The 115,343-nt window shown below is 67.5% G+C and carries 87 protein-coding genes and 1 pseudogene (1 of these 88 running past the window's edge); 35 read left to right on the forward strand and 53 right to left on the reverse strand.

What is annotated here, in order from left to right; translation table 11 throughout:
* Nucleotides 1-88 precede the first annotated feature (88 nt).
* Nucleotides 89-268, reverse strand: coding sequence for a hypothetical protein (locus tag OC534_RS10195; RefSeq protein ID WP_037590960.1), 180 nt, complete (start codon nt 266-268; stop codon nt 89-91).
* 266 nt (nt 269-534) lie between these two features.
* Between OC534_RS10195 and OC534_RS10200 the strand changes: the two genes are divergently transcribed.
* The 3 genes from OC534_RS10200 (at nt 535) to cfa (ending at nt 2,896) form a co-directional block, all read left to right on the forward strand.
* Nucleotides 535-849, forward strand: coding sequence for a GNAT family N-acetyltransferase (locus tag OC534_RS10200; RefSeq protein ID WP_017355358.1), 315 nt, complete (start codon nt 535-537; stop codon nt 847-849).
* A 63-nt stretch (nt 850-912) separates the two neighbouring features.
* Nucleotides 913-1,767: a DUF3298 and DUF4163 domain-containing protein gene (locus tag OC534_RS10205; RefSeq protein WP_136003325.1), complete on the forward strand. Its 855-nt coding sequence runs from the start codon at nt 913-915 to the stop codon at nt 1,765-1,767.
* Nucleotides 1,768-1,777: 10 nt separating this feature from the next.
* Entirely contained in the window at nt 1,778-2,896 is a 1,119-nt protein-coding gene (gene cfa, locus OC534_RS10210; RefSeq protein ID WP_017355360.1) for a cyclopropane fatty acyl phospholipid synthase, read from the forward strand.
* 69 nt (nt 2,897-2,965) lie between these two features.
* Here the strand turns inward: cfa and OC534_RS10215 are convergent, their stop codons facing one another.
* Nucleotides 2,966-5,137: a M3 family metallopeptidase gene (locus OC534_RS10215; RefSeq protein WP_153165366.1), complete on the reverse strand. Its 2,172-nt coding sequence runs from the start codon at nt 5,135-5,137 to the stop codon at nt 2,966-2,968.
* 194 nt (nt 5,138-5,331) lie between these two features.
* Here OC534_RS10215 and OC534_RS10220 point away from each other — a divergent pair, with 194 nt between their 5' ends.
* Complete coding sequence (locus tag OC534_RS10220; protein ID WP_017355362.1) at nt 5,332-5,814, forward strand: glutathione peroxidase; 483 nt, start codon at nt 5,332-5,334, stop codon at nt 5,812-5,814.
* 4 nt (nt 5,815-5,818) lie between these two features.
* Here the strand turns inward: OC534_RS10220 and OC534_RS10225 are convergent, their stop codons facing one another.
* The 5 genes from OC534_RS10225 to OC534_RS10245 form a co-directional block, all read right to left on the reverse strand.
* Nucleotides 5,819-6,358 carry a TlpA disulfide reductase family protein gene (locus OC534_RS10225; protein ID WP_136003326.1) on the reverse strand — a complete coding sequence of 180 codons (540 nt, stop codon included), beginning with the start codon at nt 6,356-6,358 and terminating at the stop codon, nt 5,819-5,821.
* 27 nt (nt 6,359-6,385) lie between these two features.
* Complete coding sequence (locus OC534_RS10230; RefSeq protein ID WP_017355364.1) at nt 6,386-7,165, reverse strand: ferredoxin--NADP reductase; 780 nt, start codon at nt 7,163-7,165, stop codon at nt 6,386-6,388.
* Between the two features lie 92 nt (nt 7,166-7,257).
* Nucleotides 7,258-9,129 (reverse strand): ABC transporter ATP-binding protein, encoded by a 1,872-nt coding sequence (locus tag OC534_RS10235; RefSeq protein WP_136003328.1) that lies wholly within the window; start codon nt 9,127-9,129, stop codon nt 7,258-7,260.
* Nucleotides 9,130-9,260: 131 nt separating this feature from the next.
* Complete coding sequence (locus tag OC534_RS10240; RefSeq protein WP_262071748.1) at nt 9,261-9,704, reverse strand: carboxymuconolactone decarboxylase family protein; 444 nt, start codon at nt 9,702-9,704, stop codon at nt 9,261-9,263.
* Nucleotides 9,705-9,739: 35 nt separating this feature from the next.
* Entirely contained in the window at nt 9,740-10,636 is an 897-nt protein-coding gene (locus OC534_RS10245) for an RNA polymerase sigma-70 factor (RefSeq protein WP_153165369.1), read from the reverse strand.
* Nucleotides 10,637-10,823: 187 nt separating this feature from the next.
* Here OC534_RS10245 and OC534_RS10250 point away from each other — a divergent pair, with 187 nt between their 5' ends.
* Nucleotides 10,824-12,341, forward strand: coding sequence for a FumA C-terminus/TtdB family hydratase beta subunit (locus tag OC534_RS10250; RefSeq protein WP_017356363.1), 1,518 nt, complete (start codon nt 10,824-10,826; stop codon nt 12,339-12,341).
* Between the two features lie 34 nt (nt 12,342-12,375).
* Here the strand turns inward: OC534_RS10250 and OC534_RS10255 are convergent, their stop codons facing one another.
* The gene (locus OC534_RS10255; protein ID WP_136003334.1) at nt 12,376-12,924 is read right to left on the reverse strand and encodes a thioesterase family protein; all 549 of its coding nucleotides are present in this window, start codon (nt 12,922-12,924) and stop codon (nt 12,376-12,378) included.
* Between the two features lie 118 nt (nt 12,925-13,042).
* Here OC534_RS10255 and OC534_RS10260 point away from each other — a divergent pair, with 118 nt between their 5' ends.
* Nucleotides 13,043-13,618, forward strand: coding sequence for a TetR/AcrR family transcriptional regulator (locus OC534_RS10260; RefSeq protein WP_017356365.1), 576 nt, complete (start codon nt 13,043-13,045; stop codon nt 13,616-13,618).
* 21 nt (nt 13,619-13,639) lie between these two features.
* Here the strand turns inward: OC534_RS10260 and OC534_RS10265 are convergent, their stop codons facing one another.
* Nucleotides 13,640-14,275 (reverse strand): LysE family translocator, encoded by a 636-nt coding sequence (locus OC534_RS10265; RefSeq protein ID WP_262071749.1) that lies wholly within the window; start codon nt 14,273-14,275, stop codon nt 13,640-13,642.
* Nucleotides 14,276-14,448: 173 nt separating this feature from the next.
* Here OC534_RS10265 and OC534_RS10270 point away from each other — a divergent pair, with 173 nt between their 5' ends.
* Genes OC534_RS10270 through OC534_RS10280 form a run of 3 tightly spaced genes read left to right on the forward strand, consistent with a single transcriptional unit; the run spans nt 14,449 to nt 15,869 of the window.
* A complete protein-coding gene (locus OC534_RS10270; protein WP_136003339.1) occupies nt 14,449-15,084 on the forward strand; it encodes a glutathione S-transferase family protein in 636 nt (211 codons plus the stop codon).
* 57 nt (nt 15,085-15,141) lie between these two features.
* Nucleotides 15,142-15,504, forward strand: a complete 363-nt coding sequence (locus OC534_RS10275; RefSeq protein WP_262071750.1) for a hypothetical protein — start codon at nt 15,142-15,144, stop codon at nt 15,502-15,504.
* A gap of 32 nt (nt 15,505-15,536) precedes the next feature.
* The gene (locus OC534_RS10280; RefSeq protein ID WP_026070819.1) at nt 15,537-15,869 is read left to right on the forward strand and encodes a hypothetical protein; all 333 of its coding nucleotides are present in this window, start codon (nt 15,537-15,539) and stop codon (nt 15,867-15,869) included.
* A 27-nt stretch (nt 15,870-15,896) separates the two neighbouring features.
* Here OC534_RS10280 and arsC read toward each other — a convergent pair whose 3' ends face one another.
* The 3 genes from arsC to OC534_RS10295 all read right to left on the reverse strand — a co-directional run bounded on the left by arsC (nt 15,897) and on the right by OC534_RS10295 (nt 18,041).
* Nucleotides 15,897-16,247 carry an arsenate reductase (glutaredoxin) gene (gene arsC, locus OC534_RS10285; RefSeq protein WP_136003342.1) on the reverse strand — a complete coding sequence of 117 codons (351 nt, stop codon included), beginning with the start codon at nt 16,245-16,247 and terminating at the stop codon, nt 15,897-15,899.
* A complete protein-coding gene (locus OC534_RS10290) occupies nt 16,247-17,413 on the reverse strand; it encodes a phospholipase A (protein WP_136003344.1) in 1,167 nt (388 codons plus the stop codon). The genes arsC and OC534_RS10290 overlap by 1 nt, the downstream gene beginning before the upstream one ends.
* A gap of 142 nt (nt 17,414-17,555) precedes the next feature.
* Nucleotides 17,556-18,041 (reverse strand): DUF456 domain-containing protein, encoded by a 486-nt coding sequence (locus OC534_RS10295; RefSeq protein ID WP_136003346.1) that lies wholly within the window; start codon nt 18,039-18,041, stop codon nt 17,556-17,558.
* Nucleotides 18,042-18,278: 237 nt separating this feature from the next.
* Between OC534_RS10295 and OC534_RS10300 the strand changes: the two genes are divergently transcribed.
* Nucleotides 18,279-18,488 carry a cold-shock protein gene (locus OC534_RS10300; protein ID WP_136003348.1) on the forward strand — a complete coding sequence of 70 codons (210 nt, stop codon included), beginning with the start codon at nt 18,279-18,281 and terminating at the stop codon, nt 18,486-18,488.
* 73 nt (nt 18,489-18,561) lie between these two features.
* Here OC534_RS10300 and OC534_RS10305 read toward each other — a convergent pair whose 3' ends face one another.
* On the reverse strand, nt 18,562-19,047 hold the full coding sequence (locus tag OC534_RS10305) for a glycine zipper 2TM domain-containing protein (protein ID WP_136003349.1): 486 nt from the start codon (nt 19,045-19,047) through the stop codon (nt 18,562-18,564).
* A gap of 118 nt (nt 19,048-19,165) precedes the next feature.
* Nucleotides 19,166-19,606, reverse strand: coding sequence for a cytochrome c (locus OC534_RS10310; protein WP_136003351.1), 441 nt, complete (start codon nt 19,604-19,606; stop codon nt 19,166-19,168).
* Between the two features lie 95 nt (nt 19,607-19,701).
* Between OC534_RS10310 and OC534_RS10315 the strand changes: the two genes are divergently transcribed.
* Nucleotides 19,702-20,499, forward strand: coding sequence for a tRNA threonylcarbamoyladenosine dehydratase (locus OC534_RS10315; RefSeq protein WP_136003352.1), 798 nt, complete (start codon nt 19,702-19,704; stop codon nt 20,497-20,499).
* A gap of 482 nt (nt 20,500-20,981) precedes the next feature.
* On the opposite strand, the gene OC534_RS10320 is transcribed toward OC534_RS10315, so the two are convergent.
* Nucleotides 20,982-21,743, reverse strand: coding sequence for a TatD family hydrolase (locus tag OC534_RS10320; protein ID WP_017356639.1), 762 nt, complete (start codon nt 21,741-21,743; stop codon nt 20,982-20,984).
* Nucleotides 21,740-21,964 carry a DUF6116 family protein gene (locus tag OC534_RS10325; protein WP_017356640.1) on the reverse strand — a complete coding sequence of 75 codons (225 nt, stop codon included), beginning with the start codon at nt 21,962-21,964 and terminating at the stop codon, nt 21,740-21,742. Before OC534_RS10325 ends, OC534_RS10320 begins: the two co-directional genes overlap by 4 nt.
* A 160-nt stretch (nt 21,965-22,124) precedes the next feature.
* On the opposite strand from OC534_RS10325, the gene OC534_RS10330 reads away from it, so the two are divergent.
* The 8 genes from OC534_RS10330 (at nt 22,125) to OC534_RS10365 (ending at nt 31,407) form a co-directional block, all read left to right on the forward strand.
* Nucleotides 22,125-22,955 (forward strand): glycine zipper 2TM domain-containing protein, encoded by an 831-nt coding sequence (locus tag OC534_RS10330; protein ID WP_026070858.1) that lies wholly within the window; start codon nt 22,125-22,127, stop codon nt 22,953-22,955.
* A gap of 122 nt (nt 22,956-23,077) precedes the next feature.
* A complete protein-coding gene (locus tag OC534_RS10335) occupies nt 23,078-23,623 on the forward strand; it encodes a GNAT family N-acetyltransferase (protein ID WP_262071751.1) in 546 nt (181 codons plus the stop codon).
* 95 nt (nt 23,624-23,718) lie between these two features.
* A complete protein-coding gene (locus OC534_RS10340) occupies nt 23,719-24,378 on the forward strand; it encodes a glutathione S-transferase family protein (protein WP_017356643.1) in 660 nt (219 codons plus the stop codon).
* 45 nt (nt 24,379-24,423) lie between these two features.
* Entirely contained in the window at nt 24,424-26,706 is a 2,283-nt protein-coding gene (locus OC534_RS10345) for a thiamine pyrophosphate-dependent enzyme (RefSeq protein ID WP_153165376.1), read from the forward strand.
* A gap of 3 nt (nt 26,707-26,709) precedes the next feature.
* A complete protein-coding gene (asnB, locus tag OC534_RS10350; protein WP_136003356.1) occupies nt 26,710-28,653 on the forward strand; it encodes an asparagine synthase (glutamine-hydrolyzing) in 1,944 nt (647 codons plus the stop codon).
* Nucleotides 28,654-28,743: 90 nt separating this feature from the next.
* Nucleotides 28,744-29,304, forward strand: coding sequence for an NAD(P)H-dependent oxidoreductase (locus OC534_RS10355; RefSeq protein WP_017357570.1), 561 nt, complete (start codon nt 28,744-28,746; stop codon nt 29,302-29,304).
* 208 nt (nt 29,305-29,512) lie between these two features.
* Nucleotides 29,513-30,937 (forward strand): replicative DNA helicase, encoded by a 1,425-nt coding sequence (locus tag OC534_RS10360; RefSeq protein WP_017357569.1) that lies wholly within the window; start codon nt 29,513-29,515, stop codon nt 30,935-30,937.
* Between the two features lie 257 nt (nt 30,938-31,194).
* On the forward strand, nt 31,195-31,407 hold the full coding sequence (locus OC534_RS10365) for a hypothetical protein (RefSeq protein WP_262071752.1): 213 nt from the start codon (nt 31,195-31,197) through the stop codon (nt 31,405-31,407).
* A gap of 303 nt (nt 31,408-31,710) precedes the next feature.
* On the opposite strand, the gene OC534_RS10370 is transcribed toward OC534_RS10365, so the two are convergent.
* The 11 genes from OC534_RS10370 to OC534_RS10420 form a co-directional block, all read right to left on the reverse strand.
* A complete protein-coding gene (locus tag OC534_RS10370) occupies nt 31,711-32,418 on the reverse strand; it encodes a hypothetical protein (protein WP_262071753.1) in 708 nt (235 codons plus the stop codon).
* Complete coding sequence (locus OC534_RS10375; protein WP_262071754.1) at nt 32,415-34,025, reverse strand: RNA-directed DNA polymerase; 1,611 nt, start codon at nt 34,023-34,025, stop codon at nt 32,415-32,417. Before OC534_RS10375 ends, OC534_RS10370 begins: the two co-directional genes overlap by 4 nt.
* A gap of 331 nt (nt 34,026-34,356) precedes the next feature.
* Nucleotides 34,357-35,181, reverse strand: coding sequence for an IS3 family transposase (locus tag OC534_RS10380; protein WP_262071755.1), 825 nt, complete (start codon nt 35,179-35,181; stop codon nt 34,357-34,359).
* Nucleotides 35,181-35,495 carry a DUF1153 domain-containing protein gene (locus OC534_RS10385; protein WP_262071756.1) on the reverse strand — a complete coding sequence of 105 codons (315 nt, stop codon included), beginning with the start codon at nt 35,493-35,495 and terminating at the stop codon, nt 35,181-35,183. Before OC534_RS10385 ends, OC534_RS10380 begins: the two co-directional genes overlap by 1 nt.
* 206 nt (nt 35,496-35,701) lie before the next feature.
* Complete coding sequence (gene lpdA / locus OC534_RS10390; RefSeq protein WP_136003360.1) at nt 35,702-37,138, reverse strand: dihydrolipoyl dehydrogenase; 1,437 nt, start codon at nt 37,136-37,138, stop codon at nt 35,702-35,704.
* A 61-nt stretch (nt 37,139-37,199) separates the two neighbouring features.
* Entirely contained in the window at nt 37,200-38,399 is a 1,200-nt protein-coding gene (gene sucB, locus OC534_RS10395) for a dihydrolipoyllysine-residue succinyltransferase (RefSeq protein WP_136003362.1), read from the reverse strand.
* A gap of 43 nt (nt 38,400-38,442) precedes the next feature.
* Complete coding sequence (locus tag OC534_RS10400; protein ID WP_136003364.1) at nt 38,443-41,274, reverse strand: 2-oxoglutarate dehydrogenase E1 component; 2,832 nt, start codon at nt 41,272-41,274, stop codon at nt 38,443-38,445.
* A gap of 186 nt (nt 41,275-41,460) precedes the next feature.
* The gene (locus OC534_RS10405) at nt 41,461-42,369 is read right to left on the reverse strand and encodes a GNAT family N-acetyltransferase (protein WP_262071757.1); all 909 of its coding nucleotides are present in this window, start codon (nt 42,367-42,369) and stop codon (nt 41,461-41,463) included.
* 2 nt (nt 42,370-42,371) lie between these two features.
* Complete coding sequence (locus tag OC534_RS10410; RefSeq protein ID WP_136003366.1) at nt 42,372-43,814, reverse strand: cupin domain-containing protein; 1,443 nt, start codon at nt 43,812-43,814, stop codon at nt 42,372-42,374.
* Nucleotides 43,815-44,190: 376 nt separating this feature from the next.
* The gene (gene purB, locus OC534_RS10415) at nt 44,191-45,558 is read right to left on the reverse strand and encodes an adenylosuccinate lyase (protein ID WP_017356477.1); all 1,368 of its coding nucleotides are present in this window, start codon (nt 45,556-45,558) and stop codon (nt 44,191-44,193) included.
* Between the two features lie 36 nt (nt 45,559-45,594).
* Entirely contained in the window at nt 45,595-46,923 is a 1,329-nt protein-coding gene (locus OC534_RS10420) for a hemolysin family protein (RefSeq protein WP_017356478.1), read from the reverse strand.
* 287 nt (nt 46,924-47,210) lie between these two features.
* Here OC534_RS10420 and OC534_RS10425 point away from each other — a divergent pair, with 287 nt between their 5' ends.
* Nucleotides 47,211-48,623 carry a class II fumarate hydratase gene (locus OC534_RS10425; protein WP_017356479.1) on the forward strand — a complete coding sequence of 471 codons (1,413 nt, stop codon included), beginning with the start codon at nt 47,211-47,213 and terminating at the stop codon, nt 48,621-48,623.
* Nucleotides 48,624-48,665: 42 nt separating this feature from the next.
* Here OC534_RS10425 and OC534_RS10430 read toward each other — a convergent pair whose 3' ends face one another.
* The 7 genes from OC534_RS10430 to OC534_RS10460 all read right to left on the reverse strand — a co-directional run bounded on the left by OC534_RS10430 (nt 48,666) and on the right by OC534_RS10460 (nt 53,208).
* Nucleotides 48,666-49,091, reverse strand: a complete 426-nt coding sequence (locus OC534_RS10430) for a hypothetical protein (RefSeq protein WP_017356480.1) — start codon at nt 49,089-49,091, stop codon at nt 48,666-48,668.
* A 92-nt stretch (nt 49,092-49,183) separates the two neighbouring features.
* Nucleotides 49,184-49,756 (reverse strand): hypothetical protein, encoded by a 573-nt coding sequence (locus OC534_RS10435; RefSeq protein WP_136003368.1) that lies wholly within the window; start codon nt 49,754-49,756, stop codon nt 49,184-49,186.
* Between the two features lie 32 nt (nt 49,757-49,788).
* The gene (locus OC534_RS10440; RefSeq protein WP_136003369.1) at nt 49,789-50,673 is read right to left on the reverse strand and encodes a hypothetical protein; all 885 of its coding nucleotides are present in this window, start codon (nt 50,671-50,673) and stop codon (nt 49,789-49,791) included.
* A gap of 24 nt (nt 50,674-50,697) precedes the next feature.
* A complete protein-coding gene (locus OC534_RS10445; protein WP_017356483.1) occupies nt 50,698-51,720 on the reverse strand; it encodes a hypothetical protein in 1,023 nt (340 codons plus the stop codon).
* A complete protein-coding gene (locus tag OC534_RS10450; protein WP_017356484.1) occupies nt 51,717-52,592 on the reverse strand; it encodes an ABC transporter ATP-binding protein in 876 nt (291 codons plus the stop codon). Before OC534_RS10450 ends, OC534_RS10445 begins: the two co-directional genes overlap by 4 nt.
* Nucleotides 52,589-52,951 (reverse strand): GntR family transcriptional regulator, encoded by a 363-nt coding sequence (locus OC534_RS10455; RefSeq protein WP_017356485.1) that lies wholly within the window; start codon nt 52,949-52,951, stop codon nt 52,589-52,591. Before OC534_RS10455 ends, OC534_RS10450 begins: the two co-directional genes overlap by 4 nt.
* A gap of 2 nt (nt 52,952-52,953) precedes the next feature.
* Entirely contained in the window at nt 52,954-53,208 is a 255-nt protein-coding gene (locus tag OC534_RS10460) for a hypothetical protein (RefSeq protein ID WP_017356486.1), read from the reverse strand.
* Between the two features lie 416 nt (nt 53,209-53,624).
* On the opposite strand from OC534_RS10460, the gene OC534_RS10465 reads away from it, so the two are divergent.
* From OC534_RS10465 to OC534_RS10485, 5 genes are all read left to right on the forward strand, one after another.
* Nucleotides 53,625-54,233 carry a glutathione peroxidase gene (locus tag OC534_RS10465; RefSeq protein WP_229296565.1) on the forward strand — a complete coding sequence of 203 codons (609 nt, stop codon included), beginning with the start codon at nt 53,625-53,627 and terminating at the stop codon, nt 54,231-54,233.
* A gap of 83 nt (nt 54,234-54,316) precedes the next feature.
* Nucleotides 54,317-55,297 (forward strand): FKBP-type peptidyl-prolyl cis-trans isomerase, encoded by a 981-nt coding sequence (locus tag OC534_RS10470; protein WP_017356488.1) that lies wholly within the window; start codon nt 54,317-54,319, stop codon nt 55,295-55,297.
* A gap of 23 nt (nt 55,298-55,320) precedes the next feature.
* Nucleotides 55,321-56,670, forward strand: a complete 1,350-nt coding sequence (locus OC534_RS10475; RefSeq protein ID WP_136003372.1) for a UDP-glucose/GDP-mannose dehydrogenase family protein — start codon at nt 55,321-55,323, stop codon at nt 56,668-56,670.
* A complete protein-coding gene (locus tag OC534_RS10480; RefSeq protein WP_136003374.1) occupies nt 56,663-56,902 on the forward strand; it encodes a SlyX family protein in 240 nt (79 codons plus the stop codon). The genes OC534_RS10475 and OC534_RS10480 overlap by 8 nt, the downstream gene beginning before the upstream one ends.
* A gap of 9 nt (nt 56,903-56,911) precedes the next feature.
* Nucleotides 56,912-57,604 carry a DUF2058 family protein gene (locus tag OC534_RS10485; protein WP_136003376.1) on the forward strand — a complete coding sequence of 231 codons (693 nt, stop codon included), beginning with the start codon at nt 56,912-56,914 and terminating at the stop codon, nt 57,602-57,604.
* A 39-nt stretch (nt 57,605-57,643) separates the two neighbouring features.
* Here the strand turns inward: OC534_RS10485 and OC534_RS10490 are convergent, their stop codons facing one another.
* From OC534_RS10490 to OC534_RS10505, 4 genes are read right to left on the reverse strand one after another with little or no spacing between them, the layout of a single operon-like run.
* Nucleotides 57,644-58,846, reverse strand: coding sequence for an MFS transporter (locus OC534_RS10490; protein WP_262071758.1), 1,203 nt, complete (start codon nt 58,844-58,846; stop codon nt 57,644-57,646).
* 58 nt (nt 58,847-58,904) lie between these two features.
* Complete coding sequence (gene metH / locus OC534_RS10495; protein WP_017356731.1) at nt 58,905-61,589, reverse strand: methionine synthase; 2,685 nt, start codon at nt 61,587-61,589, stop codon at nt 58,905-58,907.
* The gene (locus tag OC534_RS10500; RefSeq protein ID WP_153165383.1) at nt 61,586-62,662 is read right to left on the reverse strand and encodes a homocysteine S-methyltransferase family protein; all 1,077 of its coding nucleotides are present in this window, start codon (nt 62,660-62,662) and stop codon (nt 61,586-61,588) included. The genes metH and OC534_RS10500 overlap by 4 nt, the downstream gene beginning before the upstream one ends.
* Before the next feature lie 9 nt (nt 62,663-62,671).
* Nucleotides 62,672-63,601: a metalloregulator ArsR/SmtB family transcription factor gene (locus OC534_RS10505; RefSeq protein ID WP_017356733.1), complete on the reverse strand. Its 930-nt coding sequence runs from the start codon at nt 63,599-63,601 to the stop codon at nt 62,672-62,674.
* A 149-nt stretch (nt 63,602-63,750) separates the two neighbouring features.
* On the opposite strand from OC534_RS10505, the gene OC534_RS10510 reads away from it, so the two are divergent.
* Entirely contained in the window at nt 63,751-64,899 is a 1,149-nt protein-coding gene (locus tag OC534_RS10510) for an acyl-CoA dehydrogenase family protein (protein WP_017356734.1), read from the forward strand.
* A 197-nt stretch (nt 64,900-65,096) separates the two neighbouring features.
* On the opposite strand, the gene OC534_RS10515 is transcribed toward OC534_RS10510, so the two are convergent.
* Genes OC534_RS10515 through OC534_RS10525 form a run of 3 tightly spaced genes read right to left on the reverse strand, consistent with a single transcriptional unit; the run spans nt 65,097 to nt 70,210 of the window.
* Nucleotides 65,097-68,270, reverse strand: a complete 3,174-nt coding sequence (locus tag OC534_RS10515; protein ID WP_017356735.1) for a multidrug efflux RND transporter permease subunit — start codon at nt 68,268-68,270, stop codon at nt 65,097-65,099.
* A 15-nt stretch (nt 68,271-68,285) separates the two neighbouring features.
* Nucleotides 68,286-69,551, reverse strand: coding sequence for an efflux RND transporter periplasmic adaptor subunit (locus OC534_RS10520; RefSeq protein ID WP_136003383.1), 1,266 nt, complete (start codon nt 69,549-69,551; stop codon nt 68,286-68,288).
* On the reverse strand, nt 69,551-70,210 hold the full coding sequence (locus OC534_RS10525; RefSeq protein ID WP_136003385.1) for a TetR/AcrR family transcriptional regulator: 660 nt from the start codon (nt 70,208-70,210) through the stop codon (nt 69,551-69,553). The genes OC534_RS10520 and OC534_RS10525 overlap by 1 nt, the downstream gene beginning before the upstream one ends.
* Before the next feature lie 347 nt (nt 70,211-70,557).
* Here OC534_RS10525 and OC534_RS10530 point away from each other — a divergent pair.
* The 3 genes and pseudogenes from OC534_RS10530 to OC534_RS10540 form a co-directional block, all read left to right on the forward strand.
* Nucleotides 70,558-75,450 (forward strand): annotated as a pseudogene (locus tag OC534_RS10530) (NAD-glutamate dehydrogenase domain-containing protein); the annotation flags it as partial.
* Between the two features lie 299 nt (nt 75,451-75,749).
* Nucleotides 75,750-76,520, forward strand: coding sequence for an NAD kinase (locus OC534_RS10535; RefSeq protein ID WP_136003389.1), 771 nt, complete (start codon nt 75,750-75,752; stop codon nt 76,518-76,520).
* Between the two features lie 49 nt (nt 76,521-76,569).
* Nucleotides 76,570-77,514, forward strand: coding sequence for a 5'-nucleotidase (locus tag OC534_RS10540; protein ID WP_017355219.1), 945 nt, complete (start codon nt 76,570-76,572; stop codon nt 77,512-77,514).
* 48 nt (nt 77,515-77,562) lie between these two features.
* Here the strand turns inward: OC534_RS10540 and OC534_RS10545 are convergent, their stop codons facing one another.
* From OC534_RS10545 to asnS, 12 genes are all read right to left on the reverse strand, one after another.
* On the reverse strand, nt 77,563-78,102 hold the full coding sequence (locus OC534_RS10545; protein WP_153165384.1) for a DUF2939 domain-containing protein: 540 nt from the start codon (nt 78,100-78,102) through the stop codon (nt 77,563-77,565).
* A 63-nt stretch (nt 78,103-78,165) separates the two neighbouring features.
* Complete coding sequence (locus tag OC534_RS10550) at nt 78,166-79,161, reverse strand: aldo/keto reductase (RefSeq protein WP_262071759.1); 996 nt, start codon at nt 79,159-79,161, stop codon at nt 78,166-78,168.
* A gap of 5 nt (nt 79,162-79,166) precedes the next feature.
* Nucleotides 79,167-79,853 carry a DUF2461 domain-containing protein gene (locus tag OC534_RS10555; RefSeq protein ID WP_017355222.1) on the reverse strand — a complete coding sequence of 229 codons (687 nt, stop codon included), beginning with the start codon at nt 79,851-79,853 and terminating at the stop codon, nt 79,167-79,169.
* A complete protein-coding gene (gene sbcB, locus OC534_RS10560) occupies nt 79,850-81,292 on the reverse strand; it encodes an exodeoxyribonuclease I (RefSeq protein ID WP_136003394.1) in 1,443 nt (480 codons plus the stop codon). Before sbcB ends, OC534_RS10555 begins: the two co-directional genes overlap by 4 nt.
* A complete protein-coding gene (locus OC534_RS10565) occupies nt 81,292-82,659 on the reverse strand; it encodes an NAD(P)/FAD-dependent oxidoreductase (protein WP_136003396.1) in 1,368 nt (455 codons plus the stop codon). The genes sbcB and OC534_RS10565 overlap by 1 nt, the downstream gene beginning before the upstream one ends.
* Before the next feature lie 10 nt (nt 82,660-82,669).
* On the reverse strand, nt 82,670-83,947 hold the full coding sequence (kynU, locus tag OC534_RS10570) for a kynureninase (RefSeq protein ID WP_017355225.1): 1,278 nt from the start codon (nt 83,945-83,947) through the stop codon (nt 82,670-82,672).
* Between the two features lie 370 nt (nt 83,948-84,317).
* Nucleotides 84,318-84,845, reverse strand: a complete 528-nt coding sequence (locus OC534_RS10575; RefSeq protein ID WP_017355226.1) for a 3-hydroxyanthranilate 3,4-dioxygenase — start codon at nt 84,843-84,845, stop codon at nt 84,318-84,320.
* 25 nt (nt 84,846-84,870) lie between these two features.
* On the reverse strand, nt 84,871-85,533 hold the full coding sequence (can, locus tag OC534_RS10580; protein ID WP_017355227.1) for a carbonate dehydratase: 663 nt from the start codon (nt 85,531-85,533) through the stop codon (nt 84,871-84,873).
* Nucleotides 85,534-85,607: 74 nt separating this feature from the next.
* Nucleotides 85,608-86,246 (reverse strand): FMN-binding negative transcriptional regulator, encoded by a 639-nt coding sequence (locus OC534_RS10585; protein WP_017355228.1) that lies wholly within the window; start codon nt 86,244-86,246, stop codon nt 85,608-85,610.
* Between the two features lie 6 nt (nt 86,247-86,252).
* The gene (locus OC534_RS10590; RefSeq protein ID WP_017355229.1) at nt 86,253-86,567 is read right to left on the reverse strand and encodes a hypothetical protein; all 315 of its coding nucleotides are present in this window, start codon (nt 86,565-86,567) and stop codon (nt 86,253-86,255) included.
* Nucleotides 86,564-86,869, reverse strand: a complete 306-nt coding sequence (locus OC534_RS10595) for a hypothetical protein (protein ID WP_136003401.1) — start codon at nt 86,867-86,869, stop codon at nt 86,564-86,566. The genes OC534_RS10590 and OC534_RS10595 overlap by 4 nt, the downstream gene beginning before the upstream one ends.
* A 24-nt stretch (nt 86,870-86,893) precedes the next feature.
* Entirely contained in the window at nt 86,894-88,288 is a 1,395-nt protein-coding gene (gene asnS, locus OC534_RS10600; protein ID WP_262071760.1) for an asparagine--tRNA ligase, read from the reverse strand.
* Between the two features lie 132 nt (nt 88,289-88,420).
* On the opposite strand from asnS, the gene OC534_RS10605 reads away from it, so the two are divergent.
* The 6 genes from OC534_RS10605 to OC534_RS10630 all read left to right on the forward strand — a co-directional run.
* Nucleotides 88,421-88,759, forward strand: a complete 339-nt coding sequence (locus OC534_RS10605; protein ID WP_017355232.1) for an iron-sulfur cluster assembly accessory protein — start codon at nt 88,421-88,423, stop codon at nt 88,757-88,759.
* A gap of 326 nt (nt 88,760-89,085) precedes the next feature.
* Nucleotides 89,086-89,820 carry a thioesterase domain-containing protein gene (locus OC534_RS10610; protein ID WP_262071761.1) on the forward strand — a complete coding sequence of 245 codons (735 nt, stop codon included), beginning with the start codon at nt 89,086-89,088 and terminating at the stop codon, nt 89,818-89,820.
* A gap of 206 nt (nt 89,821-90,026) precedes the next feature.
* On the forward strand, nt 90,027-101,588 hold the full coding sequence (locus tag OC534_RS10615) for a non-ribosomal peptide synthetase (RefSeq protein WP_262071762.1): 11,562 nt from the start codon (nt 90,027-90,029) through the stop codon (nt 101,586-101,588).
* Nucleotides 101,588-106,114: a MupA/Atu3671 family FMN-dependent luciferase-like monooxygenase gene (locus OC534_RS10620; protein WP_262071763.1), complete on the forward strand. Its 4,527-nt coding sequence runs from the start codon at nt 101,588-101,590 to the stop codon at nt 106,112-106,114. The genes OC534_RS10615 and OC534_RS10620 overlap by 1 nt, the downstream gene beginning before the upstream one ends.
* Nucleotides 106,107-109,169 (forward strand): beta-ketoacyl synthase N-terminal-like domain-containing protein, encoded by a 3,063-nt coding sequence (locus tag OC534_RS10625; RefSeq protein WP_262071764.1) that lies wholly within the window; start codon nt 106,107-106,109, stop codon nt 109,167-109,169. Before OC534_RS10620 ends, OC534_RS10625 begins: the two co-directional genes overlap by 8 nt.
* A 73-nt stretch (nt 109,170-109,242) precedes the next feature.
* Nucleotides 109,243-115,343, forward strand: partial view of a non-ribosomal peptide synthetase gene (locus OC534_RS10630; RefSeq protein WP_262071765.1) — the 5' end (the start) only. The gene runs 6,544 nt beyond the window's last position; the window shows 6,101 of its 12,645 coding nt (coding positions 1-6,101); its start codon is at nt 109,243-109,245; the stop codon falls past the right edge of the window.

Below are 115,343 nucleotides of genomic sequence, written 5' to 3' on the forward strand. Positions count from 1 at the left end.
ACGGTCGGTACCTGTCGGGACCGGGATCACCGGCACCCCGCGGCAGGTCACGGCCGTTGGTCGAGACGCGCGAAAACCGGAAGGCCGCTCAGGCGGCCTGTTGACTGTCCGCGCCGTAGGTGCTCAGCAGGCGCGCATAGACCTCGTTGTCGATCTGGTCGAATTCCCAGCCCTGGGTCTGGCCGTTGACGGCCAGCTCGAACAGGCCTTCCAGCAGCGAGCTGTCGGCGTCCACGGGAAGAGCGGGGGGCTGCGGTGCGTTGTCCATGAGGGCCTCCATAAAACGCGGTCGGGCAGGCAGGTCTCGCAAAAGCCATGCCAGCTTTTACGCCCTGTCCGTTCCCTATATCGGCTTGAACCGGGCAGGCTTGAGCGGCATCCCACGCAAACGCAGTCCACCGTGGCCAGGCGCTGACCTCCGTGCGCGCGGCAGGATGTGACGCAGCGCGTCGGTGGTTGTCCCTGTTCAGGCTTCACGCGATCATGGCGGCCGGCTGCGCACTATCGCGTCAGTCGCCGCAGGAGACACCGCTCATGGCTTCGGTCACCCCGCCCGGCTTGGCCTACGAGGTGGAGCACGATGAGGTCCGGCATCGCTTCCAGGCGAGGGTGCGGGGTCATCTGGCGTTGCTGGATTACCAGATTCAGACCCGCAACCGGCGCAAGCGGATGGTGATCACGCACACCGAAGTGCCCGAGGCGATCGGCGGCCGCGGCATCGCCGGTGAGCTGACCCGGGTGGCGCTGCGCTATGCGCGCGAACAGAAACTCAAAGTGGTGCCTGCATGCGCCTATGCCGAAGCCTTCATGCAACGGCACGCGGAATACGACGACCTGCTGGCGGGTTGAGCAGCCGGTCATGCTTCAGGCAACACCGCTCATGATGGTGGGTTACAACAAGGGGATGTAAGGATGGACAACGCAGTAAACCGCCGCGCGCTGCGCGCCAGCGGCGTGGCCCTGGCCGTGATGTTGGCGGCAGGGTGTCAACGCGATACCGATACACCACCGCCGGCCGCACCGGTGGCCGACACCGCCCCGGCCGCGCCCGCCACCGGCATCGTGCCGGCCGACGCGCCGGTGGAGCTTCGCGATGTCATCGAGACCTCCCCGCAGGCGGTCGTGGGTATCAGCTACCCGCCGGATCTGGCCCGCTATCCCGGGCTGGCCAAGGCGTTGAAGGCCTATGCCGACAGCGCCCGTGGCGAACTGCAGCAGGCCGTTGACGGGTTGGGCAACGACACGCCGACCATGCCCTACGAGCTGTCGCTGAGCTTTGAGAAACTGCTGGAAACCCCGCAGCTGGTGGTGGTTGGCGCCGATGGCAGCCGCTACACCGGTGGCGCCCACGGCGAGCCGCTGGTGGCGCGTTTTGTGTGGTTGCCCGAGCAGCAGCAGATGCTGACGGCCGACCAGCTGGTGGCCGATGCCAAGGGCTGGAAGGCGGTCAGCGTGTATGTGGCCGACCAGCTGCGCGAGCGCGTTGCAACGCGCCTGAGCGGGGACGACCTGGAACCGGCGCAGATGCAGGAGTCGCTGCGCAACGCCAGCCGGATGATCGCCGACGGCACGGATGCGAGCGTGGAGAATTTCAGCCAGTTCCAGCCCATTACCGGCACCGACGGCAAGATCACTGCGGTGCGGTTCGTGTTCCCGCCGTACCAGGTCGGTCCGTATTCGGACGGCACCCAGTCGGTGGACGTGCCTGCCAGCGTGCTGCTGCCGTATGTCGGCGCCGCCTACGCGGGCCTGTTCGCACGCGGCTGACGGGGGCGGCATGGACGTTGGCCTGCAACGACGCGTACAGGAGTTGCTGCACGAGGCCGGCGTCCAGGTGGACGGCGACCAGCCCCACGACATCCAGGTGCACGATCCGCATTTCTATACGCGGGTGATGGCGCATGGGTCGCTGGGGCTGGGCGAGAGCTACATGGACGGGCAGTGGGATGCCGGCAGCCTGGACGGGCTGCTGGTGCGCCTGATGCAGGCGCACCTGGACGAACGGGTGCACGGCTGGCGCGAGGTGGCCGATGCGCTGAAGGCGCGGCTGTTCAACCTGCAGGCGGGCTCCGGCAGCTTCGACGTCGGGCGGCGCCATTACGATCTCGGCAACGATCTGTACGAGGCGATGCTGGGCCGGCGTCTGGTGTACAGCTGCGGCTACTGGGCGCAGGCACAGGACCTCGATGCCGCGCAGGAAGCCAAACTTGACCTGATCTGCCGCAAGCTCCGGCTGCGTCCGGGCCAACGTGTGCTGGATATCGGCTGCGGCTGGGGCGAGGCGCTGAAGTTCGCCGCCGAACGCTACGGTGTCTCCGGCGTGGGCATCACCATTTCCCGGGAGCAGGCCGAGTATGCCCGCGAGCTGTGCGCGGGCCTGCCGATCGAGATCCGGCTGCAGGATTACCACGACGTCGAGGAGACGTTCGACGCGATCCTGTCGGTGGGCATGTTCGAGCACGTGGGTGACAAGAACTACCGCGGCTACTTCGAGATGGTCCGGCGCTGCCTGCAGCCCGATGGCCTGTTCCTGCTGCACAGCATCGGTGGCAATCTGTCGCGTCACCGCACTGACCCCTGGATCGCGCGCTACATCTTTCCCAATTCGATGCTGCCGTCGGCGGCGCAGATCACGGCGGCCTGCGAGGGCCTGTTCGTGCTGGAGGACTGGCACAGCTTCGGCCCGGACTACGATCGCACGCTGCAGGCCTGGCGCGCCAACGTCGAAGCGGCATGGCCGCGACTGGACGGGCAGCGTTACGACGAACGCTTCAAGCGCATGTGGCGCTTCTATCTGGCCGGTTCCATGGCCAGTTTCCGCTGCCGCCACGCGCAGCTGTGGCAGCTGGTGCTGTCGCCCAGCGGCGTGCCGGGGGGGTATGTGGCGCCGCGCTAGCCCCGCCTGAAAAAAAACCGCCCGGTGTCCCGGGCGGTTTTCATTTACGTGCCGTTGTTGTGACCGGCCTTACTTCTTGCCGCCACCCTCGGTCAGGCCACGCTTTTCGAGCAGCGGCTCGATCTGTGGTTCGTGCCCGGCGAAGTTGCGGAACAGTTCCATCGCATCGACGCTGCCACCCTTGGAAAGCAGGGTTTCGCGGAAATGGTCGCCGTTCTTGCGGCTCAGGCCACCGTTCTCGCGGAACCACTTCTGGGTGTTGGCGTCCAGCACTTCGGACCAGATGTAGGCGTAGTAGCCGGCCGAGTAGCCGCCCATGATGTGGCTGAAGTACGGGGTCTTGTAGCGCGGGGGAACCGGCGCATAGTAGATGCCGTCCTTCTCCAGCGCAGCGCGCTCGAACGCCATCACGTCCTTGGCGGCCGGGACCTGGTCCGGGCCGATCTGGTGCCAGCGCTGGTCGAGCATGGCCGCACCGAGGTACTCGGTGGTGGCGAAGCCCTGGTTGAACTTGGCAGCGGCGATCACCTTGTCGAGCAGTTCCTGGGGCATGGCGCTGCCGTTCTGGTAGTGCTTGGCGTAGTTCTTCAGGATGACCGGGTTGTCGGCCCACATCTCGTTGACCTGCGAGGGGAACTCGACGAAGTCGCGCGGCACGGCGGTGCCGGAGAAGTAGGGATACTTCACGTTGGAGAACATGCCATGCAGGGCGTGGCCGAACTCGTGGAAGGTGGTGCTCACCTCATCCCAGGTCAGCAGGGTCGGCTGGCCCGCCGGCGGCTTGGGAATGTTGAGGTGGTTGGCGACCACCGGCTTGAAGCCGGTCAGGGCGGACTGGGAGACGTAGGAGTTCATCCAGGCGCCGCCACGCTTGGAGGCGCGGGCGTACGGGTCGAAGATGAAGATCGCCAGCTGGCTGCCGTCGGCATCGAACACGTCGTAGACGGTGACGTCGTCGTGGTAGACGGGCAGGTCGGTACGCTGCTTGAAGGTGAGGCCATACTCGAGGTTGGCGGCGTGGAAGACACCGTCCTCGAGCACGCTCTTCATTTCGAAGTAGGGCTTGAGCTGGGATTCGTCGAAGTTGTACTTGGCCTGGCGCACCTTCTCGCTGTAGAACGCCCAGTCCCATGCTTCCAGGGCGAAGGTCGGCTTGCCGGCGGCCTTCTGTTCCTTGTCGATCATGGCCTGCAGGTCGGCGGCTTCGCGCCTGGCGTTGGCGACGGCGGCCGGGGCGAGCTGGCCGAGCATGGCGTTGACGGCTTCGGGGGTCTTGGCGGTCTGGTTGGTGAGGTTGTAGGCAGCGAAGTTGTCAAAGCCCATCAGCTTGGCCTTGTCGGCGCGCAGCTGCATGATGCGCGAGACCAGCGCGGTGTTGTCGAACTGGCCACCGCGGCTGCCGCGGGTGATGGACGCTTCGTAGATCTTCTGGCGCAGGTCGCGGTTGCGCAGGTTGGTCAGCGGCGGCTGGCCGGTGGTGTTGAGCAGGGCGATGACATACTTGCCGTCCAGCTTGCGGGCCTTGGCGGCTTCGGCGGCGGCAGCGATCTGCTCGGCCGAGAGGCCGTCCAGCTGCTTGACGTCGTCGACGATGACGGCGGAGGCATTCACTTCGTTCTGCACGTTCTGGCTGAACGTGGTGCCGAGCTTGGCCAGCTCGGCGTTCATGGCCTTGAGCTTGGTCTTGTCGGCGTCGTTGAGCTTGGCACCGGCGCGGACGTAGTTGTCATAGTATTTTTCGACAAGGCGCACGCCTTCGGCGTCGAGGCCAAGCTGGCTGCGGGTGTCGTACAGGGTCTGGATGCGCGCGAACAGTTTGCCGTTCAGGGCGATGGCATCGCTGTGGGCGGCGAAGCGGGCGGAATAGTCGGCCTGCAGCTTCTTGCGCACGTCATTGGTGTCGGCACCGACCAGACTGAAGAAGACGGTGGTGGCGCGATCCAGGATGTCACCGCTCTTTTCGAGGGCGATGAGGGTGTTGTCGAAGGTCGGCTTGGCCTTGTTGTTGGCGATGGCCTCCACTTCCTTCAGCTGCTGGGCCATGCCGGCGTCGAAGGCGGGGGCGAAGTCGCTGTCCTTGATCTTGTCGAACTGCGGGTAGTGCAGCGGCAGCGGGCTGTCGGCGAAGAACGGATTGGCCTGCTGGGCGGTGTTCGCGGCCGGGGTGGCGGCGACGGCGGAGTAGGCGGGCAGGGCCAGGCCGAGGGTGACGGCGACGGCAAGGGCAAGACGGGTGGTCAAGGGGGGATTCTCCGGTCAGACAAGTGCCCGAGATTACCGCGATGTGAGGGCCCCGGGCTTGTGTCGAAAGACATGGCATGCGGGCGTGCGGCGGCGGCGGCGGCGGCGGTGAGGTTGCCGCCGGGCGCGGGCCGGGTCGGGCCGCGCCAACCCGCACGGCGCTAAGATGCCGGTTTCCGCAGGAGCCGCCGTCCGTGACCACCGCCTTTGATTTTTCGTTCGTGGATCTCTCGGGCCAGCCCCAGGCGCTGGAGCAGTATCGGGGCAAGGTGCTGCTGCTGGTGAACGTGGCGAGCAAGTGCGGGTTTACACCGCAGTACGAGGGCCTGGAGGCGCTGTGGCGCGAGTTCGGGTCGCGCGGGCTGGTGGTGATCGGGTTTCCCTGCGACCAGTTCGGGCACCAGGAGCCGGGCAATGCGGCCGAGATCGCCCAGTTCTGTTCGCTGACCTATGCGGTCGATTTTCCGTTGTCGGACAAGGTCGCGGTCAACGGGCCGGCGGCGCATCCGCTGTGGCAGTGGCTGAAGGCAGAGAAGTCCGGGGTGCTGGGAACGCGCGGGATCAAATGGAACTTCAGCAAGTTCCTCGTCGGACGCGATGGACAGGTGCTGGCGCGGTACGCGCCGACGGATACGCCGGCGTCGCTGCGCGGGGATATCGAGGCGGCGCTGGGCTGAGCAGTCAGCCGCCAGCCCGGCGGTTGCGGACCTCGTCGGGCAGCAGGGCGGTGATTTCCTCGAGGATCTTCGGCAGGGCCTGTTCAGAGTAGCCCCGGTGGACGTGGGCCACGCGGCCGTCATGGTCGAGGATGAACATGTGCGGCAGGGCTTCGATGCCGTACTGGTCGGAGACCAGGCCGCGGCTGTCGTGGATCCAGGTCAGCGGCGGCGACTTGCGACCGCGGGCGATGGCCAGGAAGTCCGCGCGCGGTTCTTTGACGTTGACCGCAAACACCTGCAGGGCGTCGGTGCCGACGATGTCCTGCAACTGGCCGAGCACCGGCAGTTCCTTGCGGCACGGGCCGCACCAGGATGCCCAGAAGGTCACGATGACGACCTTGCCGCGATGGGCGGCCAGGTCGACAGGTTCGCCCTGGCGGTCCTTGCCGAGCAGCTGGGGCGGCAGGTCGCCGGCCTTGGGCGGCTCGGCGGTGGCGGCGCTGGCGCCCAGGCTGATCGCGAGCAGCAGGCACGCGAGGGCGGGGCGGATCATCGTGATCATCGGCAATGCTTCCTTGCGCGGGCGCGCTTATTTTTCCACGAAGGCGCGTTCGAACACGTAGTGGCCGGGCGTACCGATGCGCGGGGACGTCTGGAAGCCGCGGGCATCGAGGACGCTGCGCAGGTCGGCCAGCATCTGCGGGCTGCCGCAGATCATGGCGCGATCGTTTTCCGGGTCCAGCGGCGGCAGGCCGAGGGTCTTCTGCATCTCGCCGCTTTCCATCAACGAGGTCAGGCGGCCCTGGTTCGGGAACGGCTCACGGGTGACGGCCGGGTAGTACAGCAGTTTCTCGCCGATCATCTCGCCGAGGAATTCGTGCTCGCGCAGTTCCTTCTCGAACAGGTCGCGGTAGGCCAGGTCCTTTTCGAAACGCACGCCGTGGGTGAGGATCACCTTGTCGAAGCGCTCGTAGGTTTCCGGGTCCTTGATCACCGACAGCCAGGGTGCCAGGCCGGTGCCGGTGCCCAGCAGGTACAGGTGCTTGCCCGGGTGCAGATCGCTGATCAGCAGGGTGCCGGTGGGCTTCTTGCCGACCAGGACCTTGTCGCCTGGTTTGATGTGCTGCAGGCGCGAGGTCAGCGGGCCGTCCTGCACCTTGATGCTGAAGAACTCCAGGTTCTCTTCCCAGTTGGCGCTGGCGATCGAATACGCGCGCAGCAGCGGGCGCGTGTCGGTTTCCAGGCCGATCATCACGAACTGGCCGTTCTCGAAGCGGAAACCGCTGTCGCGGGTCGTGGTGAAGCTGAAGTAGGCGTCGGTCCAGTGACGGACCTCAAGCACCGTTTCGGCGCCGAAAGCGGAAGACATGGGGGTGGGGTCTGATCTGTGTTGTCCCGCCCAGTTTATCTCAAATGAGATAAATTCTCATTGACTGGCCGGAAACGCATGCGGAAGGGGCCTCAACGATACCCGGCAGCCTGCAGCTCGAACAACTCGGCGTAGCGGCCGCCTTCAGCCATCAGCTGGGCATGGGTGCCGCTGGCCTCGATGCGGCCGCCGGCCAGCACCAGGATGCGGTCGGCCATGCGTACCGACGAAAAGCGGTGCGAGATCAGCACGGCGGTACGGTTGTCGGACAGCTCCTTGAAGCGCTGGAAGACCTCGAACTCGCTGCGCGCGTCAAGCGCGGCGGTCGGTTCGTCGAGGATCATCACCTGCGCGTCGCGCATGTAGGCGCGGGCGATGGCGATCTTCTGCCACTGGCCGCCGGACAGGTCCATGCCCAGTTTGAAGCGGCGCCCGATCAGCTGGTCATAGCCGCCGGGCAGGCCGGCAATGACCTCGTCGGCCATGCCGCGACGGGCCGCATCGCGGATCCGCGCCTGGTCGCCCATCGCCTCGACCAGGCCGACGCCGATGTTCTCGCCGGCGCTGAGGTTGTAGCGCACGAAGTCCTGGAAAATCACGCCCATGTTGGCGCGCAGGTCGTCCAGGTCGTAGTCGCGCAGGTCGCGCCCGTCCAGCAGGATGCGGCCTTCGTCCGGGTCGTACAGGCGCGCCAGCAGCTTGACCAGGGTGGTCTTGCCGGCGCCGTTCTCGCCGACCAGGGCCAGCACTTCGCCGGCGCGCAGCTCGAAGTCGAGATGGCGTACGGCCCATTGCCCGGCATCGGGGTAGCGGAAGCCGACGTTCTCGAACACAAAGCCCTGGGTGATCGGCTGCGGGATGGCGATGGCATCGGCGCGCGAGTGGATCTCCGGCTGGATCTGGAAGAAGGAGAACAGGTCGTCCAGGTACAGCGCCTGCCCGGCTACCTGCGAGAAGCCGATCAGCAGGCCCTCCAGCAGCTGGCGCAGGCGCAGGAAGCTGCCGGCCAGGAAGGTGAGGTCGCCGATGGAGAAATCGCCGCGTACGGTGCGCCAGGCGATGTAGGCGTAGGCGGCGTAGTAACCGAGCGTACCCAGCGCGGCCAGCAGGGTGCCCCAGAACGCGCGCCGCCGCGCCAGTGCGCGGTTGGCGCGGAAGAACCTGTCGGCCAGGGTCTTGTAGCGGTCGATCAGGAAGCGGTGGAGGTTGAAGATTTTCACCTCCTTGGCCGTTTCCACGCTGGCCCCGATCTGGCGCAGGTACTCCAGCTGGCGGCGCTCGGGCGTCCACTGGAAGTTGAGGCTGTAGCCGGCCGCGTTGAAGTGCGATTCGCCGATGAACGCCGGCACCAGCGCCACGGCCAGCAGCAGGATCAGCCACGGCGCATACACCAGCAGGCCTACCGCGAGGCTGGCCACGGTGATGCTGTCCTGCACCTGGCCGAACAGCTGGCTCATCAGGTTCATCCGGCCCATCGTCTGGCGGCGCGCGCGATCAAGCTTGTCCTGCAGGTCGGGGTCCTCGAAGTCCTCCAGGTCCAGCTCGGCAGCGTGTTCCATCAGTCGGACGCTGGTGACGTTGGTGAACAGTTCCGAGAGCAGTGTGTCGGCGTAGTTGACCAGGCGGCCAAGCAGATCGGACACGATCGCCAGGCCGAACTCCAACGCCAGCAGGCCGAGCAGCGGGTTGAGCAGGCCGCTGGACAGCGCCTCGCCGAACGGCGGGAACCCGGCTTCGTGCTGGCTCAGGTGCAGGGCCGCATCGATGATCAGCTTGCCCACGTACAGCATCGACACCGGCAGCAAGGCGCGGATCAGGCGCAGGCCCAGGCTGGCGCTGGCCAGTGCGGGACTGGTCTGCCAGACCTGGCGCAGGAAGGGGGGCAGGTTGCGCATCGCCTGGAAGCGTTCGCGCAGGCTCGGGTTCTTCTGGCCGGGAGTGCCGGCAGCGGGGGAGGCGGGCATGGGCGCTATTGTGCGCGCCTGCGCCGTGGCGGAACGATGAATGCGGTGCAATCCCGCCTCACCCTGCGGATATCGCGATGCAAGGCGTGCACCGTGCAGTGCCGGCCAGCGGCCGGCACTGCCGGGATCTCTTACGGCAGCGGCGGCAGCAGTCCGGCGCCGAGGCGGTTCCAGGCGTTGATCACCGCGATGCCCATGCTCAGGTCGCTGATGCCCTTCTCGTCGAAATGCGGCGTCAGTGCCTCGAACGCCGCGTCGGAGGGTGCACCGTCGGGCAGGCGGGTCAGCGCTTCGGCCCAGCCCAGCGCGGCGCGTTCGCGCGCGTCGAAGAAGCGGCTTTCATGCCACGCCGGCAGGGTGTCCAGTTTGCGCGGCTCGATGCCGCCCTTGCGCAGCGCGGTGCCGTGCATGTCCATGCAGTAGCCGCAGCCGTTGATCTGTGACACGCGCAGGAACACCAGTTCCATCAGCCTGGGATCGACCGGGCTGTCATGCACGGCCTTGCTGGTGGCGAGCAGGCCCTTGAACGCGTCGGCGGCCAGGCGGGTGTAGGGAACGCGGGGAGAAGCGGACATCGTGGACTCCGTGACGGCCCCGATGGCCGTCTTCATCAGGAGGACGCGGCAGCGTGGCGCGCTGTGACAACCGCGCCGAGCTTGTCCGGATTCAACACGCTCAGCACCCGCACGATGCGCCCGTCGTCCACGGTGACGGTGGTGACCGAATGCAGATGCCCGTCGTCGAACCGCAGGATCGCCGGCTCGCCGTTGACCCAGCCGATGCGCCCGGGGTGCGAGCCGTTGCGGCGGGCGATGGCCCAGAACAGCTGGGCGATGCGCTCGGCGCCCAGCAGCGGGCGGATCGCGGCGGTCACCCGTCCGCCGCCGTCGGACACCATCTCCGCATTGGCGTGCAGCAGCGACAGGATCGCGGCCTGGTCCCCCTGTTCCGTGGCCTGCATGAAGCGCTCCAGCAGCGTGCGGTGCTGCGCGGCGCTGACCGCGAAGCGCGGCCGCCCGGTCTGCAGGCGCTGCCGCGCGCGATGCACCAGCTGGCGGCAGTTGGCCGGGGTGTGGTCGAGCAGCGGGGCGATCTCGGGGTAGTCGTAGTCGAACACGTCCTTGAGCAGGAAGGCGGCGCGCTCGTCGGGTCTGAGCTGCTCCAGCAGCGCCAGGAAGGCCACCGAGACATCGTCGGCGTGGGCATGGCGCTGCGCCGGGTCGTGCATCGGATCCGGGTCGAGGGCGATCTCCAGCGGTTCGGGCAGCCACGGGCCGACATAGTCGATGCGCGCGTTGCGCGCAGCCCGCAGGCGGTCCAGCCCCAGCCGGGTGGTGGCGGTGACCAGCCAGGCTTCCGGGTCCCGGATGGCAGTGGTGTCGGCCCCCTGCCAGCGCAGCCAGGCGTCCTGGACCACGTCCTCGGCGTCGCTGCGGCTGCCCAGCAGTCGGTAGGCGAGGGCAAACAGGCGCGGGCGATGGGTCTGGAAGGTATCGGGGGTGTGCATGCAGGGAGGACGCCGCAGCGGGCGCTGCCGTGACAGGAGGTTGGGGGTTGTCACTGTGCCTCAAATCGCAGCGTTGCGAGTCATTCTCACCCGTGGCTCCGGTCGGCACGCGGGGGCGGCATCGGTGGACCGCTGGGGGTAAAATGGAGGGCTAACCCCCCGCCAGCCTCCAGCAAGCGAGCAAGTCGTGACATCGATCAAGCAGGAAGACCTCATCCAGTCCATCGCCGACGCGCTGCAGTACATCTCGTACTACCACCCGGTCGACTACATCAAGAGCCTGGCCGCAGCCTACGAGCGCGAAGAGTCGCCGGCCGCCAAGGAGGCGATGGCCCAGATCCTGATCAACTCGCGCATGTGCGCCGAAGGCCATCGGCCGATCTGCCAGGACACCGGCATCGTCACCGTGTTCCTGGAAATCGGCATGAACGTGCGCTGGGACGACGCCACGATGGGCGTGGAAGACATGGCCAATGAAGGCGTGCGCCGGGCCTACAACCACCCGGACAACAAGCTGCGCGCCTCGGTCCTGGCCGATCCGGCCGGCAAGCGCGTCAACACCAGGGACAACACCCCGGGCGTGGTCAACGTCAAGGTCGTGCCGGGCGACACCGTCGAGGTGATCGTCGCGGCCAAGGGGGGCGGCTCGGAAGCCAAGTCCAAGTTCGCCATGCTCAACCCGTCCGATTCGATCGTGGACTGGGTGCTCAAGACCGTGCCGACGATGGGGGCTGGCTGGTGCCCGCCGGGCATGCTCGGCATCGGCATCGGCGGCACCGCCGAGAAGGCGATGCTGCTGGCCAAGGAATCGCTGATGGAGCCGATCGACATCAACGACCTCAAGGCGCGCGGCGCCTCCAACCGGGCCGAAGAACTGCGCCTGGAACTGTTCGACAAGGTCAATGCGCTGGGTATCGGCGCGCAGGGCCTGGGGGGCTTGACCACGGTGCTGGACATCAAGGTCAAGGACTTCCCGACCCACGCCGCCAATCTGCCGGTGGCGATGATCCCGAACTGTGCGGCGACCCGCCATGCACACTTCACCCTGGACGGCAGCGGCCCGGTGATGCTGGACCCGCCGTCGCTGGAAGACTGGCCGCAGATCACGTACGACGCCTCCAAGGGCACCCGCGTCGACCTGGATACGATCACCCCGGAAGACGTGGCCAGCTGGACCCCGGGCCAGACCCTGCTGCTCAACGGCAAGCTGCTCACCGGGCGCGATGCCGCGCACAAGCGCATGGTGGAGATGCTGGACAAGGGCGAGCCGCTGCCGGTCGACCTCAAGGGCCGCTTCATCTACTACGTGGGCCCGGTCGATCCGGTGCGCGACGAAGTGGTGGGCCCGGCCGGCCCGACGACCGCCACCCGCATGGACAAGTTCACCCGCCAGGTGCTGGAGCAGACCGGCCTGCTGGGCATGGTCGGCAAGGCCGAACGCGGCCCGGCGGCAATCGAGGCGATCCGCGACAACAAGTCCGCCTATCTGATGGCGGTCGGCGGGTCGGCGTACCTGGTGTCCAAGGCGATCAAGGCGGCCAAGGTGGTCGGCTTTGCGGACCTGGGCATGGAGGCGATCTACGAGTTCACCGTGCAGGACATGCCGGTCACCGTGGCCGTCGACGCCACCGGCGAGTCGGTGCACATCACCGGGCCGCGCGAATGGCAGGCCCGCATCGGCAGCATTCCGGTGGTCGTTGCCTGATCCAGCGGGGTGCCGGCCACCGGCCGGCACCCCGTTACAGCGCGCCGTCGCCCTTCATTGAGGCGTCCAGGTCCAGCAAGGCCTGGGCGGGGTCGTTCAAGGGCGGTGAAACCGCATCGCACACCCCGACCGCGCCGAGCAGGTCCTCGGCGCTGACGAAACGGCGTGCCCGACGATCGTAGAACCCGGCCAGCAGCAGGGCGCGGGTGGCGACCACCTCATCGTTGCCGATCAGTACACGCTGCTGCATCACCATCCGCGCGTCCTGCCAGCCGAGCACGCGGGTTTCCAGAGTGAAGGACTGGAACAGCTTCAACTCCCGTCGGAAGCGTACCGCCCCGGCACCGACGATCGGCGCCCATCGGTTGCGCAGGGCGGCCCGTCCGATGCCATTGCGCAGGATCAGGTCGATGCGGCCAAGGTCGAACAGCGTCCAGTAGCGGCCGTTGTTCATGTGGCCGTTGACATCCAGGTCGTTGAGCCACACCCGCGAGCGGATCCGCGAGATCCCGTCCGGGGCCGACAGCCGCGGACGCCACAGGGAGCTCAGCAGCAGCCACAGCAGCCGGAACCAGAGATTCATGCCGGAACGCCGGAAGGGCGGGGCAGAGCGGAGGTGCGGCGCATGGAGGCTCCGGATATGACGAGTGTAATAGTCAATTACGGTAGGCTATGACGACTGTCATGGCAAGGGTCACCGCATGCGCAATCGACACACCAATCCGCGTGGGCGCGTGGTCGTGGCCGCCGTGGAGATGCTGGCCCGGCATGGCCTCAATGCCACCAGCATCCGTGAGATGACCAAGCGCGCCGAGGCGCCGCTGGGCTCCACCTACCATCACTTCCCGGGCGGCAAGCAGCAGGTGGTGGTGGAGGCGATCGAGCTCGCCGGTGCGCACGTCGGTGCGCGTCTGGAGCGGCACCTGCAGGACGGGGCGCTTGCCGGGCTGCGTGCCTATCTGGCGGCGTGGCGGCAGAGCCTGATCGCCACCGAGTTCCGCCGCGGCTGCCCGGTGATGGGTGTGGCGGTGGAGGAGCCGATCGACGACATCGCCGTGGAGGCGCTGGATGCCGCCGCCGCCGCGTTCGGCGACTGGCAGCGCCGGCTGGCCGCCGCGTTGCAGGTGCAGGGCCACGCGCCGGCCGCTGCGGCGCGGCTGGCCACCCTGATCATCGCCAGCGTTGAAGGGGCCATCGTGATGTGCCGGGCGCAGCGGAGCATTGAACCCTTCGACCACGTTGCCGCGCAGCTGGAGGCACTGGTCGCCACGCCCTGAACATTGCGGCGGGGGCGGCGCTCATCGTCGCGCGTCGAACAGCATGCGCAGGGCAAGGCCGCCGAGTACTGTGCCCATCACCGCGCGCTGCAGCGCCTGCCAGCGCGGCCGGTCGGCCAGAAAGGCGGCCATGCCGCCGGCCACGCCCACGATCAGCGCGTTGACCCCTAGGCTGATGGCGATCTGCAGCGACCCCAGCGCCATCGATTGCAGTGCAACGCTGCCGTGTCCGCCGGGCTGGATGAACTGTGGCAGGAGCGACAGGTACATCACCGCGATCTTCGGGTTCAACAGGCTGGTCAGCAGCCCCATCGCGAACAGGCGCGATGGGCGGTCAGGTGACAGCGCACGCACCTGGAACGGCGAACGGCCACCGGGGCGCAGCGCCTGCCAGGCCAGGTACAGCAGATACAGCGCACCGGCAATGCGGAGTGCGTCGTAGGCATACGGCACGGCCATCAGCAGCGCGGTCAGACCCAGCGTGGCGCAGGCCAGGTAGGTCATGAATCCCACCGCGATGCCACTCAGCGAGATCCAGCCCGCCACCCGCCCCTGGCTGACCGAGCGCGAAATCAGGTAGACCATGTTGGGACCCGGTGTGAGCACCATCACCAGTGCGACCAGAGCGAAGGCGAGCAGGGCGGAGGCGTCCGGCATGGTGCTGTACCGTGGAGAAGAACGGGCGAGGCGGCACATGCTAGGCGGCGGCATCGGGTGCCGACAGCGACAGTCCCCTGCAATGTCGCGTGGCATCTGTACCCGGTCGGCGCGGCATCGCATCGGCCGGCGCCGCAGCGCATACTCGGCGTTTTCCCCGACAGGCAGCGCCCATGCAGATCACCCTCTACGGTTCGCCCAGCACCGCATCGCTGGTGGTGCACTGGCTGCTGCTGGAACTGGCGTTGCCGCATGAACTGGTGCTGCTGGATTTCGAGGCGCGCGAACACAAGACGGCCGACTACCTCGCGCTGAACCCGGCCGGCGTGGTGCCCACGCTGGTGCTGGACGGCCAGGTGCTGACCGAAGCGGCGGCGATCGCGCTGCACCTGGCCGATCTGCACCCGCAGGCGGGCCTGCTGCCGCCGGTGGGGAGTGCCTCCCGTGCCGAGGCCTACCGCTGGATGTTCTGGTGCGCCAACAGCGTGCAGCCGGCATATCGGGCGTGGTTCTACGCACATGAAATGGCCGGCGCGGCGCATGTTGAAGCGACCCGGCGGCACGCGCGCGAACGCCTTGAAGCGGCGTGGCAGCGGCTGGCCGATCACGTGGAAGCGAGCGGCCCGTACATGCTCGGCGAGCAGGTGAGCGTGGTGGATTTCATGGTGGTGATGCTGCTGCGCTGGTCGCGCGGCATGCCGGCACCGAGTGATCGCTGGCCGGTACTGAAGGCCTACGCAGACCGGCTCAAGGCGCGGCCGGCATTTGTCGAGGTGTACCGCCGCGAAGGCATCACCGATTGGCGTTGAGGCGCGGCAGCCCCGCGCGTATTTGCTACAGTCGGGGCGCCATCATGGAGGATCGGAATGCGCTGGACTGCGGTGCTGTGGTGTGTGAGCGTGTTCGCCCTTTCGGGGTGCCGGTCGTATGAGATCGAGCGCCCCACCACGCCGGCCGGCACGGCATGCATGGTCACCTGCGACGCGCAGGCGTTGCGCTGCTCCACCGATGCGCGGCTGGAGGCCGAGAGCAGCCACGCGATGTGCCTGGCCGGCCAGGAACGCCTGCAGGACCGCTGCTCGGGATACGCCAGCGACAGCGAACGGCGTCGCTGCGAAAGCGCCAATGGCGGTGCGGCCTGCCTGCCTCCCTCGCCCGACACGTCGGCCTGCACCCAGCGCTGGGAGCGCTGCGCGCTGGCGTGTGGCGGGCGCATGATCGAACGCTGACCCTCCCTTCGACGGAAACAAGGAGCACGCCCATGTCACGGAACGTCTGCATGCTGGTGCTGTCACTGCTGCTGGCCGGTTGTGCCAGCAGCGGCGACCCTGCCGCCGACACCGGGTTCACCGCCGGCGCGCAGTGCGCGATGCAGTGCCAGGCCAGTTACCGCAGCTGCATGGCCACGCCGAAGGAAATCCACGACCGCAGTTGCGAGCAGCAGATGGCACCGCAGCCGGACAAGCGCTGCAAGGACATCCAGCATCCCGAGCTGCGCCGCTCCTGCGAGCTCAAGGCGCACGCGTGTCAACAGAGTGGCGTGCAGATCGGCTGCGAAGAGCGGCGTTCGGCGTGCATGTCCGGGTGCGGCTGACCCCGCAGGCAGGCCGCCGGCCGGTGGCTACGCGAGCAGGTCGCGCACCGTTTCCGGCGGGCGGCACAGCCGCGTACCGCGCGGGGTTTCCACGATGGGGCGGTTGATCAGTGCCGGATGGGCAGCCATTGCGTCGATCAGGGCGGCATCGTCCAGGGTCGGATCATCCAGCCCCAGGTCGGTGTATGCCGCTTCCTTGCTGCGCAGCAGTGCGCGCGGGGCGATGCCCATGCGTGCGATCACGGCGGCCAGGGTCGTGCGGTCGGGCGGGGTGGCGAGGTAGTCCACAATCGTCGGTTCGATGCCTGCCTCGCGGATCAGCGCCAGTGCCCCGCGCGAGTTGCTGCAGCGCGGGTTGTGCCAGATCGTCACCGCCATCAGTACCACTCCAGCAGCGACACGCCTACGCCCACGTAGGTGGCCTTGTGGTTGTAGTCGATCATGCTCTCGCCGTAGCCGTCGAACACCTGTACGTGGCCGCGCAGCAGGTTGCTGATCGGAAACCCGTAATCGAGCTGCACCGCACCGTGCGAACGATCGCCGCCGCGCAGCGAGTGGCGCGCCATCAACGAGACTTCGTGGCCGTTGCGGTTCCAGGTCAGGGTGGCGTCGCCGCGGCCCATGTAATCCTCGATGTCCGGATTGTTGTCGTCCTTGCGGTCTTCCGGAATGCGGTACCACGGGCGCAGCACCAGCGCCCAGTTCTCGCGGTCCAGGCCGATGGTGGCGATCACCCGGTTCCAGCTGCGCGAGAGCGGGTCGGGGCGGCCGTTGGACATGTGGTTGAGGCTGATCCCGCTCATGCGACCGCGCCAGCCACCGATCGAGTAGCCGTTGCGGAACATCATCATCACTTCCGGTTCGTAATTGGTTTCGCGGAAGGGACGCGAGTTCTCGGCGTTGTAGGCTTGCCAGCGCGAGCTCTGGGTGTATCCGGCCCAGATGTCGCCGTTGTTGCCGAACACGTTCTCCACGATCTTGGTCTTGAAGCTGAGCTGGAACTTCAGTTCGTTGCTGTCCAGCAGCTGCGGCGTGGTGACCGTGTTGGCCGGGTTGGGCGATTGCGGCGTCTGGTTCTTGTCGCTGGTCCAGAACGCCGGCAGCAGGTACACCGGCTTGTAGGCGCGCAGCTGGAAGGCGCCGAGCTTGGAGTCCTGGGCCAGTTCCCAGCGGCTGTCCAGCAGCGAGCCCTTGCCCGCGTTGGCCAGGGCAGCCTGGTGGCCATCGTTCTGGAACAGTTCGCCGAAGCGCTGCTTGACCCGCTGCCCCGTGGGCGCATCGGCATCGGCGCTGCGGGCGGCCTGGCGTTCCTCGCGGCGCGCCTGCTGGGCCGCCGTGGCGGCCGCATCGGCGGCCACGGTGACGCCGCGGGTGTGGCCGAACAGCGTGTCGTAACAGGCCAGTCGCGCGGCGTCGGTGTCCACCAGCGCACAGGCTTCCGGTGAGGCCGGGGTCGGCGCCGCCTCCTGCGCGGCCAGCGGCAGGCTGGTGGCAGAGGCGGCCAGGGCCAGGAACAACGCGGAACGGGGGAGCGGAAGGGTCATGAACACGGGGCCAGGTGACAAATAGTGAATGGGATTGCCGCCACAGTGTCGCCGGTGCTCTGTTTTCATGCCAGCGCGCGGCCATCACCTGCTGCTGCGACGTTATGCCCGGCGACGACGTGGCGAGGGTGTGAAAGCGCCTTCAGAAAAACCACGCGAACGCGAACAGGCCGAGCATCGCGATGGCCAGCGCCAGCTTCAATGCCACGCCCAGCAGGATGCCCAGCCAGGTGGCCAGGCCGACCTTGGTCGAGCGGCCCAGTTCGCGGCCATGCCAGTACTCGCCAAGCAGGGCGCCGGCCAGCGGGCCGAGGAACAGCCCCAGCGGCATGAAGAACAGCCCCACGATGCTGCCGATGAACGTGCCCCACAGCGCCTTGCGGCTGGCCCCCACCCGTTTGGCGCCAACCACCGTGGCCAGGATGTCCACCGCGAAGGACAGGGCGGTGAGCAGCCCCAGCACGACCAGGGGCAGCCAGCCCACGTGCGCGAACCCGTCCACCCATGCCGCAAGCAGCAATCCGGCGAACACCAGCGGGATGCCGGGCAGCGCCGGCAGGATGACCCCGGCGATGCCGGCGAGCACCAGCAGGATCGCTAGCAGATACAAGATGAATGAGAGGTCCATGCTGTCCAGTATGGTGTGGTAAATGGGGTTGACATCCGAAAGGTTTGCCAGTTGCTTTTTCGTTTTGCCCGGGTTAAGTTGAGGTCGCTGAGCTTGGCAAGGTCACCGTGGATCGTGGCCTGATGATGGTAGATCTTCCGGATCCGCTGCATCGTTGCACCTCGCTTCCCCCTTGCTGTCAGCCGCCCAACCAGGCGTATCCAACAACAAGAGCAGAGTCACCAGGGAGTGAGTGAGATGGCTGATCGTGAGACCGGTACTGTCAAGTGGTTCAATGATGCCAAGGGCTTCGGCTTCATCAGCCGTGAGAACGGCGAAGACGTGTTCGTGCATTTCCGCGCGATCCAGACCCAGGGCTTCAAAAGCCTGAAGGAAGGCCAGAAGGTCACCTTCACGGTTGTGCAGGGCCAGAAGGGCCTGCAGGCCGACGCTGTGGAACCGACCTGAGGTCGACCACGCGGCGGCACGAAAAAGGCCCGCGCAAGCGGGCCTTTTTCATGGTGCGGGCAGGCAGCGCCGATCAGCGCAGGATCACCTTGCCGTTGACCACGCGGACATAGGTGTTCTCGCGGATGCCGCCCAGATCGCGCTGGTTGACCACCACGGTACGGCCGTCATCCATGCGCACGGTGATGTCGAAGGTGTCGCTGGTGACGTTCTTCTGGATCTGGTTGCCGGCCAACGCACCACCCACGGCGCCCGCGGCGGCGGCGATGTTCTGGTTGCCCTTGCTGCCGCCGGTGTGATCGGAGATCTCATGGCCGGCGACGGCGCCGACGATACCGCCCAGGATCGCCCCGGTCGCGCTCGGCGCGGTGCGGCCCGATGCCACCTGGTTGATGCGGGTCACGATGCCGCAGTCGGCGCAGCGGTTCGTGTTGTAGTTGCCGCCGGAATTGCCGTAACCGTTGTTGTAACCACCGCCGCCGTAGCCCGGCGAGGTGGTGGCACAGCCAGCCAGGGCGACGGTAGCAACGGCAGCGGCGGCAATCAGTTGAATCTTCATGGTGTATCTCCTGGCCAGAGGGATGATCGAATGCGTCTGGTGCGCATGGAGCAGATCGTGTCCTGTGCAGCGTGAACAGCGTGCCAATCCCGGGCCGCCAGTGTGGCTGGAAGATGAATCAGCGGAAATCCTGGTGGCAGGCCTTGCAGTCGGTCTGGATCTTCTCCACCAGCGTGGCCATGCCCGGGCAGTCGGTCGGCGGTGCCGCCAACGCCTCGTTGAGCGTGGCGCGCAGGGCACTGGCGTGCTGCTGGAAGCCCTGGCTGTCCTTCAGGCCGGGAAAGGCCAGGTCCAGATCGTTGGACAGCGAGCGCAGCGTCTGCAGACGCGGCACGGTGTCGGCCAGGCTGCAGCGGTTCTGCGCCTGCGCGGCCTGCAGCAGCTCGACCTGGCGGTTCATCACATGCATCAGTGAATCCGGGAAGGGATCCTGCCGGGCCTGAATCGCACGCGAGACCATCACCGTGGCAATCAGCCCGATCACCAGCCCAAGCAGGCCTACGAACAGGTAACGGTAGGCGGCAGAGGGGCGGCGGGGCGGGGACGCGGGATCGTTCATGGTGAGGGCTTCCTTGAGGGTGGCTGCGGCGATGGTACGACGCGTCCTGTCCACGGCGCGTACCGGTACGGGGTCATGGGCCTTAAAATGTGCCGATGAATGACGTACTGCGCGAACGATTTGCCGGCATCGACCGGTTGTATGGGGTGGGCACCGTGGACCTGTTGTCGAGCCGCCGGGTGGCGGTGGTCGGCATGGGCGGCGTGGGCTCCTGGGTGGTCGAGGCACTGGCCCGCACGGCCGTGGGTCACCTGACCCTGATCGATGCCGACGACATCTGCGTGTCCAATACCAACCGCCAGTTGCCTGCCCTGGCCGGCCAGTACGGTCGCAACAAGGCCGAGGCGATGGCCGAGCGCTGCCGCGCGATCAATCCGGATATCAGCGTCGATGCGGTCGCCTCGTTCCTGACCGTGTCCAACATGGTCGAGTTGCTGGACCGTGATTTCGATCTGGTCATCGACGCCTGCGACAGCTTCCGGGTCAAGGTCGAAACCATCGCGTGGTGCCGCCGCCGCAAGCTGCCGATCCTGACCGTGGGCGCCGCCGGTGGCCGTACCGATCCCACCCTGGTGCGGATCCGTGACGTGTCGCGTACCGAGCACGACGCGATGATGGCGCTGATCCGCAAGAAGCTGCGCAGCGATTTCAATTTCCCGAAGAATGCCTCGCGGTACTTCGGCGTACCGGCGGTGTACTCGCTGGAAAACGTGAAGTACCCGCAGGCGGATGGCAGCGTGTGCGGCATCCGCCCGAACCTTGGCGCCGATGCGGCGCTGAAGCTGGATTGCGGCGCGGGCCTGGGGGCCGCCACCCACATCACCGGCGCCTTCGCGTTCGCCGCCGTCGGCAAGGCGCTGGACATGCTGCTGAAGAAGGCCGCAACCCGGTAGAGCCGGGCTCTGCCCGGCTGCCGCGCGACGTGGTATGCGGGTGTTCAGGCATTTCGGATCGTGCGCCAACGGCAGCCGGGCAGAGCCCGGCTCTACGGGGCTGGCGCGTGCTGGTGTTTCGGGTCGTACGCCAACGGCAGCCGGGCAGAGCCCGGCGCTACGGGGCTGGCGCGTGTTGGTGTTTCGGGTCGTGCGCCAACGGCAGCCGGGCAGAGCCCGGCTCTACGGGGCTGGCGCGTGCTGGTGTTTCGGGTCGTACGCCAACGGCAGCCGGGCAGAGCCCGGCGCTACGGGGCTGGCGCGTGCTGGTGTTTCGGGTCGTACGCCAACGGCAGCCGGGCAGAGCCCGGCTCTACGGGGCTGGCGCGTGTTGGTGTTTCGGGTCGTGCGCCAACGGCAGCCGGGCAGAGCCCGGCTCTACGGGGCTGGCGCGTGTTGGTGTTTCGGATCGTACGCCAACGGCAGCCGGGCAGAGCCCGGCGCTACAGGGCGAACAGGCGGCGTGCGTTTGCGGTGGTCTGCGCGGCGATGTGCTCTGCTGGCTGGCCGCGCAGACGCGCCACCGTCTCCAGGATCACCGGCAAGCGCGCCGGCTCGTTGCGCTGGCCACGGATGCCCGCGTCGGGCTGGTCGGGAGCGTCGGTTTCCAGCAGCAGCTGCTCCAGCGGCATATGCGCGACCAGGCGCTGCAGGCGTTGGGCCCGTTGGTACGTCAGCGGGCCGCCGAGGCCCAGCAGGAAGCCCTGCGCGTGCAGCTGCGCGGCCTGCTCCGGGCTGCCAGGGAAACTGTGCACCACGCCGCGCAGACCGCCCACCTGTCTGATCGCGGCGATCACAGCGTCCACCGCACGGCGCGCATGCACGATCACCGGCAGGTCGAACTCGCGCGCCAGGCGTAGCTGGCCGAGGAAGTAGAACTGCTGTTGTTGCACGTCCAGCCCCTCCACGAAGAAGTCCAGGCCGCACTCGCCAACCGCGCACGGGCGCTCGCGCGTGATCCACGTGCGCAGTGCATCGAGATGTTCGGGCCGGTGCTGATCGAGGAACATCGGATGCAGCCCGTAGGCGGGATGCAAGCCGTCGCCGAGGCGGCAGGTCTCTCGCAGCGCCGGCCAGCTGGCAGCCGTGACCGCCGGCACCACCTGCGTGCGCACGCCCGCAGCACGCGCGCGCTCGATCACCTGCAGCCGATCCCCGTCGAACTCGCCCGCGTCCAGATGGCAGTGGCTGTCGACCAGGTTCACGCGCGGCGTTTGGCGGGCAGCGGCGGCGGCGTCCGGTTGCCGCGTGTTTTCCAGTTGGCCAGCAGCAGCGTGCCCAGTCCCAGCAGAATCTCATCCACGAGCAGCACCGGGTCCGGGAGGAGCAGGCTCAACGCGAACAGCCCGGCGGTGAGCTTGAACAGGGTGGGGTAGCGCAGGTGGCGCGCCCATTCGAGCACGGGCAGCAACAGGGGATTGGCCATGACGCACTCCTCGACAGATGCTGTAAACGCTATCACGGGCCTTGCTGCGACAGAACCTGAATGGGGTAACGCGGTGTGCAGGGAATGTGGAGATTCCGTTCAGGCACGCCATGCTGGAATTCGCTCAAGAACGTTGCGGATGGTCCGCAAGGAGCCGGTTATGAAAAGTACAACCACCACTGCTTTGGTCGCCGCTGGCGCGCTGCTCGTCGGCGGTATCGCCACCGCCGCTTTCATGAAGAGCGGCACGTCCTCCCCGGATGCGACCACCGCGGCACAGAGCCGGCCCACCCTGGACACCACCCCGCTGACCGACGACGGTGCGCGCACCGATGCCGTGGCCCTGGAAGACAAGGCCGGCAGGCTGGAATACGCCGACGTGGTCAAGGTCGATCCGCTGACCCGCAAGGAGAAGGCCTACGCCACCGTGATCGGCACCGAGCCGGTGCGCGAGACCTCGACCACCCAGACCCCGCATGAGGTCTGCCAGGACGTGGTGGTGCAGGAACGCCTGCCCGAGCGCGACGGCAACGTCGGCGGTACGGTGGCCGGTGCGGTGATCGGTGGCCTGCTGGGCAACCAGGTCGGCGGCGGCAACGGCAAGAAGGCAGCGACCGCCGCCGGTGCGGTGGCCGGTGGCCTGATCGGCAACCAGGTGGACAAGCGCCACGTGGGGGGCCGTGTGGTCAACCGCACCGAGCGGCAGTGCCACACCGAAACGGCAACCTCCGAGTCGACGCGCGTCACCGGCTACAACGTGACCTACCGCAATGAAGACGGCACCACCGGCACCATGCGCATGGCCAGCAAGCCGGGCAACCGCATTGCGATGGGCACCAGCGACGCGGTCACCGGTTACAACGTGACCTACCGCTACGACGGCGTCGAAAAGACCGTCAAGATGGACAACAAGCCCAGCAGCGATCGCCTGCCGGTGATCGATGGTCAGCTGGTCACCCAGACCGCGTCGCTGGATGCCAACCGGCAGTAAGCGCCGCTTCTCCCCGAAGCATCGAACGACACGCCGGCCCTGCGCCGGCGTGCCGCGTTGTGGGGCCTGCCGTGCGGCCCACGTTCTGCGATCATGGCCGGCGTAGCCATTGGGACCGCCGCATGAGCATTGTCGATCTTGCCCTGGAAACCGACCGCCTGATCCTGCGCCCGCCGCGCGTCGAGGATTTCGATGCCTTCCTGCGCTTCTGCAGCGACCCGGAGGTGATGCAGTACCTCGGTGGCGTGATGCCCCCCTCGCAGGCCTGGCGCAGCTTCAGCTGCCTGGTGGGCAGTTGGCACCTGTATGGCTTTTCGATGTTCTCGGTGATCGAGAAGGCGACCGGCGCGTGGGTCGGGCGCATGGGGCCGTGGCAGCCGCTGGACTGGCCCGGCACCGAGGTCGGCTGGAGCATCTGCCGCGAGAGCTGGGGCAAGGGATACGCGCCCGAGGCTGCGGTGGCCAGCATCGACTGGGCCTTCGACACACTGGGCTGGGATGAGGTGATCCATACCATCGAGCCGTCCAACGTCAATTCCCAGGCCGTGGCGCGCAAGCTCGGCAGCACGCTGCTGCGCATGGGCGAATTGCCGCCGCCGCATGCAGGCGTTCCGATGGAAATCTGGGGCCAGTCGCGCGCCCAATGGCGACAGCGCCGGCAGGCGTGAGCAGGATGCTGCACCCGCGCTTGGCAAGCCCGCCTGCTTGCGGCCAGACTCGCGGCTGCGGGCAGACCGCCCGCCAGTGATCCGAGAGGGTGGCAATGACGTCGGTACGGGCTCCGTTGACGGTGTATGGCATGTCCGTGTCGGGCAACTGCCACAAGGTGCGCATGCTGCTCGAACACCTCGGCAGCCGTTACGAGTGGGTGGAAGTGGACAGCGCCAACGGGCAGACCCACACGCCCGGGTTCCTGGCCCTCAACCCCAACGCCAAAGTGCCGCTGGTGCAGCGTGACGACGGCCGGGTGCTGCCCGAGTCCAATGCCATCCTGTTCTGGCTGGCCGAAGGAACGCCGTACCTGTCCACCGACGGCTGGGAGCGCGCGCAGACGCTGCGCTGGATGTTCTTCGAACAGTACAGCCATGAGCCCTGCGTGGCCGTGGCCCGCTTCATCCGCGGCTGGACCGCCATCGATTCCCCGCGCCGCGCTGAACTGCCGCAGCTGCAGGCGCGCGCGGCACAAGCCCTGGCGGTGATGGAGCAGCACCTGGCGCAGGCCGACTGGTTCAGCGGCCGCCACTACGGCATCGCCGACATCGCGCTGTTCGCCTACACCGATGTCGCCGCCGATGGCGGCGTGACGCTGGCGCCGTATCCGGCCGTGCTGGCCTGGCTGCGGCGCGTGCGCGCGCAGCCCGGCTTCGTGCCGATGCCGCCGGTGTCGCCGCAGGTGCAGGCGTTGCTCGTACAGCCGGCCTGACCGGCACGTTTGATCGTTTCCGCAGCACCTCACGGAGGGTGATGGATGTTTGCCGTGGTTCCCGATCCGATTCCCGCACGCATGAAAGGCCTCAACCGGGCCGAGATCTGCGATACCAACTTCATCGACTTCGTGCAGCAGTGGCGCGGCCCGGCCGTGCCGCGGCCCGATCCGGGCGCGCCGATCCTGCCCGGCAGCACGCTGGACGCCCAGGGTTTCGGCGAGCTGCTGGAGTCCCAGCTGATCAGCCGCCACCTGGACCTGATGGCGCGCGTGCTGCGTGTGCAGAACAAGGTCTTCTACACGATCGGCTCGGCCGGGCACGAGGGCAATGCGCTGGTGGCGCGCCTGGCCCGGCACACCGATCCGGCGTTCCTGCATTACCGCTCCGGCGGCTTCATGGCCGAACGGTTCCGCAAGGTGCCGGGGATGGACCCGGTGATGGATGCGGCGTTGTCCTTCGCGGCCAGCCGCGACGACCCCGCCAGCGGCGGCCGCCACAAGGTGTGGGGCAGCAAGCCGCTGTGGGTGCTGCCGCAGACGTCCACCATCGCCTCGCATCTGCCCAAGGCGCTGGGAACGGCGATGGCGATCGAGAGCGGGCGGCGCATCGGCCATCGCCTGCCGATTCCCGACGACAGCGTGGTGATCTGCTCGTTCGGCGATGCGTCGGCCAACCACGCCTCCGCGCAGACCGCCTTCAACACCGCTGCGTGGGCCGCCCACCAGCGGCTGCCGGCCCCCATCCTGTTCGTCTGCGAGGACAACGGCATCGGCATCTCGGTAAAAACACCGGAGGGCTGGATCGCCGCGAGCTTCGGCCATCGGCCGGGCCTGGACTACTTCTTCGCCGATGGACTGGACCTGGCCAATGGGCATGACGCGGTCCAGCGCGCGCTGGTGCATTGCCGGCAGACGCGGCGGCCGACCTTCCTGCACCTGCGCACCACGCGGCTGATGGGCCATGCCGGTACCGATTTCGAGATCGAGTGGCGGCCGCTGGCCGAACTCTGCGCGGCCGAGGCAGCCGACCCGCTGCTGCGCTCGGCGCAGATCGCACTGGCCTCGGGCTGGATGACGCCGGATGCGCTGCTGGCCGCGTACGAGGCCGTGCGGCAGCGCTGCTTCGCGGCGGCGGACGAGGCCGATCGCCGGCCGAAGCTGTCTGCACTGGAGGACATCATCGCGCCGCTGGCGCCGTACTCGCCGGCGGCCGTGCGTGCCGAAGCCGAGCGCCTGCCGGACCCGGTGGCGCGCGAGGCGGCCCACGGCGGCGCGGCGCAGCTGCCCGAACGCCTGCCGCCGCGCCACCTGGCGATCCAGATCAACCAGGCGCTGCACGAGCTGATGGCCAAGTACCCCTCGACCCTGCTGTTTGGCGAGGACGTGGCGCAGAAGGGAGGCGTGTACACGGTCAGCAAGGGCCTGCTCAAGGCGTTCGGCCCGCGCCGGGTGTTCAACACGCTGCTGGACGAAACCATGATCCTCGGCATGGCCCAGGGCCTGGCCAACCTGGGCATGCTGCCGATCCCGGAGATCCAGTACCTGGCCTACCTGCACAACGCCATCGACCAGCTGCGCGGCGAGGCGTGTTCGCTGCAGTTCTTCTCCAACGACCAGTACCGCAACCCGATGCTGGTGCGTGTGGCCGGGCTGGGCTACCAGAAGGGTTTCGGCGGCCACTTCCACAACGACAACTCGATCACCGCGCTGCGCGACATTCCCGGCCTGGTGGTGGGGTGCCCCTCGCGGGGCGACGATGCGGTGCAGATGCTGCGCACGCTGGCCGCGCTGGGCCAGGTGGATGGCCGCGTGGCGGTATTCCTGGAGCCGATCGCGCTGTACATGACCAAGGACCTGCACGTGCCGGGCGACGGCCAATGGGTATTCGACTACCCACCCCCGGGCCAGCCGGCGATGCTGCCCGGCGAGGGGCGCGTGTACGCGCCGGACGCCAACGACCTGGTGATTTTCACCTTCGGCAATGGTGTGCCGATGAGCCTGCGTGCCGCGCGCGGCATCGAGGCGACGCTGGGCTGGCAGGTGCGCGTGGTCGACCTGCGCTGGCTGGTGCCGCTCAATGCCGGCTTCATCGCCGAGCAGGGCGCTACCGCGCAACGCATCCTGGTGGTGGACGAGGGCCGCCACAGCGCCGGGGTGGGGGAGGGCGTCATCACCGCGCTGGTCGAGGCCGGTCTCGGCCACCTGCCGCTGCAGCGGGTCTGCGGCGCGGACACCTATACGCCGTTGGCGGGGGCAGCAATCTCGGTGCTTCCAAGCGACAATGCCGTCCTGAGCGCCGCACGGGTGTTGGCGCAGGATCTCTGACGCATGTGTGGATTGGCAGGAATGCTGCTGCCCGCTCCCGGGCTGGAGCAGGCGACACTGGAACACCGGGCGCGCGCGATGGGCGATGCGATGGTCCATCGTGGGCCGGACGACAGTGGGGTCTGGGCAGATGCGGCCGCGGGCATTGCGCTGGCCCACCGCCGCCTGAGCATCCTGGACCTGTCGCCGCTGGGCCATCAGCCGATGGCCTCGGCCGACGGCCGCTACGTGCTGGCCTACAACGGCGAGGTCTACAACTTCGCCTCGCTGCGCGCTGAACTGGAGGCGCTGGGCCACGGCTTCCGCGGGCATTCGGATACCGAGGTGCTGCTGGCCGCGATCAGCCAGTGGGGGCTGGACGAGACCCTGCAGCGGAGCAATGGCATGTTCGCCATCGCGCTGTGGGACCGGACTGGGCAGTGCCTGTGGCTGGCCCGCGACAGGGTCGGCAAGAAGCCGCTGTACTACGGCTGGGCCGGCGGTGCGCTGGTGTTCGGCTCGGAGCTGAAGGCGCTGTGGCAGCACCCGGACTTCGACAACGGGGTGGACCGCGACGCGCTGACCCTGCTGTTGCGCCTGGACTACATCCCGGCCCCACACTGCATCCATGAGCGCTGCTTCAAGCTGTTGCCGGGCCGGGTGCTGCGGCTGGATGCGCAGGCAGTGGCCGCCGGCGCCGCCGCGCATCGCCCCGACCAGATGCAGCAGCCGTTCTGGAATGCGCGCGAGCGCATGCAGCAGGCGCTGGCAGCCCCGTTCGTCGGCAGCGATGAGGAGGCCGAAGAACGGCTGGATGCGATCCTGCGCGACGCCGTCGCACTGCGCATGGTGGCCGACGTGCCGGTGGGCGTGTTCCTGTCCGGTGGCACCGACTCGTCGGTGGTGGCCGCGCTGATGCAGGCGCAGTCGCCCACGCCGATCCACAGTTTCAGCATCGGCTTCGAGGGATCCCACCACGACGAAGCGCCGCTGGCCAAGGCGCTGGCCACCCACCTGCAGTGCGACCACACCGAGCTGTACGTCAGTGGCGCCGATGCGTTGGCGGTGGTGCCGACGTTGCCGGCGATGTTCGACGAGCCGTTCGCCGATGCCTCGCAGGTACCCACCGCCCTGGTGGCGCGCCTGGCGCGCGGCAAGGTGACCGTGGCGCTGTCCGGCGATGGGGGCGACGAGCTGTTCTTCGGCTATGGCCGCTATCAGCGCGCGCTGCGCAATTGGACGATGCTGGGCCGGGTGCCGGCGCCGCTGCGGCGCTGGATGGCCGCGCGCGCACGCGGGCAGGGCGAGGCCTCGCGTACCGGCGGGCTTGCTGCGCTGCTGGCCGAAGCGGGCGCACGCGGCATTGGGGATGTGTACCGCAACCGCATCACGCGCTGGCGCGATCCGGTGGCCGCGGTGCCGGGCGCTACGGCGGCGGGCAGCTTCTACGACCTGGCCGACCCGCTGCACGGTGCCGGCTCGCCGGCCGATGCGATGATGCTGGCCGATTTCAGCACCTACCTGCCCGACGACCTGCTGTGCAAGGTGGATCGCACCAGCATGGCGGTGAGCCTGGAGGCGCGCGCACCGCTGCTGGACTGGCGGGTGGCCGAATTCGCCTGGTCGCTGCCGATGGCGCTCAAGCACCGCGACGGGGTCAGCAAGTACCTGCTCAAGCGCGTGCTGGGCCGTTATGTGCCGCAGGACATGGTGCACCGGCCCAAGCGCGGATTCGGCGCCCCGGTCAGCGAGTGGCTCAAGGGTGACCTGCGCGGCTGGGCGGACGAACTGCTCGACCCGGCGCGGCTGGCCGCCGAAGGCGTGTTCGATGTGGCCGCGGTGGCACCGCGGTGGCAGCAGTTCCAGCAGGGCGAGCGCAAATGGCATACGCACCTGTGGAATGTGCTGATGTTCCAGGCCTGGCAGGCGCACTGGCAGCAGGTCCGGGCAGGGGTCGCGCGCGGCTGACCGGCTGTCGCGCCGCATCCGGCGTGGCCTTCACCACTCGCGAAGGCCGCCCCGCCTAGGCTGGGCCTTCCCACGACTGGAGATGCCTTCATGCCTGAATTCAAGATTGCCGTGCTGGTGGGCAGCCTGCGCAAGGGGTCGCACAACCTGGCGCTGGCCCATGCGCTGGAAAAGCTCGCGGGCGACAAGGCCCGGTTCGACTATGTGTCGATCGGTGACCTGCCGCTCTACAACCAGGATTTCGACAGCCACTATCCTGCGCAGGGCGTGCGCCTGAAGCAGCAGATCCGCCAGGCCGACGCGGTGCTGTTCGTCACCCCCGAGTACAACCGCTCGGTGCCGGGCGTGCTCAAGAACGCCATCGACCTGGGCTCGCGGCCGTATGGCGACAGCGCCTTCGCCGGCAAGCCTGCCGCGGTCATCGGGGCGTCGGTCGGGGTGATCGGCACGGCCTTGGCCCAGCAGCATCTGCGCAACATCCTGGCCTACCTGGACATGCCGGTGCTGGGCCAGCCGGAAGCCTTCCTGCACTTCAAGGAGGGCCTGATCGACGCACAGGGCACGATCACCAACGCGGGCACGCAGGCATTCCTGCAGGGCTTCGTGGACCGCTTCCTGGCCTGGACCGGTACGCACGGCGGTCAGCATTGAGTCGGGTGCATCTGCGATAATGTGGCCCTCGACGGGTGCCGCAACGGCGCCCGTCGCCACCACGGCGCCGGCCCCGGCCGATGCGGCCGGCCGCCGCCGGCATGCCCCCAGCTCATCCACTGCTTATCCACAGAGTTGTGCATGGCTGCGGCAGTCGCTGCGTGCCTACCATGTCCAACGCCTCATACCCCGCAGGAAGTACGCTCCCATGTCCGCCCGTTCTGGCTTCCGTTCCGACCGCAAAGACCGCGGTGACCGTTTCGACCGCGACGAGATGCGCATCGACGCATTGCGTGTTCCGCCGCATTCGATCGAGGCCGAACAGGCGGTGCTGGGCGGATTGATGCTGGCGCCGGAAAGCTACGACCGGGTCAACGACCAGTTGACCGAAACCGACTTCTACCGCCGCGATCACCAGATGATCTACCGCGCGATCCGCGAGCTGTCCGAGCGTGATCGGCCGTTCGATGCGGTCACCCTGGGCGAGTGGTTCGAGTCGCAGGGCAAGATGGAGCTGGTCGGCGACGGCGCGTACCTGATCGAACTGGCCAGCACCACGCCCTCGGCGGCCAACATCGCCGCCTATGCCGAGATCGTGCGCGACAAGGCCGTGCTGCGGCAGTTGATCCAGGTCGGTACCGACATCGTCAACGACGGTTTCCAGCCCGAGGGGCGCGAGAGCAGCGAGCTGCTGTCGGCGGCGGAAAAGTCCGTGTTCGCGATCGCCGAGCAGGGCGCGCGTGGCCGGACCGATTTCGTGGCGATGCCGGGTGCGCTGAAGGACGCGTTCGAGGAACTGCGCAACCGCTTCGAGAACGGCGGCAACATCACCGGTCTGCCGACCGGCTACGCCGACTTCGATGCGATGACCGCCGGCCTGCAGCCGACCGACCTGATCATCCTCGCCGCGCGTCCGGCGATGGGCAAGACCACCTTCGCGCTGAACATCGCCGAGTACGCCGCGATCAAGTCCAAGAAGGGCGTGGCGGTGTTCTCGATGGAAATGTCGGCCTCGCAGCTGGCGATGCGCCTTATTTCCTCCAACGGCCGCATCAACGCCCAGCGCCTGCGTACCGGCCAGCTCGAGGACGAGGACTGGAGCCGCGTCACCGGCGCGATCCGGATGCTGAAGGAAACCAAGATCTTCATCGACGACACGCCGGGTGTATCGCCGGAGATCCTGCGCTCCAAGTGCCGCCGCCTCAAGCGCGAGCACGACCTGGGTCTGATCGTGATCGACTACCTGCAGCTGATGTCGGTACCCGGCAACAGCGAGAACCGCGCGACCGAAATCTCGGAGATTTCGCGCTCGCTCAAGGGCCTGGCCAAGGAACTGAATGTGCCGGTGATCGCGTTGTCCCAGCTCAACCGCTCGCTGGAAACGCGTACCGACAAGCGCCCGGTGATGGCCGACCTTCGCGAATCCGGCGCAATCGAGCAGGACGCGGACATGATCGTGTTCATCTACCGCGACGACTATTACAACAAGGAAAATTCCCCAGACAAGGGCCTGGCCGAGATCATCATCGGCAAGCACCGAGGCGGCCCGACCGGCTCGTGCAAGCTCAAGTTCTTCGGCGAATACACCCGTTTCGACAACCTGTCGCACGACTCGGTCGGCTCCTTCGAATAACGCCAATGGCGTTGAGGGGTTCGTTCTACGCGTGCCGGGGGCCTGGTCGGGCGTGCGGGCCGCTTGCCGGCTCTTCATGGACCCTCGGACGGACGTGGGGGGGGGGCCGGCCAGCGGCCGGCACCACGGGGCTGTTCCTCCAGACCGATCCGGGGTTCGTCGGAGAACCGGAGGGTTTCGTCGCAAACAGCTTGAAGCCGGCCGGGCAGGGCGGCACGGTACTACCGCAGCGGCAAGGTGCCGCCCTGGAGACCGTCATGAAGACCCTGTTCGCGCTCGGTGTGTGGTGCCTGCTGTTCGTGCTGTGCTGGCCACTGGCGGTCCTGGCTCTGGTGGCGTGGCCCTTCGTCTGGCTGTTGAGTCTGCCGTTCCGCCTGGTGGGCATCACTTTCTCGGCACTGTTCGCGTTCCTGCGCGCGCTGTTGATGCTGCCGGCGCGGCTGCTGGGTGGACCGGTCGCCGCGCGCTGATCAGAGTCATATCTGCCCGGGGAGCGGTGCTTGATCTCCTCTTCCATCTTCGCGCTCCTGGGTGCCTCCTTCGGAAAGACATCACGCTTCTGTTAGTTGCTAATAGCTGATCAACCTGTCAAGGCGCGGATAGGCCCGTCCCCAGCTACCAAGAATCTATTAGATGATGAAAGCGGTGGATTTATTGGTGGATCGTGGTTCTTTGGTCGGGTGGAGTTGGTGAAGGCCGCGAGAAATTGAGATTGGTTCCGTTAACCGCTCGGTGCCTCGTCTACTATGAACTCGAGCGCGCAGAAACTCGACTCACCTGGATACTGAGAGTCGAGTCATGCTAGTTGCGATGTTTGCAAGAACATCGCTCTGGCGCAACCCGCTCAACTCCAAGCAAACGCTATCTAGTGTTCGTTTCCAGAGGAAGCCGCTTCTCGGATTATAAAGACCCACGCTGGAGAATGCGGATTGCTCTTTTATAAACACCAAGCTGGAGTATATTAGAAGTTGCTTTAGGTCGGTCACGCGGAATCCACGATCACCTGCCTTGACTTCATATAGACAATCCTCGTAGATGAGGTCACCTTCGCAGGATGCCACGATCCCACAGCCCGAGAACTTTGGTCTAAAAATTATCGATTCGCGATTCGTGAAGAAGCGAAGCAGGTTTAAAGCAAGCGCGATGGTCTCGGCCTTGCTCTTATCATCCAACTCAGATGTCACCGAGTGTGAATCGTTAGTGATCCTAAGTATGTATTTCGAGACATCTTCTATGGAATCATAGAGAAGGGGTAGAAGGAGTTTTGATTGAGCCCTTGTGTCTAGTTCAACGGCTTTGCGAAATACCTCGAATGCAAGTTCATTGATGAAACCGCGAATCCTAATTGGTGCAAGATTGTCGACGGGAGAGCCCCAATGCTCTACGCGGAGATTTTCCCGGCGCCAGTACGTGTCCGCTAGAGGGATGATGTCATGCCAAACTGAAGTGAAGCTTGTTGAGAAGTGTTGTTCCGAGATCATACCGGAACCCTCCATGATCCTTGGGCCTTTTGTTTGGAGTGCGATGCCCATTTCAGTACAAGTTTGTCGTACTCATTGAGGTCGTGCTTTACAGAATCTCGCCAATGCCTCCCTTCATCCTCCAAGATGTACGAACTTATGAGCATGGCCCTCCTCTCCCATACGGTTAAAGTTGGGTAGTTCCTTCTGTAATTTGAAATCCAGTGATCTGCTCCTCGATGAGCCATCATTAAGATCAAATCTCGCTTGATCATCATGCTTAATGGCTGCTTGTAGATGTTGGATAGGATAATCTCTGTTTCCTCGGACGGATCTTCGGAAAGTAGTCGCAGGGCATACGAGAGATTTGTGGGAACTTGCGTAATATACGAATTTGAGATAATTAGAGATCGTATTTGTTTAAATAGCGATTCTCTAGTGGAAGTTTCCAGGTTATCTAAAAGTCCCCGACATAGTAGCATTACGGATGGAAACACTGGATACAGTAGGTCAAGACTATGGAGGAGAGATTTTACAGCATCGTTCTGAACTTCTGGTTTGAGATGCTTTAAGGCGGAGAGAAGTCTCTTGGAGAGACTCTCGTCAATTCGGCTCTTGGAAAGTTCGCGCCCAAGCATTCCTACGATATCAAACTTTGAAAGTTCTTCTTTGAGCTTCTCGTAGTCTTGTTCAGCGGTTTGAGAGTATGGATCGTAATACACCCGGAGACGCTGGAATGCACGTTCTTCGCTATCCACTTGTGCTTCGGACTCTTCCGGTAACGAGAATTCCGAGGTGGATAGAAACTCCTTTGAGGTCATGATTCGAGTTTTTGTTTTCTGAAGCGAAAGCCCCTCGTTGACCAGGAGTAGGTCGTTTAACGAAATCAGTGCTGAATATGCTTCCTCTTTGCTGTTTGCAAAGATGATGTAGTCATCAACAAACCTGCAAAAAGTAATGGACTCACTTACAAGGAGTCTATCGACTCGGTTTAAGAGTATCTCGCTCAAGATTCGGGCGGCTGGTCCGCCAACAGGTAATCCATAGGATACATTGTCAGAAATTGATTGCAGTAATGCCATTATACGATTTATGACAACGCCATTTGAAGTGGCCTTCTTAAGTGCGTTTTCGAGTCTGTGATGGTAGATGCGGGGGTAGAAATCGGAGATGTCGCATCTTAGTACGTACGGATGAGCGCGTGCGTGTGTGACAGCCTGAGATTGGAATGCGTGCCATCCAATTGATCTATCGAATAGAGAACCACCCTCGTCGTCGGGCTTGAACCTATACGAGAAAACTATGTCTCTGCTGAGCCTTTTGGACTCAACTTCATTTGCGATTGAGATAACTAGCGAAAGTAAATAGAGATTCCAGATCGGGTCGATCTGTGTCCCCCAGCGGAATCCGCTATATCCAACGACTGATAGGTTTTTTGCGGTCAGAACAGGGTGGTCTTTGATCGCCGAATCGAATTCCTTGTCAATGTGCTCAAGGACGGAAACTGCACAATCTGGTAGATCGTTTAGAATGTGGTTATCAATTGGATACGGAAAGATGTCCGTATCTCCGAATTTTGCGACATTCTTCACTGCTAGTTTGAGGTTGCTCTTGGGGACAATCGGCATGGTTCGACGCTCTCCGTGGCACAGGATGGACAGGGGATAAAGCTGGGTCTTTGTTTTTAGTCGAGGATAGCGCGGGCCACCTTGCGGTCTCAAGGTATGGAGGAATCTTGTTCTGGGGCCTTGAGGTGCAGCTTTAGATTCTCCTGATGTCTGTTTACCCTTGACGATTTCCCGGCACGGGCGATGACGGTGTCGGTTGCTTAATGCGGGTTCGTTATAAGGTGGTCTTGGGCGACGATTGATCGTCCTGATCGATTGATGCGCGGCTGCTCGATGCGATGGCATTGAGTGGCTTGCCACTTGTGGAATGACCCACCGTTTTCTGCTCAGGTCATGCGGTTAATGTAGCGGCATGAGCCGCATCTGGGGTCATCATCTTCAGCGCCTGATGTGGGCGCTGTTGGTTGTAGAAGCCAATCCAGTCGCCAATGATCCGCAGGGCATGGACTTGGCTCTCAAACCGGTGTCGATGCGCGCACTGGTCCTTAAGCGTCCGGATCACGCGCTCCACCATCCCGTTCTGCTGCGGGCAGTGCGGCGTGATGAATTCCTGTTTCAGGCCGTAGCTGCGCACCAGGCGCGTGTAGTCACGGCTGGTGAAGACCAGACCGTTATCCGAGCGCAGCAGGAAAGGCTCCGGCACACGTCCCAGCGCGCCAAAGCGGGCGATCAAGGCCTGCTCCAGAGCGGCTGAGGCAGTGCTCGCCTTGCCGGTGCGTGACAGCTGCCAGCCCAGGAGCTGCCGCGTGCTGCAGTCGATCACCAGCGTCAGGCTCAGCCAGCCGTCCTTGCCTCCCCATACACGACACAGGTCTGTGGCCCATCGCTGGTCGGGCCGTTCGGCACGAGAGACCTTTGCCTCGATCCTGGGCCGTTGCCCAAGTGCGCGCTTGCGCACCTGCCAGACCTTGAGCTGGAAGATCCGCTGGACGGTGTTCTTGTTCATGCCCAGCAATGCAGCCACCGTGCGGTAGCCGAACGACGGCTCCGCCTCGATCATCTCCTTGATCGGCTCGGCAAGCTCCGCTTTGACCTTTGCAGGCGAACGGGTCGGCTTGTAGTACGTCGTCCGCCGCGCCACACCGAACCACTGGCACAGCTTGGTCATCGGTACCGCTACACCTTCGTCCTTCAGGCCCTGCTGCACCGAGAGCATCAGCTCTCGTCCTTTCCCAGCAGGGACGCCAGCTTTTTTCGGGCGCGGATCTCCAGCATGGCCTCGCCGTAGGCTTCCTGCAGGTCTTTGAGCTGGCGCTCGTACTGCTCGCGCACGTCCTCCGGCTTGGCCCGCAGCGCGTTTTCCATGCCGCGCTTGCCATCTTCGACCCAGCTCTCGATCTCGGCCGGCGTCAGGTCAAACTGGCGGCTGGCCGCAGCCACGGTGGTCTTGCCCTGGATGATCTCAAGGACCAGTGCGGACTTGCGACGGGCCGTCCAACGCTTGATCTCTTCTTCCATCACTTCGCTCATCGGTGTCTCCTTCGGGGAAAGTAACACCTGAGCAGGAATTCAGTGGGTCATTACACTTGCGACTTGCGACTTGCGGCTCGCGCGACGGCCGTCTAATGGTCGACTCGACCAACACCACATTTGTTGTGTGGCAGCGTCCGGCACTGACGCGCAGCCACAAAAAAACCCCGCCGAAGCGGGGTTTTTTTGTTACACCCTCGGGCCGGTCAGTTTGCCTTGTGGATCGACCGCTTGCCGACGGCCATCGCGGCGTCGTGCACCACTTCGGACAGCGACGGGTGGGCATGGCAGATGCGCGCCAGATCGTCGGCCGAGCCGCTGAACTCCATCGTCAGTACGCCCTCGTGGACCAGCTCGGACACGTTCGCACCGACCAGATGCATGCCCAGGATGCGGTCGGTTTCGGCGTGCGCCAGCACCTTTACGAAGCCGGCCGGCTCGATCATGGCGACGGCACGGCCGTTGGCGGCGAACGGGAAGCTGCCGGCCTTGTACGGAATGCCTTCGTCCTTGAGCTGCTGTTCGGTCTTGCCGACCCAGGCCAGCTCCGGCTCGGTGTAGATCACCCACGGAATGGTGTCGAAGTTGACATGGCCCGGCAGGCCCGCAATCAGCTCGGCCACCGCGATGCCTTCTTCGAAGCCCTTGTGCGCCAGCATCGGGCCGCGCACGCAGTCGCCGACTGCCCACACGCCATCGACGCCGGTGTGGCAATGGTCGTCCACTTCGATCTGGCCACGGGCGTTGATCTTGACGCCGGTGCCTTCGGCCAGCAGGCCCTTGGTGGCGGCGCGGCGGCCAACGGCCACCAGCAGCTTGTCCACGACCAGGCTCTTTTCGCCTTCACCATCGGTGTAGGTCAGGGCAACTTCCTTCTTCTTGCCCTTGCCGGTCACCTCGGCCTTGGAGACCTTGGCACCCAGGCGGATGTCCAGGCCCTGCTTCTTGAATTCCTTGGCGGCGACCTTGGCCACTTCGGCATCGGCGGCGGCCAGGAAGTCCGGCAGTGCTTCCAGGATGGTCACTTCCGCACCCAGGCGCTTCCACACGCTGCCCAGTTCCAGGCCGATCACGCCGGCGCCGATGACGGCCAGGCGGGCCGGCACTTCGGTGAAGTCCAGGCCGCCGACGTTGTCGACGATGGTGTCGCCGTCGAACTTGGCGAACGGCAGTTCGATCGAGTCCGAACCGGCAGCGATGATGACGTTGGTGCCCTTCAGCTCGACTTCCGAGCCGTCGTGCTGCTTGACCTTGACGATGTTGCCCGGCTGCAGCTCACCGAATCCGTAGTACGGGGTGACCTTGTTGGCCTTGAACAGCATGCCGATGCCGCCGGTGAACTGCTTGACGATCTTGTCCTTGCGGCCAATCATCGCCTCGACGTCCATCTTGGCGTCCTTGAAGCTGATGCCGTGGTCGCCAAAGATGTGGCCCATGTTCCAGAACTGGCGCGAGGAATCCAGCAGCGCCTTGGACGGAATGCAGCCCACGCGCAGGCAGGTGCCGCCGAGGGCGGGCTTGCCGTCCTTGCCCAGCGCAGCGTCGATGCAGGCGGTCTTCAGACCCAGCTGCGCGGCGCGGATGGCGGCGTGGTAGCCGGCCGGGCCGGCACCGATGACGACGACGTCGAATTGTTCAGCCATTGAGATAGTCCTTGTTGCTTTACCAGAACCCCTCCGCGCAGGCGCGGAGGGGCGGGAGGTCTTACAGGCCGAACAGCATGCGGCCCGGGTTTTCCAGCTGGTTCTTGATGTCCACCAGGAACTGCACCGAGTCCTTGCCGTCGATGATGCGGTGGTCGTAGGACAGCGCCAGGTACATCATCGGCGCGATCACGACCTGGCCGTTCTGGGCGATCGGACGCTCCTTGATGGCGTGCATGCCCAGGATGGCGCTCTGCGGCGGGTTGATGATCGGCGTGGACAGCAGCGAACCGAAGGTGCCGCCGTTGGTCACCGTGAAGGTGCCGCCCTGCAGTTCTTCCAGGCCCAGCTTGCCGTCACGTGCCTTCTTGGCGTAATCGGCGATGGTCTTTTCGATGTCGGCGAAGGACATGCGTTCGACGTTGCGCAGCACCGGGGTCACCAGACCCTTCTCGGTCGACACGGCGATCGAGATGTCCGAGTAGCCGTGATAGATGATGTCGTCACCATCGATCGAGGCATTGACCAGCGGGAAGCGCTGCAGCGCGTTGGCGGCGGCCTTCACGAAGAAGCTCATGAAGCCCAGCTTGATGCCGTGGGCCTTGACGAACTCGTCCTGCAGTTCCTTGCGCGCGGCCGAGACCTTGGACAGGTCGACCTCGTTGAAGGTGGTCAGCATGGCGGTGCTGTTCTTGGACTGCATCAGGCGCTCGGCGATGCGCTTGCGGATGCGGGTCATCGGCACGCGTTCTTCCGGACGTGCGCCACCGGCCTTGCCGGCACCGCCATTGCGGGCGAAGTTGACGATGTCTTCCTTGGTCACCGCACCGCGGCGGCCGGTGCCGTCCACGTCGGCCGGGTTCACGCCTTCGGTGATGGCGGTGAAACGGGCGCCCGGGGGCAGGGCGTCGGCGGCGCTCTTGGCAGCCGGAGCCGGAGCGGCGGCGGCTGCCGGCGCGGCAGCCGCCGGGGCGGCAGCGGCCTTCTTCTCTTCAGCGGCGGGTGCCGGGGCAGCCGCCACGGCACCTTCTTCGATGATGGCCACGACCTGGCTGGAGGTCACGGTAGCGCCGACGTCGAACTTGATTTCCTTCAGCACGCCATCGACCGGCGACGGCACTTCCAGAACGACCTTGTCGGTTTCCAGATCAAGCAGGTTTTCATCGCGCTTGACGGCATCGCCGACCTTCTTGTGCCAGGTGGCGATGGTGCCGTCGGCGACGGATTCGGGCAGTACCGGGGCTTTGACTTCGGTGGCCATGCGGGAGCTTCCTGGTTTGTCTTTTCTAGAATGAGGGAGGAGGTTATTCAGCGACCGAGTCGTTGAACGGGTTGACCAGCGCGTCGGCGATCAGCTTCTGCTGCTCGATGACGTGGTCAGCCATGTGTCCAGCGGCCGGCGATGCCGAACGGGCGCGACCTGCGTAATGGATGCTCTGGCCATCGGCCAGGCACGCCTGCAGGTGGTGGCGGATCTGGTACCAGGCACCCTGGTTCTGCGGTTCTTCCTGACACCACACCACATCGGCCGCCTTGCCGTACTTCTTCAGCTCTGCCGCCAGGGCCACGCGCGGGAACGGATACAGCTGTTCGACGCGGATGATGGCCACATCGTCCTGGCCGCGCTTGGTCTGGTCTTCCAGCAGGTCGTAGTAGACCTTGCCCGAGCACAGCACCACGCGCTTGACCTGCTTGGCGTTCGCGGTGGTGTCGCCGATCAGGTGCTGGAATTCGCCGTTGGCCAGCTCGTCCAGGGTCGACACGGCCAGCTTGTGGCGCAGCAGCGACTTGGGCGACATCACCACCAGCGGCTTGCGGGTGGTCATGCGCATCTGACGGCGCAGCATGTGGTACGCCTGCGCCGGGGTCGACGGCACGCATACCAGCATGTTTTCCAGCGCACACAGCTGCAGGAAACGCTCCAGGCGGGCGGAGCTGTGCTCCGGGCCCTGGCCTTCGTAACCGTGCGGCAGCAGCAGGGTCAGGCCACTGATGCGGCCCCACTTGGCTTCGCCGGCAGCGATGAACTGGTCGATCACGACCTGGGCGCCGTTGGCGAAGTCGCCGAACTGGCCTTCCCAGATGCACAGCGTGTTCGGATCGGTGGTGGAGAAGCCGTACTCATAGGCCATCACCGCTTCTTCGCTGAGCAGCGAATCGATGATGGTGGCCCGTTCCGGCGACTCGACCAGCTGGCGCAGCGGCAGGTAGTAGTTGTCGGTCTTCTGGTCGTGCAGGATCGCGTGGCGGTGGGTGAACGTACCGCGGCCCACGTCCTGGCCGACCAGGCGCAGGCTGTTGCCCTCGTCCAGCACGGTGGCGTAGGCCAGGTTCTCGGCAAAGCCCCAGTCGCCCGGGATTTCGCCGGCGGCCATCCTGCGGCGGTCGTCATAGACCTTGGCCACGCGCGAGTGCAGTTCCACGCCTTCCGGCACGGTGTTGATCAGCTGCGCGAGCTGCTTGAGCTTGTCGATGCCCACGGCGGTGGAGACCGGATCGGACAGCTTGCCGGCCAGCAGCTTCGGCCAGTCCACGTACATGCGGCTGGTGGCCGGGGTCTTCTCGACCGCGGCCAGCTCGGTGGTGACTTCACCGGCGTCGAGCTTGTTGCGGTACGCATCGACCAGCGCCTTGCCGCCGTCGGCCGGGATCACGCCCGCGGCTTCCAGCTTGGCGGCGTACAGCTCGCGGGTGGTCTGGTGCTTGCGGATCACCTGGTACATCAGCGGCTGGGTGATCGCCGGTTCGTCGGCCTCGTTGTGGCCCCAACGGCGGTAGCACATCAGATCGATGACCACGTCCTTGGCGAACTTCTGGCGGAACTCGAAGGCGAGCTGGGCCGCGAACACCACCGCTTCGGGATCGTCGCCGTTCACGTGCAGCACCGGGGCGGCGATCATCTTGGCCACGTCGGTGGCATAGCGCGTGGAACGCGTATCCAGCGGGTTGGAGGTGGTGAAACCGACCTGGTTGTTGACCACGATGTGCACCGTGCCACCGACGGCGAAGCCGCGGGCCTGGGACATCTGGAACAGTTCCATGACCACGCCCTGGCCGGAGAAGGCCGCGTCGCCGTGGATCAGGATCGGCATGACCTGCTTGCGGGCAGTGTCGCCGCGACGTTCCTGGCGCGAGCGCACGCTGCCGGCCACGACCGGGTCGGCGATTTCCAGGTGCGACGGATTGAACGCCAGCGCCAGGTGGACGGCGCCGCCCGGGGTGGACACGTCGGCCGAGAAGCCCATGTGGTACTTCACGTCACCCGCCGAGGCGTGCTCGTCGTGATCGAACTTGCCTTCGAATTCGTCAAACAGCTTGCGCGGGCTCTTGCCCAGCGTGTTGACCAGCACGTTCAGACGGCCGCGGTGGGCCATGCCGATCACCACGTCCTTGACGCCATCCTTGCCGGCGTCACGGATGATGGTGTCCATCATCGGGATCAAGGCATCGCCGCCTTCCAGCGAGAAGCGCTTCTGGCCGACGTACTTGGTATGCAGGTAGCGCTCGAGGCCTTCGGCCGCGGTGAGCCGCTCCAGCGTGCGACGCTGCGTGTCGGCATCCAGGTTGTAGTTGCCACCGGCCGATTCCAGGCGCTGGTACAGCCACTGGCGCTGCTCGACCTCGGAGATGTGCATGAACTCCGCACCGATCGACCCGGTGTAGGTCTTCTGGAGGCGCTCAAGCAGGTCGCGCAGCTTCATGCGCGGCTGGCCGGCGATGCCGCCGGTGCTGAACTCGCTGCCCAGGTCGCTCTCGGACAGGCTGTGGAACGGCAGCCCCAGGTCCGGCGGGTTGGTCGGCGGGGTCAGGCCCAGCGGGTCCAGGCGGGCACCGAGGTGGCCACGCGAACGGTAGGCGGTGATCAGACGGCCGACATTGCGCTCGCGCTCGTCGCCGGCACCGGTGGCCGTGGCGCTGTTGCCAGCGTTCTTGGCGGCTTCGGTGATATGGGCGATGACGGCCGAGTGCGGAATGTCACCGGCTTCGCGGCCCTTGAAGCCGTCGAAGTAGGTCTTCCATTTGGGATCGACACTGTCCGGAGAAACGAGGTACTGCTCGTACAGATCCTCGATATAGGAGGCGTTGCCGCCGGCGAGCTGCGAAGACTGCGCAAACTGCTTCAGTAGATTGTCCACGATGGAGGGTCGGATTCGCTTGTGGGGTAAGGCTTCGGTGAGAACCGGCAGGAAAAGTGAATAGCCCTGCGCGGGCGGTATCTAACTCCCCAAATTGTACCCCCATCGGGACAGGAAGGGGCGCCGGGGGGCCGCGCAGCGGTGCTGCGGTGTCATTGCCAGACAGGTTCGGGCACGCGGCGTGAGCTACAGGCCGAGCGCCCGCAGTTCCGTGCATTCACGCGAACGTTCCCATACGCGCTGCAAACCGTCCTGCAACGGTCGCGAACGTGCAGGCTGGTCGAGCCCGGCTTCGCCGTCGACGCGATGGCCGGCAAGACGAAAGTAGTAGTCCCCGCTGTCATTGACCAGACAGGCCGAGGCCACGGCGCGGTCTACCGGGTCCGCTACCTGGCGGACCCGGAACACGCTGGGCAGCCGCTGCAGCAGCCCCGGCAGAGGGGAGCCGCTCTGGGCGATGGCCGTGGCGTCATGCACGATCAGGCAGGCCTGCTTGTCGTGGCGGGCGGTGGCGAATCGGCGCAGTGCCGCCATCACCGGGGCGGCATCGAGCAGGCCCGGGTCGAGCTGGCGGCTGTGGATCCACAGGTGGCGCCGGGCGCGATGGACCAGCGCGGTGGTGATGGCCACGGCCTCGTCGAAGGTGGTGATGGTGGCCGCCCCGTCCAGCACGCGGCGCATGTGCTGATGGGCGATGCCGGCCTCCTCGAACAGGTCCCCGTCCGGCAGGAAGCCCTGACGGGCGTAGAAGGCGCGGGCCGGCAGCTGGGCGTGCAGGGCAATCTCGCGCCAGCCCCTTGCCCGGGCTGCCGCGACCAGAGCCAGCAGCACGGCCTCGCCGACGCCACGGCCGCGCCAGCCGGCCAGCACGGCCATGCGCCCGACGCGGCCGTCCGGGGTCAGCCGGCCGGCGCCGATCGGCTGGCCCTCGCTGTCGCGGGCCAGCACATGCACGCTGAGCGGGTCCAGCGCATCGACCTCCAGCGTGGCGGGAACCCCCTGTTCGTCGACGAACACGCGCTGGCGCACCCGGTGCAGCGCGGCATGCTGCGCCGGGTAGGGGACCTCCTCGACCTGGAAGGCGGGGCCGGCCATGTTCAGCGGCGCGGGGTGCCGTCTGCGGGGCTGGCGTCGTCCTCGCCGTCGCTGTCGTCGAAATCGACGATCACTTCGATGCCATCGTCGTGGATGGTGACTTCGTGGACATCGGCGCGGACGTCCTCGACCTCGACCACCTCGACGGTGTCGCTGGCGTCGAGGATGGCGTACCCGGCAATGGCATCGCCCTGGTCCTCGTCGTCGTACGCGTCCTCGTCCTCGTCATCGAAGGCGTTCGGGTCGAGCAGCTGGTAATGGCCGCCGGCCAGCAGCGCGTGGACGGCATCGCGGCCCTTGGCCGAGAGCTTCTGGTACAGCGGAGCGCCGAGCAGTTCGGTGGCGGCCAGCAGCTGGGCATCCTTCACCGACAGCGCGAACTCCAGGCCGCTGCAGTACAGGCTGGCACCGCGCTTGGCGCGCCGCCAGGCCATGCGCGACCAGGGGTGGCGCTGCAGCGCCAGGCCAGCGCCGAGGGCGGCAGCGACCTCTTCGGGCGGCACCGGTTCGCCGTGCGCCATCACTTCGCCGGCGGCGCGGTAGGTGGTGATGAAGCGGCCGAACCAGTCGCCGAGCTTGTCCGGGTCGTTCATGCGGATGGCATTGAGCGCGGCAACCACGCGGTTCATGGCGACCACGTCGATTTCGTTCGGGTCTTCGGGCACCTTCAGGTCCGGGTCCTGGTACCGGATGGACTCATCGGCATCCATGATCAGGGTGTCGAGGTAGTCGCTGATCAGTTCGGCCGAGGCCGGGGCGCGCATGCCGAAGGAGAAGGTCAGGCAGGGGTCTTCGGCAACGCCGTTGTGCGGGACGTTCGGCGGCAGGTACAGCATGTCGCCCGGGGCCAGCACCCAGTCGTGGGTCGGCTTGAAGCGGCGCAGCAGCTTCAGTTCGACGTCGTCGCGGAAATCCAGCGGCGGGCGCTTGCCCTTGATCGATTCGCTGGCGTCGATCTGCCAGCGGCGGTGGCCGTAGCCCTGCAGCAGGAACACGTCGTACTGGTCGACGTGGGCGCCGACCGAGCCACCGGTGGCGGCGAAGCTGATCATCACATCGTCCATGCGCCAGCGCGGCAGGAAGTCGAAGTGGCCGACCAGGGCGCGCACGTCCGGGTCCCACTTGTCGACGTCCTGCACCAGCAGCGTCCAGTCATGGTCGGGCATGCCGGGGAATTCTTCTTCCTGGAACGGGCCAGTGCGCACGGTCCAGCCGTCGGAGGCGCGGTCATGGCTGATCAGGCGGGCCAGGGCGCCTTCTTCGCAGGCCAGGCCGGCCAGATCTTCCGGCTGCACGGGGGTCTGGAAGTCGGGGAAAGCGCCTCGGATCAGCAGGGGGCGCTTCTGCCAGTAGTCGCGCAGGAAGGTGGCGGCGGGCATGCCCAGAGGGAGGCCGGGGCGGGCCTGGATTTCGATGACGGGGGTCTTGGTCTTGCGGGCGGCCATGCGGGAATCCTTGGAGCGTCTAGACGGAATGAGGGGGCGCAGCGGGTCACGCGCGCCGGCACGGCTATTGTCCGCTGGTTGGGCGGGATGTGCACCTGCGGTGGGATGTCGCGTACCGCCGGCGCGTTGCGTGCTGCGAGCTGGTGCGGGGCCGGGTGGCAGTCGTCGGCACGCGCAGAGCATTGGCGCCTCGTTGCGACGTGGGGGGCGGCGGCGGGTGAGAGCCGCACACCGCACGGCCCGGCAGTTGTTTTTTGATCTTCCCTACCCGCCGGCCCTGAACCTGTACCCCATCAGCGAAAGGCTGTTCGCGCAAAAAAGAAGGGCACCGGAAACTCCGATGCCCTGCTGGGTTACAGGCGATGAAACGGCGGAATCAGACTGCCTTGGCAAGCTCCGCCGCCAGGCCGACGTAGCCGCCCGGGGTCAGTGCGCGCAGGCTCTGCTTGGCGTCGTCGGGCAGGTCCAGCGATTCCACGAAGGCCTTCATCGAGTCCGGGGTGATGCCCTGGCCGCGGGTGAGGGCCTTGAGCTGCTCGTAGGGGTTGGGCAGGCCGTAGCGGCGCATCACGGTCTGCACGGCCTCGGCCAGGACTTCCCACGAGGCGTCCAGGTCGGCATCCAGGCGTTCGGGGTTCACGGTCAGCTTGCCCAGGCCCTTGGCCAGCGAGTCCAGGGCGACCTGGGTGTGGCCGAAGGCGGTGCCGACCGCACGCAGCACGGTGGAGTCGGTCAGGTCGCGCTGCCAGCGGCTGATCGGCAGCTTGGCGCTGAAATGCTCGAACAGGGCATTGGCGATGCCGAAGTTGCCTTCGGCGTTTTCGAAGTCGATCGGGTTGACCTTGTGCGGCATGGTCGAGGAGCCGACTTCGCCTTCCTTGAGCTTCTGCTTGAAGTAGCCCAGCGAGATGTAGCCCCAGACGTCGCGCGCCAGGTCGATCAGGATGATGTTGGCGCGGCGCGCGGCATCGCCGATCTCGGCGACGTTGTCGTGCGGCTCGATCTGGGTGGTGTACGGGTTGAACACCAGGCCGAGGCTTTCGACGAAGCGCTGGGCGAAGGCCGGCCAGTCCACGTCCGGGTAGGCGATGACGTGGGCGTTGTAGTTGCCCACGGCGCCGTTGATCTTGCCGGTCAGTTCGACCGCGGCGATCTGGCGGCGCTGGCGCTCCAGGCGGGCGACGACATTGGCCACTTCCTTGCCCAGGGTGGTCGGCGAGGCGGTCTGGCCGTGGGTGCGCGACAGCATCGGCTGGGCGGCCTGGGCGTGGGCGAGGGCGCGCAGGGTGGCGGCGATGCCGTCCAGCGACGGCAGCAGCACCTCGCGGCGGGCCTGTTCGAGCATCAGGCCATAGCTGAGGTTGTTGATGTCTTCGCTGGTGCAGGCGAAATGCACGAATTCCAGCGCCGGGCCCAGCTCGGCGTCGGCCTTGAGCTGTTCCTTGATGAAGTACTCCACCGCCTTGACGTCATGGTTGGTGGTGCGTTCGATCTCTTTCACCCGCGCGGCGTGGGCCGGGGCGAAATCATCGGCCAGGGCGCGCAGGCGCGCCGCAGCGGCGGCGGAGAAGGGCGCCAGCTCGGCGATGCCCGGTTCGTTGGCCAGGGCCAGCAGCCATTCCACTTCGACCTTCACGCGGGCCTTGATCAGGCCGTATTCGGAGAAGATCGGGCGCAGCGCATCGACCTTGCCGGCGTAGCGGCCATCGAGCGGGGACAGGGCGAGCAGGGCGAATTCGGACATGGCAGGGGCAGGGCGATGACGACGGGGGCCGTCATTCTACGCTGCCCCGGCGGTTCCGGCGGGTTCGGCTGCCATCCGTACGGTCACTGCCTGGATGCGGTGCCCCGCCATGCGCTTGACCGTGAAGGTGTGGCCGTCGATCTGCAGCTGATCGCCCTCCTCGGGCAGGCGCTGCAACTGGTGGACGATCAGCCCGCCAACCGAATTCAGGTGCTCGGGGGCGTCCAGGTCATGGCCCAGCAGCCGTTCCAGGCGGAAGATCGAGGTCGAGCCGGCCACCAGCAGGGTGCCGTCCGCGCCACGGGTGGGCGCGTCCTTGACGATGTGCGGGTGCTCGTCCTCGATGTCGCCGACCACCACTTCGAGCAGGTCTTCCAGGGTGAAGTAGCCCAGGATGCGGCCATGCTCCTCCACGCACAGCGCCAGATGGGTGGTGCCGGTGCGGAAACGCTCCAGCACCAGCGGCACCGGGGTTTCCAGGGCGATCAGGTTGGCAGGGCGCAGCAGGGGGCGCAGATCGCCGGTCGGCTTGCCACGCGCGATCTCCACCAGCAGGTCCTTCATGTGCAGGATGCCCAGCACCTCCTCGCCATCGCGGTCGAACCACGGATAGCGGCTGTAGCGGCTCTCGGCGAATTCGGCCATCACCTCGTCCAGGCCCATACCATCGCGGAACGCGCGCAGGTGGTCGCGCGAGCGCATCAGGTCGCCCGCCACCAGCTCGGGCAGTTCCAGCGCGTGGCTCATCAGCGTCAGGTCGTGGTCCGGTGCATCGCCGGTCGGCTGCTGGCGGCCGACGATCAGCTTCAGCTCCTCGCGCGAATAGCGGTGCGAGGTGTGTTCGACGTCGCCCCAGCCGGCCAGTCGCAGCAGGGCATTGGCGCTGTTGTTGAGCAGCCAGATCGCCGGGTACATCGCCCAGTAGAACAGGTAGAGCGGGGCGGCGGTCCACAGCGACATGCGGTCGGGGCGGCGGATCGCCATCGACTTGGGCGCCAATTCGCCGAGCACAATGTGCAGGAACGAAATCACGCTGAAGGCGATGATGAAGGCGGTCAGGCGCGAGGCATCCGCGCTCATGCCCACCGCGTCGAACAGCGGCTGGAGCAGGTGCGCGAAGGCAGGCTCGCCCACCCAGCCCAGGCCCAGCGAGGACAGGGTGATGCCGAGCTGGCAGGCCGACAGATAGGCGTCCAGGTGCGAATGCACGTTGAGCAGCAGGCGGCCGCGCCAACCGTGCTGTGCGGCCAGGCCCACCGCCTGGGTATGGCGTAGTTTGACCAGGGCGAACTCGGCGGCAACGAAGAAGCCGTTGAGCAGCACCAGGCCGAAGGCCAGCAGCAGAAGGAGCAGATTGCCGATCATGGTCGGCCCCGCGATGGCGTCGTCATCGGCATGGCGGTGCACAGGCCGGCGCGCGGCGCGGGCAGCGGTGCGTGCGCGTCGGCACGCCCGGAACTACTGTCGGGGTCGTCACCCATCGGGGCGGAGTGCTTTCTGAATGGACGTGGATTCCGAGTCTAGCCGATGAGTGGCGCGCTTGGGTTTCATCGCGGCATCGGAGTATCGTGCGCAGAGCCGCCAGCCAGGGAATCGGGCCCGTTGCCAGCCGCCATTCCCTTTCCACACTGAAAGAATCGCGGAGTCATGCAATGAGCAAGGGTTTCAGGATCGAACACGACAGCATGGGTGAGCTGCAGGTGCCCGCCGATGCGTTGTGGGGCGCGCAGACGCAGCGTGCAGTGAACAATTTCCCGGTGTCCGGCCAGCGCATGCCGCGCGGGTTCATCCGCGCGCTGGGGCTGATCAAGGGCGCGGCCGCGTCGGTGAATGCCGAGCTGGGCCATCTGCCGAAGAACATCGCCAAGGCCATCGAGCTCGCGGCGGCCGATGTCGCCGACGGCCGCCATGATGCGCACTTCCCGATCGACGTCTACCAGACCGGGTCGGGCACGTCGTCGAACATGAATGCCAATGAGGTCATCGCCACGCTCGCCAACCGCGCGGGCAAGGCCGGCAAAGTCGCGGTGCACCCCAACGACCACGTCAACCAGGGCCAGAGCTCCAATGACGTGATTCCCACTGCGCTGCGCGTGTCGGCGCTGCTCGGCGTGCACGAGCAGCTGCTGCCGGCGCTGGTGCACCTGCGCAAGACCATCGACAGGAAAGGCCGCAGCCTGCGCAAGGTGGTCAAGACCGGCCGCACCCACCTGATGGATGCCATGCCGCTGACCTTCGAGCAGGAGTTTGGCGCGTGGTCGGCACAGCTTGCCTCGGCGCAGGCGCGCATCGAGGACAGCCTCAAGCGGCTGCGCCGGCTGCCGCTGGGCGGCACGGCGATCGGCACCGGCATCAACGCCGACCCGCGCTTCGGCGAACGCGTGGCCAAGGCGCTCAAGCAGCAGACCGGGGTCAAGTTCGACAGCGCCGAGAACAAGTTCGAAGGCCTGGCCGCGCAGGACGATGCGGTGGAACTGTCCGGTCAGCTCAATGCGCTGGCGGTGGCGATGATCAAGATCGCCAACGATCTGCGCTGGATGAATGCCGGTCCGCTGGCCGGGTTGGGCGAGATCGAACTGCCGGCGCTGCAGCCGGGCAGTTCGATCATGCCGGGCAAGGTCAATCCGGTGATTCCCGAAGCGACGGTGATGGTGTGCGCGCAGGTGATCGGTCACCACACCGCGATCACCGTCGCCGGGCAGACCGGCAACTTCCAGTTGAACGTGACGCTGCCGTTGATTGCCGCCAACCTGCTGGATGGCATTGGTCTGCTGGCCAACATCTCACGCCTGCTGGCCGACACGGCGATCGCCGGGCTGACGGTGCGCGAAGACCGCGTGCGCGAAGCGCTGGGCCGCAACCCGATCCTGGTGACCGCGCTGAACCCGATCATCGGCTATGAAAAGGCCGCTGCGATCGCCAAGCGTGCGTACAAGGAACAGCGGCCGGTGCTGGACGTGGCCAAGGAGGACAGTGGGCTGTCGGAGGCCGAACTGCGCACGCTGCTCGATCCGGCAGCACTGACGGCCGGTGGCATCCACGCCGGCGGCGGCGGCGGCGGTTGATCCCTGTTGTGAAGGAGCCGACCCACGGTCGGCTCCTCCTGTTCAGTGCCGGTCTGCCTGCAGGTTGTCGAAGGTCTCGGTGTAATCCTTGAACTCCGGGATGCGCGCGACCAGATCCGGCGGGATCGGCTGCATGCCCTCGGGCACCTGGATCCTGACCGAGCGCTTGGCCGGGTCCGGTGCGGCATCGGTCAGCGTGTTCTGACGCAGCACCTGCAGCTGACCGAACATCTGCTGCAGCAGGGCCTGCTGGCTGGCATCCAGCGGAATCTCGATCTCGTCGATCTTCATGTGGCCGTTCGGCAGCACGATGATGTTCGGCGCGGGTGCGCGGCGCACGGTGAGCATGCCGTCGCTGACGGTGATCTTCGGCTTGCTGCGCTCGGCGCGATGATTGCGGTACTCCTGGTCGCAGCCGGTGGCGGCCAGGCAGAACAGGGCGAACAGCAGCAGGCACAGCTTCTTCATGAGCAGGCAACGCACGTGGGGGGAGCCTGATTGTAGTCCTCCCCCCGCGCGACGGGGCCGGCCTGCGACCGAACGTCGCAGGCCGGGGTCGCTTACTTGCCGCAGTCGTCGATGTCGGACTGGTCCATCGTGGCGTAGGGTTTGAAGGCCGGCACTGCTGCCGCCAGCGCCTGCTGGCGCGCCATCATGCCCGGCAGCAGGCCGCACAGCTTCTTCGCCTCGGCCTCGATCTTGGCCGCCTCGGCGTTGACGCGTTCCTCGATGCCCTGCGTATCGCCGGAGAAAATGCCCTTGAGCGCCTCGCTGGCCGCCTTCACGCCCAGTCCGGCCCCGGCCACGCCGATGTCCATGCCGGCGCCTGCAAGGGCTTCCACCTGCTTGCGGTAGTCCAGCATCAGCGCACGCTGGGCTGCGTCCAGCGGCACGTTCTCGCCGTTGACCAGGAAATCGCCCTGCGGCGTGATCTCGGCCTTGATGTTGTTGCCGTCGGACACGGAGATGTTGCCCTGCGCGATCTCCCTGCGCGCCTTGTCGGTGGCTTCCTGCACCTTCTGGCCGATGGACGCGGTGTCCAGCTCGGCGGCGGCCTTGTCCTTGTCGTGGTTGCCGCAGGCCGCCAGGGGCAGGCACAGCAGCAGTGCGGGCAGCAGCAGTCGGGTATTCATATGCTCGGTTCCGTCGTTGGAAAGGGAAAGCCTTACTTGCCGCGGGGCAGGGTGATGCGACCGCCGATGCCGCTGTGACGGACATCGCCGCTGCCACTGTGGTTCACCGTGAGGTCGCCGCGGACGTCACGGACGGTGATGTCGCCGGAGCCGTGCCGATCCACGCTGACGCTGCCGCCGATATCACGCAGTTCCACCTCGCCGGAGCCCACGGTGCCTACGCGGGCGCTGCCCTTGACCTGGCGTGCCTCGATGTTGCCCGAGCCAAGCACACCGATCTCGACGTCGCCGCCGACCCCGTCCAGCTCGACATCGCCGGAGCCGACATTGCCGACCGTGGCGGTGCCGCGCACGTTGCGTCCCTTGAAGTCGCCCGAGCCGAGGTTGAGCAGGTTGAGCGAGCCGGCACCGTCCAGCGTGATGTCGCCCGAACCGACCGCCGCAGTGACCCGTCCCTTGATGTCCTTCAGGGTCACATCGCCCGAGCCGACATCGGCGCTGGCCGAATGCAGGCCGGTGCCGCTGGCGTCACCGGAGCCGACCTTGAACTGCACCAGCACGGTGTCCGGCACGCTGCCGCGCAGGTCCAGGTAGGCGTAGCGGTTGCCGCCCAGCGAGAGGCCGCCGCGCTGTTCGCGCTGCAGCCGCACCACCAGCGTGTCGCCGGATTTCTGCTGGGTCACGGTCAGGTCGCGCAGCAGGTCCTCGGCGGACGCGCAGGCGCGGCCGCCAAGCTTGGCGGGGCCGGTGCCGGCGGTCAGTACCAGATCATGCTGGTTGACCTCGAACACCACCGCCTTGGCGCCGGCCAGGTCGAGTGTCAGGTCGCGCGGTGCAGTGAACCTGCACTGTGGCGTGTCGGCCAGCGCGGTCAGCGGTAGCAACAGCAAGGAAGCAACGGCAAGGGTACGCAGCATGGGACGGTCCTCGACAGGGCAGAGTCAGATTTCACCGGCGCGACGGCGCAGGCGGATGGCGATGATCAGGAACGCGATACCGACGACCGCGCCGATCCACACTTCGGGCTGCTGCAACGTGGACAGGTGCTGCGCAGGCGACAGCATGCTGACCAGCTGCTCGGAACCGGTGATCCGGCCCGGTGCGTTGTAGGCGGCATCCACGCCGGGGAAGGTGCCCAGCAGCAGGCGCCCGACGATGTGGCCCCAGAACCAGCCACTGGTCAGGCCGAAGGCGGACATCAGGTTGGTGCTGCTGACCACGATGCCGGCGAACAGCGGCAGCATCACCGCCCACAGGAACGGCTTGGACTTCGCCCAGGCCGAGCACATCAGCAGCCAGCCGACGGTCGGCAGCGCCCACAGCAGGTAGACCGGCAGGCGGGCGATGTAGCCGAGGATGATCGACAGCGGGCTGGCCGGTCCCCAGATCAGCGTCATCGGGTCACCGCCGTGGGCCAGCGCCACCACCGAGATGATTGCCAGGAAACCGAGCATCGTGACGGCGGCGGCGGCCACCGCGATCAGCGGAGCGATCACCAGCGCGCTGATGGCCTTGGCCAGGACGGTCTGGGTGTCGGACAGCGGCAGTGACTTCCAGAACAGGATGCTGCGGTCGCGGCGATCGTCGTACAGCGCACCCAGGCAGTAGAAGAACACCACGAAGGTGAGCACCACGAACGGCCAGCCGGAGCTGAGGAGCAGAGTCAGGTCGAGCGCGTTGGCCAGGTCGGCCATGTCCTTGGCGTCGAGCTGGCCGGTCAGCATGCCCAGGTCGAGGCCGTTGATGCTGACGTTCTTGTTGTCGACCAGCAGGCCGCCACTCTTGGCGGCGCGGTGCAGCGCGAACAGGCCGAACAGAATGCCGAGCAGGCTCATCAGCAGCGAGATGCCGCCGGCGATGAAGGGGGCGTACAGGAACCCGCCACGGTTCTCCCAGTACTCGCGCTTGAGCATCCACTTGAACGTGCTGGCCTTGCTGATCGGGTGATAGTGGACGGTGTTCATGCGTAGGTTCCCTTCATGATGGCCACGAACAGGTCCGCCAGCCCCGGGCTGCGGATCTCGCCGAGCGTGGTGAGCTGATCGCGCGGCACGCCATCGAACAGCAGGACGGTCTTGCCGAACGGCAGGGCGCGTTCGTCGATCGGCTTCAGCGCGCGGGCCAGCTCCACCGTGTCGGCCGAGGCCAGCAGTTCGGTGTAGCGCTCGCCGATGTTCTCCATATCGGTGGTCAGGACGATGCGGCCGTCGCGGATGAACATGACATCGGTGAGGATGTGTTCGATCTCCTCGACCTGGTGGGTGGTGACGATGATGGTCTTCTGCTCGTCGAAGTAGTCCTCCAGCAGGCGCTGGTAGAACTCCTTGCGGTAGAGGATGTCCAGGCCCAGGGTCGGCTCGTCCAGCACAAGCACCTTGGCGTCGATGGCCATCACCAGCGCCAGGTGCAACTGCACGATCATGCCTTTGGAGAGCTCGCGTACGCGCTGCCTCGGCTGAAGCTTGGTGCTGGCCAGGAAGCGTTCGCAGCGGGCGCGGTCGAAGCGCGGGTGCACCCCTGCAACGAAGTCGATCGCCTCGCGCACCTTCAGCCAGCGCGGCAGCACCGCGACGTCGGCGATGAAGCAGATGTCGTTCATCAGCGCGTTTCGCTGCGTGCGCGGGTCCATGCCCAGGACCTGCAGGTCGCCCTCGACACCGGTCAGGCCCAGCAGCGCCTTGAGCACCGTGGTCTTGCCGGCGCCATTGGGACCGATCAGGCCGGTGATGCGGCCCGGTGCGATGGAGAAGCTGGTGTTGTCCAGCGCGAGCGTCTGCTTGTACGCCTTGCGCAGGCCACGTGCGGAGATGACGACATCACTTGCAACGGCATTCATGAGGATTTCCCCTGGGGCAGCAGATCGTCAAGGTTCAGGCCCAGGCGCTGGATGCGCTCGAGCACCAATGGCCATTCTTCGTTGAGGAAGCGGTCGCGCTCGCTGCTGCGCAGCTGCGTGGCCGCTTCCTCGGTCATGAACATACCCAGGCCGCGGCGCTTCTCCACCAGGCCTTCATCAGCCAGTTCCTGGTAAGCGCGCGAGACGGTGATGGGGTTGAGCTGGTACTCGGCGGCGACCTGCCGGACCGAGGGCAGAGCATCGCCGGGCTTGATGATGCCGTCGAGCATCATGGCGATGACGCGTTCCTTCAGCTGACGGTAGATCGGAGCGCCATCGCTCCATTGAATATCGCTCATGGTCAGCTCCGTGGGTTCAGCGACTGTGCGAATGAGAAGTAAGGCATGGACAGGGAGCTGTGCAGCCGGCGGGGGGGGCGGGGGGCGCCGTCGGCGGTCCCTGCCTCGATGACACCTGCGTCCTGCGGGCCTGCAAACGCACCGGAACCGGCGGAACTGCCGGCGTCATCCGAGGCGGGGGTGCCGAACCAGCCCAGCAGCAGCAGCGCGGACGCGGCCGTGAGGGTTTTGGCGGTGTGGTGGCGCATGCGGTTCATGGGCTTCCCCTGTCTCAGGTGACTGGTGTTGTATGCAACTATAACACCGGCACGCCGAAGATCAATACGGGGATACACCCAACTGATGGCAGGGTCAGGCTGAAAGACGATTGTCATCCATAAGATATTGTTTTGTATGCACTTGTTCGCCGTGCGGAAGGTCATTCGGACGGGGCGTGGGTTCAGTCATGTCAATGAAAAGACAAGGCTAACGCCTATTCAGTCAATTGCGACGCGGTGAACCGGGGGCGGGTTCGACCGCCAGAAACGGCAAGGTGGCCCGGAGAGCGCGCCCCGCGATGCCGCCACGCGGCGCTGAAAACCCCGGTGATATAGTGCGGCCGACGCCCTGCCGGGCCTGCGCTGCGTGCGCCGGACGGCACCTTTCGCCGGTTTCCATGCCCCTGGAGTGCTCCATGTTCCACGCTCGCCTGTTGTCGTCCTTCCACCGCCCGGGCACCCGCGCCCGCGGCTGGGCCGCTGCGACCCTGTTGCTGGGCGTGGTGATCAGCACCGGGGCAGCGTCTGCGGCCGGCCTGCTCGATCTCAGCTACCGCCCGCTGGCCGGCAAGGGCGAGGTCAATCTGCAGCAGCAGTACGGCGGCAAGGTGCTGCTGGTGGTCAATACCGCCAGCAAGTGCGGCTTCACGCCCCAGTACGAAGGTCTGGAAGCGCTTCAGAAGAAATACGCCGCGCGCGGCTTCTCGGTGCTCGGTTTCCCGTCCAACGACTTCAAGGGCCAGGAACCGGGGGATGAAGCGCAGATCCAGGAATTCTGCACGCTGACCTATGGGGTCAAATTCCCGATGTTCCAGAAGGTGCAGGTCACCGGCACCGGCGCGACCCCGCTGTATCAGCGTCTGACCCAGGCCACCGGTGTGGCGCCGGGCTGGAACTTCCACAAGTACCTGATCGCGCGCGACGGGCGGGTGGTTGCGCAGTTCCCCAGCAAGGTCAAGCCGGATGATGCGGCGCTGGTGGCGGCGATCGAACGCGAGCTGTCGGCAGGCAAGGCGGCGCGCTGAGTGCCTCGACATCTCGTACATGCGTGCGACAATGGGCGTTTCGCGCCGACGTCGGCGTCCAGTCACTTCCAGGAATGCAGCGAATGAAGATGGGAATGCGCGGCGCCGCGGCGTCGGTTCTGATTCTGGCGATGGGTGCCACCGGTACCGTGATGTCGCAACAACCGGCCGCGCCTGCGGCTGCCAAGGAGACTTCCGCTTTGAACTCCCAACGGGAAAAGCTCGGCTACGCTATCGGTATCGATGTGGCCAACTCGTTCGCTCCGATTTCCAGCGAGATCGACGTGGCCGCGCTGCGTCGTGGCGTCACCAATGCTTTTGAAGGCAAGCCGCCGCTGATCAGCCAGGAAGAGGCGCAGAAGACCGACGCCGCCCTGCGCCAGGCGGTGATGGCCAAGAGCGGCCAGCCGGTGCCGGGCGTGGCCCCGGGCACGCCCGCGCCGAAGGTGGATCGCGAGAAGGTCGGCCTGATGCTGGGCAGCTATGCCGTTGGTCCCTCGCTGGCGCAGCTGAAGGACGAACTGGACCTGGACGCGCTGTTTGACGCGATCGGCACCACCTTCGCCAACGGCACCCCGAAGATGACCGCCGAGCAGGCCAAGGCCACGCTGGAAGGCTTCATGGCCGCCAAGCAGGCCGAAGGCCAGGCCAAGGCCGCCGCACAGGCCGGCACCAACCGCACCGAAGGCAATGCCTTCATGGCCAAGAACAAGACCGTGCCGGGCGTGGTCACCACCGCGTCGGGCCTGCAGTACCAGGTGCTGCGTCCGGGCAGCGGCGATCGTCCGATGCCGACCAGCAAGGTCCGCGTCAACTACGAAGGCAAGCTGCTGGACGGCACCGTGTTCGACAGCAGCTACAGCCGTGGCCAGCCGGTCGAGTTCGGCCTGGACCAGGTCATCAAGGGCTGGTCCGAAGGCGTTTCGCTGATGCCGACCGGCGCCAAGTACCGCTTCTGGATTCCCGGTGAGCTGGCCTACGGCGAGCAGGGTACCCCGGGCGGTCCGATCGGCCCGAACGCGACGCTGACGTTCGACGTCGAGCTGCTGAACGTTCTTCCGTAATCGACTCTGGAGTCTCCCCGGTCATGCGTGTTGCGATTTTCGGCACCGGCTATGTCGGTCTGGTCACCGGTACCTGTCTGGCCGACGTCGGCCACCAGGTGGTCTGCGTGGATATCGACCAGGCCAAGGTCGACGGCCTGAACCGGGGCGTCATCCCGATCTACGAACCCGGCCTCGAGCCGATGGTGAAGGCCAACCACGCCGCGTCGCGGTTGACCTTCACCACCGACGCGGCCACGGCCATCGCGCACGGCCAGGTGATTTTCATCGCCGTGGGCACGCCACCCGACGAGGACGGCAGCGCCGACCTGCAGTACGTGCTGGCGGTGGCCGAGACCATCGGCCGGCACATGGCCGTGCCGACCGTGGTGGTCAACAAGTCGACCGTGCCTGTAGGCACGGCTGACAAAGTGCGCGCGACGATAGCCGCCGCACTGGCCGCGCGTGGGCAGGAGATCGCCTTCGACGTGGTCTCCAACCCCGAGTTCCTCAAGGAGGGCGATGCCGTCGCCGACTGCATGCGGCCGGACCGCATCGTGGTGGGGGCGGCCAACCCCGACGCGGTGGCGCTGATGCGCCGCCTGTATGCCCCGTTCAACCGCAACCACGACCGCGTGGTGGAAATGGACGTGCGCTCGGCCGAGCTGACCAAGTACGCGGCCAACGCGATGCTGGCCACCAAGATTTCGTTCATGAACGAAATCGCCAACATCGCCGAGAAGGTCGGTGCCGACATCGAGCAGGTCCGCCAGGGCATCGGTTCGGACCCGCGTATCGGCTGGCATTTCATCTATCCCGGTGCCGGCTATGGCGGCTCCTGCTTCCCCAAGGACGTGCAGGCGCTGGCGCGCACCGCGCAGCAGCACGGCCACGAGCCCAAGCTGCTCAATGCGGTCGAGGCGGTCAACGATGCCCAGAAGGGCCACCTGTACACCCTGATCCAGCGCCACTACGACCGTGGCGAGGACGAAGGCGTGCGCGGCCGTACGTTCGCGGTGTGGGGCCTGGCGTTCAAGCCCAACACCGACGACATGCGCGAAGCGTCCAGCCGCCGCCTGCTGGCCCAGTTGTGGGAAGGCGGCGCCACCGTGCGCGCCTATGATCCGGAAGCCACCGATGAAGCACGCCGCATTTTTGGCGAGCGCGACGATCTGGTGTTCTGCGAGAACGCCTACGACGCGCTGGACGGTGCCGATGCGCTGGTGGTGGTGACCGAGTGGAAGCAGTTCCGCAGCCCGGATTTCACTCGTCTGCGCGACACCCTCAAGGACGCGGTCGTCTTCGACGGCCGCAATCTGTACGACCCGCAGGAAATCGAAGCGGCGGGCCTGGCTTATTACGGCATTGGCCGGGGACGTTCGCTGCATGCATGATTCCACACCCTCCGAGCGCGAACAGGCGCTCGAAGCCCGCCTTGTTGAACTGGAAATGCGTGTGTCCTTCCAGGAGCACGCACTGGCCGAGCTCAGCGAAGCCCTCGCCGATGCGCGCATGGAAGGCAGTCGCAACGCCGACCTGACGCGGATCCTGCTGGAAGACCTCGGCAAGGTGCGCAATGCGTTGTATTCCGATTCGGCCGAAGAGCCGCCGCCCCCGCACTACTGATCTGACGTCATGAGCGATACCCTCCGCGACCAGCTGCTGGGCCTGGGCTTCAAAGCCGCGCCCAAACCCGAACGTACCGCCGAGCGCAAGCCGGACCGGAAGCCGGAGGCGCGCCGCGATGGCCGTCCGGGCAACCGTCCGCAGGGCGCGCGTCCTGCCGGCAAGCCCGGCGAAGGCCAGCGCCCCGCGCGCGACGGCGACCGCCGTCCGCAGGGCAAGGGCCGTGCGCCCGGTGGCCGTCCGCCGCAGGGCGGTCACGGCGCGCCGCGCACCCGCGAGGACATCGACCTCGCCAAGGCGTATGCGATCCGTGCGCAGAAAGAAAAGGACGACCGCATCGAGGCCGAGCGCCTCAAGCAGGAAGAGGCGCGCCTGCGCCGCGAGGCCAAGGCCAAGCTCGACGTGCTGCTGGAAGGCAAGGCGCTCAACGCCGAGGCGGCGGACATCGCCCGCCACTTCCCGTACGGCGGCAAGATCAAGCGCATCTATGTCACCGCCGACCAGCTCAAGGCGCTCAACGCCGGTGAGCTTGGCGTGCTGCAGCAGAACGGGCGTTACCTGCTGGTCACCTCGGCGGTGCTTGACGAGGCCGAAGCGGTGTTCGCCCCGTCGGTGGCGCTGCGGGTGGATCCCAACGCCACCGTGGAAGAAGATCCGTACGCCGACCCGGCCTATCAGGTGCCTGACGACCTGGTCTGGTGAAGGCGCGGGGCAGCACGACCGTGGGTCGTGCTGCCGCCCTCATGAGGCGTGGCGCCGGCGCGCGGCGCGCAGCAGCGGCAGGCTGATCGCGAAGAAGCACAGCAGTGCGCCCGCCAGGGCGAAGCCGCTGCCCGCCAGGAACGCGGTACGCCCCTGGTCGATGGTCCACAGCTGACCGGCGATCAGTGCGCCCAGCACGCCGCCCACACCCGACGAAAAGCCATACAGCAGGCCCTGGCCGTGGCCGTTGAGCCGGCCGGGGAAGTACGTTGCCAGCATCTGCATCGCCGCGGCGAAGAACGCAGCGAATCCAAGCGCGTGCGCGCTCTGCGCCACCAGCATCACCGGCAGATTTTCCGGGTACAGTGCGGTCGCCGCCCAGCGCAGCGTGGAGCTCACCAACGCGATCAGCAGCATCCAGCTCGCGTCGAAGCGGCGGAAAAAGCGGCCGATGGTGAAGAACACGCCCACCTCGAACACCACCCCGACCGTCCACAGCAGCCCCAGCGTCGAGGTCGCGTAGCCGTGGTGGTCCATGTAGACCGAGAAGAACGTGTAGTACGGGCCGAACGACAGCTGTTCCATGAAGGCGGCCACAAAGAACGCCAGTACCTGTGGCTTGCGCACGATCTGCCAGAAGCCGCTGGCATCACCGTGGGCCCGATGGAGATCGCGCGCGTAGTCGTTGGCGAACGCCGATACCACCAGCAGCGCGAACAGCGGCAGCATCATCCACGGCAGCAGGTGCGCATGGCCGGGGCCACCGTTGCCGTCGATCAGCCAGCCAAATCCCATCACCACGACGATGAATCCGAGCGAACCCCAGACCCGGATCAGCCCGTAGCGGTGGCTGTCATTGCCGAGGTGGGTGAGCGTGATCGACTCGAACTGTGGCATCACGGCGTTGTAGAAGAAGCAGAACACCACCATCGCCGGATACATCCACGGCTCAGGCAAGGGCAGCAGGAACGCGCAGAAGGTGATCAGGGTCAGCACGGTTCCCACCCGCAGCCAGCGGATCGGGCGGGATGACGCCGCGGCGATCGAGGTCCAGGTCGTGGGCGCCACGATGCGCGTGGCATACCAGATGCCCATCATCACGCTGATCGCCGTCACGCTCATCCCGCGCGCGGTCAGGAACAGCGACCAGTACGGGGTGAACGCACCCAGGGCGGCGTAGTAGAAGAGATAGAAGCTGGACAGTCGGGTGACCGGGACGGGGTCGCGGGGGGAGAGCGTCATGCTGATGAACCGGGGTAGAGCCGTCTGTTGGACAGCTGCATCGTCGACGTGGCGGTGCTCACTCCGGATCGTAGTCCAGATTCGAAGCCAGCCAGCGCTCGGCCTGCGCGCGGTCCACGCCTTTGCGCCGGGCGTAGTCGACCACCTGTTCGCGGCTCACCCGCCCGACCACGAAGTACTGGCTCTGCGGATGGCTGAAGTAGTAGCCCGACACCGCCGCGGTCGGCAGCATGGCGAAGCTCTCGGTGAGCTGCATGTCGGCATGTCGCCCGGCGTCCAGCAGCCGGAACAGCGTGGCCTTTTCGCTGTGCTCGGGGCAGGCCGGGTAGCCGGGGGCGGGGCGGATGCCGCTGTACTTCTCGGCGATCAACGCCTCGTTGTCCAGCTGCTCTTCCGGTTGGTAGCCCCAGTAGTCGGTGCGCACGTGCTGGTGCAGGCGCTCGGCCAGCGCCTCGGCGAGACGGTCGGCCAGCGCCTTGAGCAGGATCGCGTTGTAATCGTCGTGGTCGGCCTCGAAACGGGCCACGTGCGGGTCGATGCCGATCCCGGCGGTGACGGCGAACGCGCCGATCCAATCCTGTCTGCCGCTGTCGGCCGGCGCGATGAAATCGGCCAGGCAGAAGTCCGGCCGTTCCACCGGCTTGTCCACCTGCTGGCGCAGGAAGTGCAGCACCGCCGGTCCGTCGTCGGTGGTCAGGTGCACGTCGTCGCCGACGCTGTTGGCCGGCCAAAGCCCGAACACGGCCTTGGCGGTCAGCCACTTCTCGCCGACGATGCGGTCCAGCATCGCGCGGGCATCGCGGTAGAGCTCGCTGGCCTGGGTGCCGACGATCTCGTCGGTGAGGATCGCCGGGAACTTGCCCGCCAGTTCCCAGGCCTGGAAGAACGGCGTCCAGTCGATCACCTCGACCAGGTCGGCGAGCGGGTAGTCGTCGAGCACGTGCAGGCCGGGCCGGCGCGGCGCAGGCGGCACGTAGGTCGCCCAGCCGCCGTCGAAGCGCTGCGCACGCGCCTTGGCCAGGGTCACCAGCCGCTTGGCGTCGCCGCGGTTGCGATGGCGCTGGCGGATGTCGGCGTAGTCGGCCTCGTTGGCGGCCACGAAGGCGTCGCGCAGTTCGCTGGAGATCAGCGACTGGGCCACGCCGACCGCGCGCGAGGCATCCTTCACCCACACCGTGGGCGCGTTGTAGTGCGGGTCGATCTTCAGTGCGGTGTGCGCGCGAGAGGTGGTGGCGCCACCGATCATCAGCGGCAGGGTGAAGCCCTGTCGCTCCATTTCGCGCGCCACGTGGCTCATCTCTTCCAGCGAAGGGGTGATCAGCCCGGACAGCCCGATGATGTCGGCGTTCTCGGCGCGGGCGGCGTCGAGGATCTTCTGCGCGGGCACCATCACGCCCAGGTCGATCACCTCGAAATTGTTGCAGGCCAGGACCACGCCGACGATGTTCTTGCCGATGTCGTGCACATCTCCCTTGACCGTGGCCATGATGATCTTGCCGTTGCTCCTGGCGGTGTCGCCACTGCGCGCCTTCTCGGCCTCGATGAAAGGCAGCAGGTAGGCCACCGCCTTCTTCATCACGCGTGCGGACTTGACCACCTGCGGCAGGAACATCTTGCCGGCACCGAACAGGTCGCCGACCACATTCATGCCGTCCATCAGCGGCCCTTCGATCACGTCCAGGGGGCGGCTGGAGCGGAGCCGCGCTTCTTCGGTATCGGCTTCCACCCACGCATCCAGACCATGCACCAGCGCGTGCGCCAGGCGGGCATCGATCGGCTTGGTGCGCCAGGCCAGGTCTTCACCCTTGACCTCGCCCTTCCTGCCCTTGTAGCGCTCGGCGATCTCCAGCAGGCGTTCGGTGCCATCGCGGCGGCGGTTGAGGATCACGTCCTCGACGCGTTCGCGCAGTTCCGGGTCCAGCTCGTCGTAGATCGGCATGGCACCGGCGTTGACGATGCCCATGTCCATGCCCGCCGCGATCGCGTGGTACAGGAACACCGAGTGGATCGCCTGCCGGACCGTTTCGTTGCCGCGGAAGGAGAACGACACGTTGGACACGCCGCCGGACACATGGCAGTGCGGCAGCGTGCGCTTGATGATGCGGGTGGCTTCGATGAAGTCGACCGCATAGTTGTCGTGCTCTTCGATGCCGGTGGCGACGGCGAAGATGTTCGGATCGAAGATGATGTCCTGCGGCGGGAAGCCGACCTCATCCACCAGGATGCGGTAGGCGCGCGTGCAGATCTCGACCTTGCGCGCGCAGGTATCGGCCTGGCCGTCCTCGTCGAAGGCCATCACCACGGCGGCGGCGCCGTAGCGCAGCACCTTGCGCGCGTGCTCCACGAACTGCGCCTGGCCTTCCTTGAGCGAGATCGAGTTGACCACGCTCTTGCCCTGCAGGCACTTCAGCCCGGCCTCGATCACGCTCCACTTGGAGGAGTCGACCATCACCGGAATGCGGGCGATGTCCGGCTCGGACATGATCAGGTTGAGATAGCGCGTCATCGCCTTCTCGGAATCGATCAGGCCTTCGTCCATGTTGACGTCGAGGATCTGCGCGCCGTTGGCGACCTGCTGGCGCGCCACGTCCACCGCTTCCTCGTAGCGCTCTTCCTTGACCAGCTTGCGGAACTGCGCGCTGCCGGTGACGTTGGTGCGCTCGCCGATGTTGACGAACAGCAGGTCCGGGGTGATGACCAGCGGCTCCAGGCCGGACAGGCGCGTGCAGGGGGATGCGGTCATGGGCGTGCACGCGGCGGCAGGTCGGCCACGGCCTCGGCGATCGCCCGGATGTGCGCCGGCGAGGTGCCGCAGCATCCGCCGACGAGGTTGAGCAGCCCGGCACTGGCGAACTCGCGCAGGGTGGTGGCCATTTCCTCGGGAGTTTCGTCGTACTCGCCGAAGGCATTGGGCAGCCCGGCGTTGGGATGCGCGCTGATCAGGCAGTCGGCCACGGTGGCAAGGGTCTCCACGTGGGGGCGCATGTCGCTGGCGCCGAGCGCGCAGTTCAGCCCGACCGACAACGGGCGGCTGTGCGCCACCGAGGCGTAGAAGGCTTCGGCGGTCTGCCCGGACAGGGTGCGCCCGGAGGCATCGGTGATGGTGCCCGAAATCATGATCGGCAGCCGCCCGCCGCGGGCATCGAACACTTCTTCGATCGCGTACAGCGCCGCCTTGGCGTTGAGGGTGTCGAAGATCGTCTCCACCATGAGGGTATCGGCGCCGCCGTCGATGAGGCCCTCGATGGCGTCGCGGTAGGTCTCGCGCAGGGCATCGAAGCTGGTGTTGCGGAACCCGGGATCGTTGACGTCCGGGCTGATCGAGGCGGTGCGGCTGGTCGGGCCGAGCACGCCGATCACGAAGCGCGGCTTGCCCGGCGTGGTGGCGGCCACCGCGTCGCAGCATGCGCGGGCGACCTGCGCGCCGGCCTTGTTGAGTTCGTAGACCAGATGCTCCAGGTGGTAGTCGGCCTGGCTGATCGCGGTTGCGTTGAACGTATTTGTTTCGACCAGGTCGGCGCCGGCTTCCAGGTAGGCGGTGTGGATACCGGCGATGACCTCGGGCCGGGTCAGCAGCAGGAGGTCGTTGTTGCCTTTCAGGTCGTGGCCCTGCGGCGTCGCCTCGCCATGCGCGCAGCCGGCCCCGTGCAGGTGGTCGTAGCCTGCGGCGAAGCGTTCGCCGCGGTAGTCGTCTTCGTCCAGCCCGTGGCGCTGGATCATCGTGCCCATTGCGCCATCGATGATCAGGATGCGCTGCGCCAGCGCCTGTTCAAGCGCGTGCACACGGTCGGGATACAGCCAGGGCAGGGAAGACATCGAGGGGGCTCAGGGTTTGCTGGCGATCAGCGAGATGACTTCGAAATGCGGCGGGCGCTTCTCGCGGGTCACCGTTTCCAGGCTGGAGACGACCAGTCCGGCCTTCTCCACGAATCTGCGCAGTTCCTTGTCGCTGAAACCCAGGTTGACGTGGCCGTAGGCATCCACTGCGGCCCGGTGCTCATGCCGCGCCAGGCTGCACAGCAGCAGGCGGCCGCCGGAGCGCAGGACGCGCGCGCCCTCGGCAACGGCCTGGGCCGGTTTGGCGGCATAGGTCAGCGCGTGCATCAGCACCACCAGATCAAACGTGCGGTCCTTGAAGGGCAGGGCGTGCATGTCGCCCTCGCGCACCTCCACGTTGGCCAGCCGGCGCAGGCGTTCGCTGGCCGCGGCCACCACGCGCGCACTGGTGTCGATGCAGACATAGCGCTTGGCGTGCGGGGCCACCAGTTCGGCCAGCACGCCGTCGCCGGAGGCGATGTCGAGCACATCGCCGGTTTCCAGCAGCGGCAGCGCGGTGCGCGCCAGCGCCTCCCAGGTACGCCCGGGGGAATAGTGGCGCTCCATGTCACCGGCCACGCTGTCGGCCCAGTTCTGGTCGGCGGCGCGGCTGGCCAGAACGCTGGCCACGCGTTCAGCATCCTGACGCAGCAGCGGATCGTCGCTGCCGGTGCTCAGGGCATGCCACAATGCGCGCTGCGCCGGGTCCAGGGCGGCGTCGTCGAAGCGGTAGTATGCCGACACGCCGGAACGCCGGTCGCGCACCAGCCCGGCTTCTTTGAGCCGCGCCAGGTGGGTGGACACGCGTGGCTGCGCCAGCGTGGTGATGGCCGACAGCTCGGCCACGGTCAGTTCTTCCTGTTCCAGCAGCGCCAGCAGGCGCACGCGGGTGGCGTCGGCGAACACCTTCAGCCGGACAGACCAATCCTCGAGATCCATGAATATCTACCTATCGCGATATAGAGATATTTTCGTCCCTTGCCCTGTGCGGGGTCAAGTCAGCCCGGAATCACTGTCGCTCGGTACAATCGCCCGACCTTGGGCTGCGCATTCCGCAGCCCATTTCGCCATGTTCCCGGGAGGGTGTTGTGGATTTCAGCTTTACTGAAGAGCAGTTGATGCTGCAGGACGTCGCGCGTCGCATCGCGCAGGAAAAAATCGCTCCCAGCGCGGAGCATCACGACCGGACCGGCGAGTTCCCGCTGGAGAACATCCGCCTGCTCGGCGAGAACGGCCTGATGGGCATCGAAGTGCCCGCCGAATACGGCGGCGCCGGCATGGACCCGATCGCGTACGTGCTGGCGATGGTGGAGGTCGCCGCCGGTGACGCCGCGCATTCGACCATCATGTCGGTCAACAACTCGCTGTTCTGCAACGGCATCCTCACCCACGGCAGCGAAGCGCAGAAGCAGACCTATGTGCGTGCCATCGCCGAGGGCGAGGCCATCGGCGCGTTCGCGCTGACCGAGCCGCAGTCCGGGTCGGATGCCACCGCGATGCGGTGCCGCGCGGTCAAACAGGCCGACGGCACCTTCGTCATCAACGGCAAGAAGAGCTGGATCACCTCCGGCCCGGTGGCCAAGTACATCGTGCTGTTCGCCATGACCGACCCGGACCAGGGCGCGCGTGGCATCACTGCGTTCATGATCGACACCGACAAGCCGGGCTTCCACCGCGGCAAGACCGAGCCGAAGCTCGGCATCCGTGCGTCGGCTACCTGCGAGATCGAGTTCCAGGATTATGTGGCCGCTGCCGATGACGTGGTGGGCAAGGAAGGCGAAGGCTTCAAGATCGCGATGGGCGTGCTCGACGCCGGCCGCATCGGCATCGCCTCGCAGGCCATCGGCATTGCCCGCGCCGCCTACGAGGCAACGCTGGAGTACGTAAGGGACCGCAAGGCGTTCGGCGCGGCCATCGGCACGTTCCAGATGACCCAGGCCAAGATCGCCGACATGAAGTGCAAGCTGGACGCAGCGCTGCTGCTGACCCTGCGCGCGGCATGGGTGAAGGGCCAGGGCAAGCGCTTCAGCAATGAAGCAGCCATCGCCAAGCTGACCGCTTCGGAAGCGGCGATGTGGATCACCCACCAGGCGGTGCAGATCCACGGCGGCATGGGCTACTCCAAGGAAATGCCCCTGGAGCGTTACTTCCGTGATGCCAAGATCACCGAGATCTACGAAGGTACCTCGGAGATCCAGCGCCTGGTCATCGCCCGCAACGAGACCGGCCTGCGCTGAGCCGCGGTTCACTCGAGGCACACACCCGGGGCCCTTCGTGGGCCCCGGGTGTTTTCGGCACCGGCAGGGAATCACGGAGCCCGTAGGGCCGGGCAGAGCCCGGCTCTACGAGGCTGGCCGCAACTGCACGGACCAGCGCCCATGAAAAAGCCCCGGATCGCTCCGGGGCTTTTCAGTTCAACGTTCCATCAACCGGATCAACGATCCGGACGGTGGGCCGCGTTGGCTTCGCTCTGGCGCTCGACGAACTCCCTGGAGGGCTCGTCCAGCTTGTCGCCCAGCATCCGGCGGACCACGATGAAGAACACCGGGATCATCAGCAGGCCCAGGAAGGTGGCAAACACCATGCCGCCGATCACGCCGGTACCGATGGCGTGGCGGGCGTTGGCGCCTGCACCGGTGGAGATGGCCATCGGCACCACGCCCAGGATGAAGGCGAAGGAGGTCATCAGGATCGGGCGGAAGCGCAGGCGCGAGGCCTCGATGGTGGCCTCGCGCAGGGTCTTGCCCGCTGCACGCTGCTCCACCGCGAACTCCACGATCAGGATGGCGTTCTTGGCCGCCAGACCGATCACGGTGATCAGGCCGATCTTGAAGTAAAGATCGTTGGGCAGGCCCCGGGCCAGCGAGAACGCCAGCGCGCCGAGCACGCCCAACGGCACCACCAGCAGCACCGCCACCGGGATCGACCAGCTCTCATACAGCGCGGCCAGGCACAGGAACACCACCACGATGGACAGCACCAGCAGCAGGGTCGCCGCGTTGCCGGCCAGGATTTCCTGGTAGCTCATGCCCGACCAGTCGTAGCCGAAGCCCGCCGGCAGGTCGTCGCTGACGATCCGTTCCATCGCCTGCATCGCCTCACCCGAGCTGCGTCCGGGTGCCTGCGAACCGACGATGTTCACCGCCGAGTAGCCGTTGTAGCGGCTCAGCGACGGCGGAGCGGACATCCACTCGGACTTCACCACGGTGCTCAACGGAATCATCGCCGGGGTGCCGTCTGCGTTGGTCTGCAGGCTGCTGGGCGTGTAGAAGCTGTTGAGCGACTCGGCACCGGTGCGATACGGGCCGTCGGCCTGCATGGTCACGCGCTTGATGCGGCCTTCGTAGAAGAAGTCGTTGACGTACACCGGGGCCAGCATCAGCTGGATGGTGCTGTACACGTCCGACACCGACAGGCCCATCGTCTGCGCCTGCACGCGGTCCACGTGCAACTGCAGCTGCGGGGCGTTTTCCAGGCCGTTGGGACGCACGCCGGTGAGCAGGTCGCTCTCCTGTGCCGCCTTGCCCAGCAGGATGTTGCGTGCCTGCGTCAGCTGCTCATAGCCCGCACCACCGCGATCCTGCAGCCACATGTCAAAGCCGCCGAACTGGCCCAGACCCTGCACGGTGGGCAGGTTGACCACGAAGATCTGTGCCTCCTTGATGCCGTAGAAGGCGCCGTTCATGTTCTGGATGAACTCGGGCACGGTGACCTTGCGCTCGTCCCACGGCTTGAGGCGGATGAAGCCCATGCCGACGTTTTCGCCGGAACCGACGAAGCTGAAACCGGCCACCTGCAGCATGCCCTCGAACCCTTCCTGGTCCTTGAGCACGCCACGCATCTGCGCGAAGGCCTGGTTGGTCTGGGCCTTGGTCGAACCCGGCGGCAGCTGCACGATCGCCAGCGCGTAGCCCTGGTCTTCCTCGGGCAGGAAGCTGCCCGGCATGCGCGTGAACAGGAAGCCGCACAGCACGGTCAGAACCACGAACAGGATCATCCAGCGCGGCGCATGGCGTACCGCCGAGGTGATGTGGCCCACGTAGGTGCCACTGATCCGGTCGTAGTACTTGTTGAACGTGCGGTAGACGATGTTCGGCTTGTCGCTGTGGGTCGGCTTGAGGAAGGTCGCGCACAGGGCCGGGGTGAAGCCCAGCGCCAGGAACGCGGAGAAGCCCATCGCGATGGCGATGGTCAGCGCGAACTGCTTGTAGATCTCACCGGCCGCACCGCCCTGCAGGGCCGAGGGAATGAACACCGCCGCCAGCACCACGGTGATGGCCACCACCGCGCCGGTGATCTGGGTCATGGCCTTCTGGGTGGCGGCCTTGGGCGGCAGCTTCTCCTCGGTCATGATGCGCTCGACGTTCTCGATGACCACGATGGCGTCATCGACCACGATGCCGATCGCCAGCACCATCGCAAACAGGGTCAGCTGGTTGATGGTGAAGCCGATGATGCTCATGCCCAGGAAGGTGCCGAGCAGGGCCACCGGAATGACCAGGGTCGGGATCAGCGTGGCACGGAAGTTCTGCAGGAAGATCAGCATCACCAGGAACACCAGTGCCACTGCTTCGATCAGGGTCTTGACCACTTCCTCGATCGAGATCTTGACGAAGGTGGTGCTGTCGTACGGCGAGAACCAGCTCACGCCCGCCGGGAAGCTGGGGGACAGCTCATCCATCTTGGCGGTGACCGCGTTGGCCACGTTCAGGGCATTGGCGCCAGGCAGCAGCTGGATCGCGAAAGCACCGGTCGGCTTGCCGTTGTACTGGGTATCAAAGCCGTAGTTGTTGGCGCCGAAGGCGATCCGGGCCACGTCCTTGAGCATCACCCGCGAACCGTCGGTATTGGCGCGCAGGATGATGTTCTCGAACTCGTCGGGCGAGCTGAAGCGGCCTTCGGCCGACACGGTGGCCGTGAAGTAGTGGCCTTCCGGCGACGGATCCGAGCCCAGCGAACCAGCCGCGAACTGCACGTTCTGGTCCTTGATCGCGGCCAGCACCTGGGTGGCCGACAGGCCATAGCCCTGCATCTTTTCCGGATTGAGCCAGATGTTCATGGCGTACTCGGAACCGAACTGCTGGGTGCTGCCGACGCCGGGAATGCGCGAGATCTGGTCGAGCACACGCGAACCGACGATGTCGTTGAGCGCGTCACGGTCGATCGAGGCGCTGTCCGACTGCAGGGCGACCACCATCAGGAAGCCTGCGTTGGCCTTGGCCACCACCACGCCCTGCTGGGTCACTTCGGTGGGCAGGCGCGGGGTGGCCAGCGACACCTTGTTCTGCACTTGCACCTGGGCGATGTCCGGATCGGTGCCGGTCTCGAAGGTCAGGGTGATCGAGGCACGGCCATTGGAGGCCGAGGACGAGCTGAAATACAGCAGGTGGTCGATACCGGTCAGCTGCTGCTCGATCACCTGGGTGACCGATTTTTCGGTGGTGTCGGCGCTGGCGCCGGGGTAGGTGGCGCTCACCGTCACCTGGGGCGGTGCGATGCTCGGGTAGGACTCCACGCCCAGACCGAGGATCGAGATCACGCCCGAGAGCGAGATCAGGATCGCGACCACCCAGGCGAATACCGGGTGTTCAATGAAAAATTTAGGCATGACGGACGGTTCCCGTTATTGCTTGTTCGGTTCGGCGGCAGGGGCCGCGTCGGCCTTGTCGGCGGGCGCATCGGCCGGCGGGGCGGCAGCATCGGGCTTGGCCGCCGCCGGTGCGGCACCGGCAGCAGCCGGGGCTTGGCCATTGGCGTTGGCGCTGGCCGGATCCCACGGCTTGGCCGTGGCGGGCGCGCCTTCCTTGACCTTCTGCACGCCGGCAACGATCACCTTGTCACCGGCTTCCAGACCGCCGCTGACCAGCCAGTTGCCGCCCTGCTGGCCTTCGCTCTTGACGTTCTTGCGGGCGACCTTGCCGTCCTTGCCCACCACCAGCACGTAGCCGCCGGTGGTATCGCGCTGCAGGGCCTGCAGCGGCACCAGGAACGCGTTGTTGCGCTCGCCCAGGGTGGCCTGGAAGCTGACGAAGGCGCCCGGCAGCAGAATCTGCTGCGGGTTGGGCAGGACCGCGCGCAGCGACACCGCGCCGGTGGCCGGGTCGACGGTGGTCGAGGAGAAGTCCAGCGTGCCCGGCTGGTCATAGACGGTGCCGTCGGCGAGCTTGACCTGCACGGTCGATTTGCCATCGCCGCTCAGGGCCAGCTGGCCCTTGGCCTGCGCCGCACGCATCTGGGTGAGCTCGTCCACGCTCATCGAGAAGTTCACATAGAGCGGGTCGAGCTGGTCCACGGTGGTCAGCAGGGTCACGTCGCCCTGACCGACCAGCGCGCCTTCGGTGACCTGCTGCTTGCCCGCGCGGCCGCTGATCGGTGCGGTCACTTCGGCGTAGCCGAGGTTGATCTTCGCGCTGGTCAGGGCGGCCTGGGCCTGCTGTACGGCGGCGGCGGCGGTGCGTTCGGCCGCTTCGGCCGAGTCCAGGTCCGAGCGCGACACGAACTTCTGCGGGGCCAGCGAGCGGGCGCGGTTGGCGGCGGCTTTGGCGTTGGCGTAAGTAGCCTGCGCCGAGGCCAGCTCGGCCTGCGAGGCGTTCAACGAGGCGCGCAGCGGGGCCGGGTCGATCAGGAACAGCACCTGGCCCTGCTTGACGTCGGCGCCTTCCTGGTAGACGCGCTTGAGCAGCACGCCGGGCACGCGGGCGCGGACATCGGCGCTGCGGTACGGCGACAGGCGGCCGACCAGCTCACGCTGCAGCGGCAGCGTCTGCGGCTTGGCATCGATCACGCCCACTTCCGGCGGCGGGGGCATCTGCTGCTCTGGCTTCTTGCAGGCGGTCAGTGCGACAGCGACTGCGCACGTCAGGGCAAGGGTGCGGAGTGGGGCGATCATCAGGAGAAACTCCGGTGTTGGTTTGAATACGGAGCCGTGGCGGTTTCCGGCACGGCGAACGCGCGCAGGAAGCTGTCGACGGAGAATTCTGCCCAGCGACGGCGCTCGGCGGCGTCGACGCGGTGGGGGGTATGGAAACGCTGCTTCTCGACGTCCAGGCCGGCGATCATGCTTAGTAGCAGTTCGGCCATGAAGTGCGGGTCGTCATGCCTGAGCTGGCCGAGGGCGCTGCGCGCCTGTATCCATTCAGCCACGTGAAGGTGCAGCGCCCCCGCACCATCGCGATACAGGGCCCCGGCCTCCTCCGGAAACCGGGCCGACTCGGCGGCGATCAGCCGGCGGGCCTGGGCCACGTGCGGCTGGTGGGTGTGCTCCAGGTAGTCGCTGGCGAACTGCAGCAGGCTGCCGCGCAGGTCGCCCTGGTCCAGGCTGTGCAGCCCGGCGGTGGCGCGGCTGACATGCCGTTGCATCACCCGGCGCAACAATTCCTGCTTGCTGCCATAGCGGCTGTAGAGGGTCTGCTTGGAGCAGCCCGCATGCTGGGCCACCGCGTCCATGCTGATCTGCATGCCCTGGGTGGCGAACAGGTCGCGCACGGCATCGAACACGCGCTGGTCGCGCGCATCCAGGGGGCTGGCGGCGGGGTGTGGGGGATTCACGCGGTGGACTATACCGTCCAGTTCAGAATTGGAGAAGCCTTGTATTCGCGCGCAGTTGGATGCCGCACGTCAAGTTGCCACACATGTGGCCGATGCTGCGTTGCGTGGCGCTCCGCCGCGTGCCCCCGTACGCGTGCGGATCGACCGGCGCGATGTAAACGCCACCCAACCCGAATTGCCTTATTCCGTCCTGCAGCAAGGTATTTCTGTGCGGTAGGCCTACAATTTCATTTTCCCAACTGAGCAACACGCACCGCTCTGCCATGAAACCGCAAAAACCAGCAGCCAAGACCGTGAAAAACAAATCCAAACCAGCCGATACGCAGACTGTTTCGCCAGTGGGCTTCTCGCTGGAGCCGGTGTACACGGCCTTGCGCAAGCGCTACCCGTCGGCCGGGCAGGCCGAGGCAGTGGCTTTTGCCGCCGACTTCTACAAGCGCATGGAGGCGGACGAGTTCCCGCACCACACCGCTGAGGAGTGGGCCGCACTGGCAGCGGACACGCTGGAGTTCGCCCGCGTCCGCAAGCCGGGCAAGGCCAACGTGCGCGTGTTCAACCCGACCCTGAAGGCCAATGGCTGGGAGTCGGCGCACACCGTGCTGCAGATCGTCAATGACGACATGCCGTTCCTGGTCGACACGGTGACGATGTCGCTGGCCGAGCACGGCATCGGCGTGCATGTGCTGGGCCATCCGGTGATCCGCTTCGCCCGCGACAAGGCCGGCAAGCTCACCGCGGTCAGCGATGGCACCGCCGAGTCGGTGATGCTGCTGGAGATCGACCGCCAGCCGGCCGACGCCATGAGCGATGTCGAGCAGGCCATCATCAAGGCGCTGGACGAGGTGCGTGCCATCGTCCGCGACTGGGATGCCATGCGCACCAAGGCGCTGGCCCTGGCCGACGACCTGGGTACCCGCCAGCTGCCGGTCGACGCCGCCTCGCGCGCCGAAGCCCAGGAATTCCTGCGCTGGGCGGCCGAGAACCACTTCACCTTCTTCGGCTACCGCGAATACCGCGTCGAGAAGCAGGGCAAGGAAGAGGTCCTCGCACCGCTCAACGATACCGGCCTGGGCCTGATGCGCGGCAAGGACAAGTCCGCCGCCCGTCCGGTCAAGACGCTGGCCGCGCAGGGCCTCAACGCCACCACCGGGCTGAAGGACGCGCTGATCCTGACCAAGACCAATGCCCGTTCGCGCGTGCATCGCTCCGGCTACATGGATTACATCGGCGTGCTGGAATTCGACGCCAAGGGCAAGATCATCGGCGAACAGCGCTTCCTTGGCCTGTTCACCTCCAGCGCCTACAACCGCCGCCCGTGGGAAATCCCGCTGGTGCGCCAGCGCCATGAGTATGTGATGACGCAGTCCGGCCTGGCGCCGGCCAGCCACAGCGGCAAGGCGCTGCGCCACATCCTGGAGACGCTGCCCCGCGAAGAACTGTTCCAGTCCAGCGAGGACGAACTGTTCCGCACCGCGATGGGCGTGCTGGGCCTGCAGGAGCGCGTGCGCAGCCGCCTGTTCCTGCGCCGCGACAAGTACAGCCGTTTCATCTCCGCGCTGGTGTACCTGCCGCGCGAACGATTCAACACCGACGTGCGCCTGCGCATCGAGGCGATGCTCAAGGACGCCCTGCAGGGCGAGTACGTGGACAGCTCGGTGGTCCTCGGTGAGTCGCCGCTGGCCCAGGTGCACCTGATCGTGCGTCCGAAGGCCGGCCAGACCCTGGAAGTGGACACCAGCGCGCTGGAGCAGAAGCTGGCCCAGGTGCTGCGCAACTGGCAGGACGACCTGCGCGAAGCGCTGGTGGCGCGCCACGGCGAAAGCGAAGGCCTGCGCATTGCCGCCCGCATCGGCAAGGCACTGCCGGCCGGCTACATCGAAGACTCGAGCACCGAGATCGCCGCCAACGACGTCAGCCAGCTTGACGCGTTGACCGGCCCGGACGACCTGCGCCTGAGCCTGCAGGCCGTGCAGCGCGATGGCGGCGACGGGCTGCGCCTGAAGCTGTATCGCCAGCTGGACGACATTCCGCTGTCCGATGCGCTGCCGATGATGGAGAACATGGGCCTGCGCGTGATCGCCGAGCGTCCGTACCGGCTGACGGTCGACAACGCCCCGGTGTACGTGCAGGACTTCGAAGTGGAATCGGTGGCCGGTGCGATCGACGCATCGAGCGTCGATGCCGCTTTCGGTGAAACCTTCGCCCGCGTCTGGCACGGCGATGCCGAGAACGACGGCTTCAACCGCCTGGTGCTCGCCGCCGGCCTGCACTGGCGCCAGGTCGCCATGCTGCGTGGCTACTGCAAGTACCTGCTGCAGACCGGCGTGCCGTTCTCGCAGGCCTACGTGGAAGGCACCTTCACCCGTTACCCGCTGCTGGCACGCCTGCTGGTGGAGCTGTTCGAAGCCCGCTTCGATCCGGCCACCGGCAACGAGAGCAAGGACGAAATCGCCGAGGGCCAGGCCCAGCTGCGCGCGCACCTGACCGTGCTGGCCGGCGGCGACGAGGCTACCCTGAAGGTGCTCAAGACCGTGGTCGACGCCCGCAAGGGCGACCGCAAGGTGCAGATGGATGCCGCGCGCGATGCGCTGCTCAAGCTGATGGACCGTGTGTCCAGCCTGGATGAAGACCGCATCCTGCGCAGCTTCATGGGCGTGATCGACGCGACCCTGCGCACCAGCTACTACCAGACCGATGCCGAAGGCCGTCCGGGTCACGTCATCAGCTTCAAGTTCGATTCGGCACTGGTGCCGGACCTGCCCAAGCCGCGCCCGTACCGCGAGATCTTCGTGTACGGCCCGCGCGTGGAAGGTACCCACCTGCGCTTCGGCGCGGTTGCCCGTGGCGGCCTGCGCTGGTCGGACCGTCGCGAAGACTTCCGTACCGAAGTGCTGGGCCTGGTCAAGGCGCAGATGGTCAAGAACACCGTGATCGTGCCGGTCGGCGCGAAGGGCGGCTTCTTCGCCAAGATGCCGCCGGTGAACGGCGACCGCGATGCGGTCTTCGCCAACGGCGTGGCCTGCTACAAGCTGTTCATCCAGGGCCTGCTGGATATCACCGACAACATCGTCAACAACAAGATCGTGCCGCCGGTGGACGTGGTCCGCCACGACATGGACGACCCGTATCTGGTGGTGGCGGCCGACAAGGGCACCGCGACGTTCTCCGACATCGCCAACGGCCTGGCCGTGGCGCACGGCTTCTGGATGGGCGATGCGTTCGCCTCCGGTGGTTCGGTGGGCTACGACCACAAGGGCATGGGCATCACCGCGCGTGGCGCATGGGAGTCGGTCAAGCGCCACTTCCGCGCGCTGGGCCGTGACAGCCAGAGCCAGGACTTCACCGCCGTCGGCGTCGGCGACATGTCCGGCGACGTGTTCGGCAACGGCATGCTGCTGTCGCGTCACATCCGCCTGGTCGCGGCATTCGATCACCGCCACATCTTCCTGGACCCGAATCCGGATGCGGCCACGTCGTTCGTCGAGCGCGAGCGCATGTTCACCGTGCCGCGTTCCAGCTGGGCCGACTACGACGCCAAGCTGATCAGCAAGGGCGGCGGCGTCTTCCCGCGCACGCTGAAGTCGATCGAGATCACCCCGCAGGTGCGTGAGGTGCTGGGCCTGGACGAGAACGTCAAGGCGCTGTCGCCCAACGACCTGATGAGTGCCATCCTCAAGGCGCCGGTGGACCTGCTGTGGAACGGCGGCATCGGTACCTACGTCAAGGCGGCCAGCGAGCAGCACAGCGATGTCGGCGACCGCGCCAACAACGCGCTGCGCGTCAACGGTGGCGAGCTGCGCTGCAAGGTGGTGGGCGAGGGCGGCAACCTGGGCATGACCCAGCTGGGCCGCATTGAAGCCGCCCAGGCCGGCGTGCTGCTCAACACCGACTTCATCGACAACTCGGCCGGTGTGGATACCTCCGACCACGAAGTCAACATCAAGATCCTGCTCAACGATGTGGTGCGGGCCAAGAAGCTGACCGTTGAACAGCGCAACAAGCTGCTGGCGTCGATGACCGACGAAGTGGCCGCGCTGGTGCTCAACGACAACTACCGCCAGAACCAGGCCCTGAGCCTGATGGAGCGGATGGCGGTCAAGCGCCTGGGCTCCAAACAGCACTTCATCCGCACGCTGGAGCAGCAGGGTCTGCTCGATCGCCAGATCGAGTTCCTGCCGTCCGACGCGGAGCTGTCGGCACGCAAGGCGCGTGGCCAGGGTCTGACCCGTCCGGAGCTGTCGGTGCTGTTGTCCTACTCCAAGCTGGTGGCGTTCGCCCAGCTGCTGGATTCGGACATTCCGGAAGATCCGTACCTGTCCAAGGAACTGCAGCGCTACTTCCCGACGCCGCTGCAGAAGAAGTATGCCGATGCGATGGAACGTCACCGCCTGAAGCGCGAGATCATCGCCACGGCCGTGACCAACCAGACCATCAACCGCATGGGCGCCACCTTCCTGATGCGCATGCAGGAAGACACCGGCCGCAGCATTGCCGAGGTTGCCAAGGCGTACACGATCAGCCGTGAAACGCTGGACGCGCGCGCCCTGTGGGCGCAGATCGACGCCCTCGACGGCACTCTGCCGGAGTCGGTGCAGATCGATGCGCTGGAAGTCATCTGGAAGCTGCAGCGCTCGTTCGTGCGCTGGCTGCTGTCGCGCCCCGGCGCGATGCCGGGCATCACCGAGGCGGTGAACCGTTACCAGGCGGCGTTCAACGACATCCGCGTGGCCTCCGGCGTGCTGCCGGACTCCCAGCGCCCGGCCTACGAGGCGAGCGTGCAGGAGTGGAAGGAGAAGGGTCTGCCGCCGGCACTGGCACAGCAGCTGTCGGAGCTGCAGTTCCTGGAACCGGCGTTCGACATCATCGAACTGGCCCGCACCCGCAAGCTCAAGCCGGTGGACGTGTCCAAGATCCACTTCCGCCTGGGCGACGCCCTGCAGCTGCCGTGGCTGTTCGAGCAGATCGACGCGCTGGAGGTCAACGGCCGCTGGCACGCCGTGGCCCGTGGCGTGCTGCGCGACGAGCTGGCCGCCCATCACCGCAACCTGGCTGCCCAGGTGCTGTCGATGAAGGGCGGCAGCGCGGAGGCCAAGGTCGCCGCCTGGATCGGCCGTGACGACAGCAGCCTGCGCTTCACCCTGTCGATGCTGGCCGAACTGGCCGAGCAGAAGACCCTGGACTACCCGACCGTGTCGGTCGCGGTGCAGCGCCTTGGTCAGCTGGCCGCGCACGGCGCGTAACCCGCGCTGACGCGTGAAAACGAAAGGGCCCCGCTTCTTCGGGGCCTTTTCTTTGGGGCGACGGCGTGTTGATCTGGCAACCCACTGTCTGAGGGTCGCCGGGTGCGGGGGACGGGACACGCCGTAAACCCATCCCTGGGGGCTCGTAGAAAACACCCATGTTTTCTACGGTCCCGCACCCCCGCACCCGACGGCCCCTGGACAGTGGATCGGTGGCCTTGGGAACAGCCTGTGACACGCCATACGTGTCTGTGCGTCGACCGGGTATGCTTCGGTCGTATGCCTTACCCGGACTTTCCATGAGCGACACCCCCCGCATCGCTTTTCTGGCCAGCAGCACCGAGCCCGCGCAGCAGGCCCTGGCGCTGATGCTGGCCCGCTACGGCGCATGCCCGCCCGAGGAGGCCGATGTCCTGTGCCCGCTGGGCGGTGACGGCTTCCTGCTGCAGACCCTGCACCGCCACGGCGCACTGGGCAAGCCGGTGTTCGGCATGAAGCTGGGCACCGTGGGCTTTCTGATGAACCAGTTCCGTGACGACGACCTGCCGGCGCGGCTGGCGGCCGCCGAGCCGGCCAACCTGCGCCCGCTGGAGATGCTGGCGTTGACCGAATCGGGTACGACCACCGGCTCGCTGGCCTATAACGACGTCTCCCTGCTGCGCCAGACCCGCCAGGCCGCGCATATCGGCATCGATCTCAACGGCCAGGAGCGGGTTGCCGAGCTGATCGGCGACGGCGTACTGGTGGCCACCCCGGCCGGCAGCACCGCCTACAACTATTCCGCGCATGGCCCGATCCTGCCGCTGGGCTCGCACACCATCGCCCTGACGCCATTGGCACCCTATCGCCCGCGGCGCTGGCGTGGCGCGATCCTCAAGGCCGATACCGAAGTACGCTTCCGCGTGCTCGATCCCTACAAGCGTCCGGTCAGCGTCACCGCCGATTCCCACGAGACCCGCGACGTGGTCGAAGTGACCATCCGCGAGTCGCGCGAGCGCCGGGTGACGATGCTGTTCGACCCCGAACACAACCTGGAAGACCGGATCCTCAGCGAACAGTTCATGTTTTGACGGACAATAGCTGGCCGGCCGATCTGGCCGCATTGGATGGCTGACCGACATGGGCGACAACACCCCCCGCTTGCTGACCGTGGCCGTGACCTCGCGCGCCCTGTTCGACCTGGAAGAAGGCCACGCGCTGTTCGAGGCGGAAGGCGTGGATGCCTATGCCGAGTACCAGCGCAAGCACGAGGACGATGTGCTGCGCCCCGGCGTGGCCTTCCCGGTGGTGCGCAAGCTGTTGGCGCTCAACCAGGGGCAGTCGCCGGAGTCGCCGCGGGTGGAGGTGATCCTGCTGTCGCGCAACTCGGCCGATACCGGGCTGCGCATTTTCAACTCGATCCAGCACTACGGGCTGGGCATCATCCGGGCCACGTTCACCGCCGGCGAACCGACCTGGCCGTACGTGAAGCCGTTCGGCACCGATCTCTTTCTGTCGGCCAACCCCGAGTCGGTGCGGCGGGCGCTGCTGCACGGCATCGCTGCCGCCACGATCCTGCCCAAGCCCCCGGGCGAAACCATCGCCGCCGCCGAGCAGCTTGATCTGGGCCGGCCCGCCGGGCAGCTGCGCATCGCCTTCGATGGCGACGCGGTGATCTTCGGCGATGAAAGCGAGCGTATTTCGCGCGAACAGGGGGTGGAAGCCTTCGGCCGGCATGAGCGCGAGAATGCACGCGAGCCCCTGAGCGGCGGCCCGTTCCGCAACTTCCTGTCGGCGCTGCACACCCTGCAGGCGGTGTTCCCGTCCGGCGAAGACGCGCCGATCCGCACGGCGCTGGTCACCGCGCGGTCCGCGCCGGCGCATGAGCGGGTGATCCGCACCCTGCGCGAGTGGGGCGTGCGCCTGGACGAGGCGCTGTTCCTGGGCGGGCGTCACAAGGGGCCGTTCCTGGAAGCGTTCGGCGCGGACATCTTCTTCGATGATTCGCAGCACAACATCGACAGCGCCCGCCAGCACCAGAGCGTGGCGGCTGGTCATGTTCCGCATGGCGTGGCCAACGACTGAGCCGGGTAGAGGGCGGGTCACGACCGTCGGTCGGGACGCCCTGAACACTCACTGCAGCGGCAGCACGATGTTCACCAGTTTCCAGCGCAGCCCGTGGCGCTGCAGCACGAAGACCACCGGTGTGCCGTCCGGCGTGTGCGTGGTGGCGGTGAAGCGCGACAGCGATTCGAAATGGTGCTCGGCGCCCTGCAGCGGTCGCGCGGCGCGTGGCGCGGCGTAGGCGTCGGTGCTGTCCAGATCATTGCTGGCGCGCTTCCACAGCGTGTGTCCCTGCAGCACGGCATCGATGCCGGTCGGGGTCACCATCGCATCCACGGCGGTGCCGGTGAGCGTCTGGCTGGCCGACAACAGCAGCGCGCCGATCCTGTTCGACTGCACCTCCGGGCCGGCCCGGCGGACGACATAGTCGTTGAGCTGTGCGCGCAGATTGGCGCGCAGCAGCGGGAAGTCGACGTAACGGTCGAGCCGGGTGGTGTCGCGGGTTTCGATGGCCTGGGCCAGGCCGCGCACCGCGAGGTACGGGCCACTGAACCAGGCGCCGGCGAGCAGGACGACGACGGCAAGCACGAGCCAGGGGAGTTTCTTCATGCCGTGGCGGCCTCCAGGAAAACCACAGCAGCTTGCCGCAGCACGCGTCAGCCGACGTGAAGGCTACTGGCTCGGCGACGCGCCAGTCTGCTGGAAGGTGGCCACCAGCCGCTCGCGCTCCTGCGGCGCCAGCATGTCCACGCGGGTGTCCAGCACCTGATCCAGACTCGCAACCCGGGTGGTGCCGAGCACGCCAGAGGCGACGGCGGGGTTCTGCAGGACGTAGGCGAAGGCTGTCTGCGCCGGTGCCTGCGAGCCAACGCGGGCGATCGTGCGCTGCATCGCCTTGGCGCTGCGCATCAAGGCCCGACTGGAAGGCTTCAGCCAAGCCCGCGCCAGGTACCACGCATCGGCCAGCCGGGGCACGCGCGGCCGGGCCGGAAGCAGGTGGCCCTGGGCCAGCACGGTGCCGGCGAGCACGCCGATGCCGGCGGCGTGCATGGCGGCGATGACCGGTTCCCGGTCCTGCTGCAGGGCGTTGTAGTCGATCAGGGCGACGTCGAAGGGACCGCGGCGTTCGGCCAGGTGTTGCATCACCGCGCCGGTATGGGTATTGATGCCAAGCAGCCGGAACATCCCGCTGCGCCGCATGCGCTCCAGCGCGGTCAGCAGCTCATCGCTGATCTGCTCCAGGCCGATGCCGTGGAGCTGGAAGATATCCAGGTGGTCGCAGTGCAGGTTGCGCAGCGAGGCGGCGCAGCTGCGTTCGATGGCAGCGGGAGAGAAATCGCGCTGCTCGGCACCGCTGATGCCGGCCTGGCCGGTCAGGGTGCCGGCCTTGCTGGAAATCACCAGGCCATCGCGCGGATGCGTAGCGAATGCCCGCTGCAGGATACGCCCCAGCCGCGGTTCGGCGTTGAAGGCCGCGTAGTTGTGGCCGGTATCGAACAGCGTGACCCCGCGCTCCAGGGCGCGGCGCACGATGCGTTCGGCCTCGGCCTCCGGAAAACGCCGGTTGCCCCAGAACCCCGAGCAGCCGAGGCCGATCTGCGAGACCTGCAGCCCGCTGCTGCCCAGCGCGCGGTAGGTCATCGGTGGCGGCGCGACCGGGCTGGTCATCGTGCTCAGAACTCCAGGTCCAGCGCGGCGCACAGGTAGTCCACGAACGGCGCCAGCGTGGCCAGGTCGGCCGCGAGGGTCTGGCGCAGACGCGGACCGGTCATGGTGGCGTCGTCCAGCGCGCGCCAGAACACCCAATTGCGGTGCTTGAGATCGTCGATGAATTCAAAGTCGGCGTCGAAGCCACGCGGTGCGCGCACCAGCTTCTCGCTTTCCTCGAAATCGAACTTCTTCCGCAGCGCCGGCGCGTGCGCGGCGGCCTTCCAGCTGCCGGGATTGTCGACGATGAAGTGCCGCACCTTGCGCTGCGTGGCCGGCTCGGGGTGCCACAGGCCCGCACCGACGAAACTCTCGCCCGGTTGCAGGTGGATGTAGAACGACGGTGCCGGCACCTGCCTGCGCCGCTCATGGAACAGGCGGGCACCCTGCCAGGTCTTGTAGGGCGACTTGTCGTTGGAGAAGCGCGCATCGCGGTAGATGCGGAACAGCGACCCGCCCACGCCGCGCGGGTCGGCGCGGAAGTGCGGGCTGATCGTGGCCAGGTCCGGCTGCAGGTCGGCAATCAGGCGCAGGAACGGCTGGCGGACATGTTCTTCGTAGGCCGGCTTGTGGTCGTTGAACCAGGTCTTGTCGTTGTGGCGCGCCAGCCCGCGCAGGAAGGTGAAGCTGGCGGGAGTGAAATAACTGCTCACAGGCTTTGCTCCAGGTGGGTGCCCCAGTCGCCGAGCTGAGACAGCAGGGCCAGCCTGGCGGGATCGGCGGCATGTTCGATGGCCAGGCTGTCCAGCTGCGCACGGAACGCCGGCAGGGTCTGTTCGCCCAGCGCGGCGTCGCCCAGCAGGCGCTGCCGCCGGTAGTCGTTCCAGCGCCCGCGCTCGGCGGCATCCAGCGTCTGCGGGTAGTTGCGCGCCCGGTAGCGGAACAGCAGCTCGGGCATGCGCGGATCTTTCAGGCGCTCGGCGAAACCGGCCAGCTCCGACGGCGGGCTGGTGCGCAGGCGGGGCATCAGGGCCTTGTCGCCGTCGGCGAGGAAGCCGTCATACAGCGAGGCATCCACGTCGCTGACGGTGGCCGTGCGCTCGCCGCCGTACACCTGCCGGACCTTCTCGACCAGCGCCGGACCGGCCTCACGTACCCGTGCGGCGTTGGCGTCCACTGCGGCGGCATCGATGCCCAGACGGGCATGGTCGGCCGGGCGCAGGTGGTTCCATGCGACCAGGGCCGGCACCTTGTTCAGGTGCACTTCCTTGAGCGGCACACGCTGCTCGCCCTCGGCCAGGTCCGCCGCGCGCGTGTACAGGCGCGCGGCCAGCGTATCGGCCGGCAGCGCGAGCAGGCCGTCGATGTCGCCCTCCAGATCCAGCGCGATGATCCGGTTGTTGATGTACGGATGCCGCGCGATGGGCAGCACCGGCGCGGCGCACATGCGCTGGGCCGGGTAGCGCATGGACACGTGCAGCACCGGCTGCAGGGCGTCCACGTCGAGCAGGCTGGCGACGAAGCGCTTGTCGCGCAGCTTCAGCGCGTACTCCCACAGCCGCGGCTGCGACTGCTTGAACAGCCGCGCCATGCCGATGGTGGCGTGCACGTCCGACAATGCCTCGTGCGCATCGCCCTGGCGGACGTCATTGGCCAGGGCGAGGTGTTCGAGTTTGAACGAGGTGGCGCCGTCTTCGCGCTGCGGCCACACAATGCCGTCGGGGCGCAGCGCGTGCACCAGCCGCAGCATGTCCAGCAGGTCCCAGCGCGAGTTGCCGTTGCGCCACTCGCGCTCGTAGGGGTCGTAGAAATTTCGGAACAGCCCGTGGCGGACGAACTCGTCGTCGAAGCGCAGCGTGTTGTAGCCCAGCGTGCAGGTGCCGGGGCGCGCCATCAGGTCGTTGATCCGCGAGAAGGCCTCGGCCTCGCTGACGCCTTGGGCCAGTGCATGCTGCGGCGTGATGCCGGTGATCAGGGTGGCGACGGGTGAGGGCAGCAGGTCGTCGGCCGGCTTGACGTAGAAGCTCACCGGTTCGTCGACGACGCGCAGGTCGGCGTCGGTACGGATCGCGGCGAACTGCGCGATGCGGGTGCGGCGCGGGTCCTGGCCAAAGGTCTCCAGGTCGTAGAACAGGAAGCTGTCGGCCGCCATCAGTGTGCGCCCTCCAGCACCGGCAGCTGCGCGTGCACGATGCGCTCGAGTGCGTCCCAGTCGATGTGGTCCAGGCTGTCGTGGCCGGCAGTGGCATCCTCAAGGATGCGCCGTTGCAGGTCGGTGCGCGCCAGGGCGACCGCATAGGGCGTGTGCAGGAAGGTCACCATCGTGTAATGCGGCACGAAGCGCGTCGGCCAGCGGGCCTGCAGGGCCTGTTCGAGCTCGCGCTGCAGCAGGAAGGCCGGGTCGGCGACGCGGTCACGCATTTCCAGGTAATTCTCGAGCGCCATCTGCTGGATCGCCTCGGCGTTGGGCTTGCGGTCACGTTCGAAGGCGGCGAACGCCTCGGCGAGGGTGTCCTGCTGGAGCAGGTGCCCGGCAAGGGCGACGCAGTCTTCGAACGCGCAGTTCATGCCCTGGCCGTGGAAGGGAACCATTGCATGGGCGGCATCGCCGAGCAGTACGGCGCGGCCCTGCAGGTGCCAATGCGTGAGGTGCAGGGTGCCGAGCAGGCCGGGGGGATGCTCTTCCCAGTCGCGGCGCAGGTTCGGGATCAGCGGCAGTGCGTCGGGGAAGTCGCGCGCGAACAGGGCTTCGGCCTGGGCGCCGGTGGTGGTGGTGGCGAAGCTGGGGTCGCCGGTGTTGGGCAGGAACAGGGTGACGGTGAAGGTGCCTTCGTCATTGGGCAGGGCGATGCACATGTAGTGGCCGCGCGGCCAGATGTGCAGCGCGTTGGCCTCGATGCGGAAGCTGCCGTCCGGGCCCGGCGGAATCTCCAGTTCCTTGTAGGAGTGGTCGAGGAACTCGATGCGCTCGTCCAGCGGCTGCTTGCGGTTCATCGCCGCGCGCAGGGCCGAGCCGGCGCCGTCGGCACCGATCAGGGTGTCGAAGCGGATGTCGTGGGGCTGGTCGTCGCGATCGTCGATGAAGCGCGCGTAGCCGGCGTCGAAGTCCACCGTATGCAGGCGGCGGTGGAAGTGCACGCAGGCACCGGCGTCCTCGGCCAGCTGCAGCAGGGTGGTGTTGAGGTCCTTGCGGTGGATGGACCAGATGACTTCGCTGTCGTCACGGCCGTAGCGCTGCAGCTGCGCTGCGCCGTCGCGCGGATGGACCATGCGCCCGCGCATCATCACGGCCTTGGCCATCACCGCGTCTTCGACGCCGGCCTGGCGCAGGGCGTTGCGGCCGCGTTCGGCGAGGGCAAGATTGATCGAGCGGCCGGACTCGTAGTCGCTGATGCGGGGGTCGCCGCGGCGCTCGTACAGGGTGATCCGCCAGCCTTGGCGCGACAGCAGGATGGCCAGCAGGGAACCAGCCAGGCCAGCGCCGATGATGCTCAGCGAGCGGGAGGGGGTTGCGATCAAGACAATGTCCTTAGAGGCCGGCCCAGGCTTCCACTTCCTCGACGAAGTGGTGCAGGTCGAGGTAGCGGTTGTACAGCGGGGTGGGCGAGATGCGGATGACGTCGGGCTCGCGCCAGTCGCCAAGGACGCCGACGGTCTGCAGGTACTCGAACAGGCTGCGGCCACGCTCGCGGCCGCCGGTTACGCGCAGGGAGAGCTGGCAGCCGCGGCGTTCGGGTTCGGCGGGGGTCAGCACCTGCAGCACGCCGGGCAGGCGCGCGCGGACGAGGGCGTCGAGCATGCCGGTCAGGCGCAGCGATTTGGTGCGCATGGCATCGATGCCACCGGCCTTGTCCAGGACGTCGAGGGAGGCGCGCAACGGCGCGAGGCCGAGCACCGGGGGGTTGCTGAGCTGCCAGCCCTCGGCGCCGACGGCCGGCACGAACTGGGGGGCCATCTTGAAGCGGGTGGCTTCTTCATGGCCCCACCAGCCGGCGAAGCGCGGCAGGGTGGTGTCGCGGTGGTGGCGTTCGTGGACAAAGCAGCCGGCCACGGCGCCCGGACCGGCGTTGAGGTACTTGTAGTGGCACCACACGGCAAAGTCGGGGGCGATGTCATGGAGCTGCAGCGGGACGTTGCCGACCGAGTGGGCAAGATCGAAGCCGACGCGGGCGCCCTGCAGACGGGCCATGCGGGTGATGGCATCCAGGTCGAAGACCTGGCCGCTGCGGTACTGCACGCCAGGCCAGAGGACGAGGGCGAGGCGGGGGCCGTGCGCGACGATGGCGCGCTCGATGGCCTGCAGCGACACGGTGCCGTTGGGTTCGTCGGGCTGCACTTCGACCAGGTCCGTTGCCGGATCGAAGCCGTGGAAGCGGATCTGCGATTCGACCGCGTGACGGTCGGTGGGGAACGCGCCGGCTTCAATGAGGATGACGGGGCGTTCGGCGGTGGGCCGGTAGAAGCTGACCATCATCAGGTGAAGGTTCACGCTCAGGGTGTTCATGGCCACCACTTCGCTGGGCAGCGCGCCGACGACGCGGGCCAACTGTTCGCTCACCAGGCGGTGATAGCGCAGCCACTGGGTGTCGCCGGTGAAGTGGCCTTCAACGGCCAGGCTGGCCCACTTGTCCATGACCTCCTGGACGGCCGCACGCGCGCCACGCGGCTGCAGGCCCAGCGAATTGCCGACGAAGTACGTCTGGTCGCGGTGGTTGTGCTGGGGGAACACAAACTCGCTGCGGATGGCGCGCAGCGGATCGGCGGCGTCCAGGGCAACGGCATGGGTGCGGCTGAGGATCTCGGACATGGTGCGACCGGCGGTGACAGTGACCGACAGTTTACCGGCTGCCGGGCCGCCCGGGCTCGACCACCCACCGCTCCACAGCTTCACCCCGTGGCGCCGGGCTCTGCCCGGTTGCTCTCCGTTCCGCGCCCGCAGCGCATCGGTGCGCAACAGCGACAGCAACGTCGCCGCCAACGCCGCAGGGTGGCGGAATGCGTCTGGGGTGCCGGGACAGGCTGCACGTACGTCCCCGTAAGCTCCATCGCCGCATCCATGCGGCGAAGGGTCGCGTCACCCCAGCCGCACCCCGCCCGGACACCGCGTATCGGCGCGCACGGAAAAAGCGGAAGGCGCATGCACCACAGCGCGCCCCTCGCAGGCCGCAGGCGCGGCGTCAGCCTTCGACGGCGACTTTGGCCGGCAGCGGGTCCACGTGCCCGCAGGCTCCACAGGTGCGAAGCTCCAGCGAGGCGTGGTAGCGGGCGAACACCTTCGGCAGATCCGTTTCGATGTTCTCGAGCGCGAAATACTCTTCATACAGCTTGTGGTTGCACTGTTCGCAGAACCACATAAGGCCATCCTGCTCATGCGCCAGGCGCTTGCGCTCGACCACCAGGCCAACGCCGCCCGGCGGGCGACGCGGCGAATGCGGCACCTTGCCGGGCAGCAGGAAAATCTCACCGGCGCGGATCGGGATGTCGCGTACCGCGCCGTCTTCCTGCACCTTCAGCACCATCTCGCCCTCGAGCTGGTAGAACCACTCCGGACCCTCGTCGTAGTGGTAGTCGGTGCGGCTGTTCGGCCCGCCGACGACCATCACGATGAAGTCGCCGTTCTCGATCATCTTGTTCCCCACCGGCGGCTTGAGCAGGTGGCGGTGTTCCTCGATCCAGGCCAGCAGATTGATGGGGGAGGGGAGCATGGTGGCGGTTCCGTAAGAGCGGCGGTCAGTCGCGGCGGCCGTGGCGCGGGACGTAGGACAAGGCCTTTTCGTAGGCTGCCTGCAGCTCGTCGGGGGCGCCGACGTCAATGCCCATCTCGCGCACTCGGCCGTCCTTCAGGCTGTAGACCCAGCCGTGCACCATCAGCTTCTGGCCGCGGGCCCAGGCATCCTGCACGATCGTGGAACGGCAGGCGTTGACCACCTGTTCGATCACGTTCAGCTCGCACAGCCGTGCGTGCTTCAGGTCCGGCTCGTCGATGGCATCCATGATCGCGGCATGCTTCTGCGCGACATCGCCGACGTGCCGCAGCCAGTTGTCGGCCAGGCCGACGCGGGTGTTGTTGAGGCTGGCGTGCACGCCGCCGCAGCCGTAGTGGCCGACGATCAGGATGTGCTTGACCTTGAGCTGGTCCACCGCGTACTGGATGACGCTCAGGCAGTTGAGGTCGGTGTGCACCACGACGTTGGCGACGTTGCGGTGCACGAACACTTCACCCGGGGCCATCCCGATGATCTGGTTGGCCGGCACGCGCGAATCGGAGCAGCCGATCCACAGGTATTCGGGGTGCTGCTGCTTGGCGAGCTGGTGGAAGAACTCGGGATCTTCCCTCTCGATGCGGTCGGCCCATTCGCGGTTGTTCTGCAGCAGTTTGTGGATGTCTTTCATGGTGCGGAGTCCCTGACGTCGGGTGGGGGCAAGGCGCGGCCGGGGTGGTCGCGTCGTCGCGGGAAACGGGAAGGTCAGTTGGCGGTGGTACGTTCGTCGCGGCGCCAGCGCATCCACTGCGCCAGCTCCTGCGACGCGGGGGCCGGAAGCGCCGACAGCGCGTCGATCACGCTGCACTGGTTGGCCTCGGGATGGTTCTGGCTGAGTTTGAGTTTGATCTGCACCTGGTCGGGACGGAAGCGGAACCCGACGATGCCCGCCAGCATCCGACGCTGACGCGGGTCGATCGGCTGCAGGTCCCAGTCGCCGCCCACGCCGGCTTCATGGCGCGCGCTGAGGCCGTCGAGCATGGCGATCAGTGCGTCCGGGTCGTCCACCGGCTCGAGCACGCCGCGCAGTTCGGCGGCCGCGTAGTTCCAGGTGGGGACGCGGGCCTGGGCCTCCTTGTCGGGGTACCAGCCCGGCGACACATAGGCGTGCGGGCCATGCACCAGCAGCAGCGCGGGCCCGGCGTGGCCGGCCTGCGGGTTGGGCCGGGCCCAATGGCCCTCGATCAGGATGTCCTCGCCGTCGCGCCGGTACAGTACCGGCAGCCGCGTGGCCTGGGGCAGGCCATCGGCGCCGGTGGTCAGCAGGGTCACGAACGCGTCGCGCGCCAGCAGCCGGTCCAGCCAGATCAGGTCGGTCTCAGCGAAGGCGGACGGGATGAACATGGTGGGTCAGGCGCGGGCGCCGAGGCTCTGCACCATCCGGCCGTGCAGGTCGGCGTCGCTGGCGGCCTGCGGCGGCGCCACCTCGTGCAGCGAGAAGCCGCGGATCAGTGCGTCCTCCTCGTCCAGGCCGTCGTAGGCGACGAACTCGGCGTCGAACAGCTGCGCGCGCGCAGTGTCCTCGCTGTCGTAGCTCAGGGTGTTGCCGTCGCTGTCCAGCACCTCGGCGGTGCCGGCTGGCCGGATGCGCAGGCGGGCCCAGATCAGCGTGTTGCCGAGGCTGGCAAGAAACCACTCGTCGCGGTGGGAGGTGTCGTCGTTCATGTCGTTACCATCGAAAGCAGCCAGAGCAGGGCGGCCATGCCCAGCCCGGCCAACAGGGTCAGCAGGGAAACCCATGCCGGGGCGGCCAGCCCCGACAACGAGCGGTCCGTGCTGAGCCGGTAGTCGCGGCCCAGCAGCCAGCGCAGCGCATCCGGGCGCAGGAAGGCACCGCTGCCGAAGCGTTCGGCGAGCGCCGGGTGGCGGTCGCGGATGTGCACCAGGGTCAGCGGCCAGAAGATCACGAAGGCACTGAACCCGGCGATCGCCACGCCGACGAAACACAGCGCGAAGAACAGGGTCATGGGCTCGGTGCCTCCGTGGTGGGATCAGAACTCGGCCGTACCCGGTGCACGCGGGTAGGGGATGGCGTCGCGGATGTTGCCGAGCCCGCACACGTATACCACCAGGCGCTCGAAGCCGAGACCGAAACCGGCGTGCGGGACCGACCCGTAGCGGCGGAAATCGCGGTACCAGCCGTAGTGCGCCGGGTCCAGGCCGAACTGGGCCATGCGGGCGTCGAGCACGTCCAGGCGCTCTTCGCGCTGGCTGCCGCCGATGATCTCGCCGATGCCCGGCGCCAGCACGTCCATCGCGGCGACGGTCTTGCCGTCGTCGTTGAGGCGCATGTAGAACGCCTTGATGTGCTCGGGGTAGTTGGTCACGACCACGGGGCGGCCGATGTGCTCCTCGGTCAGCCAGCGCTCGTGTTCGGTCTGCAGGTCCAGGCCCCATTCGACCGGGAAGTCGAACTTTTTGCCCGAGTTCTGCAGCAGCTTCACCGCCTCGGTGTAGTCGATCTGCTCGAACGGGGCGTTGATGAACGCCTCCAGCTTGGTGATCGCGTTCTTGTCCACGCGCTCGGCCAGGAACGCCAGATCATCGCCACGCTCGTCCAGCACCGCACGGAACAGGTACTTCAGGAACTGCTCGGCCAGGCGCGCGTCTTCGGCCAGGTCGGCGAAGGCGATCTCCGGCTCGATCATCCAGAACTCGGCCAGGTGGCGGGTGGTGTTGGAGTTCTCGGCGCGGAAGGTCGGGCCGAACGTGTACACCTTGCTCAGCGCCAGGCAGTAGGCCTCGACGTTGAGCTGGCCGGACACGGTCAGGAAGGTTTCCTTGCCGAAGAAATCACGGCTGAAATCGACCTCGCCCTTTTCGTTGCGGGGCAGGTTGGCCATGTCCAGGGTCGAGACCCGGAACATCTGGCCGGCGCCCTCGGCGTCGGACGTGGTGATGATCGGGGTGCTGATCCAGTTGAACCCGTTCTGGTGGAAGAATCGGTGCACGGCCTGGGACAGGCAGTTGCGGATGCGCGTGACGGCGCCGAACAGGTTGGTGCGCGGGCGCAGGTGCGCCACTTCGCGCAGGAACTCCGGGCTCATCGGCTTGGGCTGGATCGGGTAGGTCAGCGGGTCCTCGACCAGGCCCACGATCTCGATGTCGCTGGCCTGGATCTCGAAGGACTGGCCCTTGCCCTGGGACTTGACCAGGGTGCCGCGGGCGATGACCGAACAGCCCGGGGTCAGGCCCTTGACGGCGTCGAAATTGGCCAGCGTGTCATTGGCCACCACCTGGATGGGGGCGAAGCAGGAGCCATCGGTGACATTGACGAAGGCAAGCGCCGCAGACCCGCGCACCGTCCGTACCCAACCGCGTACGGTTGCCTCGCCGCCTTCCGGGATCTTCCCGGCAAGCGCATGTTCAACGCTGACCACCGTCATGACTTGAATCCTCTGTTGATCGACTCGATCTGTGAACGGGAGAGTTTACCGGCTGCAGTGTTCCGCTTGCGAGGCATTTCTGCGGTACCGGTGTCCTCTATAATCGTCAAGTCCCTTCCCGGAGCACTCCACATGGCCGTCAGCCTGACCCCGATCGCCCTCCAGCGCGTCCAGCGCTTTGTCGCCGGCACGCCGGGCGCGCTCGGCCTGCGGTTCGGCGTGACCCGGACGGGCTGTTCAGGTTGGGGCCACATCACCGACCTTGCCCGTGATGAGCGGGAGGGCGACAGCGTCTTCGAGCAGGAGGGGGTCCGGATCTACGTGGACGCCCAGAGCCTGCCGCTGGTGGACGGCACGGTGATCGATTACGGCAAGCAGGGATTGAGCGAAACCTTCACGTTCAGGAACCCGAATGCAGCGGCCGAATGCGGTTGCGGAGAGAGTTTCACCACCGACGACGCACATCGCTGAGCATCCGCGTGCGCCGCTCTGTCGTGGCCCGTGTTTGCCTTGACATTGCCATCACATATCGATAAAACCCTATTGGATTGAAGAAAGGTGTTGATCGCGAATTGTCGATCTACATTGCCTTTCGGGATCTTTCGCGCGGCAGGGGAATTGCCGTGTGCAGTACCGCTGTCCGGGCTCGCACGACGCGCCGCGAACAGCGCAGCTTCAATGGAGTTGTATGGCTGCCGGACGCGTCCCGTCCGGGTCGTTGAGGGGGAAGGATGCACAAGGTCGAGCAGGGAAGTGCGCGTTCTGTCATTGCGCTTGCGCGCAACGACGACGCCCGCGTGAGATTGTTCTGTTTTCCATTCGCCGGTGGCGGTGCGTCGGTGTTCCGCAAGTGGACGCCGCATGTGTCCCGGGACGTGCAGATGATGGCCATCCAGATGCCGGGGCGCGAGTCCAGGCTGTCTGAAGACCTGCACGTGGACATGCCCGTTGCGGTCGCGGCGATCGTCGATGATCTGCTGCCGTGGCTGGACCGTCCCTTCGCCTTCCTTGGCCACAGCCTGGGGTCGCTGATGTCGTTCTGTGTGGCCCGCGAACTCCGTGAGCGTGGCGCACCGATGCCGCTGCATATGTTCCTCTCCGCACGCCGTGCGCCGCATCTCGCCGGCCCGCGCCGCGCCCTGCACGGGTTGCCGCGCGACGAGCTGCTGCGTGAACTGCGCAGCCTGGAGGGAACGCCGTCGGCCGTGCTCGAACATGAGGAACTGCTGGAACTGCTGCTGCCCATTCTGCGCGCGGATTTCCAGCTCAACGAGCGCTACGTCCACGCCGACGCGGCACCGCTGCCGTGCACGGCGACGGTAATGGGCGGACTCTCGGACCACGCCGCAGGCCGCGCGCAGCTTGCGCAATGGGCACAGCATTTTGCCGGCCCCACCGAGCTGGACATGTTTCCCGGTGGGCACTTCTACGTCGACCAGATGCTGCCGGTATTGGGGGCGCGCATCGGCCAACGGCTGTTGTCGTCGGTGGGACGTGGAACGGTGGTGGAAACAGCCTGCGCAGCGGGCTGAGCAACAGGCGCGCCGGGGGGTGCGCATCCGTATCGCAACAGTGGGGGAGCGCTTCGATGCCATGACAGGCACCGACGGGGAAGGGCGCCCCACGCAATCGACCGGACGCACCGCATGGGTGATCCGGGTCGTCGAAACAGGCAACACCACGATCGGCAGCAAGCGGTTCTCAATGCATCAGGACGATGAGGAGGCGGTACGCGGTCATGCAGGGCGCCAACGGAAGGGATTTCAAGCCGGCCAAGGCCGAGCCGACGCAGCGTTTCGCCAGTCTTGTCGATCTGGGACGGCATCGTGCCGCCGAGAACGGCGGGCAGACGGCATTCGTGTTTCTCAAGGACGGCCACCAGCCGCAGGCGAGCTGGACGTACGCGCAGCTGGATGAGCGCGCCCGCGCGATCGCGGCGTGGCTGCAGGCGCGCGGCGGACGCGGCGAGCGGGTGATCCTGCTCTACAGTTCTGGTCTGGATTTCATTGCCGGCTTCATGGGGTGCCTGTATGCGGGCGCCCTTGCGGTACCGGTGTATACCCCGCAGGCACGGGATGAACACTGGCAGCGGCTGGAGCAGTTGAGCGACGACGCCGATGCGGGATTCGTGCTGACCACCGCAGACATGCACCGCGCGTTGCACGACCGCCTGGCGGCCTCGCCGCGGTTGGGTACGGTGCCCTGCTGCCTGACCGACACGCTGGATCTTGACCATGCGGCCGCCTGGGTGGATCCCGGCGCCCGCGCGAGCGACCTGGCCTTCCTGCAGTACACGTCCGGGTCCACGGGCGCGCCGAAGGGCGTGATGGTGTCCCACGGCAATCTGCTGCACAACCAGATGCTGATGCAGGCCGCGTTCGACCACGATGCCGACAGCGTATTCGTGTCGTGGTTGCCGCTGTTCCATGACATGGGCCTGATCGGCAACGTGCTGCACACGCTCTACCTTGGGGCGCGCTGTTACCTGATGACGCCGGTCGCCTTCCTGCAGCAGCCGGCGCGGTGGCTGCAGGCCATTTCGGACTATCGCGGTACATCCAGCTTCGCACCGGACTTTGCGTTTGCGTTGTGCGCCGAGCGCGTTACCGACGCACAGAAGGCGACGCTGGACCTGTCCAGCTGGACCTTCGCCCTGAACGGCGCCGAGCCTGTGCGTGCGGCCACGCTGGAGCGGTTCAACGCGGCGTTCGCCTCCTGCGGTTTCGACCCGCAGGCGCACTACCCGGGGTACGGCCTGGCCGAAGCCACGCTGTTCGTCTGTGGCCGGGGGCGCGGGCGGGGCGCGGACACGCGTCGCTTCGACCGGCAGGCGCTGGAGCAGGGGCAGGCGCGCCTGGACGAGGGCGGCGGGGCGCTGGTGGGATGCGGACGCGCCTGGTTCGACCTGGCGGTGGAGGTGGTCGATCCGGTCACCGGCCGCAGGTGCGACGAGGGGCAGGTGGGGGAAATCTGGGTGCGCGGCCCGAGCGTGGCGCACGGCTATTGGCGACGGCCGGATGCCACCGCGGAAACGTTCGCGGCCCGCCTGCCGGACGTGGACGCCGACCACCTGCGCACGGGCGACCTCGGCTTCGTGAGCGACGGCGGGGTGTTCATCAACGGACGCCTGAAGGAACTGATCATCGTCCGCGGCCGCAACCTCTATCCGCAGGATGTCGAGGCGGCGGTGCAGCGGTCGTGGAAGGGATTCCGCAGTGGCGGCGGTGCCGCGTTCGCGATCGAACAGGACGGCGAAGAGCGGCTTGTGGTGGTGCAGGAAGTGGACCGCTCCGCACTGCGCAACCTGCAGGTGGCCGATGCCGTGGCGCTGGCCCGCGAAGCGGTGGCGCTGGCCTGCGACGCGCGCCTGCACGACCTGGTCCTGATTGGGCCAGCACATCTTCCCAAGACATCGAGCGGCAAGATCCAGCGCGGACGGATCCGGCAGCACTACCTGCTGGACAGCATCGATGGCCGCGTCGACGGCACACGCCGCCGTCCGCGTGCCAGCGCCGCCGCCGGCAACGTGGAGACGCCCCTGCAGCGGTTGCAGGCGATGGTCGCGCCCGCGCTGGCGATATCCGCCGACGAGGTCGCGCGCGACCGCCCGCTGCTTGCGCTGGGGCTGGATTCGCTGGCGCTGGTGGACCTTGCCGGCCGCGTGGAAGCGGCGTTCAGCACCAACGGGGTGCTGCAACGGCTGTTCGATGGCGCGTCGCTGGACGAACTGGCTGCCTCGCTGGAGGCGCGCCCCGACGCGTCGCCTGCATCCGCCCCCGCACCTGCGCCGGCCCTGTCGTCCGCAGCGGTGGGCGATCGCCACCCGATGTCGGCCAACCAGGCCGCGCTGTGGTACCTGTACCGCCTGCAGCCGGAGAGCGCGGCCTATAACGTGGCCCTGCCGATTGCCTGCACGCATCCGCTGGATCGTGAATGCCTGGGATCGGCGGTGGCCGCGCTGCTGGCGCGTCACCCGGTGCTGGGTTGCCGCTACGAAGACGGCCCGGCGGGGCCCGAGCAGATCGTGCAGGCGCCCGACGCCGCCGCGCTGCAGCCGATGCGCGCCGCGCACGGGGTCACCGCCGCCGAGCGTCCGGCCCTCCTGCAGCGCCTGGCCGCGCGCCCCTTCCGGTTGGATGTCGAGCCTCCGTTCCGGGTAGAACACCTGCGCGAGGCCGACGGCGATGTACTGATGCTGGTCGCGCACCACATCTGTGTCGATCTGGCCTCGATGCTGCGCCTGATCGACGAGCTGGCCGCGCTGTATGCCGGTGAAGCACTGCCGCCGTCCGCAGCGACGGGCTTCTTCCAGTATGTGGAGGACGAGGCGCGCCATCTCCGGCACGGTACCGATGTCGAGCGGGCGTACTGGCGCGACACCCTGCCAGCGCGGCCGCCGGTGCTGGACCTCCCGCGCCGTGGCCCACGGCCGCGCGTGCAGGACGTGGCGGGGGACAGCGTCCACTTCCACCTTTCCGCCGCCGAGGGCGCGGCGGTCGACGCGCTCGCCGCGCAGTGGGCGTGTACGCCCTTCAGCCTCTTCGCTGCGGCCTTCGCCTGGGTACTGCACCGCTATGCACGCCAGCCGGAGGTGCTGATCGGGGTGCCGACTCTGGGCCGCTCGACGCCCTCCGCCCGCACGTCGGTGGGCTATTTCGTGAACACGGTGGTCCTGCACTCCGCGCTCTCGGGGGACGCTGCGGAACTCGATTTCGTGACCTTCCACCGGGCGCTCTGGGCGCGGTTGCGGGGGGCCATCGCGCACGCGCGGCTGCCGTTCGCGCAGGTGGTGGAGGCGCTGTCGCTGGAACGCGATGCAAGCGTGCCGCCGCTGGTGCAGGTGCTGCTCAATCTGCATAGGGCCAGCGACACTCCGGGCCTCGCGGCGCTCATCCAGGGGCAGCAGGACGATGCGATAGCGCTCCACGGCTGGCAGGTGCGGCCGGTGCGCCTGTCACCGGGCACCAGCCCGCTGGATCTGTCGCTGTCGCTGGTCGAGCGGGGCGATGGTCGCTACGAAGGCCGCATCGACTTCGCCACCGCGTTGTTCGAACCCAGCGTTGCCGCCAGCCTGGCCGACAGCTTCGCCCGGGTGCTGCGCGAGGGGGTGGCGCAGCCGACCGCACCGTTGCGGCAGATCCCGCTGGCGCCCCGGGACGCACATCCGGGCTGGGGCGAGGACCGCGACTGGGGCGCCTTCCTGTCCGTGGACGCGCAGTTCCGCCGGCAGGCCGCGCAGACGCCGGACCGCATCGCGCTGCACGTCGACGGCGGCACCATGACGTATGCGACGCTGGATGCGCAGTCCGATGCGGTCGCTGCCGCGCTGCTGGCCCAGGGGGTGGGCAGTGACGATGTGGTCGCGGTGTCGATGCGGCGTTCTGCCGATCTGCTGGTGGCGCTGCTGGGGACGATGAAGGCGGGCGCCGCCTATCTTCCCCTGGACCCGGCGCTGCCTGCGGCACGCATCCAGGCCATCCTGGACACCGCCCGCCCGATGGCGGGCATCCACGACGAAGGTGCCGACGCCGTGTTCCCGGGCAGTCGCAGCGTCGCCGATCTGCGTGCCGACGGCACGCACCGGCGCACCGCACCGCGCGTCCACGCGCCGGCCCAGGCCGCCTACGTCATCTATACGTCCGGTTCCACCGGACAGCCCAAAGGCGTGGTCAACACGCACGCGGCGCTGGCCAACCGGCTGCAGTGGATGCAGCGGCGCTTCGCCCTGCAGCCTGACGAGCGCGCCCTGCTGAAGACGCCGTACACGTTCGACGTGTCGGTGTGGGAGCTGTTCTGGCCGCTGATGGTCGGTGCCGGGCTCGTCATCGCCCGTCACGATGGACACCGCGATGCGGACTACCTGCATGCCCTGATGCGCGACCAGCGCGTCAGTGTCGTGCATTTCGTGCCGTCGATGCTGGCCGCCTTCGTCGATGCGCACGGGCTCGGTGCGCTGCCGTCGTTGCGGCAGATCGTATGCAGCGGCGAAGAACTGGGCATCGATGTGCTGGCCCGCTGCCGGCAGCGCTTCCCGACCACACGGGTGGCCAACCTGTATGGCCCGACCGAAGCGGCCATCGATGTGAGCTGCTGGGACTGCGATGCACAGGACGCGGGCACCCGCGTGCCGATCGGGCATCCGATCGACAACGTGCAGATGGTGGTGCTTGACGACGACCTGCAGCCGGTACCCCAAGGCGTGGCTGGCGAGCTGTACCTGGGCGGGGAGGGGCTGGCCCGTGGCTATGCCGCAGCGCCGGCGCTCACTGCCGAACGCTTCGTGCCCTCGCCGGTGCCGCGCGTGCCTGGCGAGCGGCTGTATCGCACCGGAGATCTTGCCCGCCAGCGCCAGGACGGCGCCATCGAGTACCTCGGCCGCCTCGACTTCCAGGTCAAGCTTCGCGGCCAGCGGCTGGAACTGGGCGAGATCGATGCGCTGGCCGGCACCTGCGACGCCGTTGCCGGTGCGCTGACCGTCCTGGCCCGGCATGCCAATGGCGAGCCCTATCTGCTCTGCCACGCTGTGCGTGCCGGCGCCTTCGATGACGCCGAGCGGCTGGAGCTGCTGACTGCCCACCTGCGGGCCAGATTGCCGTCCTATGCGGTCCCGGAACGGTTCACGCTGCTGGACGCATGGCCGTTGAACAGCAGTGGCAAGATCGACCGCGCCGCGCTGCCGACATCGGCGAACGTGGCACCGGTCGCGGCCGTCGAGGCCGCACCGCTGACGCCGGTGGGCGCGCAGGTGCTGGCGGCCGTGCGCGAGCTGCTGGCGGTACCGGAGGCCTCGGCCGCCGACAACTTCTTCTCGCTTGGCGGCCACTCGTTGCTGGCCACCCGCCTGTGCTCGCGCCTGCGCGAAACGGCGGGGGTGCACCTGCAGGTCGCCGACGTGCTGCTGCACCCGGTGATCGGCGACCTCGCACGGCGCGCCGACCAGCGTCAGGCCGGTGGCGATGTCGACGCCCCGCCTGCGCCGTCGGCACCGGAGGTCCTGTCGCCGGCGCAACAGCGGCTGTGGTTCGTGGACCAGCTGCACGGCCCCAGCGCGGCGTACACGATGCCGCTGAGCATCCGCCTGGCCGGCGTGCGGGCCCCTGACACCGTGCGCGGACACGTCGCCCATGTGCTCGCGCTGCATCCGGAACTGCACGCCTGCTACGTGGCCGGTACCGACGGTCCGCAGCGGGTTGTCGGCGCGCACCCGCACCCGCCGGTCGCGTTGACCGATCTGTCCGGACACATCGGGCAGGCACGCGAGGATGTGCTCGCCTCGCACCTGCAGGCATTGGCCGGGACCGTCTTCGATCTGGCGGCCGGGCCGATCTGCCGGGCCGATGTGGCCTGGCTGGGGGATGGGGAGTGCGTGCTGACGGTGCTTGCGCATCACATTGCCGCCGACGGTGGTTCGCTGGCCGTACTGCTGCGGCAGATCGCCGCGCGGTGGAGTGGGGCGGACGCGCTGCGGGCGGGCGACCATACGGGGTACTGCCAGGCGCAGCAGGCGGCGCGCGAGGCCGATGCCTGGCAGGCCGGCCTGCAGCGGATCGCGCAGCGCCTGCAGGGCATGCCGCCGCTGCTGGAGCTGCCCACCGACCTGCCGCGGCCGCCCGTGGCGGGCATCCGTGGCGGAGTCGTGTCGCGCACGCTGTCGCTGCCCGAACGCCACCGTGTCGAGTCGCTTGCCGCCGCCACTGCATGCAGCCCGTTCATGCTGCTGGCCGCGGTCTTCCAGCTGTTGATGTGGCGCTACAGCGGCAACGAGGACGTACCGCTGGGGACCGCGGTGGACACGCGTGACCAGGCGCGGCACGGGGATACGGTCGGTCTGTTCGTCAACACCCTCGTGCTGCGCAGCCCCATCCAGCCAGCGGACAGCTTCCAGGCGCATCTGCGCAGGTTTGCCGGCGATTGCGTGACCGCGTTGCAGGATGCCGCCGTCCCCTTCGACCATGTCGTGGATGCGCTGGCACCCTCGCGCTCGCTGAGCCACGGCCCGCTGGTGCAGGCGATGGTGACGCTGCAGCCGGACGTGGTCGACCCCTGCGCGTGGCCCGACGGCGTGCAGGCCGCGTGGCTGCCACTGCACACGGCAACGGCCAAGTTCGACATCAACCTGCTGATCACCTTCACGCGCCACGGCATGCGCCTGGAGCTGGAGTACCGGCGCGACCTGTTCACATCCGCGTCGGCAGAGGCGATGCTCGCGCATTACGCCGGTCTGCTGGCGTCGGCGCTGGAGCATCCCCTGCAGGCAGTGGCTGCGCTGCCGCTCGGGGCGGCAGTGGCGCCGACGGCGGCTGCGGCCGCACCGGCCACGGTGCCGGGTGTGCCAGGCGATCTGCCTGCGCGCTACAGCGCAACGGCGAAGCGCTTCCCGACGGCCATTGCGGTCAACTGCGCGGACCAGGCACTGACCCATGCGCAGTTGGATGCGCTCAGCGGGCAATGGGCGGCCGCATTGCGCGAGGCCGGCATCGGGCGCGGGAGCCGCGTCGGGCTGTGCATGGAGCGGGGCTGCGACCTCATCGTGGCCATGCTCGCCATCCTCAAGGCCGGTGCCGCCTATGTCCCGCTGGATCCGCGCTACCCGGCCGAGCGGCTGCTGTACATGGCACGCGACGCCGACGTGGCCGGCATCCTCGGGCATCACGCGCATGCAGGGCTGTTCGCCGATGCGTCGCTGCGCTACCTGCCGGTGGAAGCGTTGCAGACCACCGATACGCCACCGCTGGCGGCCGTGGCCATCGATCCGCAGGAGGCGGCGTATGTGATCTACACGTCCGGTTCCACCGGCCGTCCGAAGGGCGTGGTGGTGACCCATGCCAACGTGCTGCGGCTGTTCGAGGCCACGGCGGCGACCTTCACGTTCGGCCCGCAGGATGTCTGGGCGTTGTTCCACTCCTACGCCTTCGATTTCTCGGTCTGGGAAATCTGGGGCGCCCTGCTGCATGGAGGAAGGCTGGCCGTGGTGCCGTACGCGGTCGCGCGCTCGGCCGACGAGGTCGGCCCGTTCGTCCGCGCGCAGGGCGTGACCGTACTGAACCAGACGCCGTCGGCCTTCCAGCAGCTGCTGCAGGCCGATCTCGCCGGCCCCCCACGGCCCTGGCCCGCGCTGCGCTACATCGTGTTTGGTGGAGAAGCGCTCAACCTGGCGGCACTTGCGCCGTGGTTCGAGCGGTATCCGCAGGGGCCGGTGATGGTGAACATGTACGGCATCACCGAGACCACGGTGCATGTCACGGCGCGGATCATCCAACACGTTGACGTGGACGCGCCCGGCAGCCTGATCGGCGAAGCCTTGACCGATCTGTCCATGTACATCCTGGACGACAACGGCGTTCCGCAGCCTGCAGGCGTGCCGGGCGAACTGCATGTGTCCGGCCCTGGGCTGGCACGTGGCTACCTGGGACGCGCCGAGCTGACGGCCGAACGCTTCCTGCCTGATCCGTTCTCGCCGATCCCCGGCGCACGCATGTACCGCAGTGGCGACCTGGCGGTCCGCCGGGCGCACGATGGCCAGGTGCACTACATCGGGCGGCGCGACCAGCAGGTCAAGGTGCGCGGCTTCCGCATCGAACTGGGGGAAGTGGAGGCGGCCTGCGCGAGCCTGCCCGGTATCGGCCAGGTGGTGGCGCGGGCAACCGGCGATGGCCAGCTCGCCGCGCATGTGGTGCTGGCCGATGGCGGCAGCCTGGACGCCGCCGGCTGGATGCGCCACCTGCGTGGCCGCCTGCCGGAATTCATGGTGCCGGGGATGTGGGTGCCGATGCCGGCGATCCCGCTCACCCGCAACGGCAAGGTCGATGAGGCGGCACTGGCGGCGGCACGCGTGGCGGGCGGCGCTGCCGACACCGCGGCGCCGGTCGGCGGCGCCGACGAGACCGAGCGGCTGGTGCTGCAGTGCTGGTCGCAGCTGGTGGGCTCGGCGTCCATCGGTCGGGATGACGATTTCTTCAGCGTGGGCGGAAATTCCCTGCTGGCCGCCCGCGCCAGCGCGCGGTTGCAGGCCGTGTTCGCCGTGGGCCTGACCGTTCGCGATCTGTTCGATCACCCGACGGCAGCGGGCCTTGCCGCCTGCACCCGGTCGCGCACTGCCGGGCGCGGGCAGCCATTGCCGGTGCTTGGGCCATGCGCCGGTTCCGGCCCGGTGGTGGCCACCACCGGGCAACAGCGGTTGTGGTTCCTGGAGCGCCTGGGCGGCGACCCGACGCTGTACACCATGCCGGGGGTGTTCCACATCGACGGTGCGCTCGACACCGCGCGCCTGTCGGTGGCGCTGGATGCGCTGGTGGCGCGCCACCAGGTGTTGAACGCGTCCTTCGTTGCCATCGACGGGGTGCTGCACCAGCAGGTCCAGCCCGCGCGGACCGGACTGCTGGAGGTGATCGATCTTCGCCACCTTGGCGACGCCGAACGGGCGACAAGGTTGGCGGCGCTGATCGATGCCAATGCCTCGCACGCGTTCGATCTCGCCGCAGGTGCGTTGTTGCGCTGCACGCTGGTCAGGCACGGCGACGCCGCCTGGACGATGCTGCTGAACATCCACCACATTGCCTTCGACGGCAGCTCGCTGGCGATCTTCTGCCACGAACTGCGGGCGTTGTACGCCGATGGCGTGGCCGCGCTGCCGGCGCCCACGCTGCAGTACGCCGACTACGCGGTGTGGCAGCACGACACCGCGCACCTGCTGGAGCCGCAGTTGGCGTACTGGCGCGAGGCACTGGACGGCGCGCCTCCCTTGCTGGAACTGACCACGGCATCGCTTCGCCCCCCGGTGCAGTCGCACCGGGGGGGACTGCACCGCTTCGAGATGCCGCCCGCCCTGCATGCAAGGCTCGGACAGCGCTGCCAGGCACTGGGCATGACGCCGTTTGTGGTGCTGTCCAGCGCGTATGCGCTGCTGCTGTCGTACTTCTCGGCCAAGCAGGATCTGGTGATCGGCACGCCGGTGGACAACCGCCAATCGCTGGCGTCCCAGTCGCTGATCGGCTTCTTCGCCAACACGCTGGCGCTGCGCTTCCAACTGCAGCCCACCGCCACGGTGGCCGATCTGCTGGAGCAGACGCGGTCGCGTCTGATCCACGGGCTGTCCCACCAGGAGCTGCCGTTCGAACGGGTGATCGAACACCTGCAGCCCGATCGCGCGCTGAGCCACAGCCCGCTGTTCCAGCACATGTTCGTCATGGAACAGGGCGACGAAGCGACCTTGGTCCTGGATGGCGTCCGGGTCACCGCAGCACCGCCCGGCGACCGGGCGGCCAAGTTCGATCTGACGCTGTCGATGCGCGCGTCGGGCGGAACATTGCAGGGCAGCCTGGAGTTCGCGCGCGACCTGTTCACCGCCATCACGGCGGCGCAGCTCGCGGACGCCTACGTGGCGGTCGTGGAGGCGCTGTTGGACGATCCGTCGCGGCGCCTGGACGCACTGGCGCCGCGCTGGCCACAGCCGTCGCTGCTGGACGGCTCGCGGGTAGACCGGTGTGCCCACGCGCTGCACGCACGCGTGCTGGATCAGGCGCTGCGCACGCCGGCCGCCGTCGCCATCGACGATGGGACACAGTGCCTGACTTATGCCGGGCTGGCCGCCGAGGTGGCGTCCGCCGCGCACGCCCTGCAACGCCTGGGCATCGTGCCGGGCGAGCGCGTTGCGGTCTGCCTGCCGCGCACCGCCCGCCTGGTGACGACGCTGCTGGCGATCCAGTCGGTGGGCGCGGCCTACGTGCCACTGGATCCGGACTACCCGCGCCAGCGGTTGCTGGACATCCTGGACGATGCGGCGCCCGCGCTGCTGATCGTGGACGCGCGCATCCGTGACAGCGTGCTCGGGCAGATCGGTGATGTGCGGGTCATCACGCTGGACGAGGTGTTGGCCGGACCAGTGCCGGCCGCCATGTCCGCGCTGCCGGCCGTGCCGGTCGGGGCGGTGGCCTATGTGATCTATACGTCCGGTTCGACCGGCCGGCCGAAGGGTGTGGCAATCCGCCATGTCAATGCGAATGTGATGCTCGACTGGGCGCTGACCGAGGTGGACGACGCGGATCTGCAGGGCGTGTTTGCCTGTACCTCGGTGTGCTTCGACCTGTCCGTGTACGAACTGTTCCTGCCGCTGGTGGCCGGTGGCACGGTGGTGCTGGGCGACAATGCGCTGGCTCTGCACCAGGCCGCCGCGCGGCGACCGCTGACCCTGGTGAACACGGTGCCGTCGGCCATCGATGCGCTGACGCGCGAGCGTCCGCTGCCGGCCAGCGTGCGCGTGGTCAACCTTGCCGGCGAAGCGCTGCCGGCAAGGCTGGTGGAGCGACTGCACGACCAGTCGCCCGCGCTGCGTGTCTACAACCTGTATGGCCCGTCCGAAGACACCACGTACTCGACGTGGGCGTTGATGCCGCGCCGGACCGGCGTCAAGCCGGTGATTGGCGTTCCGATCGCCAACACCCGCGCGTATGTGCTCGACAGCACCGGTGATCCGGTGCCGTGGGGCGTCCCCGGAGAACTGTATCTGGCGGGCGACGGTGTGGCGCAGGGGTATCTCGGTCGTCCCTGCGCGACGTCCGAGCGCTTCCTGCCGGACCCGTTTGCGATCGACGCGGGCGCGGTGATGTACCGCACCGGCGATCTGGTGCGCTGCGCGGAAGGCGGTGCGCTGGAGTTCATCGGACGCGCCGACCAGCAGGTCAAGCTGCGTGGATTCCGCATCGAACTGGGCGACGTCGAGCACCACCTTGGCCGTCTGGACGGGGTTGGAGAGTGCGCGGTGCTGGTGGTGCCGAGCGCAGGGGAGGATGCCCTGGTCGCGTTTGTCTCGCCGGCCGAAGGGCAGGTGCTGCAGGCTGCCGGGCTGCGTGACGCGCTGGCCCGCGCGCTGCCCGCCCACATGCTGCCAACGCGCTATGTCCTGCTGCCGGCCCTGGCCAGGACTGCGAACGGCAAGCTCGACCGCAGGGCGCTCGCGCTCGATGACGCGGCCTCCGCCCCCGTGGCGCAGGCGACCGCGGCCCTGCCGCCCGGCAACGAGGCCGAACGCGGCCTGCTGGCGCTGTGGCGGGAGATGCTGCCCGGCGAGGTCGCCGGCGTGGACAGCAACTTCTTCCTGGCGGGCGGCCATTCGCTGCTGATGCTGAAAATGCTGCCCCGTGTGGAAGCCATGTTCGGCGTGCCGGTATCGATGCGCGCGGTGTTTGAACACCCCGACGTGCGCGGTCTGGCCCGTCACCTGTCGGCGCAGCAGTGGCTCGCCAACGCAGACCGATCACAGGGAGTGAGCAGCGATGAGCTTGTCGACGAGGGGAGCCTGTAATGTCCATTGATGCACTGCTGCTGGAGCTGCGGGAACGCGGGATACAGGTCTGGACGGAGAACGGGGCGCTTCGCTATCGGGCACCGGAAGGCCGCTTCGACGCGGAGCTGAAGGAGCGCGTGGTGGCTGCCAAGGCCGCGATCATCCGCGCCCTGGAGGCCTACCAGTCCAGCACCGATGCCGGTGGGGCGCTGCTGCGGGTGCAGCGGGGCGACCTGTTGCCGCTGTCGCACGCGCAGGAACGCCTGCTGTTCATGCGCACACTGGGCGGCAACGAAGCGGCATACAACATTCCGGTCGCATTCCGCGTGCGCGGGCCGCTGGATGTCGATCGGCTGCAGCAGGCGGTCGACGCGCTGGTGCGGCGGCACGAGGTGCTGCAGACCCGTTACCCCGACGGGGCCGACATCGCCGGCGCTTCCTGGGTCGACATGCCCATCCCGATCGAACAGCGCGCCGTCTCCGCGCAGGGGCCGGACCTGGACGCGCTGCTGGTGCTGGAGGCTGGCCGTGGCTTCGATCTCGCCGGGGCGCCGCCGCTGCGGGTGACGCTGATACGACTGGATGACGGCGAGCACGTGCTGCTGATCGTGCTGCATCACATTGCGGCCGATGGCTGGTCGCTGGATGTTCTCAAGCGCGATCTCGGCGCGCTGTACGCGGGTGCGACGCTGCCGACGCTGCCGGTGCAGTATGCCGACCATGCCGCATGGCAGCGCAGCTGGCTGCAGTCCAGTGGCCCGCGGATCCAGGCGCAGCAGGCGTATTGGCGGCAGCAGCTTGCCGGTGCCCCGGTGCTGTCCACCTTCCCGGGCGACCGCCCGCGGCCGGTCACGCAGCGTTACCACGGTGCGGTGCTGCGCAGGGCGCTGCCGGGCGGGGCGCAGCAGGCACTGCAGTCGCTGGCGCACGATCACGGCGTCACGCCGTTCGTGGCCGGCCTGGCCGTGTTCAATCTGTTGATGTGGCGGCATACCGGAAGCACCGATCTGGTGGTCGGTACCCCGGTGGCGAACCGCGTGCGCGCCGAAGTGACGGATCTGGTCGGCTTCTTCAGCAACACGCTGGTGATGCGCACCCGCGTGCAGCCCGGTGAGCGCTTCCAGGACCTGCTGGGCAAGGTCCGTGAGACTGTACTGGCCGCGCAGGAAAACCAGGACATCCCGTTCGAGCAGGTGGTCGAGCTCCTGCAGCCACCGCGCAGCCTCAGCCACACGCCGCTGTTCCAGCTGATGTTCTCGATGATCGAGCGCGACACCGACGGCCTGCGGCTGACCGGCTGCGACGTCGAGGCGATTGCTGCCGATACCCATGTCGCCAAATACGATCTCACCCTGACCCTCGAGCACGCTCCCGACGGCACGGAGATGGGCCTGGAGTACAACACCGATCTGTTCGATGCCGACACGGTTGATGCCCTGGCCAGCCAGTTCGCCGCGCTGCTCGAGCAGGCCGGCGCGGCGCCGGCGCGGCGGCTGCCGCAGTTCCGCCTGCCGGCCGACGCGGTCGACCCTGCAGGCCCCGGTATCGCTGCCGACGAGCGCTCGGTGGCCTGTCGTTTCCGTGACGTGGCGCAGCGCGATCCGGATGCCGTCGCACTGCGCTGCGGTGACGTGTCGCTGGATTTCGGCACGCTGGCATCGCAGGTGGCAGCGCTGTCGGCGCGGTTGCGGGCACGGGGCATCGGTCCTGAGCACCGGGTTGGCGTACTGCTGGAGCGCCGTCCGGAGATGGTCGTGGCGCTGCTGGCGGTGCTGGACGCCGGCGCGGCCTATGTTCCGATCGATCCGGACTACCCGGTGGCCCGGCAGGCGTTGATGATCGAGGACGCGGGCCTGAGCCTGCTGATCAGCGCGCCGTCGCTGGGCGCGATCGCCGAGGTGGCCGGTGCCGGTGTGCCGGTCGAGATGCTCGGTGTCGGCGATCCGCTGCCGCCGCCTGCGATGGACGAGCCTGCGGCGGCGCCACCGCCGGAGGCCCTTGCGTACATGATCTACACGTCCGGCTCCACCGGTCGCCCCAAAGGCGTGATGGTGTCGCACGCCAACCTCTGCGGTTTCCTGCATGGCCTGGACCAGCGGCTGCAGCCGGCGCCCAACGAGCGCCAGGTGTGGCTGGCCGTCACCAGCGTCTCCTTCGACATCTCCGTCCTGGAGCTGCTGTGGACGTTGTCGCGTGGGCACCAGGTGGTACTGCAGCAGGAGCAGCCTGCTGCCACGGCTGCAGCGGCACTCCCGTTGGCCGGCACCGTACAGCGCCGGCCGGCAGCGCCGGTGGGGTTCAGCCTGTTCTACTTCGCCGCCGAACGCAGCGCGCCGGGCGCGGACCGCTATCGGCTGCTGATGGACGGCGCGCGTTTTGCCGATGAAAGCGGTTTCGAGGCGGTGTGGGTGCCTGAGCGCCACTTCCATGCCTTTGGCGGCCAGTACCCGAGTCCGGCGGTCGCCGCCGCTGCGCTCGCGGCGGTGACGCGCAACGTGTGCATCCGCGCCGGCAGCGTCGTGCTGCCCCTGCACCATCCGGTGCGGGTGGCCGAAGAGTGGTCGATGATCGACCATCTGTCCAAGGGCCGTGCCGGCATCGCCTTTGCCTCGGGCTGGCACTTCAACGATTTCGTTTTCAACCCGGGCAACTATGCCGAGCGCCACCAGGTGCTGCGCGACGGGGTGGACACGGTGCGTGCGCTGTGGCGTGGCGAATCGCGGCCGTTCCGCGCCGGCAACGGCAGCGAGGTGGAGATCCGCACCCGTCCCGAGCCGATCCAGCCCGAACTCCCGGTGTGGATCACGGCGGCCGGCAGCCCCGAGACGTTCGAGTATGCCGGGCGGATCGGTGCGAACGTACTCACCCACCTGCTGGGGCAGAGCCTGGAGGAGCTTGCGGGCAAGATCGCGCTGTACCGGCGTACCCGCGCCGAGCATGGGCACGACCCCGAGGCGGGCCGCGTGACGCTGATGCTGCACACCTACGTGGGCGAGGACAGCGCGGAGGTCAGCGCGCGTGTGGAAGCCCCGTTCAAGGACTATCTGCGCAGTTCGGTCAACCTGCTGCGGCCGGTGGCCGAAGCCAATGGCCTGGACCCGGATGTCGACCAGGACGTGCTGGTCGAAGCCGGCTTCCAGCGCTACGCCCGTTCCAGCGCGCTGTTCGGCACGCCCGAGGAATGCCTGCCGATGATCGGACGGCTGCAGGCGATCGGCGTCGACGAGGCGGCCTGCCTGGTCGACTTCGGTATCGACGAGGATCACGTGGTCGAGGGATTCGCGCAGCTGAAGCGGCTGCGCCAGCTGGCCGACGCCGAACACGCGCGGCAGCAGATGCTGGCGCGGCGCACCTACCATCCCGCAGAGGAGACGATGGCCCGCCATGCGGTGACGCACCTGCAGTGCACGCCGTCGTTCATGCGCCTGCTGCTGGACTCCGAGCCGGGCCGGCAGGCGGTGGCCCGGCTGGATGCGGTGCTGGTCGGCGGTGAGGCGTTGCCCGCACCGTTGGCACAGCAGCTGGCGGCCACTGCGCGGTCTGCATGGAACATGTATGGACCCACCGAGACCACCGTGTGGTCCGGGGCCACCCAGGTCACCGAGGCAGCCCCCACGCTGGGCGGCGCCCTTGGCGGCGAGCAGATCCGCGTGCTGGACCTGGACCTGGAACGGGTGCCGACCGGTGTTGCCGGTGAACTCTACATCGGCGGCATCGGCGTCACCCGTGGCTACTGGCAGCGGCCCGCGCTGACCGCCGAGCGCTTCCTTCCCGACCCGCTGTCGTGCGTGCCCGGCGCCCGCATGTACCGGACCGGCGATGGAGCGCGCGGCCGCCGCGATGGCGCGATCGATTTCCTGGGCCGCCTGGACCAGCAGACCAAGTGGCGCGGGTTCCGGATCGAGCTCGGTGAGATCGAGGCGGCGCTTGAAGCAGACCCGGCGGTGACGCAGGCCGTGGCCGTGGTGCGCCACGACAGCGGCGCACCGCCGCGGCTGGTCGCCTACGTGGTGGCCACCGGCATCGCGCAGGGCAGCGTGCTGCAGGACGCGCTGCGTACGCGCCTGCAGCGGATGCTGCCCGATTACATGCAGCCGGACCTCGTCCTGGTGCTGCCGCACATGCCGCTGACGCCGAACGGAAAAGTGAACCGGGCAGCGTTGCCGGCACCGGATGCCGCACAGCTTCCGACCCGGGAGGATGAGCCGCCTGCGACCGACACCGAGCGCGCGGTGGCGAAGATATGGGCGTCGCTGCTCGGTGTGGAGGGCATCGGCCGTCATGCCAATTTCTTCGAGCTGGGCGGGCACTCGTTCCTGCTGGCGCAGATGCACGCGCGCCTGCGCGGCATGGGGCGTCGCGAACTCAACGTGGTGGATCTCTTCCGCAACCCGACCATTGCCGGCCTCGGCGATCTGCTCGATGCCGAGCAGGACGACGATGGCAGCGCGCGTGCGGCGATGATCGCCACGCGCAGTCGGGAACGCGGACAGGCGGCACAGCGGCAACGACAGCAGTTGAAGGAGCGACTCCGCAATGGATGACAGGTTGGACAGCCCGATGGAAGGCATCGCGATCATTGGCATGGCAGGACGGTTCCCGGGCGCGGACGATGTCGCCGCTCTCTGGCGGAACGTGCTGGCAGGGCAGGTCGCGGCACGTCCGCTGAGCGAGCAGCAGTTGCGCGACGCCGGGGTGGACCCGGCCCGCATCGCCGATCCGGCTTACGTGCGGGTGGCGTACGGCCCCCAGGATATCGACCGCTTCGATGCGGGTTTCTTTGGTTTCACGCCGCGCGAGGCGGAGACGATGGACCCGCAGCACCGGTTGCTGCTGGAGTGCTGCCAGCAGGCGCTGGACGACGGCGGGCATGCCCCGGCACAGTTCGACGGGCTGATCGGCGTGTATGCCGGCGTGGGGACGCCGGCCTACATGATCCGCAACCTGCTGCCGGAACCGGGCCTGATCGATGCGGTCGGTACGCTGCAGTTCTCCATCGGCAACGAAAAGAGCTTCGCGGCCACCAAGGTGTCGTTCAAGCTCGGCCTGCAGGGGCCAAGCGTCAACGTGGATACCGCCTGCTCCACCTCGCTGGTGGCGGTCCACCAGGCGTGCCAGAGCCTGCTGTCGTTCGAATGCGACATGGCGCTGGCCGGTGGCGTCAGCCTGAACGTGCCGGTGGACGAGGGGTATCAGTTCCATGAAGGCGGCATCGTCGCTTCCGATGGCCTGTGCCGCCCTTTCGACCACCGTTCGCAGGGAACGGTCAAGGGCGCCGGTGCGGGAATCGTGCTGCTGAAGCGGCTGGACGATGCCATTGCCGATGGCGACCGCGTGTACGCCGTCATCAAGGGATCGGCGGTCAACAACGATGGTGCGCAGAAGGTCGGCTTCACTGCGGCCAGCGTGGACGGCCAGGCTGCGGTCATCGCCCAGGCGCTGGGCGTTTCCGGCGTCCCGGCCGACAGCATCGGTTACGTGGAAGCGCACGGCACCGGCACCCAGCTGGGTGATCCGGTGGAGATCGCCGCACTGTCGGAGGCCTATCGTGCCACCACGGCGCGCACGCAGTACTGTGCGCTGGGCGCGCTGAAGGCCAACATCGGTCATCTCGACATCGCCGCCGGCGTCGCCGGGTTGATCAAGGCTGCCAAGGCGGTGGAGCAGGGCGTGCTGCCGCCTGCCACCCATTTCGAGGCACCCAACCCGGCGATCGACTTTCCGTCGTCGCCGTTCTACGTCCCCACCCAGGCCACGCCGTGGCCGGCGTCCTTCGATGCCCGCCGCGCCGCCGTCAGTTCGTTTGGCATCGGCGGCACCAATGCACATGTGATTCTCGAACAGGCGCCGCTGCCGGCGCCGCCGCCCGCACCCGCACCTGTCCAGGTCCACCCCGCCCACGGTACCCCCACGGCGCGGTCGCAACTTCTGGTGGCGAGCGCGAAAAGCGCGGCGGCACTGGCCGACACCGTGGAGGCGCTGGCAACGGCACTGGCCGACGGCGGGGTGGACATCGCCGATGCCGCCTTCACCCTGCAGGCCGGCCGCAGCCATCACCGGTTCCGCTGTGCCGTGGCCTGCGCCGATGGCGCCTCCGCAGCCGACGCGTTGCGGCGGGAGATGGCCCGCGCCGGCCGCGAGGTCCATTCGAAAAAACGCCGCGTGGTGTTCATGTTCCCCGGGCAGGGCGCGCAGCATGCGGGCATGTGCCGCGGGCTGTACGAGCACGAGCGCGTGTTCCGGCAGACACTGGACGAGTGCGCGGATCTGCTGCGGCCGGAGCTCGACTGCGACGTGCGCGACATTCTCTTCGCCGATGACGACCCCCGGCTGAAGCAGACCCGCTACACCCAGTCGGCCCTGTTCTGCGTGGAGTACGCGCTTGCCTGCCAGTTGCAGGCCTGGGGCATCCAGCCGGATCTGCTGATCGGCCACAGTCTGGGCGAGTACGTGGCCGCCTGCGTGTCCGGCGTGCTCGGGCTGGAAGACGCGATCAAGGTCGTGGCACGGCGCGGCGCACTGCTCGATGCGCTGGCGCCCGGCGGCATGCTGGTCGTGCCGCTCTCCGAGGCGGCCCTTCAGCAGGCCCTGGCCGACGGCGGAGAGGCCACGGCCGGCTGTGTGGCAGCCGTGGTGAACGCACCCACACTGTGCGTGGCGGCCGGTCCCGTGGAGGCGTTGGAGCGGCTGCGTGATCGACTGGCGCCGCGCACCGAGTGCCACCTGCTGCCCGCCTCGCACGCGTTCCACTCGCCGATGATGGATCCGGCACTGTCCGCGTTCGGCGATGTAATGCGTGGCGTAAGGCTGCTCGCCCCGCGGATTCCGCTGGTGTCCAATGTCACCGGGCGCCTGCTGGCACCCGAAGAGGCGACCTCCGCAGCGTACTGGGTCCGGCATCTGCGTGAGCCGGTGCGCTTCGCCGATGGCATGGACACCGTGCTGGACGGCGGCGCTGCGGTGCTGATCGAAGTGGGGCCCGGCGTCACGTTGACGACGCTGGCCCGGCAACAGCCGGGCATCGATGCGCATGTGGTGTGCAGCTCCCTGCGCCATCCGCGCGATGCCAGCAGCGACCACGCCGCGCTGATGGCGGGCCTGGCCCAGGCCTGGATGGCGGGTGTCGAGATTGACTGGCGTGCCTTCAACCAGGCGCGCAGGGGGCGGCGCGTGGGGCTTCCCGGTGTGGCGTTCGAGCGCCGCCGGCACTGGATCGCAGCGCCGGGGCAGATCATGCCGGCCGAGGTTCTGCCGCCAGCGCTGGCAGCCACCGCAGCTGCACCCAGCGGTGTGCTGCCGCGCGATGAGATGGAGCGGACCGTTGCCGACGTCTGGCAGGCCCAGTTCGGCATTGCGCGCATCTACGTCGACCAGGACTTCTTCGAACTCGGCGGCCATTCGCTGCTGGCGGCGCGGATTCTGGTCGCCCTGGAGGAACGTACCGGCGTTCGCCTGACCATCGCCGACCTGTTCGGCGCGCCCACGGTGGCCGGGTTGGCCAACCGGCTGCTGCTGGCGCAGGTCGACGGGGCCGATGACGCATTGCTGGCGCGCCTGCTGGCGGAGATCGAAGGAGCGCCCGAGCCGCTCGCAGGCTGAGCTGCGCGGCCGGGCACAGGGGTACGGGCGGGAGGCGTCCGTGCCGAAGCAATGGACTTGGAGGCACTACGACATGGATTCGCTGAACGACAGGATCGCCCGTCTCTCTCCCGCCGAACGCGACGCACTGATGCGTGCGCTGCGCCAGCAAGGCACTACGGCGGCACCGGCACCGATCCCGCTGGTGGATCGCAGCCAGTCCGTACATGCCGTCAGTCCGGCCCAGCAGCGCATGTGGATGTTCCAGGAGCGCGGCGGCAATGCGGCGTACAACATGTCGTCGGCGGTCCGCCTGCGTGGTCCCCTTGATCTGCCGGCGCTGCAGTCCGCGCTCGACGACCTGCAGGCGCGTCACGAATCCCTGCGGACCACCTTCGAGCTGGATGGCGTTGCGGTGGTGCAGCGCGTACATCCTGCCGGGGGCCAGGCGCTGACCCAGGTGGATCTGTCACCGCTGACAGCCGCCGATCGCGCCGCGGCGGTGGATGCCCGCTGCGCCGCGCTGAGCCAGCGCGTGTTCGATCTGCAGACCGGGCCCCTGTTCGAAACGCAGCTGCTGCGCGAGGACGCAGAATCGCATGTGCTGCTGGTGAACATGCACCACATCATCTCCGATGGCTGGTCGATGGGTGTCCTGATCGGCGAGCTGAGCCGCCTGTATGCGGCCCATGCGAGCGGGGCGACGGCGGCACTGGACCCGTTGCCGGTGCAGTACGTCGACTACGCGCACTGGCAGCAGGACCAGATGGGCCCTGACCAGGCGCGGCGCCACCTTGCGTACTGGCGCGAGCGTCTTGCCGATGCTCCGCCCCTGCTGGACCTGCCGGGCGACTATCCTCGCCCCGCGACCAAGAGCTTCCAGGCCGCGACGCTGTTCTTCGACCTGGATGCGTCCACGGCCGACGCGGTGGCCGCGCTGGCCCGTCGTTGCTCCGCTACGCCTTTCATGGTGCTGCTTGCGGCATTCGAGGTACTGCTGGGCGTCCACAGCGGGCGCAGCGATATTCTCGTTGCAACTCCCGTGGCCAATCGGGGACGCTCGGAGCTGGCGGGGGTCATCGGCTTCTTCGCCAACACCGTGCTGCTCCGCGATGCGATCGACACGGCACTCAGTTTCACCCAGCTGCTGGAGCAGGTGCGGCACGGCACGCTGCAGGCCTATGCCCACCAGGAGCTGCCGTTCGACCAGGTCGTGGACGCGCTGAATCCGGTGCGGAGCACCGCGCACGCCCCCTTGGCGCAGGTGTTGTTCGCGGTGCAGAACGTGCCCGGCGGGGATCTCGCGCTGGGCGGGCTGGCGATCGAGCCGATCGAGATCGGCCGTGAGGGCAGCGATTTTGATCTGGTGCTGGAACTGCAGCCGCAGACCGCCGGGTACCGTGCGATCCTCACGTACAGCACGGACCTCTACCAGGCCGCGACGATGCGCACCTTCGGTGCCCAGTACGGCGCGCTGCTGAGCGCGCTGGTGCGCGCGCCGGAGGCGCCGGTGGCCGGGACGATCGCGGCGGCACTGCCCCCGCGGTTGCCGTTGCCGGAAGGGGCGGCGGTCGATGCCACCACGATGGCCGCCCTGCAGGCCCGCTGCGCGGACATGCGGCTGGTGGACGCAGACGGCGTCCACGAGGGCCGGGATCTGCTGCAGGCGGCGGTCCCCGCGGCCCGCGCGCTGGCGGGCATCGCCGGCCAGGGGGCGGTGGTCGGTGTGGCGATGGACGATGCGGTGGCAGGCTGGACGGCGGTGCTGGCGTGCTGGCACGCAGGCGTGGTGCCGTTGCTGGTGGACCGGACGTTGCCGGCAGGCGCGCTGCGCGCGCTGCTGGGGCGCCACGGCTGCACCGTCCTCATCCATGACGGAGAGGAACCGGCGTCGCCGCTCGACGCTGACCTGCGCGCGATCGCCTGGCGCGATCTGGTCGCGCCGGACGCCGCCGTCGTCCCGGACGCCATCTGGTCGCCCCGTCTGGATGTACCGGCCCTGCAGGTGGACTGCGAAGGCACCGCACGGGTCTGCTCGCATGACGCGCTGCATGCAGCGGTTCTGCGGCAGGGCCGCTGCTGCGCCTTGGTGCGTGGCGACGACGTGACCCTGTTGCGGCATCCCGGTACGGCAGGATTCGTGCGCGACATGCTGTGGGCAGGCCAGGCGGCGCGCGTGATCCTGCACGCCGGTGGCATGTCGGGCCAAGCGCTGCTCTGCGACGACCGCTGCATCGGCGAGGTGCAGGCGGCGCATCCGGGCCTGCTGCCGCCCATCCTGATCTACGTGGGCGGGGCCACCGATCTGAACCGCCTGCAGGCCAAGGTCGGCGGCGCGCTCGTCCAGCTTCACCATCTCCACGCGCTGACCCCGTCGCCGGCGCATGTAGTCGCGCAGTCGATGGCCGGCGGCAGCGCGTCGCCGGGTCAGGACCGCTGGGAGGCGTGGGATGCCGCGTTGGAGATCTGCGACGCGCAGGGCCGTGGCTGCGCCCCGACCATCGCCGGCAACGTGCGCGTGGCCGGTCCGTCGCCGCTGACGTTGCAGCGACGGGCGCGCTGGCGTCCGGACGGACAGTTGCAGTTGCTGCCGGGGCCGGCCGATGTGGTCCGCCGCGATGGCCATGCGCTCGCACTGGCGGGCATCGAAGCGACGGTGCAGGCGCATGCGATGGTCAAGGATGCGCACGTCGCGCTCCAGCCCACCGCTGACGGCGACCGGCTCGTGGTGTACGTCGTGGTCGCGCGCAGCGAAGCGGTGGCGTCGGTCGCCGAGGCCACCGCGCTGTTGCTGCCGGTGGGCCTCCGTCCGGACATCTGGGTGAGCGTATCGACCATTCCGCTGTGCGCCGACGGTCGGGTCGACCTCGCCGCGCTGAAGATGTGTCCTGCGCTGGCAGACACGGACATGGCGCGGGTAGCGCAGGCGCTGTCCGAGGCGACCGCAGGCGCCGATACGGCCGCAGTGCTGGTGGACACCGAGGTGCAGGCGCGTCGCCACCACCTGGCCGATGCGATTCCGGGCTGGCGTCGCCAGGCCGTGGAGCAGGCCCGGGTCGAGGATGCCGCGGACGCGACACTGCAGGCGGCGACCGCGCCGCAGGCTGACGCGCTGCTCGAGGGCAATGCCCTGCCGTCGGACCTGCCGACCGACCTGGGGGCCGTGCTGCGGCGTGCGGCGGCCGGCGACCGGGGGGTCATCTGCATCGACCGCGACGGCGTGGCCGTGCGCCGCAGCTATGCCCAGGTGCTGGTGGAGGCCGAGAAGGTGCTGGGCGGGTTGAGTCAGGCAGGCGTTGTCCCCGGCGACATCGTGGTGCTTCAGCTGGCCGACAACCTGGACGTCGTGCCGGTGTTCTGGGCCTGCGTGCTCGGCGGACTGGTGCCGGTGCCGCTGGGGGTGCTGCCCAGCTATGACGTGCCCAGTGCCGGACGCGACAAGCTGCTCAATACCTGCCGGCTGCTGCAGCCCAGGGCGGTGGTCGCCAGCGCGGCCCAGTACAGTGGAATCGCCGCGCTGCTGCGTCGCGAAGACGTGCCCGTCGCCGTGCTCGACGGCGCCGTGCTCGCACGCGCGCAGGCACCGGGTCACCTGCACACGCCCGATGCGGATGACGTCGCCCTGCTGCTGCTGACGTCCGGAAGTACCGGCATGCCCAAAGCGGTGCGACAGAGCCACCGGGCGCTGATCGCACGCTCGGCCGCCACAGCGCTGCACAACGGATTCGATGCCGGTGCCGTATCGATGAACTGGATGCCGCTGGACCACGTCGGTGGGCTGGTCATGTTCCACGTGCTCGATACCTGGCTTGCCTGCGAACAGCTTCAGGTCGCCACCGAGTATGTGCTGGAGGCGCCGCTGCGCTGGCTGGACCTGATCCAACAGTACCGCGCAACCGCCACCTGGGCACCCAACTTCGCCTTCGCGCTGGTCAATGAAGCCGTGGACCACGCGCCCGAACGCAGCTGGGACCTGTCCTCGATGCAGTTCATCCTCAATGGCGGCGAAGCGATCGTCAGCAAGAGCGCGCGTGGGTTCCTGCGTCGCCTGCGCGCCTTCGGCCTGCCCGGCACCAGTATGCGCCCCTCCTGGGGCATGTCCGAGACGTGCTCGGGCGTCGTGTTCTCGCGACTGACCCTGGAGGGCAGCCGTGATGACGATCCGTTCGTCGCGGTGGGCGAGCCGATTCCCGGCGTGGCCATCCGCATCGTGGACGCCGACGACCGCGTGCAGCCGATGGGACGGGTCGGACGCCTGCAGATCCGGGGCCCGAATGTCACCAGCGGCTATCTGCACAACGTCGAGGCGACGTCGGAGGCGTTCACCGCCGATGGCTGGTTCAACACCGGCGACCTGGCCACGATCGGTGCGGTGGGGTTGACCATCACCGGTCGCGAGAAGGACGTGATCATCATCAACGGCGCCAACTTCCACAGCCACGAGATCGAACAGGTGGTGGATGAGACCGGCGCCGTGCAGATCTCCTTCACCGCTGCCACCGCGGTGCGCGAGCCGGGCGCGGCGACCGATCGACTGGCGATTTTCTTCGTTCCCGCCGCAGAAGCGGGGGACACCGATGCCGCCATCCGCGCGGTGCGGCAGGCGGTCCTGCGCGGCTGCCAGGTCAATCCGTCCTACATCGTCCCGTTGTCGGTCGACGATGTGCCCAAGACCTCCATCGGCAAGATCCAGCGTGGCCAGCTGGCCGCGCAGCTGATGGCCGGCCAGTTCGACAGCCTGCTGCGCACGCAGGACCTGCTGGCCGGCAATGCCAACACGGTGCCGGCGTGGTTCCACCGACGCACGTGGCGGCCTGCACAGCGTCGCGCGATGGGGGCACGCACGCCTGCTGCGCGGATCGCGTTCGTGGATGATGCGCTGCAGGCGCGCGCGCTGCTGGCAGCGTCGGGCGACACCGTGCCGCTATGGCTGGTGTGGCCGGCCGGTGGCGCGCCTGCCGTGGACATCGTCGCACCGGACGGGGCAACGCCTCGAACCCATGTGGTGCGCCGCGACCGCGCCGAGGATTACCGGGCACTGCTGGATGCCGCGCTTGCCAGCACGGCGGGCGTGCTGCAGCTGCTCTGGTTCTGGCAGGACCCCGTCGATGCGCCGGCGCACGACCCGGTGAGTGAGACCGATGCGGCCCTCGCTCCGGTGCGCACGCTGCTGCGGGTGCTGGCGCAGTGCGCTCCCGCGCAGGACGTGCAGTTCCTGCTCGCACGCGGCGGTGAGGCCGGCGCCACGGCGGCAGATGCCGCGTTGCCGGGCCTGCTGCGCACCGCCGCGCTGGAAGCGAGCTGTCTCGAACCCAGCCTGGTGCACCTTGCCGATGCCGACGCGGAGGGGACCGTCGCGCGGCTTCTGGAAGAAGGCAGTGCCGCCGCGCTCGATCACGAAGTGATGTACCGGCGGTCGCAGCGCCTGCTGCCTCGGTTGTCCGAGCTGGACGTCAGCGCCGCCGATGCGCAGCCGTTGCCGCTGGTCAGGGGCGGAACCTACCTGCTGACCGGTGGCCTGGGGGGTATCGGCCGGTACCTGGCCAACCGGCTGTGCCACGAGTTCGATGCGCAGGTGCTGCTGATCGGGCGCAGCGCTGCCACGCCCGATGGCGATGCACGTGAGCGTGAGCGGGCCCGCGTCCTTGCCGAGCTGCGGTCGCGTGCGCGCGATGGCGCTGTGCTCTATGTCCAGGCCGATGTCACCGACAGCGCTGCCGTGTGCGCCGCCGTGGCCGAGGCCGAGCGGCGGTGGGGACGGGGGCTGGACGGGGTGTTCCACCTGGCGGGCGATCTGGCGGAGGGCGGCAATGTAGCCGCGCACTGGTCGCAGGCCAGCCGCCACGGCCTGGCGGAAGAGACCGAGCAGGCCTACCGTGCCGCACTGACGCCCAAGGTGGGCGGGCTGCATGCCGTGGTGCCGCTGCTGGAGGAACGCCCGTCGCTGCTCTGCGTGGCGTTCTCGTCGGTCAACGCGCTGTACGGCGGTGCGACGTTTGGTGCCTATTCGATGGCCAACGGTGCGTTGGCCGGGTATGCGGAACAGCTGCGCCCGCGCTTCCCCAACACCTACGTCATCGACTGGGCCATGTGGGACGACGTGGGCATGAGCCAGGACAACCCCGGCTATGCACGCGAGGCCTCGCGCGCGATGGGCTACCACGCCATCAGCCTGGAAGAGGGCTGGGTGTCGAT

The organism is Stenotrophomonas sp. Marseille-Q5258 (genome assembly GCF_946900935.1).
Lineage (GTDB): Bacteria > Pseudomonadota > Gammaproteobacteria > Xanthomonadales > Xanthomonadaceae > Stenotrophomonas > Stenotrophomonas nematodicola.

Excerpts from the sequence above, each read along its gene's own strand:
- OC534_RS10385 (WP_262071756.1), bottom strand. The coding sequence starts at position 35,495 with ATGAGCGAAGTGATGGAAGAAGAGATCAAGCGTTGGACGGCCCGTCGC.
- OC534_RS10360 (WP_017357569.1), top strand. The coding sequence starts at position 29,513 with ATGTCCGCCCGTTCTGGCTTCCGTTCCGACCGCAAAGACCGCGGTGAC.
- OC534_RS10540 (WP_017355219.1), top strand. The coding sequence starts at position 76,570 with ATGGGCGACAACACCCCCCGCTTGCTGACCGTGGCCGTGACCTCGCGC.
- OC534_RS10585 (WP_017355228.1), bottom strand. The coding sequence starts at position 86,246 with ATGTTCATCCCGTCCGCCTTCGCTGAGACCGACCTGATCTGGCTGGAC.
- OC534_RS10355 (WP_017357570.1), top strand. The coding sequence starts at position 28,744 with ATGCCTGAATTCAAGATTGCCGTGCTGGTGGGCAGCCTGCGCAAGGGG.
- OC534_RS10295 (WP_136003346.1), bottom strand. The coding sequence starts at position 18,041 with ATGGACCTCTCATTCATCTTGTATCTGCTAGCGATCCTGCTGGTGCTC.
- OC534_RS10485 (WP_136003376.1), top strand. The coding sequence starts at position 56,912 with ATGAGCGATACCCTCCGCGACCAGCTGCTGGGCCTGGGCTTCAAAGCC.
- OC534_RS10425 (WP_017356479.1), top strand. The coding sequence starts at position 47,211 with ATGAGCAAGGGTTTCAGGATCGAACACGACAGCATGGGTGAGCTGCAG.
- OC534_RS10260 (WP_017356365.1), top strand. The coding sequence starts at position 13,043 with ATGCGCAATCGACACACCAATCCGCGTGGGCGCGTGGTCGTGGCCGCC.
- OC534_RS10515 (WP_017356735.1), bottom strand. The coding sequence starts at position 68,270 with ATGCCTAAATTTTTCATTGAACACCCGGTATTCGCCTGGGTGGTCGCG.
- OC534_RS10270 (WP_136003339.1), top strand. The coding sequence starts at position 14,449 with ATGCAGATCACCCTCTACGGTTCGCCCAGCACCGCATCGCTGGTGGTG.
- OC534_RS10420 (WP_017356478.1), bottom strand. The coding sequence starts at position 46,923 with ATGATCGGCAATCTGCTCCTTCTGCTGCTGGCCTTCGGCCTGGTGCTG.
- OC534_RS10615 (WP_262071762.1), top strand. The coding sequence starts at position 90,027 with ATGCAGGGCGCCAACGGAAGGGATTTCAAGCCGGCCAAGGCCGAGCCG.
- OC534_RS10345 (WP_153165376.1), top strand. The coding sequence starts at position 24,424 with ATGTTTGCCGTGGTTCCCGATCCGATTCCCGCACGCATGAAAGGCCTC.
- OC534_RS10245 (WP_153165369.1), bottom strand. The coding sequence starts at position 10,636 with ATGCACACCCCCGATACCTTCCAGACCCATCGCCCGCGCCTGTTTGCC.
- OC534_RS10440 (WP_136003369.1), bottom strand. The coding sequence starts at position 50,673 with ATGCTGCGTACCCTTGCCGTTGCTTCCTTGCTGTTGCTACCGCTGACC.
- OC534_RS10535 (WP_136003389.1), top strand. The coding sequence starts at position 75,750 with ATGAGCGACACCCCCCGCATCGCTTTTCTGGCCAGCAGCACCGAGCCC.
- sucB (WP_136003362.1), bottom strand. The coding sequence starts at position 38,399 with ATGGCCACCGAAGTCAAAGCCCCGGTACTGCCCGAATCCGTCGCCGAC.
- OC534_RS10340 (WP_017356643.1), top strand. The coding sequence starts at position 23,719 with ATGACGTCGGTACGGGCTCCGTTGACGGTGTATGGCATGTCCGTGTCG.
- OC534_RS10290 (WP_136003344.1), bottom strand. The coding sequence starts at position 17,413 with ATGACCCTTCCGCTCCCCCGTTCCGCGTTGTTCCTGGCCCTGGCCGCC.
- OC534_RS10200 (WP_017355358.1), top strand. The coding sequence starts at position 535 with ATGGCTTCGGTCACCCCGCCCGGCTTGGCCTACGAGGTGGAGCACGAT.
- OC534_RS10235 (WP_136003328.1), bottom strand. The coding sequence starts at position 9,129 with ATGCCCGCCTCCCCCGCTGCCGGCACTCCCGGCCAGAAGAACCCGAGC.
- asnS (WP_262071760.1), bottom strand. The coding sequence starts at position 88,288 with ATGACGGTGGTCAGCGTTGAACATGCGCTTGCCGGGAAGATCCCGGAA.
- OC534_RS10475 (WP_136003372.1), top strand. The coding sequence starts at position 55,321 with ATGCGTGTTGCGATTTTCGGCACCGGCTATGTCGGTCTGGTCACCGGT.
- OC534_RS10520 (WP_136003383.1), bottom strand. The coding sequence starts at position 69,551 with ATGATCGCCCCACTCCGCACCCTTGCCCTGACGTGCGCAGTCGCTGTC.
- OC534_RS10255 (WP_136003334.1), bottom strand. The coding sequence starts at position 12,924 with ATGAATCTCTGGTTCCGGCTGCTGTGGCTGCTGCTGAGCTCCCTGTGG.
- OC534_RS10370 (WP_262071753.1), bottom strand. The coding sequence starts at position 32,418 with ATGATCTCGGAACAACACTTCTCAACAAGCTTCACTTCAGTTTGGCAT.
- OC534_RS10305 (WP_136003349.1), bottom strand. The coding sequence starts at position 19,047 with ATGAAGATTCAACTGATTGCCGCCGCTGCCGTTGCTACCGTCGCCCTG.
- OC534_RS10300 (WP_136003348.1), top strand. The coding sequence starts at position 18,279 with ATGGCTGATCGTGAGACCGGTACTGTCAAGTGGTTCAATGATGCCAAG.
- OC534_RS10380 (WP_262071755.1), bottom strand. The coding sequence starts at position 35,181 with ATGCTCTCGGTGCAGCAGGGCCTGAAGGACGAAGGTGTAGCGGTACCG.
- lpdA (WP_136003360.1), bottom strand. The coding sequence starts at position 37,138 with ATGGCTGAACAATTCGACGTCGTCGTCATCGGTGCCGGCCCGGCCGGC.
- OC534_RS10625 (WP_262071764.1), top strand. The coding sequence starts at position 106,107 with ATGGATGACAGGTTGGACAGCCCGATGGAAGGCATCGCGATCATTGGC.
- OC534_RS10265 (WP_262071749.1), bottom strand. The coding sequence starts at position 14,275 with ATGCCGGACGCCTCCGCCCTGCTCGCCTTCGCTCTGGTCGCACTGGTG.
- OC534_RS10405 (WP_262071757.1), bottom strand. The coding sequence starts at position 42,369 with ATGGCCGGCCCCGCCTTCCAGGTCGAGGAGGTCCCCTACCCGGCGCAG.
- OC534_RS10450 (WP_017356484.1), bottom strand. The coding sequence starts at position 52,592 with ATGAATGCCGTTGCAAGTGATGTCGTCATCTCCGCACGTGGCCTGCGC.
- OC534_RS10435 (WP_136003368.1), bottom strand. The coding sequence starts at position 49,756 with ATGAATACCCGACTGCTGCTGCCCGCACTGCTGCTGTGCCTGCCCCTG.
- OC534_RS10550 (WP_262071759.1), bottom strand. The coding sequence starts at position 79,161 with ATGACCAGCCCGGTCGCGCCGCCACCGATGACCTACCGCGCGCTGGGC.
- OC534_RS10545 (WP_153165384.1), bottom strand. The coding sequence starts at position 78,102 with ATGAAGAAACTCCCCTGGCTCGTGCTTGCCGTCGTCGTCCTGCTCGCC.
- kynU (WP_017355225.1), bottom strand. The coding sequence starts at position 83,947 with ATGTCCGAGATCCTCAGCCGCACCCATGCCGTTGCCCTGGACGCCGCC.
- OC534_RS10430 (WP_017356480.1), bottom strand. The coding sequence starts at position 49,091 with ATGAAGAAGCTGTGCCTGCTGCTGTTCGCCCTGTTCTGCCTGGCCGCC.
- OC534_RS10470 (WP_017356488.1), top strand. The coding sequence starts at position 54,317 with ATGAAGATGGGAATGCGCGGCGCCGCGGCGTCGGTTCTGATTCTGGCG.
- OC534_RS10205 (WP_136003325.1), top strand. The coding sequence starts at position 913 with ATGGACAACGCAGTAAACCGCCGCGCGCTGCGCGCCAGCGGCGTGGCC.
- metH (WP_017356731.1), bottom strand. The coding sequence starts at position 61,589 with ATGACCGCATCCCCCTGCACGCGCCTGTCCGGCCTGGAGCCGCTGGTC.
- OC534_RS10280 (WP_026070819.1), top strand. The coding sequence starts at position 15,537 with ATGTCACGGAACGTCTGCATGCTGGTGCTGTCACTGCTGCTGGCCGGT.
- OC534_RS10505 (WP_017356733.1), bottom strand. The coding sequence starts at position 63,601 with ATGGATCTCGAGGATTGGTCTGTCCGGCTGAAGGTGTTCGCCGACGCC.
- OC534_RS10465 (WP_229296565.1), top strand. The coding sequence starts at position 53,625 with ATGTTCCACGCTCGCCTGTTGTCGTCCTTCCACCGCCCGGGCACCCGC.
- arsC (WP_136003342.1), bottom strand. The coding sequence starts at position 16,247 with ATGGCGGTGACGATCTGGCACAACCCGCGCTGCAGCAACTCGCGCGGG.
- asnB (WP_136003356.1), top strand. The coding sequence starts at position 26,710 with ATGTGTGGATTGGCAGGAATGCTGCTGCCCGCTCCCGGGCTGGAGCAG.
- OC534_RS10490 (WP_262071758.1), bottom strand. The coding sequence starts at position 58,846 with ATGACGCTCTCCCCCCGCGACCCCGTCCCGGTCACCCGACTGTCCAGC.
- purB (WP_017356477.1), bottom strand. The coding sequence starts at position 45,558 with ATGTCCGAATTCGCCCTGCTCGCCCTGTCCCCGCTCGATGGCCGCTAC.
- OC534_RS10275 (WP_262071750.1), top strand. The coding sequence starts at position 15,142 with ATGCGCTGGACTGCGGTGCTGTGGTGTGTGAGCGTGTTCGCCCTTTCG.
- OC534_RS10455 (WP_017356485.1), bottom strand. The coding sequence starts at position 52,951 with ATGAGCGATATTCAATGGAGCGATGGCGCTCCGATCTACCGTCAGCTG.
- OC534_RS10590 (WP_017355229.1), bottom strand. The coding sequence starts at position 86,567 with ATGAACGACGACACCTCCCACCGCGACGAGTGGTTTCTTGCCAGCCTC.
- OC534_RS10335 (WP_262071751.1), top strand. The coding sequence starts at position 23,078 with ATGAGCATTGTCGATCTTGCCCTGGAAACCGACCGCCTGATCCTGCGC.
- OC534_RS10195 (WP_037590960.1), bottom strand. The coding sequence starts at position 268 with ATGGACAACGCACCGCAGCCCCCCGCTCTTCCCGTGGACGCCGACAGC.
- OC534_RS10595 (WP_136003401.1), bottom strand. The coding sequence starts at position 86,869 with ATGACCCTGTTCTTCGCGCTGTGTTTCGTCGGCGTGGCGATCGCCGGG.
- OC534_RS10460 (WP_017356486.1), bottom strand. The coding sequence starts at position 53,208 with ATGAACCGCATGCGCCACCACACCGCCAAAACCCTCACGGCCGCGTCC.
- OC534_RS10480 (WP_136003374.1), top strand. The coding sequence starts at position 56,663 with ATGCATGATTCCACACCCTCCGAGCGCGAACAGGCGCTCGAAGCCCGC.
- OC534_RS10620 (WP_262071763.1), top strand. The coding sequence starts at position 101,588 with ATGTCCATTGATGCACTGCTGCTGGAGCTGCGGGAACGCGGGATACAG.
- OC534_RS10445 (WP_017356483.1), bottom strand. The coding sequence starts at position 51,720 with ATGAACACCGTCCACTATCACCCGATCAGCAAGGCCAGCACGTTCAAG.
- cfa (WP_017355360.1), top strand. The coding sequence starts at position 1,778 with ATGGACGTTGGCCTGCAACGACGCGTACAGGAGTTGCTGCACGAGGCC.
- OC534_RS10375 (WP_262071754.1), bottom strand. The coding sequence starts at position 34,025 with ATGCCGATTGTCCCCAAGAGCAACCTCAAACTAGCAGTGAAGAATGTC.
- OC534_RS10575 (WP_017355226.1), bottom strand. The coding sequence starts at position 84,845 with ATGCTCCCCTCCCCCATCAATCTGCTGGCCTGGATCGAGGAACACCGC.
- OC534_RS10330 (WP_026070858.1), top strand. The coding sequence starts at position 22,125 with ATGAAAAGTACAACCACCACTGCTTTGGTCGCCGCTGGCGCGCTGCTC.
- OC534_RS10605 (WP_017355232.1), top strand. The coding sequence starts at position 88,421 with ATGGCCGTCAGCCTGACCCCGATCGCCCTCCAGCGCGTCCAGCGCTTT.
- OC534_RS10325 (WP_017356640.1), bottom strand. The coding sequence starts at position 21,964 with ATGGCCAATCCCCTGTTGCTGCCCGTGCTCGAATGGGCGCGCCACCTG.
- OC534_RS10230 (WP_017355364.1), bottom strand. The coding sequence starts at position 7,165 with ATGTCTTCCGCTTTCGGCGCCGAAACGGTGCTTGAGGTCCGTCACTGG.
- OC534_RS10315 (WP_136003352.1), top strand. The coding sequence starts at position 19,702 with ATGAATGACGTACTGCGCGAACGATTTGCCGGCATCGACCGGTTGTAT.
- sbcB (WP_136003394.1), bottom strand. The coding sequence starts at position 81,292 with ATGGCGGCCGACAGCTTCCTGTTCTACGACCTGGAGACCTTTGGCCAG.
- OC534_RS10240 (WP_262071748.1), bottom strand. The coding sequence starts at position 9,704 with ATGTCCGCTTCTCCCCGCGTTCCCTACACCCGCCTGGCCGCCGACGCG.
- can (WP_017355227.1), bottom strand. The coding sequence starts at position 85,533 with ATGAAAGACATCCACAAACTGCTGCAGAACAACCGCGAATGGGCCGAC.
- OC534_RS10310 (WP_136003351.1), bottom strand. The coding sequence starts at position 19,606 with ATGAACGATCCCGCGTCCCCGCCCCGCCGCCCCTCTGCCGCCTACCGT.
- OC534_RS10365 (WP_262071752.1), top strand. The coding sequence starts at position 31,195 with ATGAAGACCCTGTTCGCGCTCGGTGTGTGGTGCCTGCTGTTCGTGCTG.
- OC534_RS10500 (WP_153165383.1), bottom strand. The coding sequence starts at position 62,662 with ATGTCTTCCCTGCCCTGGCTGTATCCCGACCGTGTGCACGCGCTTGAA.
- OC534_RS10410 (WP_136003366.1), bottom strand. The coding sequence starts at position 43,814 with ATGGCCGCCCGCAAGACCAAGACCCCCGTCATCGAAATCCAGGCCCGC.
- OC534_RS10225 (WP_136003326.1), bottom strand. The coding sequence starts at position 6,358 with ATGATCACGATGATCCGCCCCGCCCTCGCGTGCCTGCTGCTCGCGATC.